102 protein-coding genes and 1 pseudogene (1 of these 103 running past the window's edge) are annotated in these 115,343 nt (G+C 43.8%); 66 read left to right on the forward strand and 37 right to left on the reverse strand.

Features of this window, described 5'->3' with window-relative positions:
- The 5 genes and pseudogenes from FQ608_RS20685 to FQ608_RS20705 all read left to right on the forward strand — a co-directional run.
- Positions 1-3,590, forward strand: a pseudogene (locus FQ608_RS20685) (hypothetical protein); the annotation flags it as partial.
- Positions 3,591-3,857: 267 nt separating this feature from the next.
- On the forward strand, positions 3,858-6,866 hold the full coding sequence (locus tag FQ608_RS20690; RefSeq protein WP_158860402.1) for a beta strand repeat-containing protein: 3,009 nt from the start codon (positions 3,858-3,860) through the stop codon (positions 6,864-6,866).
- A gap of 280 nt (positions 6,867-7,146) precedes the next feature.
- The gene (locus tag FQ608_RS20695; RefSeq protein WP_158860403.1) at positions 7,147-8,823 is read left to right on the forward strand and encodes a gliding motility-associated C-terminal domain-containing protein; all 1,677 of its coding nucleotides are present in this window, start codon (positions 7,147-7,149) and stop codon (positions 8,821-8,823) included.
- A gap of 28 nt (positions 8,824-8,851) precedes the next feature.
- Positions 8,852-9,787 (forward strand): PorP/SprF family type IX secretion system membrane protein, encoded by a 936-nt coding sequence (locus FQ608_RS20700; RefSeq protein ID WP_158860404.1) that lies wholly within the window; start codon positions 8,852-8,854, stop codon positions 9,785-9,787.
- A gap of 179 nt (positions 9,788-9,966) precedes the next feature.
- Positions 9,967-11,016: a fibrinogen-like YCDxxxxGGGW domain-containing protein gene (locus FQ608_RS20705; protein ID WP_158860405.1), complete on the forward strand. Its 1,050-nt coding sequence runs from the start codon at positions 9,967-9,969 to the stop codon at positions 11,014-11,016.
- Between the two features lie 169 nt (positions 11,017-11,185).
- On the opposite strand, the gene FQ608_RS20710 is transcribed toward FQ608_RS20705, so the two are convergent.
- Together FQ608_RS20710 and FQ608_RS20715 are read right to left on the reverse strand one after the other, a co-directional pair.
- Complete coding sequence (locus tag FQ608_RS20710) at positions 11,186-11,857, reverse strand: OmpA family protein (RefSeq protein WP_234364305.1); 672 nt, start codon at positions 11,855-11,857, stop codon at positions 11,186-11,188.
- Entirely contained in the window at positions 11,857-12,627 is a 771-nt protein-coding gene (locus FQ608_RS20715; protein ID WP_158860406.1) for a hypothetical protein, read from the reverse strand. The genes FQ608_RS20710 and FQ608_RS20715 overlap by 1 nt, the downstream gene beginning before the upstream one ends.
- A gap of 56 nt (positions 12,628-12,683) precedes the next feature.
- Between FQ608_RS20715 and FQ608_RS20720 the strand changes: the two genes are divergently transcribed.
- Positions 12,684-13,373, forward strand: a complete 690-nt coding sequence (locus tag FQ608_RS20720) for a 2OG-Fe(II) oxygenase (RefSeq protein ID WP_234364306.1) — start codon at positions 12,684-12,686, stop codon at positions 13,371-13,373.
- Between the two features lie 666 nt (positions 13,374-14,039).
- Here FQ608_RS20720 and FQ608_RS20725 read toward each other — a convergent pair.
- Together FQ608_RS20725 and FQ608_RS20730 are read right to left on the reverse strand one after the other, a co-directional pair.
- Positions 14,040-14,423: a DUF2141 domain-containing protein gene (locus FQ608_RS20725; RefSeq protein WP_234364307.1), complete on the reverse strand. Its 384-nt coding sequence runs from the start codon at positions 14,421-14,423 to the stop codon at positions 14,040-14,042.
- A 32-nt stretch (positions 14,424-14,455) separates the two neighbouring features.
- Positions 14,456-15,541 carry an AMP-binding protein gene (locus tag FQ608_RS20730; protein WP_158860408.1) on the reverse strand — a complete coding sequence of 362 codons (1,086 nt, stop codon included), beginning with the start codon at positions 15,539-15,541 and terminating at the stop codon, positions 14,456-14,458.
- A 109-nt stretch (positions 15,542-15,650) separates the two neighbouring features.
- On the opposite strand from FQ608_RS20730, the gene FQ608_RS20735 reads away from it, so the two are divergent.
- The 6 genes from FQ608_RS20735 (at position 15,651) to FQ608_RS20765 (ending at position 22,372) form a co-directional block, all read left to right on the forward strand.
- Positions 15,651-16,487 (forward strand): 1,4-dihydroxy-2-naphthoyl-CoA synthase, encoded by an 837-nt coding sequence (locus FQ608_RS20735; protein WP_158860409.1) that lies wholly within the window; start codon positions 15,651-15,653, stop codon positions 16,485-16,487.
- Positions 16,488-17,287: 800 nt separating this feature from the next.
- On the forward strand, positions 17,288-17,767 hold the full coding sequence (locus tag FQ608_RS20740; protein ID WP_158860410.1) for a DUF305 domain-containing protein: 480 nt from the start codon (positions 17,288-17,290) through the stop codon (positions 17,765-17,767).
- A 3-nt stretch (positions 17,768-17,770) separates the two neighbouring features.
- Positions 17,771-20,029 carry a multicopper oxidase domain-containing protein gene (locus FQ608_RS20745; RefSeq protein WP_158860411.1) on the forward strand — a complete coding sequence of 753 codons (2,259 nt, stop codon included), beginning with the start codon at positions 17,771-17,773 and terminating at the stop codon, positions 20,027-20,029.
- Between the two features lie 279 nt (positions 20,030-20,308).
- On the forward strand, positions 20,309-20,560 hold the full coding sequence (locus FQ608_RS20750) for a type II toxin-antitoxin system Phd/YefM family antitoxin (RefSeq protein WP_158860519.1): 252 nt from the start codon (positions 20,309-20,311) through the stop codon (positions 20,558-20,560).
- Positions 20,561-20,821: a Txe/YoeB family addiction module toxin gene (locus FQ608_RS20755; RefSeq protein WP_158860412.1), complete on the forward strand. Its 261-nt coding sequence runs from the start codon at positions 20,561-20,563 to the stop codon at positions 20,819-20,821.
- Between the two features lie 597 nt (positions 20,822-21,418).
- Positions 21,419-22,372: an aldo/keto reductase gene (locus tag FQ608_RS20765; RefSeq protein ID WP_158860414.1), complete on the forward strand. Its 954-nt coding sequence runs from the start codon at positions 21,419-21,421 to the stop codon at positions 22,370-22,372.
- A 395-nt stretch (positions 22,373-22,767) separates the two neighbouring features.
- Here FQ608_RS20765 and trhA read toward each other — a convergent pair whose 3' ends face one another.
- Positions 22,768-23,403, reverse strand: coding sequence for a PAQR family membrane homeostasis protein TrhA (trhA, locus tag FQ608_RS20770; RefSeq protein WP_158860415.1), 636 nt, complete (start codon positions 23,401-23,403; stop codon positions 22,768-22,770).
- A 255-nt stretch (positions 23,404-23,658) separates the two neighbouring features.
- Here trhA and FQ608_RS20775 point away from each other — a divergent pair, with 255 nt between their 5' ends.
- The 4 genes from FQ608_RS20775 to FQ608_RS20790 all read left to right on the forward strand — a co-directional run bounded on the left by FQ608_RS20775 (position 23,659) and on the right by FQ608_RS20790 (position 30,629).
- Positions 23,659-24,267 (forward strand): RNA polymerase sigma factor, encoded by a 609-nt coding sequence (locus FQ608_RS20775; RefSeq protein ID WP_158860416.1) that lies wholly within the window; start codon positions 23,659-23,661, stop codon positions 24,265-24,267.
- A gap of 92 nt (positions 24,268-24,359) precedes the next feature.
- Complete coding sequence (locus FQ608_RS20780) at positions 24,360-25,442, forward strand: FecR family protein (RefSeq protein WP_158860417.1); 1,083 nt, start codon at positions 24,360-24,362, stop codon at positions 25,440-25,442.
- A gap of 134 nt (positions 25,443-25,576) precedes the next feature.
- Positions 25,577-28,888: a SusC/RagA family TonB-linked outer membrane protein gene (locus FQ608_RS20785; protein WP_158860418.1), complete on the forward strand. Its 3,312-nt coding sequence runs from the start codon at positions 25,577-25,579 to the stop codon at positions 28,886-28,888.
- Between the two features lie 226 nt (positions 28,889-29,114).
- A complete protein-coding gene (locus FQ608_RS20790; RefSeq protein ID WP_158860419.1) occupies positions 29,115-30,629 on the forward strand; it encodes a RagB/SusD family nutrient uptake outer membrane protein in 1,515 nt (504 codons plus the stop codon).
- 110 nt (positions 30,630-30,739) lie between these two features.
- Here the strand turns inward: FQ608_RS20790 and tsf are convergent, their stop codons facing one another.
- From tsf to FQ608_RS20815, 5 genes are all read right to left on the reverse strand, one after another.
- Entirely contained in the window at positions 30,740-31,570 is an 831-nt protein-coding gene (tsf, locus tag FQ608_RS20795) for a translation elongation factor Ts (protein WP_158860420.1), read from the reverse strand.
- Positions 31,571-31,720: 150 nt separating this feature from the next.
- A complete protein-coding gene (gene rpsB / locus FQ608_RS20800) occupies positions 31,721-32,482 on the reverse strand; it encodes a 30S ribosomal protein S2 (RefSeq protein ID WP_158860421.1) in 762 nt (253 codons plus the stop codon).
- A gap of 52 nt (positions 32,483-32,534) precedes the next feature.
- Positions 32,535-32,921, reverse strand: coding sequence for a 30S ribosomal protein S9 (rpsI, locus tag FQ608_RS20805; RefSeq protein WP_158860422.1), 387 nt, complete (start codon positions 32,919-32,921; stop codon positions 32,535-32,537).
- Positions 32,922-32,933: 12 nt separating this feature from the next.
- Positions 32,934-33,377, reverse strand: coding sequence for a 50S ribosomal protein L13 (rplM, locus tag FQ608_RS20810; protein ID WP_158860423.1), 444 nt, complete (start codon positions 33,375-33,377; stop codon positions 32,934-32,936).
- A gap of 199 nt (positions 33,378-33,576) precedes the next feature.
- Positions 33,577-34,287, reverse strand: a complete 711-nt coding sequence (locus tag FQ608_RS20815; RefSeq protein WP_158860424.1) for an RluA family pseudouridine synthase — start codon at positions 34,285-34,287, stop codon at positions 33,577-33,579.
- A gap of 222 nt (positions 34,288-34,509) precedes the next feature.
- Between FQ608_RS20815 and FQ608_RS20820 the strand changes: the two genes are divergently transcribed.
- Both FQ608_RS20820 and FQ608_RS20825 read left to right on the forward strand, forming a co-directional pair.
- On the forward strand, positions 34,510-35,310 hold the full coding sequence (locus FQ608_RS20820; protein WP_158860425.1) for a HipA family kinase: 801 nt from the start codon (positions 34,510-34,512) through the stop codon (positions 35,308-35,310).
- A complete protein-coding gene (locus FQ608_RS20825) occupies positions 35,297-35,671 on the forward strand; it encodes a DUF3037 domain-containing protein (protein ID WP_158860426.1) in 375 nt (124 codons plus the stop codon). Before FQ608_RS20820 ends, FQ608_RS20825 begins: the two co-directional genes overlap by 14 nt.
- A gap of 71 nt (positions 35,672-35,742) precedes the next feature.
- Here FQ608_RS20825 and FQ608_RS20830 read toward each other — a convergent pair whose 3' ends face one another.
- Positions 35,743-36,393, reverse strand: a complete 651-nt coding sequence (locus tag FQ608_RS20830) for a GDSL-type esterase/lipase family protein (RefSeq protein WP_158860427.1) — start codon at positions 36,391-36,393, stop codon at positions 35,743-35,745.
- A 276-nt stretch (positions 36,394-36,669) separates the two neighbouring features.
- Here FQ608_RS20830 and FQ608_RS20835 point away from each other — a divergent pair, with 276 nt between their 5' ends.
- The 5 genes from FQ608_RS20835 (at position 36,670) to FQ608_RS20855 (ending at position 40,946) form a co-directional block, all read left to right on the forward strand.
- Positions 36,670-37,773, forward strand: coding sequence for a DUF4407 domain-containing protein (locus FQ608_RS20835; RefSeq protein WP_158860428.1), 1,104 nt, complete (start codon positions 36,670-36,672; stop codon positions 37,771-37,773).
- A 228-nt stretch (positions 37,774-38,001) separates the two neighbouring features.
- Positions 38,002-39,462 carry a sulfatase family protein gene (locus FQ608_RS20840; protein WP_158860429.1) on the forward strand — a complete coding sequence of 487 codons (1,461 nt, stop codon included), beginning with the start codon at positions 38,002-38,004 and terminating at the stop codon, positions 39,460-39,462.
- Between the two features lie 10 nt (positions 39,463-39,472).
- Positions 39,473-39,658 carry a hypothetical protein gene (locus FQ608_RS20845; protein WP_158860430.1) on the forward strand — a complete coding sequence of 62 codons (186 nt, stop codon included), beginning with the start codon at positions 39,473-39,475 and terminating at the stop codon, positions 39,656-39,658.
- Between the two features lie 57 nt (positions 39,659-39,715).
- Positions 39,716-39,901 carry a hypothetical protein gene (locus FQ608_RS20850; RefSeq protein ID WP_158860431.1) on the forward strand — a complete coding sequence of 62 codons (186 nt, stop codon included), beginning with the start codon at positions 39,716-39,718 and terminating at the stop codon, positions 39,899-39,901.
- A gap of 79 nt (positions 39,902-39,980) precedes the next feature.
- Positions 39,981-40,946, forward strand: coding sequence for a CPBP family intramembrane glutamic endopeptidase (locus FQ608_RS20855; protein WP_158860432.1), 966 nt, complete (start codon positions 39,981-39,983; stop codon positions 40,944-40,946).
- A 52-nt stretch (positions 40,947-40,998) separates the two neighbouring features.
- Here the strand turns inward: FQ608_RS20855 and FQ608_RS20860 are convergent, their stop codons facing one another.
- The 3 genes from FQ608_RS20860 to FQ608_RS20870 form a co-directional block, all read right to left on the reverse strand.
- Entirely contained in the window at positions 40,999-42,075 is a 1,077-nt protein-coding gene (locus tag FQ608_RS20860; protein ID WP_158860433.1) for a sensor histidine kinase, read from the reverse strand.
- A gap of 4 nt (positions 42,076-42,079) precedes the next feature.
- On the reverse strand, positions 42,080-42,769 hold the full coding sequence (locus FQ608_RS20865) for a response regulator transcription factor (protein ID WP_158860434.1): 690 nt from the start codon (positions 42,767-42,769) through the stop codon (positions 42,080-42,082).
- 161 nt (positions 42,770-42,930) lie between these two features.
- Positions 42,931-43,719 carry a DUF3108 domain-containing protein gene (locus FQ608_RS20870; RefSeq protein WP_158860435.1) on the reverse strand — a complete coding sequence of 263 codons (789 nt, stop codon included), beginning with the start codon at positions 43,717-43,719 and terminating at the stop codon, positions 42,931-42,933.
- A gap of 191 nt (positions 43,720-43,910) precedes the next feature.
- Here FQ608_RS20870 and recA point away from each other — a divergent pair, with 191 nt between their 5' ends.
- Positions 43,911-44,978: a recombinase RecA gene (gene recA / locus FQ608_RS20875; protein WP_158860436.1), complete on the forward strand. Its 1,068-nt coding sequence runs from the start codon at positions 43,911-43,913 to the stop codon at positions 44,976-44,978.
- A gap of 143 nt (positions 44,979-45,121) precedes the next feature.
- Here the strand turns inward: recA and FQ608_RS20880 are convergent, their stop codons facing one another.
- On the reverse strand, positions 45,122-46,372 hold the full coding sequence (locus tag FQ608_RS20880; RefSeq protein ID WP_158860437.1) for an ABC transporter permease: 1,251 nt from the start codon (positions 46,370-46,372) through the stop codon (positions 45,122-45,124).
- A 218-nt stretch (positions 46,373-46,590) separates the two neighbouring features.
- Between FQ608_RS20880 and queA the strand changes: the two genes are divergently transcribed.
- The 5 genes from queA to FQ608_RS20905 are packed head-to-tail and all read left to right on the forward strand — an operon-like array spanning position 46,591 to position 51,014.
- Positions 46,591-47,640 (forward strand): tRNA preQ1(34) S-adenosylmethionine ribosyltransferase-isomerase QueA, encoded by a 1,050-nt coding sequence (queA, locus tag FQ608_RS20885; protein ID WP_158860438.1) that lies wholly within the window; start codon positions 46,591-46,593, stop codon positions 47,638-47,640.
- A gap of 59 nt (positions 47,641-47,699) precedes the next feature.
- Complete coding sequence (locus FQ608_RS20890; RefSeq protein WP_158860439.1) at positions 47,700-48,386, forward strand: 2-C-methyl-D-erythritol 4-phosphate cytidylyltransferase; 687 nt, start codon at positions 47,700-47,702, stop codon at positions 48,384-48,386.
- Positions 48,346-49,233 carry a LiaF transmembrane domain-containing protein gene (locus FQ608_RS20895; protein WP_234364310.1) on the forward strand — a complete coding sequence of 296 codons (888 nt, stop codon included), beginning with the start codon at positions 48,346-48,348 and terminating at the stop codon, positions 49,231-49,233. The genes FQ608_RS20890 and FQ608_RS20895 overlap by 41 nt, the downstream gene beginning before the upstream one ends.
- 6 nt (positions 49,234-49,239) lie before the next feature.
- Positions 49,240-50,286 (forward strand): sensor histidine kinase, encoded by a 1,047-nt coding sequence (locus FQ608_RS20900; RefSeq protein ID WP_158860440.1) that lies wholly within the window; start codon positions 49,240-49,242, stop codon positions 50,284-50,286.
- The gene (locus FQ608_RS20905) at positions 50,283-51,014 is read left to right on the forward strand and encodes a LytR/AlgR family response regulator transcription factor (RefSeq protein WP_158860441.1); all 732 of its coding nucleotides are present in this window, start codon (positions 50,283-50,285) and stop codon (positions 51,012-51,014) included. Before FQ608_RS20900 ends, FQ608_RS20905 begins: the two co-directional genes overlap by 4 nt.
- A gap of 45 nt (positions 51,015-51,059) precedes the next feature.
- Here the strand turns inward: FQ608_RS20905 and FQ608_RS20910 are convergent, their stop codons facing one another.
- Complete coding sequence (locus FQ608_RS20910) at positions 51,060-51,281, reverse strand: DUF2795 domain-containing protein (RefSeq protein WP_010855875.1); 222 nt, start codon at positions 51,279-51,281, stop codon at positions 51,060-51,062.
- Between the two features lie 78 nt (positions 51,282-51,359).
- Entirely contained in the window at positions 51,360-52,607 is a 1,248-nt protein-coding gene (locus FQ608_RS20915; RefSeq protein ID WP_158860442.1) for a DUF349 domain-containing protein, read from the reverse strand.
- 137 nt (positions 52,608-52,744) lie between these two features.
- Between FQ608_RS20915 and ettA the strand changes: the two genes are divergently transcribed.
- The 8 genes from ettA to FQ608_RS20955 all read left to right on the forward strand — a co-directional run bounded on the left by ettA (position 52,745) and on the right by FQ608_RS20955 (position 61,295).
- Positions 52,745-54,424 (forward strand): energy-dependent translational throttle protein EttA, encoded by a 1,680-nt coding sequence (gene ettA / locus FQ608_RS20920; RefSeq protein ID WP_158860443.1) that lies wholly within the window; start codon positions 52,745-52,747, stop codon positions 54,422-54,424.
- Between the two features lie 183 nt (positions 54,425-54,607).
- Complete coding sequence (locus tag FQ608_RS20925; RefSeq protein ID WP_158860444.1) at positions 54,608-55,009, forward strand: hypothetical protein; 402 nt, start codon at positions 54,608-54,610, stop codon at positions 55,007-55,009.
- Between the two features lie 107 nt (positions 55,010-55,116).
- Positions 55,117-55,710, forward strand: coding sequence for a DUF4062 domain-containing protein (locus tag FQ608_RS20930; RefSeq protein ID WP_158860445.1), 594 nt, complete (start codon positions 55,117-55,119; stop codon positions 55,708-55,710).
- Entirely contained in the window at positions 55,707-57,197 is a 1,491-nt protein-coding gene (locus tag FQ608_RS20935) for an RNA-binding domain-containing protein (protein ID WP_158860446.1), read from the forward strand. Before FQ608_RS20930 ends, FQ608_RS20935 begins: the two co-directional genes overlap by 4 nt.
- A 285-nt stretch (positions 57,198-57,482) precedes the next feature.
- On the forward strand, positions 57,483-57,716 hold the full coding sequence (locus FQ608_RS20940) for a hypothetical protein (protein WP_158860447.1): 234 nt from the start codon (positions 57,483-57,485) through the stop codon (positions 57,714-57,716).
- 622 nt (positions 57,717-58,338) lie between these two features.
- Entirely contained in the window at positions 58,339-59,229 is an 891-nt protein-coding gene (locus FQ608_RS20945; protein WP_158860448.1) for an SDR family NAD(P)-dependent oxidoreductase, read from the forward strand.
- A gap of 211 nt (positions 59,230-59,440) precedes the next feature.
- The gene (locus FQ608_RS20950) at positions 59,441-59,647 is read left to right on the forward strand and encodes a DUF433 domain-containing protein (RefSeq protein ID WP_317168942.1); all 207 of its coding nucleotides are present in this window, start codon (positions 59,441-59,443) and stop codon (positions 59,645-59,647) included.
- 310 nt (positions 59,648-59,957) lie between these two features.
- Entirely contained in the window at positions 59,958-61,295 is a 1,338-nt protein-coding gene (locus FQ608_RS20955; RefSeq protein WP_158860522.1) for a pyridoxal phosphate-dependent aminotransferase, read from the forward strand.
- On the opposite strand, the gene FQ608_RS20960 is transcribed toward FQ608_RS20955, so the two are convergent.
- Positions 61,180-62,274, reverse strand: a complete 1,095-nt coding sequence (locus FQ608_RS20960) for a zinc dependent phospholipase C family protein (RefSeq protein WP_234364311.1) — start codon at positions 62,272-62,274, stop codon at positions 61,180-61,182. The genes FQ608_RS20955 and FQ608_RS20960 overlap by 116 nt on opposite strands.
- 309 nt (positions 62,275-62,583) lie before the next feature.
- Between FQ608_RS20960 and rpsT the strand changes: the two genes are divergently transcribed.
- From rpsT to FQ608_RS21000, 8 genes are all read left to right on the forward strand, one after another.
- Complete coding sequence (rpsT, locus tag FQ608_RS20965) at positions 62,584-62,838, forward strand: 30S ribosomal protein S20 (protein ID WP_158860449.1); 255 nt, start codon at positions 62,584-62,586, stop codon at positions 62,836-62,838.
- 186 nt (positions 62,839-63,024) lie between these two features.
- A complete protein-coding gene (gene radC / locus FQ608_RS20970; RefSeq protein WP_158860450.1) occupies positions 63,025-63,720 on the forward strand; it encodes a RadC family protein in 696 nt (231 codons plus the stop codon).
- A 9-nt stretch (positions 63,721-63,729) separates the two neighbouring features.
- Positions 63,730-64,347 carry a DUF1684 domain-containing protein gene (locus FQ608_RS20975; protein WP_158860451.1) on the forward strand — a complete coding sequence of 206 codons (618 nt, stop codon included), beginning with the start codon at positions 63,730-63,732 and terminating at the stop codon, positions 64,345-64,347.
- 54 nt (positions 64,348-64,401) lie between these two features.
- Positions 64,402-66,813, forward strand: a complete 2,412-nt coding sequence (pheT, locus tag FQ608_RS20980; RefSeq protein WP_158860452.1) for a phenylalanine--tRNA ligase subunit beta — start codon at positions 64,402-64,404, stop codon at positions 66,811-66,813.
- 1 nt (position 66,814) lies between these two features.
- Positions 66,815-67,099, forward strand: coding sequence for a hypothetical protein (locus tag FQ608_RS20985; protein ID WP_158860453.1), 285 nt, complete (start codon positions 66,815-66,817; stop codon positions 67,097-67,099).
- 1 nt (position 67,100) lies between these two features.
- Positions 67,101-67,385: a cell division protein ZapA gene (locus FQ608_RS20990; RefSeq protein ID WP_158860454.1), complete on the forward strand. Its 285-nt coding sequence runs from the start codon at positions 67,101-67,103 to the stop codon at positions 67,383-67,385.
- A 75-nt stretch (positions 67,386-67,460) separates the two neighbouring features.
- Positions 67,461-69,029 (forward strand): ribonuclease Y, encoded by a 1,569-nt coding sequence (rny, locus tag FQ608_RS20995; protein ID WP_158860455.1) that lies wholly within the window; start codon positions 67,461-67,463, stop codon positions 69,027-69,029.
- A 250-nt stretch (positions 69,030-69,279) separates the two neighbouring features.
- Positions 69,280-69,960 (forward strand): DUF2461 domain-containing protein, encoded by a 681-nt coding sequence (locus FQ608_RS21000; protein ID WP_158860456.1) that lies wholly within the window; start codon positions 69,280-69,282, stop codon positions 69,958-69,960.
- Here the strand turns inward: FQ608_RS21000 and FQ608_RS21005 are convergent.
- The 4 genes from FQ608_RS21005 to FQ608_RS21020 all read right to left on the reverse strand — a co-directional run bounded on the left by FQ608_RS21005 (position 69,955) and on the right by FQ608_RS21020 (position 72,513).
- Positions 69,955-70,824 (reverse strand): Cof-type HAD-IIB family hydrolase, encoded by an 870-nt coding sequence (locus FQ608_RS21005; protein ID WP_234364312.1) that lies wholly within the window; start codon positions 70,822-70,824, stop codon positions 69,955-69,957. The two genes, FQ608_RS21000 and FQ608_RS21005, sit on opposite strands and share 6 nt — an antisense overlap.
- 50 nt (positions 70,825-70,874) lie before the next feature.
- Positions 70,875-71,063, reverse strand: coding sequence for an Arc family DNA binding domain-containing protein (locus FQ608_RS21010; RefSeq protein WP_158860457.1), 189 nt, complete (start codon positions 71,061-71,063; stop codon positions 70,875-70,877).
- Positions 71,064-71,180: 117 nt separating this feature from the next.
- A complete protein-coding gene (locus FQ608_RS21015) occupies positions 71,181-71,660 on the reverse strand; it encodes a hypothetical protein (protein WP_158860458.1) in 480 nt (159 codons plus the stop codon).
- A 4-nt stretch (positions 71,661-71,664) separates the two neighbouring features.
- Positions 71,665-72,513 carry an SPFH domain-containing protein gene (locus FQ608_RS21020; protein WP_158860459.1) on the reverse strand — a complete coding sequence of 283 codons (849 nt, stop codon included), beginning with the start codon at positions 72,511-72,513 and terminating at the stop codon, positions 71,665-71,667.
- A gap of 511 nt (positions 72,514-73,024) precedes the next feature.
- Here FQ608_RS21020 and FQ608_RS21025 point away from each other — a divergent pair.
- The 3 genes from FQ608_RS21025 to FQ608_RS21035 all read left to right on the forward strand — a co-directional run bounded on the left by FQ608_RS21025 (position 73,025) and on the right by FQ608_RS21035 (position 77,924).
- Positions 73,025-73,480: a (2Fe-2S)-binding protein gene (locus FQ608_RS21025; RefSeq protein ID WP_158860460.1), complete on the forward strand. Its 456-nt coding sequence runs from the start codon at positions 73,025-73,027 to the stop codon at positions 73,478-73,480.
- Positions 73,404-75,719 carry a xanthine dehydrogenase family protein molybdopterin-binding subunit gene (locus tag FQ608_RS21030; RefSeq protein ID WP_234364313.1) on the forward strand — a complete coding sequence of 772 codons (2,316 nt, stop codon included), beginning with the start codon at positions 73,404-73,406 and terminating at the stop codon, positions 75,717-75,719. Before FQ608_RS21025 ends, FQ608_RS21030 begins: the two co-directional genes overlap by 77 nt.
- Before the next feature lie 93 nt (positions 75,720-75,812).
- Positions 75,813-77,924: a xanthine dehydrogenase family protein molybdopterin-binding subunit gene (locus tag FQ608_RS21035; protein ID WP_158860461.1), complete on the forward strand. Its 2,112-nt coding sequence runs from the start codon at positions 75,813-75,815 to the stop codon at positions 77,922-77,924.
- 69 nt (positions 77,925-77,993) lie between these two features.
- Here FQ608_RS21035 and FQ608_RS21040 read toward each other — a convergent pair whose 3' ends face one another.
- The 8 genes from FQ608_RS21040 to FQ608_RS21075 form a co-directional block, all read right to left on the reverse strand.
- Positions 77,994-80,132: a c-type cytochrome domain-containing protein gene (locus FQ608_RS21040; protein ID WP_158860462.1), complete on the reverse strand. Its 2,139-nt coding sequence runs from the start codon at positions 80,130-80,132 to the stop codon at positions 77,994-77,996.
- Positions 80,133-80,166: 34 nt separating this feature from the next.
- A complete protein-coding gene (locus tag FQ608_RS21045; RefSeq protein ID WP_158860463.1) occupies positions 80,167-81,624 on the reverse strand; it encodes a DUF1501 domain-containing protein in 1,458 nt (485 codons plus the stop codon).
- A 1-nt stretch (position 81,625) separates the two neighbouring features.
- Positions 81,626-83,947, reverse strand: a complete 2,322-nt coding sequence (locus FQ608_RS21050; protein ID WP_158860464.1) for a PSD1 and planctomycete cytochrome C domain-containing protein — start codon at positions 83,945-83,947, stop codon at positions 81,626-81,628.
- A gap of 266 nt (positions 83,948-84,213) precedes the next feature.
- Positions 84,214-85,566 carry an acetyl-CoA carboxylase biotin carboxylase subunit gene (gene accC, locus FQ608_RS21055; RefSeq protein ID WP_158860465.1) on the reverse strand — a complete coding sequence of 451 codons (1,353 nt, stop codon included), beginning with the start codon at positions 85,564-85,566 and terminating at the stop codon, positions 84,214-84,216.
- A gap of 33 nt (positions 85,567-85,599) precedes the next feature.
- The gene (gene accB / locus FQ608_RS21060; protein WP_158860466.1) at positions 85,600-86,076 is read right to left on the reverse strand and encodes an acetyl-CoA carboxylase biotin carboxyl carrier protein; all 477 of its coding nucleotides are present in this window, start codon (positions 86,074-86,076) and stop codon (positions 85,600-85,602) included.
- Between the two features lie 116 nt (positions 86,077-86,192).
- Positions 86,193-86,756, reverse strand: a complete 564-nt coding sequence (gene efp, locus FQ608_RS21065) for an elongation factor P (RefSeq protein WP_158860467.1) — start codon at positions 86,754-86,756, stop codon at positions 86,193-86,195.
- Positions 86,757-86,788: 32 nt separating this feature from the next.
- Entirely contained in the window at positions 86,789-87,787 is a 999-nt protein-coding gene (locus tag FQ608_RS21070; RefSeq protein WP_158860468.1) for a beta-ketoacyl-ACP synthase III, read from the reverse strand.
- A 540-nt stretch (positions 87,788-88,327) separates the two neighbouring features.
- Positions 88,328-89,500, reverse strand: coding sequence for a 2-isopropylmalate synthase (locus tag FQ608_RS21075; protein WP_158860469.1), 1,173 nt, complete (start codon positions 89,498-89,500; stop codon positions 88,328-88,330).
- A 142-nt stretch (positions 89,501-89,642) separates the two neighbouring features.
- Between FQ608_RS21075 and FQ608_RS21080 the strand changes: the two genes are divergently transcribed.
- Entirely contained in the window at positions 89,643-91,205 is a 1,563-nt protein-coding gene (locus FQ608_RS21080) for a hypothetical protein (RefSeq protein ID WP_158860470.1), read from the forward strand.
- An 85-nt stretch (positions 91,206-91,290) separates the two neighbouring features.
- Here the strand turns inward: FQ608_RS21080 and rpmF are convergent, their stop codons facing one another.
- The 3 genes from rpmF to pdxA all read right to left on the reverse strand — a co-directional run bounded on the left by rpmF (position 91,291) and on the right by pdxA (position 93,143).
- Complete coding sequence (rpmF, locus tag FQ608_RS21085; protein ID WP_158860471.1) at positions 91,291-91,482, reverse strand: 50S ribosomal protein L32; 192 nt, start codon at positions 91,480-91,482, stop codon at positions 91,291-91,293.
- A 17-nt stretch (positions 91,483-91,499) separates the two neighbouring features.
- Entirely contained in the window at positions 91,500-92,045 is a 546-nt protein-coding gene (locus tag FQ608_RS21090; RefSeq protein WP_158860472.1) for a YceD family protein, read from the reverse strand.
- 78 nt (positions 92,046-92,123) lie between these two features.
- Positions 92,124-93,143, reverse strand: a complete 1,020-nt coding sequence (pdxA, locus tag FQ608_RS21095; protein ID WP_158860473.1) for a 4-hydroxythreonine-4-phosphate dehydrogenase PdxA — start codon at positions 93,141-93,143, stop codon at positions 92,124-92,126.
- Positions 93,144-93,375: 232 nt separating this feature from the next.
- On the opposite strand from pdxA, the gene rsmA reads away from it, so the two are divergent.
- The 5 genes from rsmA to FQ608_RS21120 all read left to right on the forward strand — a co-directional run bounded on the left by rsmA (position 93,376) and on the right by FQ608_RS21120 (position 97,535).
- Positions 93,376-94,158, forward strand: a complete 783-nt coding sequence (gene rsmA / locus FQ608_RS21100; RefSeq protein WP_158860474.1) for a 16S rRNA (adenine(1518)-N(6)/adenine(1519)-N(6))-dimethyltransferase RsmA — start codon at positions 93,376-93,378, stop codon at positions 94,156-94,158.
- Positions 94,146-95,513 carry a magnesium transporter gene (mgtE, locus tag FQ608_RS21105; protein ID WP_158860475.1) on the forward strand — a complete coding sequence of 456 codons (1,368 nt, stop codon included), beginning with the start codon at positions 94,146-94,148 and terminating at the stop codon, positions 95,511-95,513. The genes rsmA and mgtE overlap by 13 nt, the downstream gene beginning before the upstream one ends.
- A 13-nt stretch (positions 95,514-95,526) precedes the next feature.
- Complete coding sequence (locus tag FQ608_RS21110; protein ID WP_158860476.1) at positions 95,527-96,459, forward strand: NAD(P)-dependent oxidoreductase; 933 nt, start codon at positions 95,527-95,529, stop codon at positions 96,457-96,459.
- Positions 96,460-96,599: 140 nt separating this feature from the next.
- The gene (gene greA, locus FQ608_RS21115; RefSeq protein ID WP_158860477.1) at positions 96,600-97,076 is read left to right on the forward strand and encodes a transcription elongation factor GreA; all 477 of its coding nucleotides are present in this window, start codon (positions 96,600-96,602) and stop codon (positions 97,074-97,076) included.
- Between the two features lie 57 nt (positions 97,077-97,133).
- Positions 97,134-97,535 carry an HIT family protein gene (locus tag FQ608_RS21120; protein ID WP_158860478.1) on the forward strand — a complete coding sequence of 134 codons (402 nt, stop codon included), beginning with the start codon at positions 97,134-97,136 and terminating at the stop codon, positions 97,533-97,535.
- Positions 97,536-97,743: 208 nt separating this feature from the next.
- Here FQ608_RS21120 and FQ608_RS21125 read toward each other — a convergent pair whose 3' ends face one another.
- Positions 97,744-99,204, reverse strand: a complete 1,461-nt coding sequence (locus FQ608_RS21125; RefSeq protein WP_158860479.1) for a trypsin-like peptidase domain-containing protein — start codon at positions 99,202-99,204, stop codon at positions 97,744-97,746.
- Positions 99,205-99,438: 234 nt separating this feature from the next.
- On the opposite strand from FQ608_RS21125, the gene FQ608_RS21130 reads away from it, so the two are divergent.
- From FQ608_RS21130 to hslU, 5 genes are all read left to right on the forward strand, one after another.
- Positions 99,439-100,602, forward strand: coding sequence for a 1-deoxy-D-xylulose-5-phosphate reductoisomerase (locus FQ608_RS21130; protein WP_158860480.1), 1,164 nt, complete (start codon positions 99,439-99,441; stop codon positions 100,600-100,602).
- A gap of 1 nt (position 100,603) precedes the next feature.
- Positions 100,604-101,923 (forward strand): RIP metalloprotease RseP, encoded by a 1,320-nt coding sequence (rseP, locus tag FQ608_RS21135; protein WP_158860481.1) that lies wholly within the window; start codon positions 100,604-100,606, stop codon positions 101,921-101,923.
- Between the two features lie 334 nt (positions 101,924-102,257).
- Positions 102,258-104,744 (forward strand): endopeptidase La, encoded by a 2,487-nt coding sequence (gene lon / locus FQ608_RS21140; RefSeq protein WP_158860482.1) that lies wholly within the window; start codon positions 102,258-102,260, stop codon positions 104,742-104,744.
- The gene (gene porQ, locus FQ608_RS21145) at positions 104,689-105,741 is read left to right on the forward strand and encodes a type IX secretion system protein PorQ (RefSeq protein ID WP_234364314.1); all 1,053 of its coding nucleotides are present in this window, start codon (positions 104,689-104,691) and stop codon (positions 105,739-105,741) included. Before lon ends, porQ begins: the two co-directional genes overlap by 56 nt.
- Positions 105,742-105,762: 21 nt before the next feature.
- Positions 105,763-107,148, forward strand: a complete 1,386-nt coding sequence (gene hslU / locus FQ608_RS21150; protein WP_158860484.1) for an ATP-dependent protease ATPase subunit HslU — start codon at positions 105,763-105,765, stop codon at positions 107,146-107,148.
- Positions 107,149-107,940: 792 nt separating this feature from the next.
- Here hslU and FQ608_RS21155 read toward each other — a convergent pair.
- The 3 genes from FQ608_RS21155 to FQ608_RS21165 all read right to left on the reverse strand — a co-directional run bounded on the left by FQ608_RS21155 (position 107,941) and on the right by FQ608_RS21165 (position 109,097).
- Positions 107,941-108,312 carry a hypothetical protein gene (locus FQ608_RS21155; protein WP_158860485.1) on the reverse strand — a complete coding sequence of 124 codons (372 nt, stop codon included), beginning with the start codon at positions 108,310-108,312 and terminating at the stop codon, positions 107,941-107,943.
- A 401-nt stretch (positions 108,313-108,713) separates the two neighbouring features.
- Complete coding sequence (locus FQ608_RS21160) at positions 108,714-108,917, reverse strand: hypothetical protein (RefSeq protein ID WP_158860486.1); 204 nt, start codon at positions 108,915-108,917, stop codon at positions 108,714-108,716.
- A 39-nt stretch (positions 108,918-108,956) separates the two neighbouring features.
- On the reverse strand, positions 108,957-109,097 hold the full coding sequence (locus FQ608_RS21165) for a hypothetical protein (RefSeq protein ID WP_158860487.1): 141 nt from the start codon (positions 109,095-109,097) through the stop codon (positions 108,957-108,959).
- Positions 109,098-109,721: 624 nt separating this feature from the next.
- Here FQ608_RS21165 and FQ608_RS21170 point away from each other — a divergent pair.
- From FQ608_RS21170 to FQ608_RS21200, 7 genes are all read left to right on the forward strand, one after another.
- Positions 109,722-110,234 (forward strand): winged helix-turn-helix domain-containing protein, encoded by a 513-nt coding sequence (locus FQ608_RS21170; protein WP_158860488.1) that lies wholly within the window; start codon positions 109,722-109,724, stop codon positions 110,232-110,234.
- Between the two features lie 238 nt (positions 110,235-110,472).
- Positions 110,473-110,634, forward strand: a complete 162-nt coding sequence (locus tag FQ608_RS21175) for a hypothetical protein (protein WP_158860489.1) — start codon at positions 110,473-110,475, stop codon at positions 110,632-110,634.
- A complete protein-coding gene (locus FQ608_RS21180) occupies positions 110,627-110,809 on the forward strand; it encodes a hypothetical protein (RefSeq protein ID WP_158860490.1) in 183 nt (60 codons plus the stop codon). Before FQ608_RS21175 ends, FQ608_RS21180 begins: the two co-directional genes overlap by 8 nt.
- A gap of 387 nt (positions 110,810-111,196) precedes the next feature.
- A complete protein-coding gene (locus FQ608_RS21185) occupies positions 111,197-112,072 on the forward strand; it encodes a hypothetical protein (protein WP_199856438.1) in 876 nt (291 codons plus the stop codon).
- A 126-nt stretch (positions 112,073-112,198) separates the two neighbouring features.
- Complete coding sequence (locus FQ608_RS21190; RefSeq protein ID WP_158860491.1) at positions 112,199-113,986, forward strand: ABC transporter ATP-binding protein; 1,788 nt, start codon at positions 112,199-112,201, stop codon at positions 113,984-113,986.
- A 27-nt stretch (positions 113,987-114,013) separates the two neighbouring features.
- Complete coding sequence (locus tag FQ608_RS21195) at positions 114,014-114,868, forward strand: FkbM family methyltransferase (RefSeq protein WP_158860492.1); 855 nt, start codon at positions 114,014-114,016, stop codon at positions 114,866-114,868.
- A gap of 185 nt (positions 114,869-115,053) precedes the next feature.
- Positions 115,054-115,343, forward strand: partial view of a polysaccharide deacetylase family protein gene (locus FQ608_RS21200; protein ID WP_158860493.1) — the beginning only. 418 nt of this gene lie beyond the right edge of the window; 290 of the gene's 708 nt are visible here — the first part of the coding sequence; its start codon is at positions 115,054-115,056; the stop codon falls past the right edge of the window.

Consider the following 115,343-nt stretch of genomic DNA (forward strand, 5'->3'; position numbering starts at 1 on the left):
CGGCCGCTGAAACTGCCATCGCCCTCAAGGAGGATTCCGCCAACAAGTCCACCGACATCACCCTTTCGGACGCCACCAACACCAAGTTCCCGACCGAACTTGCGGTGCGAACCTTTGTCAACGCATCAGCGGCGGAAGGCAGCGGAGCCCTTGCCGACGAGGTTGCCCGTGCCATTGCGGCCGAAGAAAAACTGGCGGCAGACCTTGAAGCCGAAACAGCCCGTGCAATTGATGCCGAATCTACACTATCCGAAGAACTTTCCGCTGAAACGGACAGAGCAATTGCTGCCGAAACTACGTTAACCACGGATCTTTTAGCCGAAACAATCCGTGCAACTTCCGCAGAGGACAAGCTAAACGCAGATCTTTCTGCCGAAACAGCCCGGGCAATTGCTTCCGAAACTACGTTAACCACAGATCTTTTAGCCGAGACAGCCCGTGCGACTTCCGCGGAAGGAGTTTTGCAGGACAATATCGGTACGGTGCAGGACAATGTGGACGCCAACAAAACGGCCGCTGAAACTGCGATCGCCCTAAAGGAGGATTCCGCCAACAAGTCCACCGACATCACCCTTTCGGACGCCACGAACACCAGGTTCCCGACAGAACTGGCAGTGAGAACCTTCGTCAACGCATCAGCGGCGGAAGGCAGCGGAGCCCTTGCCGACGAGGTTGCCCGTGCCACGGCTGCCGAAGAAAAGCTGGCCATGGACCTTGAAGCCGAAACGGACAGGGCAATTGATGCCGAAACTATCTTAACCACAGATCTCTTAGCCGAAACAATCCGTGCAACTTCCGCTGAGGATAAACTAAACGCCGATCTTCTTGCCGAAACCATCCGAGCAATGTATGCCGAAAGCATCCTATCTACAGACATTTTAGCTGAAACAGCCCGGGCGACCGCTGCGGAGGAAAGGTTAAACGTTGATCTCATTGCCGAAACCACCAGAGCAACTGGCGCGGAAGGAGTTTTGCAGGGCAATATCGAAACGGTTGAGGAGAATGTGGCCATTAACAAAACGGCCGCAGAAACCGCCATAGCACTAAAGGAGGATACGGCCAACAAATCAGCGGACATCACCCTTTCGGATGAGACCAATACCAAGTATCCGACCGAATTGGCCGTCAAAACCTTTGTGAACGCTTCCGCAGCCGAAGGTTCCGTAGCACTTGCCGACGAGGTCACCCGGGCAACCACGGCCGAAGACAAGCTGGCCACCGACCTGGAAGCCGAAACGACCCGTGCAAAGGCTGCCGAAACTACATTAACTACTGATTTGGCCACCGAAATTACCAGGGCAACGGCTGCAGAAGGGGTACTAGAAGAAGCCATTGAAACAGAAACCACCAGAGCTAAAGGAGCAGAAACTCAGTTGGCCTCCGACCTGGCCACAGAAAGTACCGAAAGACAAACGGCCGACACCAATTTAAGCCAGGCCATTACAGCTGAAACCGACCGGGCGGTATTGGCAGAAGCTGAAATAATTAACGATTTAACTACGGAAACTACCGAAAGAACATCCGAAGACGCCATTTTGGAAACAGCGATTGCTGCAGAAACATCTCGTGCTGAACGTGCAGAAGCAGACATAATTTCAGATTTGACCACCGAAACGGCTGCACGAATTTCGGGAGATGCCACCTTGGAAACAGCCCTGGCCACTGAAACGGCCCGTGCGCAGACTGCTGAAGCAGAAAAGGAAAACCTTTCCAACAAGAGCACAGACATTACAACGGACGGTACTTCAGACATCAAATATACCAGTGCCAAAGCGGTAAAAGATTACGTGGATGCCTCCGCATCAGGTAACAAGACAGCACTGGATGAAGAAATTGACAGGGCCAAGGATGTGGAATTGCTTCTTGCTACAGACCTATCCGCCGAAATCACGCGGGCAACTGCTGCTGAATCGGAAAACACCCTGGCAATAGGAGCAATCAATACGCTTGAATCTGCAAAATTATATCTTGGAAATGCGAGCAACGAAGCATCAGAAGTTACCCTTACAGGTGATGTAACCCTTGATAATTCAGGGGTAAGCACCATTGGGGATAATAAAGTGGTAACAGCTATGATTTTAAACGCTAACGTGACTGATGCCAAACTGGACAAGGAAAATATTCCATTGAGCGGATTTGGTGCAGCGACAGCAGAGGTAGCTTTAGGAGCAAACAAATTATCAGGAGTAGCTGATCCAACCCTGGCACAGGATGCCGCAACCAAAGCTTATGTGGACGGGATGGTTTCGGGTCTAACCACAGGATCAGAAGGTATCCAAACCGAACTTGATGATACACAGACCGGAGCCGGACTGGGAACAGACGGAAGTTTTACGGCCAATACAACATCCAATTTTCTCACCACCGCAACCTCGCTGAAAGATTCAGATGATAAACTGGATGTCCAGATAAAGACCAATGCCAACAATATTTCTGCGAATACCGGAGATATCAACAGTTTGAATACTTCGGTTGCCCAAAACACCACAGATATTCAGGCCAATGCTACCAACATCGCATTCAAGGAAAATAGTGCAAACAAATCCTCAGATGTCACACTATCAGACGCAACAGATACCAAGTTTCCAACTGAAAGGTCTGTAAAAACATATGTTGATGGGAAAACAATTGATTTAACCACTAATGTTTCGGGAATTCTTCCTCTTTCAAATGGAGGAACTGGATCTAGTACAAAGAATTTTATGGATTTAACGACAGCTCAGACAATAGGAGGTTCAAAAACCTTTTCATCCAATGGAATTTTTAATGGACAACGAATAGGTAAAGGGAACGCAAGTGGAGCAGAAAACCTAGCAGTAGGTGCTGGCGCATTGAATGGATCCAGTTCAGCTTCCAGAAATACTGCAGTTGGCGTTACTTCAATGGGGAATTATGTAGGGACAGGATTTGCAAATAATACCAGTGTGGGGTTTTCAAATATGGTTGGTCTGACCACTGGCTCTGGAAATACCTCTGTAGGTGCTGAATCAATGACAGGGTTAGGTGGAGGAAGTCAGAATACTTCGATAGGAAATCAATCATTAATCAGTAATAGAGGTAATAATAATGTTGGTGTTGGAAAAAGTGCAGGAAGTACCAATACAACTGGCTCTAACAACACAATAATTGGAACAAATTCCAATGTTGGGGCAGCTAACCTCAACAATGCTACGGCCTTAGGATATGAAGCTATAGTAGCAACAAGCAACACCATTCAATTAGGAAATACTAGTGTTACCAATGTAAAAACAAGCGGGACCGTAACTGCAGGAGCTGTAACTTACCCAAAGTTACACAATTCAACTGCTGGCCAAGTATTAACCACTGATGCATCGGGTGTTGCAAGCTGGCAAGATGCAGCCGTAGTAAGGGAAGTAGCTGATGAGTTTAGTGCAACAGCATCTCAAACAAGTTTCACTTTAACACAAGCTCCTTCTACAAATAGTAAGGTTAAAATGTACATCAATGGCATTCGCATTAGCAATAATGCATATTCTTGGACTGAAACTGCATTGGAATATGTACCCGCAAACAATGGCAGCTATACATTGACCAACATGGATAGAATACAGTTTGATTATTTTTATTAATTCACACTTTAAAAAAACTGCAGCTTAAAGGCTGTCTCAGCAAAAGAATAATTTAAAGCAAGTATATCATGGAATTTTAAAACCAAAAGTTCAAAATCTTAATCAAATCATTTAGTTTCCAATTATCAACAGATGAATAAACTTTTTAAACATACAATACTTCTCTTATTAATGGCATGGAGCACAAACCTGCTCGCTAGTGATTATATGGTTAGTGGCGCGGGTAGTGCCCAGGTAAATGGCACATATACCCCGGATGGCACGAATATGGACGGAAATCCAAGATGGAAACTTTCTGGAGAATCATATTATCTGCATAGCAATATGTTTGGTGATTGGGTAATTAACGATTACCGAGATGGTGCTTTTGGAGGTTTTTATGTGAATAGGACTTCATCTGATCCAACTATTCCTCCTCTTACAGGTTGGGAAATTGATTATATGGGAACTTCACCAGCTCCAACAGTAGGTTTACCCGGCTCCAGCATAAGTTATAGTGTGGCTATTTTTACAGAGTATGCTGCCAATGATGGAAGCATTGATAATAGTCAGCCGATTAGTATTATCCATAATAACTATGGTGGTAATACATTTACAGGTTCTAATGGAGATAATTTTGTTACGGATGGCAAGGTTATAGTTACAAATCTTTCTGCCGGACTTACTGCTGATATTACTCGCACCAGTGCTACTACGCTAAGTGTTATTCTAACAGGAAATGCTACCACGCATAACGACACGAACGACGTTTTAAATCTGACTTTTGCTTTTCAGGATGATGCTTTTAGCAGTGGTGATGCTTCTAGGGAAAACAATGCCACAAAAAATGATCTAGAGATTAATTATTTTCAAGAATATGGTATCGGCAGTAGCGGAGACTATGCTTCAATTTCGGCTGCGCTATCTGCATTTAATTTATTTAATTCTGATTGGAATATTTTAAACCTTGCAGCTGAAACTTTTACAGAAAATAATTTAAATATTAGTAACCTCACTGTTAGAGGTCAGGGTGCTGGTTCTACAATTGTTCAAGCAGCAGCCTCACAGGGTATAGCAAATAGAGGGGTGTTTATTACAACCAATACGGTTGTCTTGGAAGACTTAACGGTACGCCACGGAAAGACCTCACTTGGTGGGGGGATTAATAATAAAGGAGTCTTAACTGTAAATAATTGTAATATATCCAATAATGATGCAAATATAGGTGGGGGGGTTTTTAATCAACAACCAGTTAATTCAGAAAACTCTCTAACTATAAATAATTCTACCATTTATAATAATAGATCCATCTCAACATCATATGGTTCGGCTATTATTCTTTACGGTGGTGATGCCACTTGTACAATGACTAATTGCACTGTATTTGGAAATACATCTAGCACATCTGGTAATGAAGGTGCACTTGTAGGTTGGGCTCCTACTAATATCTTTACTATAATAAATTCGACAATATCAGGAAACGATGCCGGGCTGTTAAGTACGTATGGAGGCAAATTTATAGTTCAGAATACCATTATCGCGGGTAATGATTCTAAAGATTATAGAGTTTTAAGCAGCGGAACAGTAACCGATAATGGTTATAATATAGTTGAAAGCCAAACAGCTTTTAAGTTTAATAGTGCCACAGATATTCTGTATAGCCACGATTACTTAGGCAATATAGAAGGAGCCAGTGGGTTGGGCTGGAATAAAAATGATGCATCTATAGGTGGCAGTTTAAATCTATCATCAACATTGGCTGATAATAGTTCAATAAACGGCACCCAGACTTTAGCCCTAAGTTCAGGCAGTTTTGCTATAGATGCTGGAACGGCCAGCGGTGCCTCGGCGACTGATCAACGCGGATTATACACAAATGGGTCTACGGATATAGGCGCTTACGAATATGGCGGTTTGAATTCAGACCCCAGTGTTACAGCTCCTATCATCACAGGCCCAAACAGCGAAACGGGTTTAACTAGTACTGTGTCAATAAATGAAAACCTAACTGCAGTACATACCTTTTCTGCTAATAAAACTGTAACCTGGTCTTTAGGAAACACCAATGACGAAGCATTGTTAGGTATGGACAGTAGTGGTAATTTAGTTTTTATAAATGCACCAGATTATGAAACCCCCTCTAGTACTGTAAATTCTAATACCTATGTTGTAGAGGTCAATGCAACCGATGCGGCCAACAATAGTACCACGCAAACCCTTACCATAACAGTTTTAGATATTCCAAGTACTACATTTGGAACATTTGCGGCAATTAACAAACAATATTTTGTGGGGACATATACTATTGTGCCACCTACAACAAACAATACCAGTCCTTTTGTATATACAAGTGATAATACGGCTGTGGCTACCATAAGCGGTTCGGTTATTACTTTTACTGGTTTGGGAACCGCAAACATAATGGCAGAACAAGCTGCAGATGCCAATTATGAAGGAAACACCGTATCAACTTTATTAACCGTTTTAGGGAAAGATTTGGTTTCAAAATATGGTGGTATATCAAGTACCGATGTCATTTTTGTTGATTCAAATGGAAAAGTAGGAGGTGCTTTTGGGGTGGATAAATATGGTAATATTCAAGATATATATGAGGATTTAGTCACATTGGGCTTAATCATGCATTTAGATGCGGGAAACACAGCGAGTTATTCGGGAACCGGCACAACATGGACAGATTTGAGTGGGAATGGTAATCATGGGACCCTTATAAACGGTGTTACATATAATAGTGCTAACAGTGGTTCTTTAGTTTTTGATGGTATAAATGATTATTTTGTAACAAATAGCAATTTAAATCTCTCGGATACTGATAAATTAACCGTTCAAATCATTCTAAAAACAGCAACTACGGGCACAGAAATGATTATGGAACACAGTGTAAATTGGAATTCCAATAATGCTTTTGGCGTTCTTCAAAATAGCAATAAAATACAATTTACAGACCATAATCAAGGCTATAATGTGCGCAATTCAGTAGCAACGATAAATGATAATAAGTGGCACCTTTTGTCGGCAACGACAGATAGAAGTCTTAATGCGACCAACCAAACTGTAATTTACATTGATGGTGCTGCCCCAAATAGTGAAATTGTCCCTACCCTTGCCAGTGACAACAATGGAAATTTAGCAAGTCATAAGCTATATATTTCCTCTAGAGCAGGATTAAATTACTTTTTTAACGGAACTATTGCCCAAGTATTTATCTACAATAGAGTGCTTACTGCATTAGAAATCCAACAAAACTACAATGCCGTAAAATCAAAATATGGTTTATAATGCTTCTTCCTTTGATCAAAATTCAGGATTCTGGAATATCTCAAAAGATTCTCGGATGACTGATTTTCTAAGAAATGGAAAATTAACCAGATCAAATTTTGACAATACACTATTGGTGGACTTCAGGGGCCTATGAAACTCACGTCAAAAAGAAGTGGACATAGGTATAAAAACTGGAAGGATGGTCTGAAATACCTGTCTGCTAATCGGGCTTTTAAATTTTTAAAAATCGAATTGAACATAAGTCATTTTAATAACTGGCTACTTAATCCTACTGAAAATGGAAATCAGAAACCCGCGAAAGTGGATCTTTAATATGGATTACAAAATACTATCATTCTTGGGAATTTTTATTTTCTTAAGCGTTTCAACGGAGCTCTTTTCGCAAGGCTTAACATTGGTTGGAGATGCGAAGCTCAGTTTGAAGGGAGAAGGAGTGATTTTTTCAGCTCCTTCGATACTGCTCAAGGACAACAGTCAACTGAGCAATCCGGAAAACATCACGTTGACAAAATCCGATTTTATCAGGATTACCAGTAAGGACGCAAAAATAATCACAAGGCTCCTGTCCAAAGGAGAAATATCTAAAATTGCGGTTGGAATAGACGGTAAGACGAGTTTAACGATCAAGAACACCGGTTCCAACACTACTTTTATAGTCGGAATGGAAGTTCTTTCTGACTCCGATGCATTGCCATATGTATGGAAGGTCGAGGCCGCCCAAAAATCTGGATCTGAAAGCGTCAACTTGGGGTTTTCTTGGGAAAAAGTGGATGAGCCGCTCTCCTTTTTTCCAAAGGCACTGGCAAATCGGACTGGTTCTCAATGGCATTTTTTGAAAGAGCAAACCCTTTCCGGGGAAATGGCTAGCCTTGAGGATTTTGACCAATTCGAATCCTTCGCTTCCTATTTTACAGTGAAGTCAAGCATGGTCGATACCGACGGTGATGGCGTGCCGGACATCTTGGAAATTCAGCAGGGTTCTGACTACGATGATCTGTTGGACTATCTAGACACAGATGGTGACGGAGTTCCTGACTATGTGGAAATGATTCAAAATTCAAACGCTCTCGATCCCTGGAGTTATCTTGATTCAAATGGGGATGGAATTGCTGATTACATCAGGGACAGATCCGTAGTAGTTTTATTATTCGCATCAGAACTCCAAGTTCCTTGGGGTTATCAGGAAATCGATCAATTCTTGACAGATACCATTAGTGGGATGCTAGGATCAGGCATTATTGCAGATTTAGCTGTGAATTGGGATAAATCCAATCTAGATAGTTACAAAAGGGGGATCTATCAAATTAAAAGTGAGATCAATTTTCCAAGAGGCGTATTGAATATCTACGAGTTGGCCGCAAACATTGCCGTTGAAGTTCTACCGAAGCCTGCACCTATAGACGTGACGCTGGATAACGACACCTTTGATGGAGGATCTGTTGAGCCTATAATTCGTGTAGGAAAGCTTGAAGTCTTAGACCCTCTGGATGATATCCATGAAATCACCCTACTTAACGACGGTTATGACAATGGATTCTTTGAGATCAAGGACGATGTCCTTTATTGGAGCAGTGACCAAAGAGCAGAAGGGAAGACCACGTTCACGGTTATCGTCAGGGTGACAGACAGGGACGGCAATATGTTGGATAAACTCATTGAAATTAAGAGGAACAGAAAACCGCTTGATGAAATCTGGGTACCCAACACATTCACACCAAATGGCGACGGTCTCAACGATTTTTGGGAAGTGCCTGATTTAAGAGTTTATCAGGGAGCCAGAATTCAAATTTTTGACGGCGGAGGTATTCGGGTTTTCTACACCGAAAATCCGGATATAGGTTGGGATGGAATAAAAGACGGGAAGGATATGCCAATAGGAGCGTACTATTGGACAATAGAAATAAGAGAATTAGGAGAAATCAGAAGAGGAGTATTGAATCTGCTCAGGAAATAATAATTCAAATTGAAAATATTTAGAAGATATGAAAAAGCAATGGCTACTAATTTCAATTTTGTTTCTGATGGGATCAAGTGTATATGCCCAATCAAGAAAATATATCAGCCAATTTAGCCATTTGCAACAATATTATAACCCCGGTCTTGCAGCCTATGAGGGATCAATGATACGGGGTTTTATACGGAATCAATGGCTGGGATGGGAAGGGGCGCCCAAGACGTATTTTTTATCCGCAGAACTTGATTTTGGACAACTTGCCGGTGAAACTGATCCGGGCTTGCTGGGTAAGAATGCAGTAAGTTTAAGTATGCATCATGACACCAACGGTGCATTCATGGATTCAGAACTTATTTTGGGTTATGCCTCTCGGGTCAGACTATCACGAACCACAAATCTTCGGTTGGGAATAGGGATCAACTACAATACAGTAAGGCTTGATGGCAACAAGATGAATACACAGCAGGCATCAGACCCCGTTGTAGTTCGCTATCTGGGGAGTTTTGCCAATATGGAAATCTTGGATTTTAATCTGGGACTGGCTTTAACCCATAAAAACTACTATATTAGTTACGCTGTACATAACCTTAATGGAGGAAGACTGAATAATGGGGATTCCTTTATGGACGGTAAAGCTGTATCCGGAATATTCCAGGGAGGTTATCGCAACAAGCTTACGGATAATCTTGCCTTGGCAACCAATGTAATGTGGAGAAATCAGGAAGATCTTTTGGATAACGTGGAGTTTAATTTTAAGGTTTTGCTGATGGATAAGATGTGGATAGGAGCAGGACATCGGATATCTTATGCCAACAGTTTTCAATTGGGCTTTATCTTTGGCGAAATGCGAATGGGCTATATATATGAAATGCCTATGTTACGTTCCTACCTCTTACCAAATACTACACATGAATTCATGTTGACTTACAGTCTTTTCAGGGGAGGATCGGAAATGATTTGGTAGTATATAGATAATTAGGAAGGTTTTTTTAATGGACCTGGCTTTGTGCTTCCAGGGTTGACTAAAAAAAACTGTTCCTTTCTTGAATGTTGACGGAAGTGGGGGGTTACAGTTCTATTTCCATAACTTTAATTTGACTATCAATAATGATGGGAACCTATATCAAAAACTTTATTTCATTAATGTCTGCTTTTTGCATGATTTCCGGGGGGTGGGCTCAATCGAGTGAGATCCCTGTATTTGGGGAATTTAAACCGATTACGAAAAATTATTTTGACGAAAGTTTTGTAATCACACCGCCGTTGAGTAATAGTGGGGGTGAGTTCTCATTTACCAGCAGTAATCATGCAGTGGCCATCATATCCGGATTTAACGTTCAAATTCTTGCTCCAGGAGAAACAGTCATCACGGTAACCCAAGCAGCAGAAGGCAGTTATTTAAGCCATTCCATAACTACCACGCTGACAGTGGAGGATATTTGGGTGATTAGTTATTTTGGAGGAGTAATTAATACGGGCCCCCAATATATCAATGCCCATGGCAGGTCAGGCAGCTCGGTTGGATTAACCCCCTTTGGAGAAAAAATGCAGATTCGCTATAATGACGGATTGAGTATGGAAACCGCTTCGACAAGTGCTTTTCAGATCAAACAGGACTACCCAGAGTCTGTTGATGGGTTTTATTGGATTGCGAATCCAATAATAAATGAAGGTATGCCCTTCAAAATTTATGCGGACATGACAACGGATGGGGGAGGATGGACCCTGATCATGTGTAATGTAAACCATTCAGGCTGGACCTTCAACAATGCGATTTTACGAAACCAAGGTTCACCTGGATTGTCTTCCAATTATTCTATAATAGCATGGGCAGATGTCATTAAAAAAAGTGCCAGTGGTTTTCAGTTTATGATGGATGCAACCACCAGGAATAGGTGGGGTGGTATTTTTACTGCCAACGAGGAATATACATTTGTAAAAACTAATAATTCTCAGACCAATATTACTAGGAATATAGCCTTTGATACCTATCCTTACAATTTAGGTAATTCAGATTCGGTTCAGCCAAGAATGCCATGGCGATCTACACACAACAGTGCTTTTGTTACAACAGATAACGGGTCAGGAAATTGGTGGGGAACATTGATTACAAGCAATTCCGGTTGGGGGCCTTCTCCCTGGATTAGTTCACTAAACCCCCATCCAGGTAGAATTTGGTATTGGGTGAGATAGGGATAATAGGGCAATAGTAAATGCTTAAGGGAATATGAAAGTTTCTTTGCTTTGATGGTCCACAGGAAAATAAAAAACTAAGACTTAGAAATAATTTAATTGAAAGGACTAAAAAAGCCTGACAGTCAACAAGACCGCCAGGCTTTTCATAGATTGTACTTTAGAACTTTTAATTTTCTTCCAATTCACCGCTTTCGGCTTTTTCCAAAAGCTCTTCATTAGCCACGATTCCAATTTCAACACGCCTGTTTCGGGCTCTTCCCTCGTCGGTTTCGTTGGTATCTACAGGGTTGTTTAGTCCGTGACCTATTGTAGTTAGTCTGTCTCCGGATACACCTTTCATCTTGAGGTAATTCGTTACCGCATTTGCCCTTTTTTCTGAAAGATCTTGGTTGTAGCTTGCTGCACCGCGATTGTCGGTATGTCCTTCAATTATTAGGTTTGTTTCCGGATACTTGTTGAGAATTTCCGCCAACTCCATCACACTTTCCTGTGATGCAGGAGTTAGTGAATACGAATCAAATCCGAACAGAATACCGGATTCAAAAGTTAGTTTAATACCCTCTTCAACCCGTTCTACTTTGGCATTCTCGATTGCTTCCAGCTCTGCGGCCTGCTTATCCATATACTTGCCGATTGCTGCGCCTGCTGCGCCTCCTACTGCTGCGCCGATAATGGCACCACCTGCTGTATTCCCTGACTTATTGCCAATAAGTCCACCAATTGCTCCACCGGAACCTGCCCCTATGGCAGCTCCTTTACCCGTGTTGCTCCAATCGGCACAGCCCATCATCATCACACCGCTAGCGAAGATCATTAAAAATAAATTTAGTCGTTTCATTATATTATGTGGTTTAGTTTTTTGAATTCCTCCTGGATCTTTCCCTTGGCGTCAAAGGAATCGTCCAGGTTAAATACACCTGTTCTAAAATCATGCCAAAGACCATCACCACAGTCTATATAACTTCCGCGTTTTGTCGGCTCCGATGCTTTGGCTATCCCATAATCGTAATCCGGCAGATAGATGTTCGCCAAAAGATCCTTTGCACTCTCCCAGTCGAGTTCTAGGAGAGCACCGTTGATCCTGAGTTCAATTTTTCGCACCGCAAATTTAAACGTCAATTCGTACATCCATACCTTTTCGGACTCTACCTCTTTGTATCGGATCATCAGGGGAGCTTCCCGTTTACTCACCTCATAGATAGCTTGGATATATTCCTGAGTCAGGTAATACCAATCCTCCACATTCAGGGGGATGGAGCGAACTATTTTTCCATGCAGGTCCTTTGCCAGTATTTTAACCCCGCCCTCCGGTCCCAACATTTTCTGATGCGACCATTTTGAGCTGGAATAGAGAGAAAGGAATTCACGCTGCCAAATTTTCGGGACTTCACCAACGAATTTGAAGTCGTCATTTTCCGTAAAACCCTCATTTACAATTTCCTCCTCCGAAAGCTCTTCCCTGTCCGTATAAGAGATCTCAAACTGGGTGTTGACAAAGCTCTTTTCGAAACTAAGTTTTAGCTTAAAAATATGGCTGAAAGGAGGGGGCACTTCCCCTGTTTGATAGTCAATTTCCAGACGGATAATATCTTCGGATTTTAGATGCATGCTAGGATGATTTTTTAAGGAGGGATAAAATTAGGGGTTTCACAATAAAAAAGTTCATGAATACCCAAAATCCTGCACGTATATTTGTAGGAGTATGGAAAACAGTCCTCGAAAACCTTACTTACAACACCATGTCTGCCTCAGCAAATAGCCAAATCATATCCGATCTCTATGAGAAAGGCTGGTCGGTAGCCGACCATTATATTCAGGAATCCCTGCGGGTAGCTCTATTGGATGAGCAGCGGGATATTTTGAGGCACGGCCAGTTCCGGCATGCGGGAATTGGGTCGGGCGATTCCTTTGCCATCAAGCCCGAAATCCGCAGTGATAAGGTATTTTGGATGGATGAGGAGCTTTTGACTCCCTTGCAGCAACAGTATTGGGAGCTAGCGGATGTACTGATGCAAGATATCAACCAACGTTGTTTTCTGGGTTTGAGGTCCTTCGAAGCCCATTTTGCCATGTACCCTCCGGGATCCTTTTACCTCCGTCATTTGGATCAGTTTCAGGCGGTGGCTTATCGGGTGGTGACGGTAATTCTCTATTTGAACGATACGTGGGAAGATGCAAACGGCGGAGAATTGCGTATGTACCTACAAAATGAAAACGGGGAAGAAACACATGTGGATATTTTCCCCGAAGGGGGGAAATTGGTGGTATTTTTAAGCGGTGAAATTCCCCACGAGGTGCTGCCAACTAATAAGGAAAGGGTAAGCATTACAGGGTGGTTTAAAGACGTTGTGTAAAACTTAAAAGGGCAGCAACAATAGTAGTAGTTCCAATTTTTTAGCCTGTGACAAACTAGTGTCAAGTCAACCGTTCATCGGCCAAATATTCCCGCAGATATCGCGGATTTACGCAGAATTTATTAATGTAATCAGCGGGAAACCAACGCAACAATATTCTAAACGCTACGACTCTTTTGTCCGTTGAATTTTCTTATAATGGTATATGACAATTAACAGTAATTTAATTATCCAAATGATTATAAGCGAGTATACTAAGGATCCGGTTGACCAGAAAGTAAAGTATTGAACCTTTAAAATAAATGTTCTTGTTACAAATTCACATCTATTTTCGTTTTTAGCTTCCGCCTTGCAGATTGAAGAAATTCGGGTGGTGAGGTGGCAAAGGAACTTTGATGAAGGGTTTAGATAAAATGTTTGCTTATAACGAAATAATTTGAGACCCTGAGGAGTTCGCCTATGCGTGGGCAGCGAACGAATTTGAAGATGCACAGCGGCGTAGTTTTCCCCGTCCTGACGGGGCAGGTTGGTTACTTTTTTGACCACTGACTGTCGTCAGGGCAGGCCTGCAGCAAAAAAGTGACAAAGTAAAACAATGCATAAATTCTTGAGATCGCCCAAAAGTTAAGCAATAAATTAAATGGGGAACAATTTCTGAAATAAATTTTAAAGACTCAATCTAATTTCCAAATCCATCCCACATTTTTCGAAATTAAAAGCTGCCTTTTCAAACGCAGGAGGCCCAAAAAAGCCTTTTGCATTATTGGAAAACCCATAGGCATCCTTCGGAATGCCAAAGGCTCCAGTGCGCATTTTCCCATCCCCGTCATGATCGTGAAAGGCGGAGACGGCATATCTTCCTTCGGGTAGCTGTATTTCGGCTGAGGCTTTTTCTCGCTGAATGGGAAGTTTTAAAATTTTGAAGGCCATGGAAGGCGTATCGGGGAATCCCTCTGCTTGATGAAAAATCAATACCTGAACCACCCCTTCACTGCTTCCAATATTGGTGATGGTAATGGTAAGTTTCGAGTTTTCGGATGGATTTGTCATGAGGAATAGCGATATTAAAAATAAATGGATCATTAGACATATGGTTTCAAGGTAGCCCGTTTATCGATTTTTCCAGAGGGAGTTAGGAGAATTGTGTCCACATTTAGTAACCGTTTAGGCATCCAGTACGGATGTATGTTTTCATAGAGTGTATGTAAAAAGGGCTGTATAAACGGATCCTTGGAAGAGACCCTTTCGCATACCAACAATACGCTCTCACCCAATTTAGGGTCGCTTGCGGAAGTGATAAAGAACCGCTTTCCCGGGAAATATTTTCTCCAGTGTGGGTCAACGGCAGCTTCCAGTTCATCGGGGTATAGTTTGACTCCGCCGGAATTTATCACAAAGTCAGCCCTCCCTTTCCAGATAAACGTTTTATTGTCAATTAGATCTACCACATCCTGGGTTTTAATGCGTTTGTATCCCGACATGGGAGCTTCTATAATCAGTTTTTTTGCCGCATCAACTTTCAAATTAACCCTGGGCAGGACCTTGTAAATAAGCGGGCCCTCCGCTTTGAGATCCGCCATGGCGATATGGGAAACTGTTTCCGTCATGCCAAAGGTCTGGTAAATTTTCCCGGGTAGCTTACTGGCCTTCTCCCGAAGCTCCGGGGAAGTCGGCGCCCCTCCGATGATGATGGTGCCGATTTGATTTAATAGGGCTCTGGAAGCTTTATTTTCCAGACTAGCCTGTAACTGTAGCGGAACCAATGCGGTAAAATCCACCCAGACATTATTAAACGGCAATACTAGTGTAGCACTTGGTTTTAACAGGTAAATTAACGCTTCCCATTCCATGGCCCGCACCAGCATCATTTTGCCGGCGATCATATCCGTATTCAGACAGCAAATCATCCGGCATCCCTTGCGGAGTTTTAGAAAGGATTTCGTCGCCCGCGCACTCAGGATCATCTGCTCCCTACTTACCGTGATGTCCTTGGGTGGCCCGGTGGAGCCTGAGGTTTTTAGCGTAAATGACTTTTCTCCGTTAAGCCATTTCTGGCAAAATTCCATGGCTCCATAGAAAGCAGGATCTATCCTTGCCCACTTTCCGGCTTTGATATCGTCAAAGTAGTGCGTGGAATCGTCCGTCATTACTATATTTCTTTCAAGCATCGGAAACGCCTTGTTTTTTACGATTTGTGTAGGTTACAATCAATCCCTTGCCAAAAGTCAACAAAAAATCGAACAAGCCTGTTATCTTGCGTTAAAAAAAAACAAAGATATGGCCAATTGGAAAACAGTAAAGCCTTACGAAGATATTACCTACCAAAAATCTGACGGGGTGGCACGGATTGCCTTTAACCGTCCGGAAGTGAGAAATGCATTTAGGCCCAAGACTACCAGTGAATTGTACGATGCCTTTTTGGATGCCCGAGAGGATACATCTATAGGCGTGGTGCTGCTTTCCGCAGAAGGCCCGTCTCCCAAAGACGGCGTCTACTCCTTCTGTAGCGGAGGAGATCAGCGTGCCCGTGGCCGGCAGGGGTATGTTGGAGATGATGGCATGCACCGCCTTAATATTTTGGAAGTGCAGCGGTTGATCCGCTTTATGCCCAAGGTAGTGATTGCCGTGGTTCCCGGCTGGGCAGTAGGAGGGGGGCATAGTCTGCATGTGGTCTGTGACCTGACTCTTGCCAGCAAGGAACACGCCATCTTCAAGCAGACCGATGCCGATGTGACCAGTTTTGACGGCGGATACGGTTCTGCCTACCTGGCCAAGATGGTGGGCCAAAAGCGTGCCCGGGAAATTTTCTTCTTGGGAAGAAACTACAGTGCCCAGGAGGCCTATGATATGGGTATGGTCAACGCCGTAATTCCCCACGAGGAGCTGGAGTCAACCGCCTATGAGTGGGCACAGGAGATCCTGGCAAAATCGCCCACCTCAATCAAAATGCTAAAATTTGCCTTTAACCTCACCGATGACGGCATGGTAGGCCAGCAGGTATTTGCGGGCGAAGCCACCCGCCTTGCCTATATGACCGACGAGGCAGAGGAAGGAAGAAATGCCTTTTTGGAGAAAAGAAAGCCTAATTTTAAGCATATTAAGTGGATTCCGTAAGTGGGGGGGGGTACTGGTTTAATTTGGTTGGGTGAGCCTGCGTGCAAATGCAAACAATAGTAAGCCAAAACTGTCTAAATCAGGATTAGTAGAATTTAAGGATATCCAGGATGAAAATAGGATGCGATTATGAAAGAAGATGAAATCACATACAAAATCATTGGTTGTGCAATGAAGGTGCACAACACACTTGGTAATGTGTGAAAGTAGTTATTGATACGAATGTTCTTTTAATGACCATTCCGTAAATCTCGAAATACCGGCCGATTTTTAATGGATTGTTGAAAGGGGAATACGATTTGGCCGTTATTGAAATTTTTCTCCAAGAGTATATAGAAATAATAGGAATCAAAACAACTGGGCAAATCGCTCAAAATCTGGGTGATCCGTTAATGTCTCTGCAGAATGTGACGAATACTGAGATTTTTTTCACATGGGATTTGATTCAGGCGGATCCCGACGATAATAAATTTGTCGATTTGTGCTATTTCTGCACGGGTGACCTTTCTTGTTTCCAATGACAATCATTTCAAGAGTTTAAGTGCTCGAATACCGTACAAAATTCCTTAAAGGATAAAAAGCTTATTTTGCGTAAACCAGAAACATCTAATTGATGCAAGGTATTGGTGTTCCTGGGATTGTAGGTGGAAAAATAATATTAGATGCAATATTACATAAACCAAATGTTATTGGGCTTTGAGTGATAGGTACAGTTTTTGATCAGTGTTGGCACAGTCGTGGTTGCGTTGAGAGCAAGTTTGTTAAAATTGAATATATCAAATTCTTAAAAGTAAAAAACAATGGAAAATTCTAGACAGGATAATCACACGAGCAATTACACAAAATTTATTTTAATGCTCACCGCATCTTTTATTGCAATGTACATCACCATGTACTTAAACACGTATGCGATAGACCATGTGTACTTTAGCTTAACCCGTTTCTATATGACTTGCCTCGGAATTTCAGCAATGGCAGTCATCATGTGGGGTTTTATGCGGAAAATGTACAAAAACAAAAAAAAGAATATGGCTATTCTCATAGGCAGTTTACTTCTCTTTATTACTGCTTTGGGTTTGGTGAGAACACAAAAACCAATTGTAGGCGATATACTTTGGATGAAAGCCATGATTCCACACCACTCCATTGCTATTTTAACCAGCGAAAGAGCGAATATTAATGACCCCGAAGCCCAGAAACTTGCGGAAGATATAATCAAGGCTCAGGAAAGGGAAATTGAGCAGATGAAAAAAATGATTAAACGTTTGGAGGAACGATAAAACATGAAGTTAGATAGTTTTAAACTTCTTTTACTAACGGTATTTATTCTGTTGGTATCGACTTCAATTTTCGCCCAAAAAGTGGTTCGTTATGACCTTTATGTAAAGGACACCATCGTCAATTTTACAGGGAAAGAAAAAAGGGCGATTGCCGTAAACGGACAGATACCCATGCCCACGCTCACATTTACAGAAGGTGACACGGCAGAAATCCACGTTCACAATCAGCTCAATGAAGGTACATCCATGCATTGGCACGGTTTGTATTTGCCAAACAAAGAAGATGGCGTCCCCTATTTAACCCAAATGCCCATTGAACCGAACACCACGCATGTTTATCGTTTCCCCATTATTCAAAACGGTACCCATTGGTACCACAGCCACAGTGGCCTGCAGGAGCAGATAGGAATGTATGGCTCTATGATTTTGAAGAAAAGGGATGACGACCCGACTTTTAGAAAAGGCATCGACGATCTGCCAACTGTTCCTATTATTTTAAGTGAGTGGACAGACTACAACCCTGAAAACGTACACCGGATGCTCCATATTGGATCGGATTGGTTTGCCATCAAAAAAGGGACTACCCAAAGCTATGCGGAAGCTATAAAATCCGGACATTTTAAAACCAAAATTACCAACGAGTGGAAGCGGATGCTGGCCATGGATGTTAGCGACATTTACTACGATAAGTTTTTAATCAACGGAAAAAACGAATCAACAGCCGTGTTTAGTCCGAGTCAATCCATTGGTGCCGGGAGTAAGGTAAGACTAAAAATTTCCAACGGTGGTGCGTCCTCTTATTTTTGGCTCACTTATGCTGGGGGTAAAATAACCGTAGTAGCTAGTGATGGCAATGATGTTGATCCTGTTGAAGTAGACAGACTTATAATTGGGGTTTCTGAAACGTATGATGTTGTAGTCACCATTCCCGAGGAAGGCACTTCCTATGAATTTTTAGCTACGCCCGAGGACCGTTCCAAATCGGCTTCTATCAATTTAGGCAGTGGCAGTAAGCAACCCGCCCCCCTACTGCCAATGCTCAGGTATTTTGAGGGTATGAAGATGATGAACAATATGATGGACATGCAGGGGAATATGAAGGACATGGGTATGGATATGAGCTTGCAACAAATGGATATGAATAAGGTGATGTATCCTGAAATTTCGGGTGACGTGGAGGGAATGAATATGCAAGGAATGGATCAGGGACCAAACCATCATGACGGCCATAGTGTAAAGGATTCGGGAATCCTGACCCTCAATTATGCCATGCTCAAATCGCCTACACAAACCAGTTTGCCTCCTGATGCTCCGGTTAGGGAATTGCGTTTTGAACTCACAGGCAACATGAACCGGTTTGTGTGGAGTCTGGACAATAAAGTGTTGGCAGAAACCGATAAAATATTGATTAAAAACGGGGAGAATGTAAGAATTACCCTTTTCAACAATTCGATGATGCGCCACCCCATGCACCTGCACGGCCACGATTTTCGGGTGATAAACAGTCAGGGCGACTTCGCACCTCTAAAAAACGTCATTGACGTGATGCCGATGGAAACCAATGTCATTGAGTATAATGCAAATTTAGAAGGTGATTGGTTTTTTCATTGTCATATCCTCTACCACATGATGTCAGGGATGAACCGTGTGTTCAGCACCGAAAATCAAGCCCCGAACCCTTTGCTCCCAAATAAGGAATGGGCTTATAAAAAATTACAGCGAGAGAGTAACCAAATGCATTTTTCGGTCCAAAATGATTTTGCAACGAACGGAAACGACGGAATGTTTATGTTCCAAAATGCAAGGTGGAGTATGGGCACTGAATGGCGGTTGGGATACAACGATGCGAATGGTTATGAAACTGAAACACATGTCGGTAGATATATCGGACGGATGCAATGGCTGATGCCGTTTGTGGGATTTGACTGGCGTTATAGAGTATTGGATGCTAATGAAGTGGAAGAAAATATTTTTGGACAAAGGACCACCAAAGACAATAGAAGGCAATTCAGTTTAGGTGTTGCTTATACTTTGCCAATGCTTTTGGTTTTACAGACAGAAGTTTACCACGATGGAAATGTCAGAATCCAATTAAGAAGGGAGGATATACCTGTCACCAAAAGAATAAGAGCCGGCTTTATGGTCAATACGGACAAAGAATATATGGTCGGGCTGAATTACATTGCGGGTAAAAACTTTGGCTTTCGTACACATTATGACAGTGATATGGGATTTGGATTAGGAGTGAGATTAAATTATTAAAATTTAAACAAGTAAATTGACAATTTAGGTAAATATTGATTTAATCCTAAAAATCTTTATGATCTATTACTTGCAGGTGAGTACTGATAAAGTTCCAAATTTTGGAATAAAAAAGCCAGTGAGTAAGCCTCGATATGGGGAACTATAGAAGCGCAACGGGGAATAGGAAGGAAGCGGTGGAATTCGCCTGTCTGACTTGGCCATTATATAAAGTCTAACAAATAAAGAACATTCTTCTTAATTAAGTACGTATATTTGTACGTAAAAAAAATTGACACGATGATAGCGGCAAATTATTCTGAATTCCGAATGGATTTAAAAAAATACCTGGACAGTGTAGAAGAAAATAACGAAACGTTAATCATAAAGCGGAAATCGGGCAAAGGAACCGTAGTGATTTCACTTGATGAATACAATTCACTTATGGAAACATTGCATTTACTGAGTTCTAAAAAAAATGCGGACAGGCTTTACGAATCAATCCAGCAAATGAAATCGGGGAAAACCATTAGGCCAAAAATAGACGGATAAATGGTTTTAACTTTTACCGAAAATGCTTGGGACGATTATCTTTACTGGCAAAAAGTTGACAAGAGGATGGTCGGAAAAATCAATGAGCTTATTAAAGCCATTAAAAGAACACCATTTGAAGGAATCGGTAAACCAGAACCTCTTAAATATGATTTAGCCGGGTACTGGTCCCGAAGGATTGATCAGGAACATAGGCTTGTTTATCAAATCATTGAGGATGAGCTCCTCGTGTATGCTTGTAGATACCACTATGACCTCTAAAATGAGTAAGAAGCCTATGTGCTTTTTAGGCTAAGACAAAAATAATAGTGACAATTTTAGTAAATAATCAAAAGCCAACATCAAGCCTGCGCAAAAAGCACCTGGAATTACGCACATTACTCATCACTCACTTAACTGACGACGTTGAGAATCGGGAAATTATTTTTAATGGCATAGAACAATCCTATTACTATGAGGGATATGAAAAAGGAAGTGGGGATGATCAAACCTGACAGTTCGGAGCAACATTCAGAAACATGAGGATATCAAGCAGCCTTTCGGGGTCTCTGAATCGATGCTGAGGAATGCCTGAGTTCTGCGGGATTTTTCAATATTGTGGAGATAAAAACCTGCACTCGTTGCTTTGGCTAAATTAAGCCTGAATTCTGTTAAATCTCCCCTTGTTTTAACATAAATGTAAAAATAAGCTGTTTTTTCCCTATCTATTTTTACGTTTTTGTAAGTTTAAGAAATAAAATCTTTTGACCCATAGATTATTTTTAGAACCCCACTTATTTCGGCATTGAAAATAAATTCCCTAATCGAACAAAATCCAATTAAAACCATTTAACCTTTAACACTAAACCAACCAATCAAATGAAAAAAGCACTTTTAGGAAATACTGGACTAAGCACATCACCCATCGTCTTGGGCTGCAACGTCTTTGGCTGGACCATAGACGAAAAGCAGTCATTTACCATCTTGGATGAATTTGTGGACCTTGGGTTTGAAACCTTGGATACTGCCGATGTATATTCCCGCTGGGCTTCCGGTAATAAAGGAGGAGAATCGGAGCGGATTATCGGCGACTGGATGAAGTCCAAGGGAAATCGGAATTCTATAAACTTGATCACCAAAGTGGGTGCCGATATGGGGCAGGGGAAGAGAGACCTTAAAGAAGCATACATTATAAAGGCAGTAGAAGACTCCCTTCAAAGGCTGCAAACCGATTATATTGATTTATACCTCACCCACTGGGATGATGACCAAACTCCCGTGGAGGAAACCCTTGGGGCATATCAAAAATTGATCGAAGCCGGCAAGGTAAAGGCAATCGGTGCATGCAACCTATCTGTAGATCGGCTCTCTGCCTCCATTCAAGCCCATAAAGATCATGGTCTGCCCAAATATGAAGTGTTTCAACCCGAATATAACTTGTACGACAGGGAGGGTTTTGAAACGGGAACAGCCCAGCTTTGCAAGGATGAGGGAATGGGCGTCATTTGCTATTATGCCTTGGCTATGGGCTTTTTGACAGGCAAGTACCGGTCCAAGGAAGACCTGGGAAAAAGTGTTCGCGGTGGTGGGATTGAAAAGAAATACCTGAATGAACGTGGCATGCGTATTCTGGAAGGTTTGGATAAGATATCGGCAACGCATGGTGTTTCACAGGCTGCAGTGGCTTTGGCCTGGCTGATTCATAGTCCAATCATCACAGCCCCCATCGCCAGCGCAACCAAAAGTAACCACTTGCAAGCATTTGTGGAAGCAGCCTCCTTGAACCTAAATAAAGAAGAAATCAACTTGCTAGACCACGTATCTGCTTATTGAAAATTGAATTTTACTTTGTTGCAAGCGTTAGGCTTTTTATCGATTTTACCAACATTAGTTTTAACTTCCGCCTTGCAGATTGAAGAAATCCGGGCAGTGCGGGGGTAAAGACACTTTGACGAAGTTTTTGGCACTACATATTTTTTATTGACTATCTTTTCCCAAAAACTGAGGAGTTTGCCTATGCGCGGGTAGCGGACGGATTTGAAGATGCACAGCGGCGGGGTTTTCCCCGAAATGGCGGGGCAGGTTGGTTACTTTTTGATCCCGATTCGCTTCTCTATTCGGGACAGGCTCTGCAGCAAAAAAGTGACAAAGAATGTTATAGCAAATAAAGCCAAGGAATGAAATAACATTCTATCAATGCAGTTTTTCTGCCTTGCAGATTGAAAAACTCACTCAGTAATCATAAACATAATCGCTATAAAATGTAACACCGTCCCCGCCAACACAAACAAATGCCAAATGGCATGGGCAAAGCGCATGGTCTTGTTTGTATAGAAAATCACCCCTATTGTATAAGCTATTCCTCCCGCAGCAATTAGGCTGAGTTCGGAAATGTCCAGGTTACGGATAAGGGGCTGAACAAAGAAAACCGCCAACCAACCCATACTCAGGTAAAGGACCAATGATAGTCTCCGAAAGCGGTGAGTATAAAAGATTTTGAAAATGATACCTGCAAGTGCCAAAGTCCAGATCACCCCAAAATAAATCCAACCTTTCATTCCACCAATCGCTATAAGTAGAAAGGGTGTGTAGGTTCCAGCTATCAAAAAATAAATACTAACATGGTCGAAAGTGCGCAGTAATGGCTTTATACGGGGAGAATCTATGGCATGGTATAAAGTAGAGAAAGTGTAAAGCAATAATATGGACCCCCCAAAAAGGCTGCAGCTGACAATATGAATAACTGTACCGTTCAACACTGAAAATGTAATGAGCAGTGATATGGCCACAATACTGAACAACACACCGATAAGATGCGTAATGCTATTTGCAAATTCCTCTTCCAGTGCCTGTTTTCTCTCCATCTGAAGATAAAGGTAATTGATTATTAGGTTTTACTAATACCCTACAGTGCCATCAAGACCAAATTCCCTGGGGAGAAAATTTTCCCTGAATTTAAGCGTATCTCCATTATTGCTGATTCAAAATGGATAATAACCTGATTTACTTGCAGGAAGGTTATCGATAACCGGCAAAATTTTTTTCCTGTAATAATCTATTTTTTTGTTTTTAAATCCAACTCTATAGCCTAATTTTAGTCTCTCTTTCCCAAAATACCTATGCCAGCGGTCTCAACGATAAACATTTTCCGAGTTTCAACGCCGAATTCCCCGAATCCAACTTCGGATGATGGCAAGACGGACGAGGTGCTTTGGGGAGAGTTCAAATCAGGCAATGAATCGGCTTTTGTACAGATCTATTCAAGCTATTATGAGGAAATGTACAACTATGGTTTTCAGGTTTCTGGGGATTTGGGTCTAGTTCAAGACTGTATTCAGGACCTTTTTATGGAAATCCGAAAAAATAGAATGCGGTTAGGAGCCACCAATAACATACGTTTCTATCTTTTTAAGGCCCTTAGAAGAAAAATTATTCGTGAAAAAAGCAAGTGGTTCCGTAAATTTGAGGCTTTTTCCGGAGAAAACCCGCAGTGGATCGCCCCTTCCCATGAGCAGCATTTGATTGATCAGCAAGTGGGACAAGAAGCAATGGAAAGGCTACAGACGGCCATTCAGGAATTAACTCCCAAGAAGCGGGAAGTCCTTTATTATTTTTATTTTGAAAACCTGACCTATGAACAAATCAGGGAACTGATGGGGGTTTCGAACGTCAAATCAATTCGTAATCTACTGTACGAAACCATTTCCCTACTTCGCAAAAACTGGTAGCGGGAAATATTTTTCTATTTTTGAAAAAAATAATTCACTTTTTGCCATGTCATTGGACAAGCTGCTGCCTTATAATGGTGAATGGCAATTAAATGAAAAATAAGCAAGACCACCTCACCTTTCTTTTGGCAAATCCGGAATTTGTCCGCTGGGTAAAAACCCCGGACAAAGAGCTGGATATCTACTGGAGTAACTGGGTTCAGGGTCATCCGGAAGCGGCTGCGGATATTTTGAAAGCCAAAGCATTGGTAATGGCTTTTCGGGAGAAAAAAGCACTTCCTTTCCCCGAGCAGAAGGCAAGGCAGCTTCATGAAATAATCACTTCTGAAAGAAAACCTAAAGCAACGGCAAACTCAAATGGTGTGAGTCGAAAGCGGAAGACAGACCGTTCAATCAGCTTATGGGAACGGGCAGGCCAATGGAACAAAGTGGCAGCTATTCTTATGACGGTTTTAATATGTTCCGGAATCTATCATGTTTACACGAATGTTCCGGATAAAGCTGTTTTAACGGATACCCCTCCCGTTCCTTGGGTCACCAAAGAGACGTTACACGGTGAAAAATTGATGGTGAAATTGTCGGATGGATCCAGCATTTGGTTGAACTCAGGGACTGTACTCCGGTTTCCAGAAGCATTCGACAGCTTAGGTCGGGAATTGGAACTGACCGGAGAGGGCTATTTCGAAATTGCATCGGACCAAAATCGGCCCATGCAAATCCGTGCCGGAAAATTGGTCACACTAGTGCTGGGGACTAGTTTTACAATCAATACCACGGATGAAAATCGGCAGCGTATTTCACTCATTTCCGGGAAAGTTCAGGTGAAAAATAACAATTACGATCAAGAGATCTTCCTTGTACCCGGTGAACAGCTGGAATATGATCCTACCACACATATTTACAAAATCAATCCATTCAAGACAGAAAATGTCCTTGGTTGGAAGGATGGAATTCTGCAGCTTAGGAATGCTTCAATGGAAGATGCGGTTCGGGCATTGGAGAAGTGGTATGGGGTGGAGATCCAAGTGAGTGGAACCCCTTCTCGGCCTTGGAATCTTTCATCGGATTTTAAAAACCAAGACCTGGATCTGGTGCTGGAGCGTATCGCCTATATAGAAGCATTTGATTATACCATCGACAATAAAAAAGTAAACATTCAATTTAGCACCAAATAACCATGAAGCAAAAAACAGACACTTCCTAGCCGATCAGTTAGTTAAAAAAAGAAAGGCCCGGGGTATACAACATTGGGGAATGAACGTACCACCGGACCTGGCTTAATGTATGTACAATAAACCATTTTAAAATTATGAAATTAAAACTACAAAAGACAATTTATATGTTGTCAAGGTATTTCCTTACGGGGTTAATCCTGCAAACCTTGTTGTTTAACCTGGTTTTGGCAGTAAATGTTAACGCCCAACTACGATCCATCGATCAGGTTTGGGTTTCATTGGGCAGGGAAGAAATGACCCTGGGACAGTTTTTCCGCTTGGTGGAGAGCAAGTCCATATTCACCTTTTCCTATGACAGGAAAGATATTGACCAAAATTTTGCAGTGACTGTAGACGGGACTTCGACCACGGTGGAGGGATTACTGACGCAGGTTGCCCAACAAGCTTCCTTGGGATTTCGGCAAGTCAATGACCAAATAGATGTCAAAAAGGTAAACAGTGCCAATGTGGAAGTAGTCTCCAAGATGGATGTTACCGTTAGGGGTGTGGTCCGGGATGAAAATGGAGATCCGTTACCCGGCGCAACCGTTTCCGTGCAGGGTACTACGACGGGATCTGTTACAGATATCGACGGAACCTACTCCATTACTGTTCCGGAAGGATCAACCATCGTGTTTTCGTTTATTGGTTATGCTACCCAGCGTATTCAATTGGGTAATCAAACCGAATTAAATGTTACCATGAATTTGGATGAATCATCACTGGAAGAAGTGGTGGTCATCGGGTATGGTACTCAAAAAAGAAGCGACTTGACGGGCGCTGTATCGTCGGTAAAGTCGGAACAATTGACCGCTTACCCTGCCATTAGTGCAGTACAAGCTTTACAGGGCCGTGCTGCGGGCGTTCAAATTCAAGCAACCAACGGTGCTCCTGGTGCAGCACTTAAGGTAAGGATTCGTGGCGGCACCTCTATCAATGCCAGCAGTGACCCGATTTTCGTAGTAGACGGATTTATTGGAGCAGCGATGCCTCCTCCGGAGGATATTGCTTCCGTAGAAGTACTAAAAGACGCTTCAGCAACTGCGATTTATGGTTCCAGAGGAGCCAATGGTGTCATTATGATCACTACAAAGCGTGGAACAAAAGGAAAAGCCCGCATTGAGTTCAACTCCTCCTATTCTGCCCAAAACGAAATCAATCGCTTGGACCTGCTTGATGCAGACCAGTTTATTGACTACATCTCTGAGGCAAGACCAAACATCACATCCGCTGGTGGTAATACAGATTGGCAAGACCAAATCTTCCGAACCGGAGGAATCCAAAACTACCAGTTGTCGATTTCCGGTGGAAATGATGGGGTAAATTACTACGTATCCGGTGCGTATTTTGACCAAAAAGGAGTTATTATCAATTCTAATTTTAACCGATTTTCCATTACCTCCAACTTGGATGTCCAAGCCACTCAAAAACTGAAAATTGGGTTGAATCTCTTTGCGCAGCGTAGCGAAAGTGACGGTGTACGAACCCAAGAGGGGTCGGGAGGCTTGACTCCCGGCGTAGTTGCCTCAGCGTTTAAATTCGAGCCAGATCAGCCCATCTACCGCCCAGACGGCACCTTTACAGTAGCAAGGCTAAACGATCCGATTGACAACCCCTATGCTATCGCAACGTCTTTGATCGATCAAAATGTTACCGATAGATTTCAGGGAAACATGTTTGCGGAATATGATATCCTTGAAAATCTGAAATTCCGAACGACTTTCGGGGCGACTTCCCATGCAGGGCGTAACGGACAACATTCCCCAACTACCGTGACCGAAGGAAGAAATGTAGGTGGTGATGCACGTATAAACGCATCTAGAAGTACGCTATTCCTTAATGAAAATTACCTGACCTATAACAAAACATTTGGCGAAATCCACAATTTCTCCGCCATGGCGGGTTATTCCTTCCAATCCTCAGAGAATGAAAGCTGGGGTGCCCGGGGACAAAATTTCATTACCGATGCCTTTTCTTACTGGAACCTGGGCTCTTCCGCAGTCTGGCAAACCCCCAATTCAGCCTTTACTGACTGGCAGATTTCCTCCTATTATGGAAGGGTGAATTATTCCTTTGCCGATAGGTTGTTGTTTACCTTCAATGCGCGGTACGACGGTTCTTCTACCTTTAGTCGAAACAACAAATGGGCTTTCTTCCCCTCTGGTGCTGTAGCATGGAACATGAAAAATGAGAAGTTCTTGGATACCTCGGACTTAATTAGCTTTTGGAAGTGGAGAGGTAGCTACGGTATTACGGGTAACCAAGCCATTGCTCCGTACCAAACGCTTGCTAGATTTTCCTCAGTATTCACCGTGCTTAATGATTCTCCCGTCAATGCGGTAAGGCCTACTACGGTAGCCAACGATAACCTGACTTGGGAAACAACGGCACAACTCAACATAGGTACAGACGTGGGATTTTGGGATGACAGAATTACCTTGTCTGCGGAATATTATCGCATGGTAACTTCCGATCTATTATTTTCCGTTCCATTACCGAGATATTCAGGTTATACGGACCAACTGAGAAATATTGGTCAGGTAGAAAACAAAGGAGTAGAACTGACACTGGGATCTCGAAATCTGGTTGGTGCTTTCCAATGGAATATGGATGTGAATATTTCCAGAAACGTAAACAAAGTACTTTCCTTACCAGATGGAACAGATATTCAGTACGGATCCGGACCGGGACATATGGTCGGTTTGGGCAACACCCAGTTACTGAAGGAAGGCTATCCGGTGGGTAGCTTCTTCGGTTGGGTTTATGATGGTGTATATCAGCAAGGCGATGATTTTATACCAGGTGGAGGCTTTGAGCAGGTTCTAGGAGGGGAGAAATTCAGGGATCTGAATGGAGATGGCATGCTAAACGCCAATGACCGGGAAATAATAGGTAATCCTCATCCGGACTTTATCTGGGGATGGAATAATGATTTCCGTTGGAGAAATTTTGATTTGAACGTTTTCTTCCAAGGTTCCTACGGAAATGATATCCTAAGCTACACTTTGATGGAATTGGACCTACTCTCGGGTATCAACAACGCCACTACGGCGGCATTGAACCGTTGGACTCCTACCAATACCAATACGGATATTCCAAGAGCTATGACAGGCAGAACCAGAAGAGTCTCTACCCGTTGGATCTATGACGGCACTTTTACCCGGCTGAAAAACCTTTCCCTAGGCTATAACATGCCAGCGCCAGTATTGGAAAAACTGAAAGTAACCCGGCTTAGGCTGTACGTCAGTGCGCAGAACATCCTGACATTTACCAACTACAGAGGTTACGATCCTGAAGTCAATTACCAATCAGGAGGTTCAACCAACGGCAACAGAAACCTGGGCTTGGATTACGGTTCCTATCCGAATGCCAAGAATTATACCTTTGGAATCAATGTGGGCTTTTAATCACCGACTACGGAAAAATCATGAAATCGAGCATGAGAAAACCCTCATTCAGAGGATGATTATCCATCATGCGAGATTCCACCCCGACTGCTAGTGCGGGGCAAGTTATGACCGTTGAAAAAAAATTATAAACAGATGAAATCGAGCATGACGTAGCCGTCACACACTGGGATGACTATCAACCATGCGAGATTCCATGTGACCGCTGAAAAACAATTATAGACACATGAAAAAATATATCAATAAGTTTTTGTTACTGAGTTTTGTCGGCATGTTTTTGGGATGTGCGGACTTGGAAGAAAGACCGATAGGTCTGTTGGCACCGGAGAGCTTGTTCAACACCTCCCGGGATGTGGAAATTGCGATTTTTGGAGCATACGGCTGGATAGCCAGTGAGCGGCTTTGGGGTAGACAGTTTGTGACTGCCCTGATGCTTCGCAGCGACATGGTAGATATTGGAGACCGAGGTACTCCAGCTGAGAGGCAGCAGGTAAATGACTTCAATATGGATGATAACAACGGTATGGTCAACCAGTTTTGGCCCTACTGGTATCAGGTTATTTCTGCTGCAAATGCGGCCATTTCCGGTGCGGAAACATTGGCTTTGGAGGAGGAAGTGAATAACCGTCTGGTGGCAGAAGCCAGGTTTGTGCGGGCGTTCAGCTATTTCCATTTGGTGCGGATGTTTGGGGATTTGCCTTATATCGATTTCTTTATTAACAATCCTGAATTGGTGAAAGAAATCAGTAAAACGCCAGAGGCTACCATCTATCAGGGAATATTGGCCGATTTTGAATATGCCAAACAATGGCTACCTGATCAGCATTCCAATAATATCAGATCAAGGCCAACAAAAGGAACAGCGGCTTCTTTTCTTGCCTCAGTTCACCTAACGCTAAACGATTACCCTAAGGCATATGAGGAAGCGAAATGGGTGATAGAAAATAAGGGAAGGTTTGGATACGACTTAGAACCGGATTTTCAAAATTTGTTCCGCGCTGAACTATCCAACAATATGCGGGAGCATATTTTCGCAGTAGAGTTCTTGGGTCAACAAGCTGGTGGTGGCGGTGCCAATGACGACCTTATGGGTGCGATGACCGGTATTCGGGGTGCTGATCAACTTGGATGGAGCGTAGCCGTTCCGTCAATGCCGGTATTTAATACTTGGGATGATCGCGATTATCGAAAAAAGGTAAGTTTCGAGGATTCTGCGGCGATCGCGGGAGTCATGCAACCCTATACAGAGTTTGTAAATACCCAACGACCTCATATTGCTAAATACAGGAGATTTCCTGGCAACAGCAATGCGGAGGGAAGGTTCACAGATCATAATTATGCGGCAATGCGGTATGCAGATGTATTGCTGATGGCGGCAGAAGCTGCTGCTGAGGTAAATAACGGTCCAACAGCGGAATCCATCGGATGGGTAAATGAGGTCCGTGCCAGAGCCAGAAACGCTGCAGGACAGCAAAACAGCTTCCCCGAAGATGTTCAGGGTGGATTGGATAAGGAAGATTTTGTGAACTTGATTTTGGAGGAGCGTCGCTTGGAATTAGCCTTTGAATATCACCGATGGTATGATATCAAACGACGGCAAATGGGAGATCTAGTGTTCAAAGGACCAAACTCTCTTGAACCACACCCAAGTTTTGATGCTGGCAGGGATTATCTAATGCCTTTGCCTCGAATTGAATTGGATGTAAATCCAAATCTTGCCCCACAAAATCCGGGTTATTGATTTGATGTAAAATAGAAAAAGGAGATGTGATAGCATCTCCTTTTATTAATAAAAAAAGGCCTGATGAAATCAATCATCAGGCCTTTTTTATTGGATATTAACTAGGGGAATTACCCGATTGAAATTCTCTTAAATGCACTTACTGTCAATCCTTTGCTCACACTGTCCAAATACTGGGCAATAGTTTTGCTGTTGTCCTTGACGAAAGCCTGGCTAAGTAAGGTGTTTTCTTTGTAGAATTTGTTCAACTTACCCAATGCTATTTTTTCAAGCATTTCTTCCGGCTTACCTTCTTGGCGGGCCTGGTCTTTGCCTACTTCGATTTCTCTTTCTACAGTAGTGGCATCTACGCCGTCTTTGTCTACAGCTACAGGATTCATGGCAGCGATCTGCATAGCCACGTCCTTACCTGCATCTTCCACGTTCGTTCCGCCGCTATTCACTAGGGATACCAATACGCCCAATTTGCCGTTGGAATGGATATACGCTACCACTTGGTCACCGGTAAGTTTTTCAAAGTGGGAAATTTCGATTTTCTCACCTATTTTTCCGGTCATTTCGGTGATTTTTTCTCCTACCGTGATACCTTCAAAAGGCAGTGCCTGAATGGCTTCAACCGAATCGGCATTTTCTTTTACCGCTAGGGAAAGGATGCTGTTTGCCAATTTGCCAAACTCTTCATTTTTGGCCACGAAGTCAGTCTCGCAAGTCAATGAAATAAGGACACCTGTTTTGCCATCTGCGCTGATGTCGGTTACTACCACACCTTCTTTTGTCTCTCTGTCTGCTCTGGAAGCGGATACTTTTTGACCTTTTTTTCTAAGGATGTCAATAGCTTTTTCAAAATCTCCTTCAGCTTCGGTAAGGGCTTTCTTACAGTCCATCATACCGGCTCCGGTCATTTGTCTCAATTTGTTTACCTCTTGTGCAGTAATAGCCATTGTAATGTTTGTTTTATTTTATGATTTACGATCAAATTTAGATTCTTCCAGACGTACAAATTCCGGCAGATCTATTATGTTGTATTAAACAAAAAATTGAACACAGGAAAACCTTATGTTCAATTTTTTGAAATATATAATCATTGTGGATTACTCGTTGGAGTCCGCGTCAACAGCCTTTTTGGCTTCCTCTTCTTCAGTGAGTTTTGCGTCGTCCTTGTCTCTTTTACGTTCTGAGAGTCCTTCTTCGATGGCAGCGCCGAATGCTTTCACCAGCAAAGAAATGGACTTATATGCATCGTCATTGGCTGGGATAGGGAAATCCGCTTCATTAGGGTTGGAGTTCGTATCCACCAATGCGAAAACAGGGATACCAAGCGTTTTTGCTTCAGCAATAGCGATATGCTCTCTTTTGATATCTACTATAAACAAAGCTGAAGGAAGTCGCGTAAGGTCGGCAATACCGCCCAAAACTGATTCCAGTTTCTCACGCTGACGAGTGATCATCAGACGCTCCTTTTTTGCGAGGTTTTGGTAAGACTCATCCTTCATCAACTTATCGATGGAGGTCATCTTCTTGAGCGACTTCCGGATCGTTGCAAAGTTAGTCATCATGCCACCTAACCATCTTTCAGTCACATAAGGCATTTTCAGCCTTCTTGCTTCTTCCGCCACCAGGTCTTTGGCTTGTTTTTTAGTAGCTACGAACATTACTTTTTTTCCGGAGCGTACGATTTGCTTGATTGCGTTGGATGCTTCTTCAAGGCAAACGAGCGTTTTATTCAGATCGATGATATGGATTCCGTTCTTCTCCATGAAGATATACGGTGCCATTCTTGGATCCCACTTTCTTGTTAAGTGTCCGAAGTGAACACCAGCATCCAGTAAGTCTTTATATTCTAAATTGGCCATTTATTAAATATGTGTTTGTTTAACTGTATGTAAAAGAAACAGTATCCAGCTATTAACGCTTGGAGAACTGGAATTTTCTTCTTGCTTTCTTGCGGCCTGCTTTCTTACGTTCTACCATTCTGGAATCCCGAGTAAGAAACCCTTCTTTCTTCAATGGCGGTCTGTTTTCTTCGTTGATTTCACATAGGGCACGGGAGATCGCCATACGGATAGCTTCCGCCTGACCTTTGATTCCACCACCGTCTACGTTGATTTGTATATCATACGAACCATCCTGGTTGATCAGCGTCAAAGGCTGTCTAACCACAATTTGGTGCAGGTCAAATGGGAAATATACTGCCAACTCTTTTTTGTTGACGGTAATGTTGCCATTTCCCGGTTTCATGTAAATTCTTGCTACGGAGGTCTTCCTTCTTCCGATCGTGTTAGTTACTTCCATTGACGGCTAGCATTAAAGTGTGACTTCTTTTGGTTGCTGTGCACTGTGCGGATGCTCAGGGCCAGCGTAAACATAAAGATTGGTATAGAGCTTTCTGCCCAACCTGTTTTTTGGTAACATGCCTCTTACAGCCTTTTCCACCAAAGTGATCTCAGATTTCTGCATCAAAATCTTTGGTGTGGCAATCCGCTGCCCTCCGGGATATCCCGTGTGGCGAACGTATACCTTATCGTCCCATTTTTTGCCAGTTAACCTGACTTTTCCCGCGTTTACGACAATTACATTGTCTCCGCAGTCTACATGAGGGGTAAAGTTCGGCTTATGTTTCCCTCTTAAAATTTTCGCCACTCCACTGGCAAATCTACCCAATACTTGGGACTGGGCATCCACAATAACCCAATCCTTCTGTACAGTAGCTTTGTTTGCTGAAATGGTCTTATAGCTTAAAGTATCCACTGTGTAAATGTTTAATTAATAGCTTGTTAAATACAGTTCACCCTCAAAAAGGGACACAAAGATAGATGTAATTAAATTTATTTGCAAAACATTCCTGACATTACTGCCTTATTTTCACAAGAATAGCAAAAATTGTTTTGCCTGTTCCTCTGAAAAATTGACCTCATTCCTGATTTTGCCCTCAATTCACACCTAACTATTAGCGGTTTTTTTCCAGTTGCTTGACCAGCACCGCGAAATCTTTTGGATAAGGTGCTTCCACAACTTGCATTCCGCCATCCATAAGCGTAAATCGGATCGAGTGCGCATGCAGGGATACACGCTGCATCAGCGGTTCTTCCTCTGTGCCTTTTTTTAAGTTGAACTTCCGCTTTATCTTAGATAGATAAAGGGGTTTTCCTCCATAAAGTTCATCCCCGCAAATAGGAGCGCCCAAGTAAGAAAGATGGACCCGAATCTGATGCATTCTCCCAGTAATCGGATTACACGCAATCAGGCTGTGATGGAAGTAGGTACGCAAAGTGTCAAAATAAGTAAGCGCCGGCTTTCCCTCCGGACTTACCTTGGAAATCCCCTTGTTATTGGCAAGAAGATTTCTGTCTACCATCGTTTGTCGAAACTCATGTATGCCGTCTACCACTGCGTGGTATACTTTGTGCACACTGCGGTCCTCAAACTGCATGGCCATGTGCCGGTACGCGTCGGGGTGCTTGGCGATTACCAGACAACCCGATGTTTCCTTATCCAGTCGATGACAGACCTGTGCGTCTGGAGTGTACTGCTTGGCCAAATGGAGAATGTTCTGTGCCTCATGCCTGTCGTCCAGCGTGGACAGGTAAGGGGGTTTGTTCACGACAATAAAATCATCGTTTTCAAACAGAATCAGATCTTTAAATACAATTTTCTTCATAAGGCTTCTCTCCAAACCGGGCCGCAAAAGTAACACATATTGTAATGGGAATAAAATTATTAGGGTGAATAATGTGTAGCATAGAATTTTAGATGTGCCTAAATTTAGAGTTTTTCATAAGTGCCGAGTCTACATAATGTTTTTTCGTAGAGTAGTTTTAGATCCCATTTTAAATTTTACCGATCAAATTCTATTTATCTTTGGGCTGGTGTTTTCGAAATGATGGAAAAAGACGATCAACTTACCCTTAGGAGAGTTCGCGTAATGCGGTATGTGATGCCTTTGCGTGAGGGTGGATCCCTGCCTGCCTTGGCTGATGCTGATGACGGGTTTAGCTATGTGCTTAAGTTTAGAGGAGCCGGCCAGCGGGAAAAGGCACTGATTGCAGAGCTGTTGGGCGGCGAAATTGCCAGGCTGCTCGGATTCAAAGTTCCTGAATTGGTTCTTGCGGATCTGGATGAGGCTTTCGGACGATCTGAAGGAGATGAAGAAATCCAGGATTTACTTAAAGGGAGCCAGGGGTTAAACCTTGGGCTCCACTTTTTGTCAAAGGCAATTACTTTTGACCCCGGTGCCACTAAGGTGGATGCATTGCTGGCTTCCCAAATTGTCTGGTTGGATGCTTTTATTACAAATGTGGACAGGACCTATCGAAATACCAATATGTTGCTGTGGAACAGGGAGCTTTGGCTGATTGACCATGGCGCTGCCTTTTTATTTCACCATTCCTGGACCAATTGGGAAAAACATGCAGCAGGTTCCTTTCCGACAATCAAAGATCATGTTTTACTACCGCAGGCTTCACAGATCGACGAGGTGGACATAATCTTCAAATCACTGTTGACGGATAATAAATTGTCGGAGATAGTTGATTTGATCCCGGATGAATGGGTGTTGGCATCCAGGGATGTCGAATCCGCATCGGAAGGGAAAGAGATTTATCGGGAATTTCTGAAACTAAGGAGAGATAGTTCGGATGTATTTATCAACCAAATAAAAGAGGCAAGGCATGCACTTATATGAATACGCCATACTTCGGGTTGTTCCATCCGTTGAGCGGGAGGAATTTATCAATGTGGGAGCAATCCTAAACTGCAAGCAACAGGGCATGCTACATTGTAAGATCTTTTTGGATGAGAAAAAGTTGACCGCATTGGATCAGAAAGCTGACGTGGGCATCATCCAATCCTACCTAGAATCCTTTCGGAAAATTTGTGAAGGGCATCCCAATGGCAGTCCAATTGCCCTTCAGGATGCCACTTCAAGATTTAGGTGGCTTACGGCCGTTAGGAGTTCGATTATTCAAACTTCCAGGCCCCACAGTGGATTCTCTGATGATCTTTCCGAAACCTTGGACAAGCTTTTTCAAAAGTATGTTTTGTAAATACCAAAATTAGCTATCCCCCAGCTGTCAAATTAAGATGCGTACTGGGTAAAACTAAGTCTGTTCATAGCTTAATAGCCCAAAAACTTACCGATTTCCTTTACCCAGATCTCGTATCCTTTCCGCTTCATGTGCAGATCGTCTTCCAGGAAGATATCTGGCAGGGGTTTTTTGTCCGGACCCAGCATGCCTGTCCATACATCGGCATATTGCACACTGGCGGTAACCGCACTGTATTTTACCATTTCCGTGTTGAGATCCTTATACTTGTCTGCCAATTCCCAACGGGAAATGCTGGGTTTTGCGCCGATTAGGATGACCTCAGTTTCTGGCAGTTTTAATTTTATTTCCGATACGATCAGGTTTAATGTTTCCATGATTACCTCCGTGTCTTTTCCTGCGGAAATATCATTGTCCCCTTCATAGATAAATACTTGTTTTGGACGGTACGCCAAAATCAATTCGTCCACATAATGCAACAGGTCTACTGCTTGCGAACCGCCGAATCCGGCATTAACCACTTTGTGATTGGGGAAATCAGTAGCCAAATCTGCCCACATACGTATGCTGGAGCTTCCGGTGAATACTACCGATCCCTGATAGTCTTCAGCGGGATATATTTCTCTTATTTCTTGAACCTGGCCTTCAAACCGGGTCGGATCCTGTGCCCAAACTTGGCCAAGAATTAAAAACAGGAACAGCATGCAGTTTGCTTTCTTCATAATAGATTTTTGAGTTTTCAAGTCCGAAATTACGTGCTTTTACGGTTACTCGCACTACCGGAAAAAAAATATTGGTTGCCTGTTCCGTTTTCGGACAGGTTCGGTTCCTTTATGTCTGAAAACGGTCACTTGGAAACTCGGCTTGATATAAAATGTAACTAACAATGGACTGTTGATTCAAGTTATACAAGCTTTTTATCTGTTTCTGTCACATTTTTGACCCAGTACGAAAACTAGTATGGGCTTTGCTTTAATTAAAATAATTGCGTTCACTTTATGACCTATATCCAACGAATGCTGTGGTTTTGTGCCGGAGCATACCAGCCATTATTGAAGAAATGCCCAACTGAATCCAACAAATATATTGGAATAGGTGGGACGGTATTGTTTACGGCCATATTCGCAGGATTGGCTGCTGGATATGCCATGCATACGGTATTTGATTCTCCCTATGTAGCAGTAATTCTGGCGGTAATCTGGGCTTTGATGATTTTTAACCTGGATAGGTACATCGTGGGTACCATGCGGAAGCGGAAAAGCAGTTTTGAGGAATGGAGAATCGCCCTACCCCGTTTTTTCCTCGCCGCTGTATTGGCATTAGTAATAGCCAAGCCGCTTGAGCTGCGTATTTTTGAAAAGGAAATCAACCGGCAACTGGACAAAGACAGGCTGGCAGTCATTCAGGAAACCAAAGAACAAATTGACCTTGGATTTCCAGAAAAGACGGAAATTTTGAACGGGATTCAGTCCCTCCAAGAGGACACTGACAATAAACGGGAATTTAGAGACGAAAAGCAGAAGGAGTATGATGCCGAACGCTTTGGACTAAAGACTCCTGGTACATCCGGTGTTGTCGGCTTGGGTACCAATGCCCGAAAAAAGGAAGAACAATTGAATTTGGCTGAACAGGATTACAGGGAGTCGGAAGCCCGAAATCTTGAAAGGGCAGTGGCATATGAGGAGGATTTGAAAGTCATTGAAGCGGCCAAGGAAGCCGAATGGCAACGGCAGGAAATTTCTATGGACAACTATGACGGCTTAGCCGCCCGTTTGCAGGCGCTCGGGACACTCACTGCCGAAAACATTTCCATGTACTGGGCAAATATCTTTATAATTTTACTGTTCCTGATCGTCGAGACTGCCCCGTTGCTGGTAAAATTAATGGCTTCAGCCGGGCCCTATGATATGCTTTTGGATAAACATGAAGCCGGTATCATATTGTATGCGGATGAGCAGTGGCACAAGACCGCCTCGGATAGTCAGGTTCGGCTACATGTATTCGATGAACTAACACCCGATAAAACAAAGGTAACACTGGAGGAGCAGCGGGAAAAGCTATACAGAAACACCGCCCACAATCCTCAAATGGCGCCGGAGTAATAACTCCCTTATATCAACAAACCTTCCAAGTTTTGTTGATAATCAACTAGTTATTTAAATTATTCAGGTGAAACCTGGAAGGTTTTTTCGCCATAAAGAACAACGGATAAAGTATTTCGGATTTTAGAAAAATCAAAAACTGTAATAGTCGATTGGTCATACATTTCTATTTGTGACAATTTTTACGGAACTTGAAGGGAAATTTACCCAATAAACCTTTTGAGTTGAATGCTTAAGACCAGTTATTTTATCTTTCTTGCCGGGATCGTTCTCGGTTGCCAATCTCCCCAAGTTGATAGTTCCGAAGAACTTCCTCCGCCAAATGTCATTTTTATCCTTGCCGATCAGTGGCGGGGGGAAGCCGTTGGCTATGCGGGGAACAATGACATTATTACTCCTAATCTGGACCGATTGGCGGCTGAAAGTGTGGTTTTTCAAAATGCCGTCGCCGTGATCCCCGTTTGTGCACCCTGGCGGGCGAGTTTTCTTACCGGCCAATACCCCTTAACCAACGGGCTCTTTTACAATGATAAACCCCTGCCGACCAATGCCGTTACCATGGGTAAAATCTATAAGGAGGCCGGCTATCAGACGGGATATATTGGTAAGTGGCACCTAAACGGCCACATGCGTGGTGAAGATCCCTTTAGCGGTAGAAATAAACCCGTGCCCAAAGAAAGGCGGCAGGGCTTTGATTATTGGAAAGTAAGAGAGGTAACTCACGATTATAACAACAGTTATTATTTTGATGAGAATGATGAAAAGCAGTTTTGGGAGGGATATGACGTGTTCCCGCAAACGGACAGTGCGATAAGTTATGTAAAGCAAAATAAGGATAATCCTTTCCTACTTTATTTATCCTATGGGCCTCCGCATGATCCATATTTTTCCGCCCCAAAAGAATACCAAGACATGTATGACCCAGCAGCAATATTTCTCAGACCGAACGTGCCGGAAATATACCAAGATAGTGCCCGCCGGGTCATAGCCGCTTACTATGCCCATTGTACAGCGATGGATAAAGCCATAGGTGACCTGATGGATGCTGTGGAAGCGGAGGGTTTGACGGATAATACGATTTTCGTATTTACCTCTGACCACGGGGATATGTTGATGTCAAAAGGCGTTCTGAAAAAACAACGCCCCTGGGACGAATCCATAATGGTTCCTTTGCTCATACGCTATCCCAATAGGCTGGGAAAGGAACGAAGGGAGGTTTTAGACCCTATCAATACACCGGATTTATTGCCTACTTTTCTGGGATTGTCCGGATTGGATATTCCAACGAGTGTACAGGGGAAGGACTTTTCCACAGCTTTATTGGCAGGTGAGGAACTTGAAAATGAAGCAGCACTGATTACCCTTCCTGTGCCTTTTCACGAGTGGCAATTTATGAATGGGGGCCGGGAATACAGAGGCGTACGCACCCGGAAATACACCTATGTGCGGGATCTGCTGGGGCCTTGGCTGCTCTATGAGAACGAGCAGGATCCCTACCAGATGACCAACTTGGTGGACTTGCCGCAGTTCGTCCAACTTAGGGATTATTTGGATGGCGTGTTGGCGAAAAAGCTAGCAGAGACCAGTGATGAATTTCTTCCCGCTGACGCGTATATGCGCCGGTTTAATTACCTTTATGACAGAAACGACAGCATTAGGCCAGCCAATTACTTGGAGCTGAACCGATAGCAAGCATATTATGGGGAACAAAGAATTACGCATTTTAATTTCAATAATCGGACTGTTGGCTGCGGGGGTGTATATACTTAATTTCTTTGAAGTCATTCAGCATCCATATATTCCAGCTATAGCTGGAGGCACCGTGATTGGGTCTTATTTGGCTGGGGTGTATTTTCAAAAAAGGGATAAGAAGGATTCCGAGTAATTAAATGGTGAAATACGGCTCGGAATGCCATAATTTTACTTTTAAAAATAAGAAGTTATGACGCTTAAAAAATTGAAGGCTAAACAGATAGCATCATTGGTTTATTTACTTGTATGTTTGCTTGTTCTGGGATATCTCCTGATTTTCACCGAGCAGTCCAATATCTGGGTTGCTGTGGGTTTGTTTACACTTCAATCGGCGGTGCTCGTTTATTTGAACGTGATCCTAAAAAATAAAGGATAAACCTACATTTGCGCAAGGTAATTTAACGACTATCCGTCAGCAGCCATTTAAAAGCTAAACTATAAACGGCTTATGCAAATTGAAAAAGCTCCAAAAGGAAAAATCAAGGCATTTGATGATAAACAGATTAACTTATTTTCACAATCCTATAAGACGCAAGGTTTTTAAAATAGTTGGGATAGCGTTGCTCATAGTAGGTTTTGTAATAATAGGAGCTTTTTTAAGTCAATTGGTTTTTTTGGCACTCGGTATAAATCCGGTAGGTTCTGAAAACTCATTGTTAGAACTGGAAGATGAATCAGAAGTAAGGATGATCTTATTGCTTTTACAGGGGTTAAACACACTATTTGTCTATATTTTCCTTCCATTAATCTATATATATTTCTTCCAGAATGATCTAAAACGAGTATTCCTGATACGGACAGAAAAGTTAGGAATGTTTATTCTTTTGTCATTTTTTATTTTTGTGACCGCTCTGCCGATCACATCTTATTTGATTGAATTCAACCAGCAAATGCAGATACCAGCATGGTTTTCTGAACTGCAGCAAGACCTTTTAGAAAAAGAGGCCCTTGCTCAAAAAATAACGGAATTGATAGTTATTTACGATCATTGGTATGAAATAATACCTATACTATTCGTTGTGGCAATTTTGGCAGGTATTGGGGAGGAACTACTTTTTCGTGGTCTTGTTCAAAACGAGATATGTGGCATTTTAAAAAACCATCACCTGGGCATTTGGATTTCTGCGATGTTATTTAGTTTTATCCATTTTCAGTTTCTGGGATTTCTTCCAAGAATGGCGTTGGGAGTTCTTCTCGGCTATCTATACTTCTGGTCAGAAAATCTAGTCGTTCCGATTTTTATCCATATTATTAACAATGCCTTTACTTTTACCCTGCTGAACTTTTATCATCGAAACCCAGATGTAGAAGTTTCAATTGCTTCACCAACAGTGATATTATTAGCAATAATAATTTGTGGAATGTTAATTACGGTATTCTATCGGCATTCTTTAAAAATGAAAAAAATCCAGTTTTTTTAATAATAGATATGGATAGTTCTTATCACCGAACTTAGTAGAGATTATGATTTTTTTAAAAAAATGAAAACATCGTAACCAGTTTCTCCTGAGTTTCCTTATGCAATGGCAGCTCAAAGCTAAAAACCGATCCCTTACCCAACGTTGAGGAAACGGATATTTTGCTCTTGTGCCCTTCCAGTATATGCTTGACAATGGCAAGTCCCAATCCTGTACCGCCCTGTTCCCTGGACCTGCTTTTTTCCACCCGATAAAAACGCTCAAAAATCCGTTTGAGATCCTCTGGAGGAATGCCTTTTCCGTCGTCCTTTACTTTGAAGGTAATGTTGTTTTTGGTTGCTTTGAGATTGATGGTAACTTCTCCGTCTTCTTTATTGTATTTGATGGCATTGGAAATCAAATTCTGAATGACTCGGAATATCTTTTCTTTATCGGCAAAAGTAATGAAGCGACCTTCCGAGCCGGGTTTGAATTTTACCGTCACATTTCGTCTGTTGGCCTTGTCTTCAAGCTGATCTACTACTTCCTGAACGACCTCAGCCATATCAAAGGGAGTGAAATTGAACTTGACAACGCCACTTTCCATCTGGTTTAGCGTGATGAGGTCCAGTACCAACTTCTCCAGATTGTTCATGCTCTTCGCAGCCCGGTTCAAAAACTTGTCCCTTACATTCAAATCTTCCACGGCCCCATCGAGCAAGGTGTGGATATATCCTTGGGCAGCGAAGATGGGAGTTTTTAACTCATGGGAAATATCCGCAATAAATTCCCTGCGGAAGGCATCGTTCTGCTGGAGTACCTCGATTTCGCGGTTTTTCGCCGCGGCATAGGAATTGATTGATCCTTGAATTTTCCGAAGGGGTGAGATGGAATTTTTCGACCCTTTGGGCGTGATATACCCGGGATTTTTCTTTTGAATTTTATCCAAAACCCGGTAGATGTTGCCGACCTCTTTAAAAATTAAAAATTCCAGGGTGATATATATCAGTAAGTAGGCAGCAGAGAGGCAGACCGCTCCCGCTACAATCAAAACCGTGGGTGTACTGTCTTCCATGAGGGATAAGAAGGCAATAACTAACAACGTAATAGCCATCGCCAGCAACATGGATATCCCCCTGGAAGTGTTGAACATTATATTAACCTAGATCAAATTTATAACCGACACCTTTTACTGTGGTGATGTAGTCGTCTCCTATTTTTTCCCGGACCTTGCGGATATGTACATCCACGGTACGTGCCAAAACAAACACATCCGTTCCCCAGATGTTCTGCAAGAGATCGTCCCTGCTGAAAACGATGTTTGGACTTTTGGATAAAAAGTAAAGCAGTTCGAACTCTTTTTTCGGTAAGATAATGATTTTTCCGGACTTGGATACGGTATAACTGGACCGATCTATGACCAAATCACGGACGGTGATTTTGGATACCTCCTGGTCTTTTTTCGTTTCTCTACGAAAAAGTGCCGCTATCCGGCTTAGCAGTGCCCGGGGTTTTATAGGCTTGTTGATATAATCATCTGCTCCGACATCAAAAGCGGCTACTTCCGAATATTCCTCGGATCTTGCTGTCAGGAATATTACAAATGTGCTTTTTAACTCAGGGATCTCCCTGATTTGTCTGCAAGTTTCAACGCCATCCTGAAGGGGCATCATGATGTCCAGAAGTATTACATCAGGAACAAAGGATTTCGCTATGCTCACTGCTTTTATACCATCCATGGCGGTTTCTACTTCATACCCTTCCTTTTGCAGGTTATAGGTCAGTATGTCGATGATATCCTGCTCGTCATCCACGACCAAGACTTTAATTTTCCGTTGATCACTCATACCTTAAAGCCAACTATTTTTCACAGCCTGTTTATTTTACCGCAAAGGTAACAAATCCTTAAAAAGAAGTTATTCCCCGAAAGGACAAGAGGTTAATATCAGCCATTTCCAGACGATAGTATTACCAAATTGTTATCCATTTCAAGAATTTTAGCCGTTTGTTACGGATTTCTTAGCCCTACAGCTTCTGTTATTTCCATATCCAAGGCACCTACCACTAAATCAGCCTTTATCCTTACAGGAATCCTGTTGTCGTCGTCAGTGATCCAAACCTTAATAGGCCGTTCGCCGCTAAATAACTTGTTGGAAGGCATGATCGGCGAAAATACCCGGGTTTCATAGGTGCCGATTCTAGTTTTTATCCGTTGGGTGCCTTCGTATATTAATTTTAGGTTATATATTTTTTTATCGAAAAAACCCCGAATGGTAACTGCTTGACCTTCGCGAAGCGTTCCAAAATTCATCGTACGCAGCATGTAGTAGCCGCTCACGATATCCTGAATGTTAGAGGGCACTCGGAAGCTTTGGGTTTCCACAATCTTTTGATTGTCCCGGTCATATAGCTTCAGTAGGGCTTCGTTTTTGTCATGGTTAAAATCAACAACCTCGTGTTTTCGGTAATTTCCCTCTTCGATGTGACGATAGGAGCGGTAGGGGATGATATTTGCTGTATCCAGATACGTTCCCCAGTTGTCTTTGACATAGAAAAGCCTGAAAATACTCAAGGTCCTACCGTACACATCGATTTTAAAGGAGGGTTTGTTTTGGATATAGTGAATGTTGTCATGGATTACCATTTTAGCCTCGGCGGCATTGAAAAACAGATACTTAACCCGGAAGGTAAGTTCTTCACCCTGGGTAAAAGCCTGGTTTTTCCTCCTTGGTTCGGAGTCCGGGAAATTGAAAGAAAAAAGCAGAAACAGCAAGGCTATTTTTACATTGAGCGACATGGGCATCTTGTTGATTAAAATCTACTGACTCAAAAGCTGTACCAGTATGAAAACCAAAGCTATCAAAATACGATTAGAATAGGAAGTACGGATTTATCAAACTATGGTTATCCTTTTGTTGCGATTCCCCTGACGAATGATTAATTTCACATAAATTTTAGTCGTTACTTTTATACTATCCTAATATACCTATGAATGCGAATTCCGAAAAATTAAAAGCCCTTCAATTAACCATAGATAAGCTGGAGAAATCCTACGGCAAGGGGACTGTAATGAGACTTAGCGACAATGTTGTCCTAGATATTCCCGCTATTTCCACGGGCTCCTTGGGGCTTGATATGGCTTTGGGTATTGGAGGAATACCCCGAGGCCGGGTTATAGAAATATACGGCCCGGAGTCCTCGGGTAAGACTACCCTTTCCATGCACTGCATTGCCGAAGCCCAAAAAGCCGGTGGTATGGCGGCATTCATTGACGCGGAACATGCCTTTGATAAGGCCTATGCCGAAAAATTGGGAATAGATATAGAAAACCTGCTAATATCCCAGCCTGACAATGGCGAGCAGGCCTTGGAAATCGCCGAACACCTGATCCGTTCAGGAGCAATAGATATCATTGTGATTGACTCGGTAGCAGCCTTGGTGCCAAAGGGAGAACTCGAAGGAGAGATGGGCGACAGCAAAATGGGTCTTCAGGCCCGTCTGATGTCCCAGGCGCTTCGAAAACTTACAGGAGCGATTAATAAAACCGGCTGCGCATGTGTGTTCATCAACCAGCTCCGGGACAAAATAGGGGTCATGTTTGGGAATCCGGAGACCACTACGGGCGGTAATGCCTTGAAATTCTATGCGTCAGTTAGATTGGATATCCGAAGGATAGGTCAAATCAAGGAGGGGGCAGATAATATTATGGGTAATCGAACCAAAGTGAAGGTGGTTAAAAACAAGGTTTCCCCTCCGTTCAAAGTGGTGGAATTTGACATCATATATGGAGAAGGTATTTCGAAAGTCGGCGAAATCATCGATTTGGGTGTGGAGTTTGAGATCATTAAAAAGGCTGGTTCCTGGTTTTCTTATGAAGGAAATAAATTGGGGCAGGGTAGAGATGCAGTCAAGACGCTGCTCCTTGACAATCCTGAACTCATGGAGGAACTTGAATTGAAGATTAAGGAAAAAGCAGGGCTGAAATTGAAGGCATCCAAGGAAAAGCCAACCAAGGAGAAACCAGTAAAGGAGAAGCCGGAGAAAGAAGAGAAATAGGTATCCTGAAATCCGATGTAAATAATAAAAGAGGGTGTCGATTATTTCGACACCCTCTTTTATTTAATCTACATGCAGGCATTCTCCAGAATCTTTCTAAGTGATTTGCTTTAGTTTTTAAAACTGCCTTTCCAAGCTTTAAATCAGGCAGAACGAATGGCTTCTACGGGATCGAGTTTGGCTGCCATGGAGGCTGGAATAATGCCAGCAAGTATGCCAATCACCGAGGAAAGGCCAATTCCAAGCATAATATTTTTGAAACTTAAGATGATTTCCAAGCTTCCCAACGAGACAAAGGTCGCCATATATACTAAAAAAAGTCCGGCAAGACCACCTATTAAACTTAAGAATGTTGCTTCAAATAGAAATTGATATAGAATAAAGAAGTTTTTGGCACCTAGAGACTTCTGAATTCCAATAATATTTGTTCGTTCCTTTACCGATACAAACATAATATTGGCAATCCCAAACCCCCCTATCAAGATGGAAAATCCACCAATCACCCAGCCTGCCAAACTGATTACAGTGAAAATTGCACCAACGGCATTTTGGACAAACTCGGATTTATTTAAAGCGAAATTATCTTCCTCAGTGGGCTTTAACCCCCGCTTTGCGCGAAGCAGACCGGCCATTTCATTTTCCAAAGCGATCAGATCCTGATCATCGTCAAGACCCTTAGCCGCAATAACTGGTTCTATACCATATCTCCCAACGGAGAATATTTTTGAGAAGGCACCATAGGGAATTAAAAGTGCCTCATCCTTGGATGGGGTATCGAAAAGTCCTTCTCCTTCTTCTTCAAAGACTCCCACAATGGTAAACTTCAGTCCTTTGATTTTCAGCTCTTTTCCCAGTACACTCTGCTGACCTGGAAAGAGGGCATTGGCAATTTTCACGCCTATGATAGTGACATTCCTGGAAGCGGAAATTTCCAGTTCAGTAAAAAACCTTCCTTCCTGAATCGGAACTTCATAGACCTCTTTGTGGTTAAACACTACACCTTGAAGAGAAGCGCGCTCGTAAGAGTTGCTTGCCTGCTTCACGGTGGTATTGGCCTCCGCAAAAATTGTGACAGCTTCTGCGTTTTTCAGCCGTTCATTCAAAAAAGTGTACTCTGCCAGAGTACCTGGTGGACGGCGGAAATATTTCCACCATGGATAATTTTGAGGTCCGGAGGCAAAAGGAAAACGGTCCACACGAACCACATTTGTTCCTAGAAATGTGAGACTGTTTTTAATGTTGTTCTCAAGGGAATCCACCAGCGTAAAAACGGCGATGATGGCAAAAATACCAACTGTTACTCCCAATAGGGATAGGATGGTTCGCGTGAGGTTTGATTTCAGTGCCTGAAGGGCAAATCTGAAACTCTCCCAGATAAGTCGAAGTAATAACACAGCTTAATGGGTTAATTTAAAACTATTTGGCAAGTTAGATACATTTCGGCAATATTCTTGCTATCTTTGCATTTTTTATGACCTATTCTAAGTAAGCATTCATCAGATTAAATACCTAATATCATACACATGAAATCGAGCATGACTCAAGCGTCACACACCGGGATGATTAAATCATGCGAGATTCCATATGGCCATTGAAAGAAAATTATAAACATATGAAATTATCAGATTTCAAATTTGAAGTTCCCAAAAAACTAATTTCCCTTTATCCTACGGAAAACAGAGATGAATCGCGTCTTATGGTGGTCCACCGATCTACCGGACTTATCGAACACAAGGTATTTAAAGATATCATTGACTACTTTGAAGAGGGGGATGTGTTTGTCACCAACAATACCAAAGTATTCCCTGCGAGGTTATACGGAAATAAGGAAAAAACGGGTGCGAAAATAGAAGTTTTTCTGTTGAGGGAGCTGAATCGGGACCTCAGATTATGGGATGTATTGGTAGATCCGGCAAGGAAGATCCGGGTTGGAAACAAATTGTATTTTGGAGACAGTGATTTAGTTGCTGAGGTGATTGACAACACCACATCAAGGGGAAGGACAATCCGATTCCTTTTTGACGGTACTGATGAGGAGTTCTTCAAGACTATTGACATCTTGGGAGAGACACCCATATTAAAGGACTTTATCGAACGTGAAGTGGAGACTTCAGACCGGGAACGGTATCAGACCATATATGCCAAACACGTTGGAGCTGTAGCGGCACCTACTGCGGGGCTACACTTTACCCAGCATTTACTGAAAAGACTTGAAATTAAAGGAGTGGCTGTAACGCCAATTACCTTGCACATTGGGTTGGGTACTTTTCGTCAGGTAGATGTGGAGGACTTGACCAAGCATAAAATGGACTCTGAGAACTACGACATTTCCCAGGAAACAGTAGATTTGGTCAATAAAGCACTCGACAACAAAAAGCGTGTGGTTTCTGTAGGTACAACTTCGCTTAAGACCATTGAGTCTTCTGTTACTGCCAATGGACGTCTGAAAGAGAGCACCGGCTGGACTGACAAATTTATCATTCCTCCCTACGAGTTTAAAATTGCCAATGCGTTGGTGACGAATTTTCACCTTCCGGAGTCCACACTGTTGATGACTACCGCTGCATTTGGCGGTTATGATCTGATCATGAAAGCCTACCAAGAAGGCATCAAAGAAAAATACCGGTTTTTCTCCTACGGAGATGCCATGTTGATATTATAATAAGAGGCGCTTCAGGCGCCTTTTTTTGCTTTTAGCTTCAACGTGAATTCTTTTAAAACATGAAAAAAGCAGCCGTAATCGTAGCGGGGGGCAGTGGAACCCGAATGGGGGCATCCATGCCGAAACAGTATCTCCCAATAGGAGGGAGACCGATTTTGATGCATACGCTAGACGCTTTCTACAAATATGATCAATCGCTGGTTCTCATCCTTGTCCTTCCTGCTTCCGATCATGACTTATGGAAATCCCTTTGTCAGTCCCATTCTTATCAGGTACCCCACAGCTTAGTGTCCGGTGGGAGTTCCCGCTTCCAGTCCGTTAAAAACGGACTTCTCGGCTTATCCGTAGATATTGATTTGGTGGCTATACATGATGGCGTTAGACCCTTTGTCGCCCAGGCGGTTATCCGTGAGGGTTTTGATACTGCCGCATCGGCTGGCAGTGCCATTGCGGTCATACCATTAAAAGATTCCCTTCGCAAACTTGGAGCCAAGGGGAATTCCATTTTCCAAGACCGGCAACAGTTTCGGTTGGTACAGACCCCCCAAACTTTTCAGACAAAAAAAATCCTTCAGGCCTTTGAAACGGATGAGCTTCTCCAATTTACCGATGACGCTACTGTCTATGAGCATATGGGGTGGGAGGTAACCCTTATACCTGGCAATTTGGAAAACATCAAGATCACCACCCCTGAAGACTTGGCCTATGCGGCTTATTTGCTTCAAATATCCCAGCAAGGGAGGTGACATTCACCGATTAATTCCGCTTGTTTACCGATTTTTTGGTTTGCCTTACCTTTTTACGCTTGTCATCCTGATGGGCAAAGGCTATTTTTATCAAATAAACCAATCCAGACAGACAATGAACAACAACAACAAAACTTTCGGCATCCTGGTACTCATAATCGGGATTTTGCTTTTGCTCAAGCAAGTAGGTGTTTATTTTCCCCATTGGATATTTTCGTGGCCCATGATTCTGATTGCCATAGGAATAATCATCGGAGTGAAAAGTGGCTTTCGAAACTCCGGATCGCTTATTTTGCTGATTATCGGATCTTTTTTTCTACTGAGAAACAACGATCTCCTACCAGACCACTATGGAAGTTATCTTCTGCCCGTTGGCTTGATTATGTTGGGGATAATTATACTGTTCCGCAGACCCAGCCAAAAAGGCTTAAATTGGGAAGGAAATTTTGACCGCTTTGAGAGAAAGCTCCGAACCGGAAAAGCGGGAAAGAAGCCAGAGGAGGATGCTTCGGATTACTTAAATGTGGAGGCCATCTTTTGCGGAATCAAAAGGAGATTGATAACCAAACAGTTTAAGGGGGGTGAAGTGACTACGATTTTTGGAGGTACGGATGTTGACCTGAGTCATGCCGATCTGGAAGGTACGGCGGTGCTGGATGTTTCTGTAGTATTTGGAGGGATGAAATTAATTGTTCCATCCCACTGGGACGTAAATTTTGAGGTGAGTAATATTGCAGCAGGAGTGGAGGATAAGCGTTTTATGCAGCGGGGACCGGTAGATGCGGATAAAAAGCTCATTATTACTGGGTCTGTTATATTTGGAGGAATAGAAATATCATCCTATTGATTTGACATGAAGACAATGTCAAACGATTTGAAAAGCAAGCAGTTTAACAAATGGTTTTGGATTGGATCCCTGGGGATACTTACCTCAGGGATGAGTTTCCTGATCAGTTATTATGGGCAGGAATGGCTGCTGGCCATACAGGACGGATTCGTCTATGCCACACTGTTGCTTATCAGTACTCAAGTATTGCTGACCGTATACCCCTATTTCCGCCCCTCATTCACGGGATATAAAGCAGCACTGGTATTCCCTGCCATACTCACAGTGTCTGTGGTATTTGTCGGCCGAATTTTACTTATATGGTTATTTAAAGAGGATTCGGCCTATCGTCAATTTTTGGATCAATCCCTTCCGCTACGGATGGCCTTTGTGCTCCTCTTCTTGTATGGGATCTCCGTGCTTATTCTTTTCAGGAATGAAGTGGAGCTTGCATGGCAGAGAAAAGAACACGACTCAATGACTGATAAAATGACGAAGGAGGCAGAGCTGTTTTATTTGAGACAGCAGTTGCAGCCCCATTTTTTGTTTAACAGCCTCAACTCAATCAATGCCTTGGTTGGGAAAAGACCCGAAGAGGCAAGGGACATGATTCAATCGCTTGCCGATTTCTTCCGTCTTACCATTCAGAAAGACACCGGTATCAGCGAAAGTTTTTCGAAAGAATGGGAACGGATTGTATTATATCTGAAAATGGAAAAAGTGAGGTTTGGAGATCGCTTGGAAGTGAATATGGATATGGAGGAAGGCGCTGATGCCCTTTTGCTGCCTCCCTTGCTGTTACAGCCCCTGGTGGAGAACGCCATAAAATTTGGCCTGTACGGCGTGCTGGAAAAGGTAGTAATCCGGGTAAATGCTTCCCGAAACAGCAACTACCTTCAGGTAGCGATAAGTAATCCCTATGACCCTTCTAACGGGTTTCCCAAGGGAACCGGGTTTGGATTGGAAAGTGTCCGGCGAAGGCTTTATTTGCTTTTTGGACGCAATGATCTGGTAAAACATCAGGCACATGGTGACTGGTTCGAAGTTACACTCAAAATACCCCAATTATCATGATACGCGTGGCAATCATCGATGACGAACCGCTGGCACACGAGATCCTGCAGGAATACTTGATGGAGGACAAGGATATCGAGGTGGTAGGGAATTACTACAACGGGTTTGAGGGAATCAAGGGAATCCAAGAAACCAATCCGGATTTGATTTTTCTCGACATTCAGATGCCAAAGATCAATGGGTTTGAAATGCTGGAACTGATCGACAACGCACCTAGCGTTATCTTCGTGACAGCCTTTGATACCTTTGCTGTCAAAGCCTTTGAGGTGCATGCGATGGATTACCTTATGAAGCCATATTCAAAGGAAAGACTAAGTCAAGCCTTGCTAAAGTACAGGTCTTTCCGCAATGAACCACCGGAACTTAGCAACGTAGCCTATGCAAGTGCTGAGTCGGATATATTGGAAAGGGTAGTCGTCAAGACAGGAAATAGGATTGAGGTGATACCCGTACATGAAATCTTGTACTTGGCAGCAGAGGATGATTATGTGGCCATTCAAACTCCCAAAGGTAAATTTCTAAAACTGCGTACCCTCAAGACATTTGAGCAAATGTTGGATCCCAAATACTTTGTCAGGGTACATAGGTCTTACATCATCAACTTGAAGGAAGTGACAAGAATCGAAAATTATGAAAAGGGGGGGCAATGTGTTTGGTTAAAATCGGGAGCTCAGATCCCAGTTAGTAAGCAAGGGAGTCATAGGCTAAAAGTGGCTTTTGACAGCTAGAATGGAAAAAACAACTACCCCTGCTTTGAATTCAGGGGTAGCTGGTTAATATTCGTCTTCGTTGAAGAAGAAGTCGTCTTTGGTGGGGTAATCCGGCCAAATCTCTTCAATATTCTCATACGGCTCACCGTCATCCTCCAGTTCTTGGAGATTTTCTACGACCTCAAGCGGTGCACCCGAACGGATAGCAAAGTCAATCAATTCATCCTTGGTGGCTGGCCACGGTGCGTCTTCCAAATAGGAAGCAAGTTCTAATGTCCAATACATATGTTTATGCAATTATATTATATCCCCTGATTCGGGAGGCAAAAATATAAATTTTATTTGATTTAAAGCGATAACGAATTAATTGTTTGTAAGTTCCTTTAAAAGGTAATTTTTTACTTCTAATTTTCGGTTGAACCCATAAATTTTCCGCTGAATCATCACATCGAATTCTGCCTCATTGCTTCGGAAGTTTTCCACGTTGTCTTTTATGGTGTCCAGTTCCTTTTGATCCCTTGCTATCAGATCTTTCAAGATGCCGGCCTTAATTGTATTTTGTTCACTTTTTTCCTTTTGATCAAAGTCCTCATATTTGGAATGGGCAAGTTTGTCCAAAAAAGATTTTTCAAAAACCAAGTCCGTTGAGAATACGAAGGTCTTTATACTTTGTTGTGCATTACGCGGTTTTTTTGGAGGAAGTTTTTTCCATTCCGCCTGCAGTTTTTTTGCTTCGTACATCACGCCCGCACTGCTGGGCCCGGCAGACAATATCTGCATTTCCTGTGCCAGCTTTTCAATCTTTTTGATCATCAATCCTGGACTGAGGGTCGGGACGCTTTGCATGACACGCTTGTATTTTGAAAAAATCCGATTGTTCAGTTTGGAAAACTCATCCCAAATCGGCTGTCTTTTGTCGGCCGGAACCCGTCCGGATTCCTTCCACTTCTTTTGGATTTTCTTGCTTATTTCAAACGCAAGCCGCACATCGGCCATATCATGTGCTTCTCGGGCTTGTTCCAGCAGGTTCTCGTATATCTTTAAATTTTGCTCTGCCTGCAAAGCCAGCCCGTCAAAATAGTTTTTCCGGTTGCCATAAAAAACATCTAAGGCATCTTGGAAAGCTGTCTCCATGGCTTCTTCCAGTTCCTTACTTACCGGACCAGTCTTAAGCCACTTTACTTTTAGGTTTTTGAATTCTTCCGAATCCTTTTTCCAGTCGGTACTGTGCATGAGGGCTTCTGCCTCAGCGATCAGCCCCCGCTTGAGTTCCAGGTTTCGTTCCCTATTTACCTGAATGATCTCTTCCAGGTAGGATTCTTCTTTTTCCAGTTCTGCGATCAGACTCGGGAAATCACCCAAGGCATCATACGTGAGCAGTGACTCCTTGAGATGGATAAGCTTCATGAGAAAGGAACCCTTGTTTTGATTCTCCTCAATGTCTTTTTTCAGTTTTTCGACTTTTTGCCTGACCATCTCAAATCTGTCCTCAAAATACTTGATGGTAGACTCCTCACTTTCCTTTACCTCCCCGATAACCCTATCCTCCTGTCCCAAAAATCCTTTGAGGTAAACGTTGCTGTCTTTAATATATCCAAAAGGGTGTTCCATGGGGTGTTGCGGCTAGGTTTTAAAATAGTGGCTTTTCAAAATGCAAATTAATTAAATAAGGGCCATTTATCCTAAGAAAGGCGATTTTTTACCATATTTGTTACCTATTGTGACACCAAAATTAAAAACACAGTTCTATGAGTAATGAAAAGATTATATTTTCAATGGCCGGGGTTTCCAAGATTTACCCTCCGCAAAAGAAAGTATTAAAAGATATTTACCTGTCATTTTTTTATGGTGCAAAGATCGGAGTACTTGGGCTTAACGGTTCGGGAAAAAGCTCCCTGCTCCGTATCATTGCAGGTGTGGATACTGAATTTTTGGGAGAAGTGGTATGGTCTCCCGGCTATTCCGTGGGCATGCTCGAGCAGGAACCCCAATTGGACCCGGATAAAACCGTCAAGGAAGTGGTGGAGGAAGCGGTGGCCTCAACAGTGAACCTGTTGAAGGAGTTTGAGGAAATCAATGAGAAATTTATGGACCCGGCACTGATGGATGATCCGGATGCCATGGATAAATTGATCGAGAAGCAGGGAGAGGTACAGGAAAAACTGGATGCCTGCAATGCATGGGAACTGGATGTTATGCTGGACAAGGCCATGGATGCCCTGCGGCTTCCGCCAAGTGATGCCCCAGTCAAAAACCTGTCCGGAGGTGAAAAGCGAAGGGTTGCGTTATGCAGGCTCCTTCTTCAGGAACCTGATGTGCTTCTACTCGATGAACCCACCAACCACTTGGATGCGGAGTCGGTTCATTGGCTGGAGCAACACCTTAAAAACTATAAAGGCACGGTCATAGCCGTGACACACGACAGATATTTTCTTGACAACGTGGCAGGTTGGATTCTAGAATTGGACAGGGGTGAGGGCATACCTTGGAAAGGGAACTATTCCAGCTGGCTGGATCAAAAGCAGCAGCGCCTAAAGCAGGAGGAAAAGACCGAGTCCAAGCGTCAAAAGACGTTGGAGCGGGAACTGGAATGGATCCGTATGTCTCCAAAAGCCAAGCAGTCGAAGGGCAAAGCCCGGCTTAACGCTTACGATAAACTGGTAGGTGAAGAAGGAAAAGAGCGCGAAGCCAAACTGGAACTCTATATTCCACCTGGACCACGACTTGGATCAAAGGTGATCGAGGCAAACGGCGTTTCAAAAGCCTATGGCGATAAGTTGCTTTTTGATAATCTTTCTTTTTCATTACCTCAAGGCGGCATTGTAGGAGTCATCGGGCCAAACGGTGCAGGTAAATCCACATTGTTCAAGCTCATTACAGGGCAAGAAAAGGCCGATGCAGGGCATTTTGAAGTAGGGGAAACGGTAAAGCTCGCCTATGTAGATCAAGAGCATGATGATTTGGACCCAAACAAAACCGTTTATCAGATTATATCGGAGGGCAGTGAATTTGTGAAGCTGGGGAACAAGGAAATGAATGCCCGTGCGTATGTGGGGAAATTCAATTTTGCGGGAGCAGATCAGGAGAAGAAAGTAGGCGTGCTTTCCGGTGGTGAGCGGAATAGGGTTCACTTGGCGATGACGCTGAAAAAAGGCGGAAACCTGCTGCTGATGGATGAACCTACCAACGATTTGGATGTGAATACCCTTCGATCCTTGGAGGAGGCGTTGGAGAATTTCGGGGGATGTGCTGTGATCATTTCCCACGATAGGTGGTTTTTGGATAGGATATGTACGCATATTCTGGCATTTGAAGGGGATTCTCAGGTATACTGGTTTGAAGGCAATTTCTCCGATTACGAGGAAAACAAGAAAAAACGTCTGGGTGATCTTACGCCAAAGAGGATTAAGTATAGAAATTTGAAGTAAGTTTAAAAAAGCCGGAAAGGGGTGGGGTTTCCCAGGTCTTTTCGGCTTTTTTTTATTTTCCTATAGCGATTTGAAATTGAATAGGATTTTTTGGCGGTTTTCTGTTTATGAAAATACGTTCTAAGGAGAGCAAAATTAAGAGTTATGGCTCAACCTAGAAGTTAGCACCAATACTATAATAAAATGAGCTTAATCGATCATATTGAAAAATGGATTATAAAAATGTTCAAATTCAATGAAAGGGAGACTGGAGGAACTGATGCATTTTATTTTCCAGAAGGAATCGTAATTGAAAAAATAACCACTGAAGACGAGCACGTTTATGGATACTTTAGTTCTAAGAAAAAGACCTATTATTTCACAAATACTTCATTAGTAATTGATAACGGTCAGACAGAACGTATTAGAATACACGATATAACTGCAACCAATGGAGCATTTCGTTCCGACCATAAGGCTATTTTCGTCGAAGCAGCAGGTAAAAAAATTAATATTACTATTTCAGATTTTCCCTATCGAATTCAGCAACTCTTTTTGTTTGGAAGAATGCTGGGAAGCCAATGGATAGGTTGTGACTGTTATTGAAGCGGAAGAGTATGACCTTAGTCATCCTGTACATTTTGTCATTGAAGCGTTGCATAGTGTGGTGGAGGTGGGGATAATTAAGGAGCCGTTGAAATAAATTAGAGCTTATGACAGCAGATGGGAAAATAGAAGTTATGGTAGCATCTTCGGTTATTGGTTACGAAGATCAAGTGGAACGTGTATGCGGACTGTTTGAACAAATGGGCTATCATCCCATCAGCTCACATTACAAAACAATGCCTGTTGACCCTTCAAAACGAAACTTGGAAAACTGTTTGACAGCAGTTGAAAATTGTGATGTATTTTTCGGCATATTAAGACCCTTTTATGGTACAGGCGTAATTGGAGAAACTTCAATCACTCACGAAGAAATGAAAAAAGCCATTAAAATGAAAAAGCCCAGATGGTTTGTTGCCCATCGTGATATTCGTGTGGCTAGAGTGCTTTTGAAGCAATATAGGTATTTACCTGATGGGAGTTTGAATCCTGATTTTGCATACAAATCAAATAAGTTGATGGATGACATTCGGGTAATTGATATGTACAATGATACTATTTTGAATGACATACCAGCAGAGGAACGTGTTGGGCATTGGACGGATGAGTATTTCAATATCAAGGACATTGAAAAGGTTATTGAAACCCAGTTTGGCAAAATGGAAAGAATTTTTGACATCATCGAAAAAATGAAAACAGTATGAAAATAGGTGATGTGAACTATATACAAGATTTATTGCAGAAGAAGGAATCCACAACTTTGGAGTTTAAAGCTCGCTTTGACAAAGTAGGCAGTGCTAAAGTGATTTGTTCTTTTCTCAATCGAGATGGCGGACAATTGGTAATTGGGGTTGAAGAATCACAAAAAGTTATGGGCGTTCAAAATGCTAAGAATTTGGCATTGGAATTTAAAAATCACTTGATCACAGAGATTGTTCCTGAACCTGCAATTTCGGTCGATATTCAAAAAGTAGAAAAGAAAGAATTGCTCGTTATTTCTGTTTGGAAAGGTCCAAATCAGCCCTATATATACAATGGAGGGGTTTATTACCGAGTAGGAGCTTCAACTGTGCAGGCAAGCTCGAAGCAACTAGCTGAATTAATTCACAAAGAAACTGACCGCAATCAGCGGTGGGAAACCAAGTCTGCTATTGAAGTGGAGGTTGAAGAAATAGACTTGAGTGAAGTTTTGGATTGTATAGAAGATTCCAACAATACTGGACGTGAACAAAGTTTACCCGACAATCCACTTCAATTTTTAAATAAATACGGTTTATACAAAAATGGCGACTTCACGAATGCGGCAGTTGTTCTTTTTGGAAAAAATCCTGTAAAGTATTTTCCACAAGTGCGGGTGCGTTTATCTGTTTTCAAAACTGACAAAACTGGTGAACGGCTTCTTTATGATAAATATTTTGACCATAATTTATTCAAATCAATTCGACAGTTAACGGATTTCTTTGATTTGGCTTATGGTGTTTCCAGCTCCTTTCAGTCCACAAAATGGACTCGAACAGATAAAGTTTCTTTTCCAAGGTTAGCAATTCGAGAAGCCATTCTGAACGCCTTCGTTCATCGGGATTACTCTTCCTTTTCAAGTACCATAGCAATTAATATTTACCCTGATAAGCTACAAATAAATAGCTATGGAAAATTACCAAAGGGAGTTAGTGTCAAATCATTATCCGAAGACCATTTGTCTATCCCCGTTAACCCCGACATTGCCCACATTTTCTTTTTGAGAGGCTGGATAGAAAAAATCGGGATTGGAACTGTAAAAATGATCGCTCACTGCAAAGAACTTGGTTTCAAAACACCTATATGGAAGGTAAAAGGCAATACAGTATCTGTTACATTTCCTGATGTAGTAGTTCCATTTAACTACACTGAGGGAATAACTGAGGGAATAACTGAGGGAATAACTCGATTGGTAGATGAGGGAGTATCTGAGGGAGTAATTGAGGGAATAACTGAGGGAGTAAAGGAGTCTATGGTTCAGATAGTTTCACTGATTCTAACTGAAAAAAGCATTAGAGCATCTGAAATCGCTGAAAAACTTAATAAGCCTTACAAGACGTTAGAGCGTCACATTTCTGTGCTTAAACAACTTGGTGCAATTGAATTTATAGGGTCTAATAGAACTGGCGGTTATAAAGTAACTGAAAAATTTAGGAATCTAAGCGTTAAATAGTTTTGAGATGAAAATAAAAAGGTTGGGGAAGAAGCCCGATGCCCTACCCTACGTTTTGCGGCATGCGGGGTGAAGTGGTTATATTCAAGCTCAGTTTTCCAAAATTTTAGGTAGGTGGTGACTGCGGTATGTTTTGCTGTTGAAAATCCATAATTCCGAAACCGAAACGCCAAGATCACGTTGGGAAAGGAAGATATAGACGGAATATGGTAAGGGAGGAGGGTGTATTAGATTGTTGTACAACAATTGAACAAGGAAATCGATTAAGATTCGTAATTTAGGGATATGGAAATGAACTTACAGGCGACAAAACTTGAATTGATTCAATGGCTTTCAACTATTGATAACCCAAATATCATTGAAAAAATTCTGGCCATTCGAAACAATGAAAAGGAAGATTGGTGGGAGAATTTATCAACTCTCGAAAAAGATTCGGTCAATAAGGGCATTGAGGATGCTGATGCGGGTAATCTAAAAGATCACGGTCAAGCCAGAAAGATATATGGTAAATGGCTTTAAGATTCGGTGGACAGATCATACCTTATTCGAATTATCGGAAACTGTAAAGTACTTAGAAGAAAATTGGACAGAAAAAGAATTGATTCAATTCGCAAATGCTGTCGATAATACGGTTGAGATTATATCCCGACATCCTGAAATTTATCCGGTTTCTAACAAGAAAAGGAAAATCAGGAAAGCTGTAGTAGATAAAAATAACATTATATACTATAGGGTAGTAAAGGACTCAATTCAAATTCTCTCGGTATTTGGAACGAAGCAAGATCCTTCGAAAAGGAAATAGATAACCGTTGCGCATAAGCGCATCTCCTGTGACATCCGGTAGTAGCAAGTATTTGTCGCCGAATCCACACGCTTGGCCTCTATGACCGACGAGGATGCAGAAGGTAAAATTGTATTTTTGGAAAAGATGAAGCCATATGTTAAGAATATAAGTGGAAACCGTGGGTAGGTTGCGGTATGTTTTGCTGTTGAAAATCCATGTTTTCGAAACCGAAATGCCAAGATCCCAGTCGGTAAAGAAGATATAGACGCGATAGGGTGAGGGGAGTTGCGTATATAGGATTGATTGTTAGGGGCAAGTTTGGGGGGGTGGACGGAAAAAATAAAGGAGATTAGATTTATGATTGATTACAGATTAAAAGACAAAGTAGTACTTATAACAGGAACTAACAATCCAAAAGGGATTGGTGCGACAATGGCACTATCATATGCAGAGCAAGGTGCAAAGGTTGCAATGGTTTATAAAAAAATGGATTTTGAATATAAAGAAGAATTAGCTACAGGCGATTGTGTTGATTCTTATTTTAAAGCATTATCTATGGATTGCTCAGAAGTAGAAAGGGCAATTTCAAATATTACTAAAGATTATGTTATCATTGAATCAGACATTTCCATTGCAAATAATATTGTTGACATTTACGATAAAACCGAATCTACACTTGGCAAGGTAAATATCCTTATTAATAACGCAGCTGGATATCCTGTTCAAGATAGCATATTCAACATACAAAATCAGGATATTAAATGCACTTATGAGACAACTGTGCAAGGTACAATTATGATGATACAAGAGTTTATTAAACGTGGATATGATGGATTAATTGATTCTGGTTTTAAAGATATACAAGAAACATCAATTAGCTATGGAACTCATAAGCCATTAAGCACTAATCGTCATTATGGAAGGATTATCAATTTTAGTACAGATACAGCACAGATTATGTCAGGGCAGATTGCCTATGGTTCAAGTAAAGCAGCTATTGAGGCTCTAACACGTTCAATTGCAATGGAAGTTGGATATCTTGGTGTAACAGTTAACACAATAGCACCTGGGCCAACTCAAACAGGCTGGATGAATGATGAGTTGATAGAGAGTGTGTTACCTCAGATTCCAATAGCAAGAATAGGCACCCCACAAGACATTGCTGATACTGTCTTGTTTCTAACGTCTGATAAGGCTTCTTGGGTTACAGGACAGGTAATCAAAGTGTCTGGGGGGCACGGGTTATAATTGAAGTTCTAAACAAGGATAAATTGAATAAGATAAGAACCAGTCCCTTACAGACGATGTGCAAAAAAACGGGTTCAGGTCTTATATGAAGTTTTGTGCTGGGTGTCGTTTTCAGTATTGACAGACAGTTTAGTGCTTAAAAAAGCAGATCAATTTAAAATTTCGTGCCTTTAAAAGATGGAAAATCCACTTATTTATTAAACGAATCACCATTAACCCTGAAATTTGTCACGGGAAACCTACCATTAGGAATAAGCGGTACACTGTAGATTTGATTCTCGACCTTTTGTCCGCCGGATCAACTCATGCTGAAATATTGGAAGATTACCCTAATCTGGAAGAAGAAGATATTTTAGCATGCTTAGCCTATGCGACCAAAGTAACAAAGTATTCGAGCTACACTAGAATTTCAGAATGAAGCTGATTGTGGATGCGCAACTTCCAACAAAGTCTTTAGAAACCTCTCTATGTCGGAGACTTTATTGCTCCGAAATCCCACACAAACGTTTATACTTGGCCGTTGGGAAATAATAGAATAATAGAATATCGATATATTTTATTACCGCACGTTTCCAAAAGCATCCATACTGGGGACCTAGTCAAAATCGAAACATTTTCGAAAACACTTCCCCCCACCACGAAATCATTCTTCTTTTTCCTAAAATATCCACTGATATTATCGCCTTTTTTGTTTCTTTGTGTCCTGAATTACTGCTTGAAGAAACATGATAAGACAGTTGCTGCTACGGCCCGGTGCTGAGGAATTGAACTATGAGATTAGGGGCATTGTGAAAAAAGCCCGCCAAATCGAACAGTTGGGTTTTGATATTACCTGGGAAAACATCGGAGACCCTATCCAAAAAAACAACACCATCCCTGCCTGGATGAAGGAAATCGTGGCTGACCTAGTCAGTCAGGACCATTCCTACGGCTATGCGGATTCCAAGGGCATGATGGAAACCAGGAAGTTTCTGGCAGCCATCAACAATGCCAAAGATGGAGTGAAAATCACGGCTGAAGACATACTCTTTTTTAACGGCTTGGGTGACGGTATTGCGAAGCTGTATCAATTCTTAATCCCAACGGCACGAATCATCGGCCCTTCTCCGGCTTATTCCACACATAGCTCTGCGGAGGCGGCGCATGCTAACACCAGCCCGATTACTTATAAGCTGGATCCGGATAACAGCTGGTATCCGGACATGGAAGACCTATATAATAAAGTAAAATACAATCCCACCATTGTAGGAATTCTTATCATCAATCCGGACAATCCCACCGGAATGGTTTATCCCCGGGAAGTATTGCAGCGTTTTGTGGAAATCGCAAGGGAATTTAAATTGCTGCTAATTGCGGATGAGATTTATCAAAATATCACCTATAACGGATTTGAAGCAATCAGCCTGGCCGAAGTGTTGGGGGATGATTTGCCGGGTATTTCGCTGAAAGGAATATCCAAGGAATTTCCATGGCCGGGTTCCCGTTGTGGTTGGATGGAATTTTATAATAAGCATTCCTCCATAGAATTCGCGAAACTCTGTCAAACCTTGGAAAATGCCAAAATGATAGAGGTTTGCTCCACCATGCTACCCCAATTGGCTATTCCCAAAATCATGAGCCATCCCTTATATGCTGCCTACCGAAAAGAAGCAAATTCTAGAATCGGTAGAAGAAGTCAGTTGATGGAAGATGTGCTCGCCGGCGTAAAAGGCATCAAGTTTAACAAAACGAAAGGAGCTTTTTACAATACGATCATTTTCGACGAAAGCTTGTTGGATGACAAGCAGTATCTGCCAGTTGCGGATCGTCGGGTACAAACTCTTTTGGACGGCTGGCTTTTGGAGAAAGAAATGCCCCATGACAAACGCTTTGTTTACAACCTGCTGGCGGCAGACCAGATTTGCGTTGTTCCGGTATCGTCGTTTTGTTCTGATTTGAGGGGATTTCGGGTTACGCTACTGGAGGAAGATGAGGCTGTATTTGAAGACACCTTTGTAAGATTGGCCAAGAGTATTGAATTCTACTTGAAGTCGTCACAACGGGTAGCTCTTTCCCTTTCTGAGTAGGAATTGGTCCCTTTCCTTGATCTCCTTCATTACGGATATTTTTGAGCTCTTCCAGGGGCTCATGTTCTTCCTCTTCCAAGGGAGCTTGATCCCCCAGGTTATTCAGGTCGGGCTGTCCGGCAAGGATCCATGCGGTGTACCACATATCGGCTACCATTTTGATGGTTGAGCGCATCTGACGCTCAACCTGTCCTTGCAGGGCTTGATGGTAGGCGATGGTAAATCCCTTGGAATAAACCCGGGTATTGATGCCACCCCTCTCTTCAAAGCTGAATTTTTTGTTTTGCGGAAAATTTGCGTCTAGTTGCTTTTCAAAAAGCAACACCGAATCCACTGCTTCGTGGGAGCGGATGACGGCATCCCAAATTGCCAACTGGGGCTGCTCCAGATAGTCTGCTTTGCCAATTAAAAAATCATAATCCTCCGCCAGCAGCTCAGGGATACGGCTTTCCCAAAACCCATGAATGCCATATTGTCCGGTTAATTGCCCATTATAATTCATGGTGGTGTGCAGTGGTACATGGATATCTCCGATATAATGCCCCAAGTCTGCCGAAATCCTTAAAATAGCCTTTTTGTCTTTTGCCTGCATTGCCCGGATAAGTTGGAGGAAGGTCTGATACGTGCTCCAAGGGGCGATTCCGTGTTCCCTTAGATGTTCTTCCCCATATTGTTCCACGGCGGCAGACCAGTAGCGGGGCAACAGATAAATCGCACTGTCCCCATAAGCGTCAGCATCCAAAAAGTGTTTTTCAGCTTCCCCTTTTACCGCATACCTTCTCCGGTCTGGGTTTACCGCATTTTCGGTGATGTAGGTAATGTTTGCCTTAAAGAAACCGATCATCTCAGGAGGCAAACTGAATACCGCCTGCCGGTTGATCTTTTTATGGGCATAAAAACCCCAGGCATACCCGGGCTCCGAAGAAGCAATCAGAGCCAGGCAGAGGGTACACCAAAGTAATAGTTGAAACTTCCCCATACCTTCAAGAAAAATAAACAGTAGGATAAGTTAGCAAAAATTCGAATAATGAGCAAATGAAAACTCCTCTTTATCAAAGAGATGTCTCCAAATTAAGCCTGATGACCTCGAATGGAGTACTTGTGGTCTAGTGTGCACATACGACTGCCTTAAAAAAATTTTCCTATATTTGCCTTCTCAGAAGCACCAAAGGGGTGACTCTTGCAAATTTTTCCGCTTTAATTTCAATTATTTTTGCGGTTAAAAATAATTCCATTAAATTTGCATTCCAATTCGTCAAATAGGTTTTAGCAATCAAGTAGTATATATATGGCAAATCACAAATCGGCTCTTAAAAGAATTCGTTCAAACGAAGCAAAGAGATTAAGAAACAGGTACCAAGCCAAAACAACCAGAACTTTTATCAAGCGTTTGAAAAATGCTGAAGACAAAGCTCAGGCTCAGGAACTGTTGAAAGAAGTAACTTCTATGTTGGACAAATTGGCCAAGAAGAACATCATCCATAAAAACAACGCGGCCAACAAGAAGTCAAAATTGACTAAAATGGTTAACGCCTTGGCATAATCTCAGCCGTAAAAGATAAATACTTAAGCCCTTCCTTACGGTTGGGCTTTTTTTGTTGGGCAATTTTTAATATTTTTATCGGGTTCCGGCGACAAAGTCCATACTTCGAGATGGGGAAGATTTTAAACACATTCCATTCGCCGCACATTTAGAAAAGGTAATTTTTGTAACCCGAATTTTTGTCAGATGGGAGAAAATTCATCGATACCGATTTCCCTACTTGCAGAGGAAGACCGACCCAGGGAAAAATTGTTGCTGAAAGGAAAGGCATCCCTAACGGATGCGGAGCTGATTGCTATTCTCATAGGTTCAGGTACCACTTCTCTCAGTGCTGTGGACTTGGCTAGAAACATTCTAAGAAGTGTGGATAATGACTTGGCCCAGTTGGCAAGGATGACCGTAAAGGACCTGCAGCGCTTTAAAGGAATTGGAGAGGCCAAAGCCATTTCCATAGTCAGTGCCCTGGAATTGGGCAGAAGGAGAAAGGAATTGGAACCGCAGAAAAAGGTGAAAATCCAGAGTTCAGGGGATGTCTACCAACTTATGAAGCCGGAATTGATGGACGAAACGGTAGAATTTTTTTACATTATTTTGCTAAGCAATTCCAATCATGTCATACGAAAACACCTGATCAGTCAAGGAGGATCCAACGCAACCATTGTCGATCCAAAGGTAATTTTTAAGCAGGCCATGGACTATTTTGCCTCCTCCATCATTTTGGTTCACAACCACCCTTCCGGGAACCTAAAACCTTCGAGACAGGATGAAGAACTGACTAGAAAATTACAAGCTGCTGGGAAAAGTTTGGAGCTTCCGGTGATAGATCATGTTATTTTCGGAGATAGTGGCTATTTTAGCTTCGCCGATGAAGGCAGAATGTAACTTAGGCCTATGAACCAAAAAAATATTGTAATCCTGCTAATTGTTGTCGTGGTATTGGGGTCTCTAATTTATACGCTTTCGGGAGGAGAGAGTACAGAGCAATATACTGAACGGATAGAAGCTGAGCGTGAGCGGCAGTTTAAATACCTAAAATTCAATTTTGAGTCTCCATTGACCGAACCCCAAAAGAAAGAACTGGACAAGCTTAGCTTTTATCCCGTTGATGAATCCTATAAGGTAAAGGCACGCATGGAGCCCATTGAGGTAAAGAGAATGGTGCAAATTCCGCTTACAGACGGATCGGTGGAGAAATATGTGCGACATTCTTTTGCTGTTTTTGAACTTAACGGTCAGGAAGTTAAGCTTTTGCTTCTTCAAGCAGCGGATGAAGTGGACAAGAGGAATTTCTTTTTAGCTTTTGCGGATCAGACAAGCACCGAGGAGACGTATGGAGGAGGCCGATACCTTAATCTACGACAGGATGGTCAGCGCTCTATAACCATTGATTTTAATCTTGCTTTCAATCCCTATTGTGCGTATAACCCTGATTATGCCTGCCCTATTCCCCCCAAAGAAAACATCTTGGAAATCCCGATACCTGTAGGTGAGAAAAATTACTCCAAATAAAACGTTAGCGCGGTACATTTCTCTTAAATTTGCGGTTTACCTACGATTGAATACATGAAGATTTCTATACAGCGACTCAAAGATTATATCCCATTTGACCAGACATCCGAGGAAATTGCCTCCATGCTGACCGCTTCCGGATTGGAAGTGGAAGGCATTGAAGGTTTTGAATCCGTCAAAGGGAGCCTGGAAGGAGTGGTCATCGGAGAAGTCCTGACCTGTGAGTCCCACCCCAACGCAGACAAACTCCGACTAACCACCGTCGACATAGGTACGGGCGTAGTGCCTATCGTATGTGGTGCTCCCAATGTGGCGGCAGGCCAAAAAGTAGCGGTAGCCACTGTCAACACAACCCTATATACAGCTTCCGGGGAAAGCCTTCAAATCAAAAAGTCTAAGATCCGGGGCGAGGTTTCCGAGGGCATGATTTGTGCCGAGGACGAATTGGGAGTAGGAGATAGCCATGAAGGTATTATGGTCTTGGATACCGATTTGTCCAATGGCACACCCGCAAACCAGTTGGTTCCCATTTTCAAAACGGATGTCCTTGAAATAGGCCTTACTCCAAACCGGGCCGACGCGGCTTCACATCTGGGCGTAGCGAGAGATCTAAGAGCTTTGTTGAAAAAGGATTTTAGCCTGCCCTCTGTAGAGGAATTTAATGTGGATTCTGCTGAGAACATAATCGACGTGCAAGTGGAGAGCGCGGTTGATTGTCCCCGATATGCGGGTTTAACGATAAGCGGCATCCAAGTAGGTCAATCTCCTGAGTGGCTGCAAAACTATCTCAAAGCCCTAGATTTGGAGCCAATCAACTGCATCGTGGATGTAACCAATTATATCCTTCACGACCTGGGGCAGCCGCTTCATGCCTTTGATGCCGACAAGATTTCAGGAGGTAAACTAATTGTCAAAAAACTCCCCAAGGAAACCAAATTCGTCACGCTGGACGGAAAGGAGCGGAAACTTTCCGGCGAGGAACTGATGATCTGTGATGAGCAGGGAGGTCTATGTATTGGAGGAGTTCTGGGAGGATTGGAATCCGGGATCAGTGATTCCACCACGTCCATTTTTCTTGAAAGTGCCTGCTTTTCTCCCGATGTAATACGGAAAGGAGCCCAGTTTCATGGAATCAAAACAGATGCATCCTTTCGTTTTGAGCGGGGGACAGATCCCAACATGCCTGTGTATGCGCTAAAACGCGCAGCGATGTTGATCAAGGAAATTGCCGGAGGGCAACTCTCTTCCCCGATTACCGACCTCTATCCCGTACCGGTTGAAGACTTCAAAGTTCCGGTCAAGTACAAACATATCGATCGGTTGATCGGGAAGCATATACCGGCTGATGAAATAAAGGAGATATTGGAGTCGCTTGAAATTCGAGTAGAAGACGAGGATTCGGTAGGATTTACAGCCGTTGTCAAACCATACCGCGTTGATGTGACCCGGGAGGCGGATATTATCGAAGAAATACTAAGAATCTATGGATTCGAATCCATTCCTTTACAGGAGAACTACCAATCAGATTTTCTCGCCTCACATCCTGAAAAGGATGCCAATAAGCTGCAGTATCGGGTTACCGAACTCTTGGCGGCCCAAGGATTTCACGAGATATTGACCAATTCCCTGACCAAAGCTGCCTATACGGAAAAATCAGGCTATTTGGATACTTCTCAAGATGTGGTAATAATTAACAAACTCAGTGAAGACCTCGGTGTGTTAAGACAGACCTTGCTTTTCTCCGGATTGGAAGTGCTTTCCCATAATATCAACCGGCGGCAAAAGGACCTCAAATGCTTTGAGTTTGGTTCCGTATATCAAAAATCGGAATCTGAATACCGGGAAGAGAAGCATTTATCCATATATATGACAGGAAATGTCACTTCGGAAAGCTGGTTGGCACCCGCTACGAAAGTCCAGTTCCCAAATTTGCATGCGGTAGTGGAAACGCTGTTTCTAAAACTTAACTTGGGTCAACCCGCTGTGAAAATGGTGGAGCAGGCCCCTTTTGAATATGGGCTTGAGCTATTTATCCGTGATTCCTTTGTTGGTACACTCGGATTGCTGCAATCCCCAATCACCCGGCTGGCAGAAGTAAAGCAGGACGTGTTTTTCGCTTCGCTTAATTGGGGATTAATGCTGGAACTGGCATCAGGGATTCAGCGGTTCACCGAAATCTCGAAATTTCCTGAAGTCCGGAGGGATTTGTCTTTGGTAATTGACAGGGAAGTTTCTTTTGACTCCCTTCAAGAGCTATCACATCAGATAGGGGGGCCGTTGTTAAAAAGGATCGGCGTATTTGACGTTTACAAGGGAGATAAAATAGATGCTTCCAAGAAAGCCTATGCCTTGAGTTTTTTCCTTCAGGACAATACCAAGACACTTACGGATAAAGTTATTGATAAAACAATGAACCGACTCATGCTGGCTTTTGAAAAGGAAGTAGGGGCTTTGATCAGAAAATAAGATGGTTTACGAGGAACTTCAGCGGTTGGAAAAAATAACCGAGCATATTATCCGAAAGGTGAAAATGCTCGAACGGGAGAATGAGGGGCTAAAAAACGAGCTGAAAGCCTGTCAATTCGAACTAAAAGAGAAAGACGAAGCACTGGAGCATTTTAAAAATCAAATTAAAATTAGTAAAATTGTAAAGAACATACCGGTAGAGAACAAAGATTCTGCTGAACTGAGAGAAAGAATTGACAATTATATAAATGAGATTGATAAAATAATTACCCACTTGTCCGAATAATATGGAAACTCTTTCGATACGACTTAAAATAGGAGATAGGGAATATCCTATGAAAGTGAAGGTCCAAGATGAAGCCAAGATCAGACGGGCGGGTAAATTGATCAATGAAAAACTAAAAAGGTATCGAGAAGAGTTTGGCTTGGACGATAAACAGGATTTACTGGCCATGGTGGCCTTCGACAGTATGATGGAAGCGTTGGAACTTAATGAAACCAGCGCCGAAGGCAGCGAGAAAGTGAAGACGACAATCCAGGAGATTAATGCCCAATTGACATCTATTTTATAGACTTTATATAATATTCAGCAATAACCTTTCAGCGACAGAATTTTTTTCTCCGGTGATATAACTAAATTAATATCTATGGAGATTTCAATAATATACCTAATAGCAGCCGGCGCGGTCGGTATCCTGCTAGGAGCCCTTCTTGCGGGCTTGCTAATTAAAAATAATAGCAAAACTATCGAAGCTGAGGCCAGGGAAAAGGCCAAGAGTATCCTTAGGGAAGCGGAAATTACGGCAGAAGGGGCGAAAAAAGACAGAATTCTTGAAGCCAAAGAGAAATACCTCCGGTTAAAGGCAGAATTCGAAGAAGACGTAAATAAAAAGAAAAACCTGTTACTCACCAATGAGAACAAACTGAAGCAGCGTGAGCAAGTCCTTTCAAAGGAAATGGAGCAGATCAAGCGCAAAGAAGCCGAATTGGACAGTAAAAAGGAAAACCTCAGTGCCCAGTTGCATTCTGTTCAGGTGAAAAAGGAGGAGTTGGATAGGGTGACGAATCAGCGTATAACGGATCTGGAAAAAGTGGCCTTACTCACCAAGGAAGAGGCACGTGAGCAGCTTATAGAGATGTTGAAAGACGAAGCAACTACAAGGGCTTCATCCCACATCAAGGATATCCTGGATCAGGCAAAACTTACCGCTACCAAGCAGGCTAAGAAAATTGTGTTGGATACCATTCAGCGTACCGCTACCGAACATGCCATCGAAAACTGCGTTTCCGTGTTCAATATTGAAAGTGACGACGTAAAAGGGAAAATTATCGGCCGGGAAGGAAGAAATATCAGGGCGCTGGAAGCAGCTACAGGTGTGGAAATCGTGGTAGATGATACCCCTGAAGCAATCATCATTTCTGGATTTGACCCTGTCCGAAGAGAGGTCGCCAGACTGTCCCTTCACAGACTGGTACAGGACGGAAGGATCCATCCGGCGCGTATAGAAGAAGTAGTCGCAAAAACCGAAAAGAACATCGACGAGGAAATCATTGAAATTGGTGAAAGAACTTGTATTGAACTGGGCATTCACGGATTGCATCCGGAACTGATCAAGATGGTCGGAAGGCTACGGTTTAGATCTTCCTACGGACAAAACTTGCTGCAGCACTCTAGGGAAGTAGCCAAGCTTTGCGCAACCATGGCTGCGGAAATGGGAATCAATGCCAAAATGGCGAAAAGAGCCGGTCTTTTGCATGATATCGGAAAGGTATATCCGGAAGAAGCGGAACTTCCTCACGCCATCCTAGGTATGGAATTGGCCAAAAAATACAAGGAGCATCCGGAAGTGATCAACGCCATCGGTGCCCACCACGATGAAATCGAAATGACCTCCATGCTTTCGCCAATCGTCCAGGCCTGTGATGCCATTTCAGGGTCCAGACCAGGTGCAAGAAGGGAAATTATGGACAGCTATATCAAGCGTCTGAAAGATCTTGAAACGCTTGCTTTAAGCTTTGACGGAGTGAATAAGTGCTTTGCCATGCAGGCTGGCCGTGAGTTACGTGTCCTAGTCGACGCTGATAACGTGGATGATGCTACGGCCGGTAAACTTTCCTTTGATATCTCCCAGCGTATAGAGAAGGAAATGCAATATCCCGGACAAATTAAAATCACTGTCATCCGTGAGATGCGGGCTGTTAATTACGCCAAATAATTCACTCACAAAAAAAACATTGAAGGGTATGGAGAAATCCATGCCCTTTTTTTGTTTCTTCAATTACACGAGTCTTTGTTGGAAAAGGTATAATGGTTATTGGTAAAAACGCAGGCACGGCAACGCAAATTAGAATGTTTTTCTCTTCATATATCACCACTATTCTCTAACCTTAATTAACTTCATACAGTTACCATAGACCCATAGACCTATAAACCATAAACTTATCAACCTATCAACCAAACAAAAAATGGAAAATCAATTGCTGAAATTTTTAAATGAGTTGGCTGAAAATAATTCCAAAGAATGGATGGATGCCAACCGGGATTGGTATTTGGAAGTAAAAGCCTATTTTTTAGAAGAGGTTGCCGAGATGTTAAAGGGACTTATTCCGATTGAGCCGGGACTTGAGGTTCTTCGTCCTAAAGATTGCGTCTTTCGCCAAAATAGGGATGTGCGTTTCAGCCCGGATAAAAGGCCTTATAAAACAAACTTTGCGGGCTATTTTTCTATAGGTGGGAAAAAATCCCCCGGGCCGGGTTACTACCTGCATGTGCAACCGGGAGAAAGTTTTCTCGCCGGTGGAATTTGGATGCCGCCTGCAGATGTAATCAAGAAAATCCGTATGGAAATTGATTATAGTGGGGAGGAGTTGGAGCAATTGTTCCAAGAGCCAACCTTTAAAAAGACTTTTGGTGAAATGGAAGGAGAGCAGCTAAAAACAAGTCCCAGGGATTATGAACCGGACCATCCCTACATACACTATTTACGCTACAAAAGCTTTATCGTCTCCCGACCGATTGCTGATAAAGCAATCCAAGACAGTTCCTACAAGCAGGATGCATTAACTTCCTTTGCCATTATGAAACCCTTTCATGACTTTCTCGCCAGAGCCTTGGAGGATGTGGAAGATGGAGGCCGATTATTATAATAAATACTTTTCGATGGCGATAGCAACGCCGTCTTCAGTGTTTTTAGCGGTGATCTCATTAGCAACAGCCTTTACCTCATCCCTAGCGTTTTCCACGGCTACACCCATCCCCACGCCGGCGAGGAGATCTATATCGTTGTAATTATCGCCGAAGGCCATCACTTCTGCCATGGAAATGTCAAAATAGGTGCTTAACACTAGCTCCAATCCTGATGCCTTGGAAATTGCCTTTGGGGCAATTTCTATATAGGTGTCTTTGGAGCGGTAAAGATGCAGGTTGTTTCCCAGTTCTTTCTGAAGAGAGGTAAAAAGTTGGTCAATTTCCTCTGCATCACCCATGCACATCACCTTATGCGCTCCGGCAGCCTCATTTTCCCATTTTTCGATTACTTGGGCATGTGAGCTGATGACTGACTGCACCTTGGTTGCCAGCTCTTCTTTTCGTGTCCATTTATCCATATGAGGTGCATACCATTCATCGGCATGGTAGAGGCTGATGTGAATGGAAGTTCCGAGGGCCATTTCCAGAATTTTTGTACAATCTTTTAAGGATATGTATACAGAGTCTACAGGCTGATGAATTGTTTCACTTGTGTCCATACCCAAAACATACCCTCCGTTGTAACAAATCAACGGATTGGATGTCCGGTTGATCTCTTGGAGTAAATGAGTCATCGCCGACGGCATGCGCGAGGAGGCAAGAATGATGGGGAAATCCGAAGGGAGGCGGCTGAATGCAGTTTTTGTTCTAGCTGATATTTGTCGGGTGCTGTCCAGAAGTGTACCGTCGATATCAGTGCAAATGGCTCGGATTTTCATGGCTTCAAAGTCTTTTAATTTCAAATACGCAGCAAAGGTACCCATATCCCGGTTAAAAACTTCACCGATCCGGGGAATGGTATCTCAATTAACCTTCAATCACCTGAGCCTTCAGGAGTGGGACTATTCTTTTTATCAGGCAATCTTCCTGCTTTTTTTAAGGCATCATGAATCAACCACTCCAGCTGTCCGTTGGTGCTCCTGAATTCATCCGCGGCCCACTTCTCCACGGCTTTCATCAGTTTTTCATCTATACGTAGTGCAAATGGCTTCTTTTGTGGCATTTCATCTGTTTATTTTTTCTTTTTTACTGGTCAGATGCCTGCTTGTCGGCAGACAGGGAATCTCGCATGTAGGATAGTCATCCCTTTTTGTGACGGTTACACCATACTCGTTTTCATCTAATTTTCACTTTCCCATTCAGCCACCATCGACCTTATCTCTTCGGGTTTCAGTGTGCTGAGTTCAAACTGCTTATTTTTCAGCGTTACCAATACGGAATACTTGTTGTTAAAGGCATAGACCCAATGATCAATTCTATAACGGATTCCCATTCCTCCCAACCGCCATTGGGGGCCTATTTTCTTTACTTCCATGGAGACAATTTCCTCCCTGGGAAATTTTCTCCAACTGCTGATAATAGGTAGGCATCTGTACTGCAATCCGTATCGGTCTATCCTTGTTTCCAGTTCAAGATTCCAAAATAGCCATATCACGATTCCAATTAAACCTATAGAAATTAAAACCCCAATATATCCATCTTCGCCAATCTCTCCTGAAATCCCCCAAACTGTCAGGAGAATTGCCATTGGTACCTGGATAAATACCAGCAGGTACATGACCCATGAGCTTCTGAAATTTTGTGTCTCCTTGACGACCATTTGGTTACTGGTGAAGTGTACCTACATTCACAATAGGACTTGCGGATTTGTCAGAGCACAAGACCACCATCAGGTTGCTTACCATGGCTGCTTTTTTCTCATCCTCGAAATCAATAATCCCCTTGATCTTTAAATCTTCCAAAGCCATTTCCACCATACCCACGGCACCGTCCACGATTTTTCGCCTGGCCGCCACTATGGCTGTTGCCTGTTGTCTTTGAAGCATCGCCGAGGCGATTTCTGAGGAATAAGCCAAGTGGGAAATTCTAGCTTCTATCACTTTGATTCCGGCATGTTGCAGCCTGTCTGCGATTTCTGCTTCCAAAGAGTGGTTGACTTCTTCCAACCCGGAGCGTAGGGTTATTTCGGCATTTTCTGCCTCAAAATCATCATAGGGATAATTTCCAGCCATTTTTCGTACAGCCGCATCTGTTTGCAGGTGAATGAAGTTTTCATAATCTTCCACATCAAATGTGGCTTTGAAGGTATCTTCTACCTGCCAAACAACGATCGTACCAACCATAACTGGGTTTCCGATTTTGTCGTTAACCTTCAGTGGCTTGTTTTCAAAATTCCGTACCCGCATGGAGATTTTCTGTTTGGTTATAAAGGGAATTACCCAAAAAAAGCCGTTTGCTTTTACCGTTCCTTGGTAGGCACCGAATAAAATTAACACCATCGCTTTATTTGGCTGTAAAGTAAAGAATCCCGGACCGATAAAAGCGGATAGAATTCCGCAGACAATTCCGAGAGCGGGTATTCGAAGAACAAATGAAACAATGGTTCCTGCAAGAAATAAAATGGCAACCATTACCATGGTATAGCCTGATTGGGGTTTGACGATTTTTTCCATAGTTAATATATATTAAAGTGATATCAAAATGATATACGAATGAATTGCTTTTTTGTTGAAAAAACAAGCATTATTTTAAATATTTTTTTATGCAAGAATCTGGAAGATAAATCGATAGGTGGAATAGGAATAAATTATTACAGTAACTAAAGTCAGTAAATTCGTTTCTTGTCTATAGAAATAAAAATATTTTATCACGTAAAAAGATTAAAAAATTTAACAGTAAGCTATTTAATATGGTTAAGTAATGAATAAATAAAAATTGGGAAAAGAGTGTTTTTGCTTTTAAAGTTGATAATCACTATCTTAACTTTTCGTCCAAAATAATAAACATATGAAATCGAGCCTGCCTACCGGACAGGCAGGCATGACGTGATCGTCACTCATTGGGATGATTATAGTAGTTAGATTCCCTGCCTGACGGTAGGCAGGTTCCGAATAAATTCGTGACAGGCTATCCCGACTTTCAGTACGGGCAAGTTATGACCTTTGAAAAATAAATTATAAACCTATGAAAATAAATGTAAATGGAAAGGAGCTGACCATAGATGTCACGGCAAATCCCAGCCTTCTGGAGGCCTTGCGGGAGCAACTTGATCTGACAGGGACCAAATATGGCTGTGGGGAAGGGGCCTGTGGCGCATGTAAGGTCCTGGTCAATGGAACTCCTTTACCTGCCTGTATTACCCCCGCAGTTACGGTGCAGGGGAAAAAAGTGATCACCATCGAAGGGTTGGAAACTAACGGAGAACTGCATCCTGTACAACAGGCGTTTTTAGAGGTGGATGCATTCCAATGTGCCTATTGCGCACCTGGAATGATTATCAATGCGGTGGCTCTGTTGGAGAAAAACTCCAATCCAACCAAACAGGAGATTGTGGATGCCATGAATGGCAATATCTGTAGATGCTGTACTTATCCGCAAATCGTGGAAGCCATTTATCAAGCCGGAAAACAACTCGCATGAAATCGAGCACAACGAGAACCTTACACGCAGGGATGATTATGGTTGCGAGATTCTCCCGAATAATTCGGGACAGGCTATGAGGCCAAAGAAAAACAAATATAAACGAATGAAAAAGTCAATGAATTCCCAAATGGACCTCTACCCGGAGCAGTATGAGCTTCATCAGCAGGATTTAATCCGTGGACCCATTTCCCGAAGGAAATTCTTCAAACGAATGGGACTGGGGATCGCCTCCTTTGTCGTGGTGTCGGATGTGGTGTCCGCCGAAATCCTGAACCAGTTGGATCCCTCGCTCGCTGAAGACGCGATAGCATCTTGGATACATATTGACGAATCAGGAAAAATCACTGTATTTACAGGTAAGGTGGAAGTGGGACAAAATATCCGGACTTCTCTGGCCCAAGTCGTGGCGGAAGAGCTTTTTGTAGAGGTAGAAGATATTCACCTTATCATGGGAGATACAGACCTTACTCCGTACGATAGGGGGACCTACGGTAGCCTGACTACGCCTCAGATGGCACCTATATTGCGAAAGGCGGCAGCATCCGTGCGTGAATTGCTTAAAGAGACCGCAGCCAAAGAATGGTCCGTTGGCAAAAGCGGACTTCAGATGGAAAAGGGTATAGTTATTCATCCAAGTAACGGCAAACGCCTAAGCTATTCCCAGCTTTCCCAAGGCAAGAAACTTTTTCAGCAGGTGGATAGCGAAGTAGCCGTGGTGCCTGTGTCTTCATGGAAAGTGGCAGGTACATCGGTTCCCAAGATAGAAGGGAAGTCATTTATTACAGGGAGGCACAAATACGTTTCGGATATGGCCTTGCCTGGAATGGTTTATGGCAAAATTCTACGTGCCCCCGCTAACGGGGCCAAGCTGAAAAACTTGGATACCTCACGGGCGGAATCCATGGAAGGTGTAACTGTGGTCAGAAACGGAGACTTTGTAGGGGTGACCGCTCCTGATTCTCCCACCGCCAATATGGCTTTGGCTATGTTAGAAGCCACTTGGGATCGGACGCCCCAGCCCTCCCGAAAAGACCTATTCGGCCATTTAAAAAAAACAGCCAGAAATCAACCCGAATCAAAATCAGAGCTAACTGACGCCTTAAGCCAGGCCTCATTCAAGCTAAATCAAACATTTACAATTGACTATATCGCTCATGTGCCCTTAGAGCCAAGAGCCGGTGTGGCCGAATGGAAAGGGGATAAACTTACCGTATGGACAGGAACCCAACGTCCCTTTGGAGTCCAGGAGGAATTACAAAGAGCATTTGACATTCCTAAAGAAAACGTCCGGGTAATCATGCCAGATACCGGCTCCGGTTATGGTGGTAAACACACTGGAGAAGCAGGCATTGAAGCCGCCAAACTAGCTAAGGCTACTGGCAAGCCGGTAAAAGTAACCTGGACAAGGGAAGAAGAGTTTAAATGGGCCTACTTGAGACCGGCAGGGGTGATCGATGTCAGAAGTGGAATGGATTCCTCGGGAAAAGTCACGGCTTGGGAATTTCATAACTATAACTCTGGCAATGCCGGCATACAGGCACCCTATACCATTGCAGCCAAACACGATCAGTTCTTGGCTGCGGATACCCCTCTCAGGCAGGGGTCTTACAGGGCTTTGGCATCCACTGCAAATATATTTGCCATAGAATCCCAGTTTAACGATCTGGCGGCGGAAATTGGATCTGATCCCCTGGGATTTCGGTTAAAACACCTGCAGGATGAGCGCTTAACTAATGCCTTGACAGCTTGTGCCGATAAATTTGGCTGGGATAAGTCCCGGAAAAAGGACCATGGATTTGGCATTGCCTGTGGCGCTGTCAAGGGTGGTTTTGTTGCTACCTGTGCGGAGGTGAGTGTGCATCCGGAAACCGGAGAAGTGAAAGTGATACGTTTGGTCACTTCCTTTGAATGCGGTGCGATCATAAATCCCCGACACTTGGAAAGCCAAGTAGTTGGGTGCGTGCTTCAAGGCCTTGGTGGAGCACTTTTCGAGGCGATAGATTTTAAAGAAGGAGAAGTATTAAATGCGTCAATTTCTGGATACCGGGTACCACGATTTGCGGATATTCCGGCCATTGAGGTGGTTCTGCTTGACAGAAAGGATTTACCTCCGGCAGGTGCAGGTGAGGCGCCTATAGTCGCTGTCGCTCCGGCTATCCGAAATGCGATATTCGAAGTAACGGGTAAAAAGCTCAACCACCTTCCCATGATCCCAAGCGGTAGCATCACTGTATAATTAGACTTACAAACAGATACTATCCGTAAAATGATGACGGTATGGAGGAGTAGCTCTAAAATAAGGTGTTTGAAGTAAAATAATGGAAGTATCATGACGAAAACAAAAGCAAACCCAACCCTGAAAGCTAAAAGTGGGATTTCGAAGTCTGCGGTGACTAATTTGAGTCGAAGGACATTTTTCAAACGAATGGGTGTAGGTGTAGCTTCTTGCGTGATGCTATCCGATATAGTGATGGGGGAGATGCTAGCTGCGGATGCGGCGGATAGCTTGGCCGCTTGGATTCACGTCAGTGATACAGGAAGGATAACCGTTTTTTCGGGAAAGGCGGAAGTTGGTCAGAATATTCGTACATCCCTCACACAAGTGTTGGCTGAGGAGCTGTTTGTTTCGGTAGATGACATTGACTTAATTTTGAGCGACACCATGCGTACCCCATACGACCGTGGCACAACCGGAAGTCGAACTACACCACAAATGGTTCCTCTGCTGAGGCGAGCAGCAGCGACTGTTCGGGAGATCTTATTGGAGACTGCAGCGGAATCTTGGAACTTGGAAAAACAGTCCTTGGACTTGGAAAGGGGAACCATCGCCCACCCTTCAAACGGCAAGAAATTGAGTTATGCGGACTTGGTGTCCGGAAAGAAGTTGCTCCGGGATGTAGATTCTTCCGCCCCATTGGTTCCTGTGGAACAGTGGAGAATTGCCGGAACATCAGTTCCAAAGATAAACGGAAGGGATTTCATTACGGGTCGGCATAAATATGCTTCTGACATGACGCTTCCCGGAATGGTATATGGAAAGATATTAAGGAGCCCCGCCGTAGGTGCTGAATTGATTGAAATTGATACCTCTGAGGCGGAACGTATGCCTGGCGTTCAGGTAGTGAAAGACGGATCATTTATAGGGGTAACGGCGAGGGACTCATCCACTGCCCAAGTCGCTCTCGCACTGATCCAGGCAAAGTGGAGACATTCCGAGCAGCCATCCCGCAGTAATTTATTCGAGCATCTGGTAAGCAAATCCAAAAATTCCCCTTCCCCTAAAAACGGTGTTGAAAAAGCATTTACCCAGTCTTCCATTCAACTGGAGCAGGAGTTCTTAATTGATTATATTGCCCATGTTCCGCTGGAACCCCGGGTAGGAATGGCGGAATGGAAAGGGGATAAACTTACTGTGTGGACAGGTACCCAAAAACCCTTTGGTGTACAGGAAGACTTGAGTAACGAATTTGGTATTTCCAAAGGCAATGTTCGGGTGATCATGCCGGATACGGGATCAGGATATGGGGGGAAGCATACCGCTGAAGCAGGCGTTGAAGCAGCCAGACTGGCCAAAGCAGTCGGAAAGCCAGTAAAGGTAAGCTGGACGCGTGAGGAAGAATTCAAATGGGCTTATCTGCGTCCCTCGGGAGTAATACGGGTAAAATGTGCAGGAACTGATTCTGGAGGCTTGTCTTCTTGGGAAATTTACAATTTTAATTCCGGGGGATCTGGAATTGAGTCTCCGTATGAGGTCGATACAAAACACCACCAATATATTTCCTCAGATCCTCCCTTGCGTCAAGGTTCTTATAGAGCTTTAGCATCTACGGCCAATACCTTTGCCATGGAAAGCCAAATGAGCGACATGGCGGATTTGTTAAGTATGGATAGCTTGGATTTCAGATTGAAATATCTCAAAAATGAACGCCTAAGCAATGTGTTGGTAGCCGCAACAGAGAAATTTGGATGGAAGCGCAGCAAAGCCCCCGGGTCCGGATATGGGTTGGGATGTGGGACCGTAAAAGGAGGATTTGTGGCATCCTGTGCCGAAGTAGAGGTAGATGTCGCTACCGGAGAGGTTTCCATCACACGCATAGTTACTGCATTCGAATGTGGTGCGATCATTAATCCCAGGCATCTGGAAAGCCAAATCACCGGTTGTGTGTTACAGGGGTTGGGTGGAGCCTTATTTGAAGCAATTGAATTTGAGCAGGGAGTTGTTACAAATGCATCTTTATCCAGCTATAGAGTACCACGGTTTAAAGATGTCCCTGTAATAGAAACGGTATTGGTCAACCGACCTGATCTCCCTTCTGCCGGGTCCGGCGAAACGCCGATCATAGGGGTGGCACCTGCCATTCGAAACGCTATTGCCGATGCTTGCGGTGTGAAAATCAATCGACTCCCAATGTTACCGGATGGCCGTCTTCCAAGAGTTTGATTTTTTAAAATATGATATAAAAGTTTAAGTCGATCTTTCAATAAATCTCTATTGGGAGATTTGTTGTTTTTAATTCATTACGAGTTCATCCACCATAATCCAAGCCTTTTGGCCTTTTGCTCCGTGCCATGCGGGTAGGGAGGCTATTGGTTGGGCGATGAAGCGCATTTGCTCGATTCCCTGGCCTGAGAATGGAATTTCTATCTGGGTGAGGGCATTTTTGTCCTCCTGGGTAGGCTGCCGGGGTTTGTGTTTTTTTGACAGCGTCCATTCCCCCCCGCCTTTTTTGGTCCAGATCTCCACTTCGGCGGGAGGAAAAAACCGCGAACCGTTGTTGTACCAGATCGAAAGTGACATGGAATTGATGTCAGTGGGCGCCTCAAATTCCATTTCCACCTCCAGGGGGCTGTTGAGAAAACCCAGCCAGTTGAGGTTCCACGAGTCCGGTATTGCCTTGGCCTTGTCGAACAGGCTGGCAACTCCGTCTCCCTTGTACCTGTCGGCCGGTGGGTATGTAAGTTCATAGGATTTTGGGCTGATGTCCGACTGGATAAATTCCGCGGAGGATAAATTACTGCCAGTCCATCCCGGAGAGAAGGCCCGTGCTTTCAGGGTAAGGTTTTCGGAGATTTCCAGCGGCCCCTCATAAAGTGAATAGTTGCTGCTGTCCGGTTCAGTGCCATCCAAGGTGTAGAAGATGGACGTACCCTGTATGGGATGTTTGATTTCAACCTGAAGTTTCTCCTTGAAAAAAGCGTTGTCGAATTTGATTACGGGCGGATTCAGTTGATAGACGGTGCCGTCATCCTTATAGCCTGTCTCCACCCTGGTATTTGGCAGGGCTGCTTTTATTTGGTCAACCACTTGGGGTTCCAGCCCCGTGTTCCATAGAAACAGTTGCCGGAGATTTTTGAGTTTTTCCAACTCCACTGCGGCAGTGGGTTCCAGCGGATTCCCCGAAAGGGAGAGCAGACGGAGGTTTTCCAATCCGGAGAGCTGACCAATTCCTTCACCCTTTATGGAGGCAAAGTTGAGGTATAGGCGTTCCAGGTTGGGGAAGTTGCTCAGTTCGGCCATGGTCGCATCGTCGATCGGCATGTTGTTCAGGTTCAGAGACACCGTCTGTTGCCGCACGGGGGCAAGTTCCGCCAGGGATTTTGGATCAAAGGCGGCCCTCCCGAAGTAGCTCACGGACAGGGCGGGGGAATTCATTCCCAATGCCTGCACCTTTCGGTAGAAATTGGTGAGTTCCCTGACTTTCCCGGCATCCGCCTTGGGAAAGTCATAGGTTTTTTCCACGTTGGAGAATTTGGCCACCGCAAGCCTGAAAAATGAGGTGGTGTCGGGCATCGCAAGCAGTTTTCTTTCAAACTCGGCACCACTGTCTATCCAGGATTCCAAAATTGCCTTTTCCTCGTCCGTCAATTGAGGTTTGCCCTTGGGGGGCATATGGTCTTCATCTTCCAGTGGGAGGTGGATACGCTGGAAAATCAGGCTGTTATCCCTATCCCCCGGTACCACGGCCGGTCCGGATTCCCCTCCTGTCGTGATAAACTCCGGCCTGTCCATGCGGAGTTCCCCCTTCTGTTTGGAAGCTTTGTGGCAGCTGACACACTTTTTCTCCAGGATGGGCATGACTACATGGGCAAATACCTCGGCATCTTCCAAATCCACAATTTGCTCCCCACTCCCGGCAAGGGGCGCGGTGACGAAGTCTTCCCCGTGGGTGATGGAGGCTCCAAGGTGGCCGGATACAAGTAGAGTGGCAGTGATAAAGGCCAGGCCCGCATTGCGGAGTGCGGGGGGGGATTTTTCCAGGTACACATATAGCAGGGAAGAGCCCCAGAACACGGCCAGTCCCGTCCATTTGTGCCAGTGTAGGGCATCAGCCTCGTATCCCGGTTCCCGGGAAAGCAGCATTCCGGCGATAACCGTGAAGGATGCCGCGAGGCATCCTGTCAAAAGAAGGCCGTTTCCGTAATGGCGGGAATCACTTTTGTCCCTCATCAGGGATGGAAACGCCAGTACGACTACTGCTATCAACAGTACGGCAATGGGAAAGTGGAGAACCAGCGGGTGCAGTCTCCCGAACACGTGTAGCCAATCGGGTATGACTAACCGGTTTTCAGCAAGTACTAGAACTAAAACAAACACGTGGGTGCCGAACAATACCTGTTCGGCGGCACTCTTTAATTTTTGGGTTGACATATGGGTATTTAAGGTTACTGGCAGCTTTGTCCGGTTAGGCAATCAGCCCGCTGACGGCCTTGCCGGAGACATCAGTCAGCCGGAATCTTCTTCCCTGGTGGCGGAAAGTCAGCCTTTCGTGGTCCAGCCCCAGCAGTTGGAGCATGGTGGCCTGGAAGTCGTGAACGTGCACGGGGTCTTTGGTGATATTATATCCGAACTCATCCGTCTCGCCATAAACGATTCCCGGCTTCACGCCGCCCCCTGCCATCCAGATGGAAAAGGCCCTTGGGTGGTGGTCCCTTCCGTAGTTGTCCGCAGAAAACCGTCCCTGGCAGTAGTTGGTCCTTCCAAACTCGCCACCCCAAATAACCAGGGTCTCGTCAAGCAGGCCACGCTGCTTGAGGTCCGTGATCAGTGCGGCGGATGCCTGGTCGGTGTCAAGGGCCTGACCGGCCATCTCGTTGGGGAGGTTTCCGTGCTGGTCCCATCCCTGGTGGTAGATCTGTACGAAACGCACCCCGTTTTCGGAGAGCTTTCGGGCCAGCAGGCAGTTGGCCGCATAGGTGCCGGGTACCAGGCACTCAGGTCCGTATAGCTTGACGATACTGTCCGGCTCCTTGGTGATGTCGGTCACCTCGGGAACAGCCGTCTGCATCCGGTAAGCCATTTCGTATTGTTGGATCTTGGTGGTGATTTCGGGGTCGCCGAAGGATTCGTAGTTAATCTGGTTGAGGCTGGCCAACTTGTCAAGCATCCGCCTGCGGTCCGTCCTGTCCATTCCTTCGGGGTCGGAAAGGTAAAGCACGGGCTCTTCGCCGCTGCTAAACTGCACCCCCTGGTGCACGGAGTCGAGAAAGCCGTTGGTCCAAAGTTTGGAGTAAACGCCCTGTCCGTTGCCCTTTCCCCTGGAAAGAAGCACGCAGAAGCCGGGCAGGTTGTTGTTTTCGCTTCCCAGCCCATAACTCAGCCAGGCACCCATGCTTGGACGGTTGCCCACCTGTGCGCCGGTCTGGAAAAAAGTCAATGCGGGGTCGTGGTTGATCGCCTCGGTATGCATGGACCTGACGATGCAGATGTCATCGACTATTTTTGCCGTATGGGGGAAAAGATCGCTGATCCAAGCTCCTTCCTGCCCGTATTGTTTGAACCCGTGGTGGGATCCCACCATGGGAAAGGAGGACTGCCCGGCTGTCATGCCCGTGAGGCGCTGCCCCTGCCGTATTGAGTCGGGAAGCTCCTCACCCATTCGTTTGCTGAGTTCCGGCTTGTAGTCGAAGGATTCCAACTGGCTGGGTGCTCCATTTTGGAATAAATAGATCACCCGCTTTGCCTTTGGCGCAAAATGGGGGATGTTTGCCATCAGTTTGTCCGTATCCAATGAAGGTTTTCCGCTAAACAGGTCCGGTACCAGCAGTGACCCCAAGGCCAGGCTGCCCAGCCCAAGGCTTGCCTTGGAGAGAAACTTTCTCCTGTTTTCGTTGAGTCCGCCTTCCAATCTTTCCTTTTCCATATCAAGTTCTTGTTATTGCTTCTTCCAAATTATACAGGGCTACCACGACCTGCATCAGGGCAGCCGCCCCGGGGGTTTTTAAGGTGTCGCCCACAGGTAATTTCCCGACGGACACTGATTTGAGCAGTTCCTCCGGACGGGTTTCAAACCTGCCCATTTCCTCGGCGTAATAGCCCGCGAGCAGGGATATTTCTTCGTCTTTCGGTTCCCTGCAGACGATTCGCACGAAGGCCTCCGAGATGGCTGCTTCCGCATCCGCACCATGTTTGTCAGCCAGCGAGGAGGCCAGCGTGCGGGCTGCTTCCAACACCAGGGGATCATTCAACATGGCTAAAGCCTGTAACGGGGTGTTTGTACGGCTTCGTGTAACTTCACACAGGTCTCTGTTACTTCCGTCAAAGATAATGGGTTTCGGTGGGGGTGATGTAAGTTTGATAAACGTGTATAGTCCCCTGCGGTAGAGGGCATCTCCTCGGTCCTGCCGGTATACGGCCAGTTCGCCCCTCCCGGAGGTGGAGGCCTCCCACAACCCTTCGGGCTGGTAGGGCTTCACACTGGGTCCGCCGACTTCCCGGACCAACAATCCACTGCTGGCCAGTACGTGGTCCCGGATGTGTTCCGCATTCAGCCTAAGCCGGGGAGCCCTGGAAAGATAAATATTTTCCGGGTCGCGTTCCAAGTTGCTCCGGTTAACTTCGGCTGACTGCTGGTAGGAAGCCGAAGACACGATTTTTTTGACAAGGTACTTGACGTCCCAGCCGCTTTCCCGGAAGTCCACGGCAAGCCAGTCCAACAGTTCAGGATGTGATGGCAAGTCGCCCTGCATGCCGTAGTCGCCGGCGGATTTCACGATGCCGCTGCCAAACAGTTCCTGCCAGATCAAGTTTACGAAAACACGGGCGGTAAGGGGGTTTTCCTCATCGAAGGTCCACTCGGCGAGGCCTAGCCTGTTTTTGGAATATTTGGAGTCGTTGAACGCGAATATTTTCTCCGGGGTGGAAGGGGTCACGGCTGTGGTGGGGGCATCATATATTCCCCTGTCCAAGATGTAGGTGGTGCGGACGGTATCGGAGAAATCCTCCATCACCGAAACCATGATCCGGCTGCTGTCCTTGTGGTTGATAAAGTCCAGTACCCCGGTTAAATCCTCATTTTCCACCCACATGATGGGTGTCTTGGCAGGCTTGGACACGCTCACATCGCCCTCATAACCCTTTTCCGGTGTGTTGTTGAAGAAGGAGAAGAGCTGGAAATAGTTCTCCTGTGAGATGGGGTCATATTTGTGGTCGTGACACTGGGCACACTCGACGGTGAGTCCCAGTATTGCCTTGGTGAACGTATTGGTCTTGTCCAAAATGTATTCTATGCGGTATTCTTCCTCGATGACACCACCCTCCTCGGTATACTTGTGGTTGCGGTTAAAAGCCGTCGCGAGGATTTGTTCTTTATTGGCATCCGGGAGAAGATCTCCGGCAAGCTGCCAGGTGATAAATGTGTCGTAGGGCAGATTTTGGTTAAATGCATGTATAACCCAGTCGCGGTAGGGCCATTGGGTTCTGATGTTGTCATCCTGGTAACCGTAGGAGTCGGAGTACCGGGAGATATCCATCCATAGCACTGCCATACGCTCCCCAAAGGCGGTGTCAGACAGCAGTCTGTCAATTATTTTGTCTGTGGCTTCCGGGCTGTCATCTTCAACATACTCACGGACCATCTCCGGTGAGGGGGGAAGTCCTGTCAGGTCAAAACTTAGCCGCTTGAGTAGGTGTGCTTTTGAGGCCGGGTCGTTGGGTTCCATCCCGCGCCGCTCCAAGGCGGCAAGCACGAATGCGTCTATTTCATTTTTGGCCCATTCACCGGAACCTGCTTTGGGAAGTTGCGCCTTTACGGGGGGTACGAAAGCCCAATGGGGTTCATATTTAGCTCCTTGTGCGACCCATTTCCGGATGGTTTCCTTTTCTTCCCCGCTGAGCTTCAGGTTGGATTCAGGGGGAGGCATCATCTCGTTTTCGTCCGTTGCAAAGAGGCGGTTTACGACTTCTGAGGAACGGACGTCACCGGGAACAATGGCGTGGGCGGAAGGGTTTTCCTTCAGGGCGGCGTATGCACCCTCTTCCGTGTCCAGCCTCAGGCCAGCCTCGCGCTTGTTGGCGTCCGGGCCATGGCAGGCAAAACAGTTGTCGGATAGTATCGGACGGATGTGGAAGTTATAGCTGAGTTGGTCACTGTCGACAAGGGAGGAGGAATTGTCTCCTTTTTGGCTACAGGCTGCTGCCAAGTAGAAGACAAAAATAAGAATTAGGTGAACAAAGCGTTTGAGCATTTTTTTGGGTTGTTAATTCTATTTCTTAATTTCAAATTTGATTAATTTTCCAACAAAAACCAAAGTAATTTTTTTTATAGGTCGGAATGGCATTTGCTGGAGACTATTGGCATTCGGAGCGGGAGCAGATAAGTCCCGGGAGAGGTGATGTTCTGTCAACGTATTGAACGCCTTCAGTTATTAGCAACAAAAAAAACAGGAGATTAGTTTGGTACCCATTTCATGGAGGGCATAAAAAAAAGCTGCCAATAAGCAGCTTTTATGAGTTAAACCTTTTTGATGTTGGAGAAATCAAACGTTTCCAAAAACTTGGTTGTAAAGTTTCCAGCCTTAAATTCCTTGTCTTCCAACAACGCGAGATGAAAAGGAATGGTTGTTTTGATTCCATCTATGACGAATTCTTCCAAAGCCCGCTTCATCCGCACGATCACCTCTTCTCTGGATTGTCCGCTGACGATCAATTTAGCAATCATCGAGTCATAATTTGGAGGGATCACATATCCCGCATATACGTGGCTGTCAATCCGTACCCCTCTTCCACCGGGAAGATGAAGGTTTATAATTTTTCCCGGGCTGGGCCTGAATCCGTTGGAAGGATCTTCCGCATTGATCCGGCATTCCATGGCAAATAGCTTCGGGTAATAATTCTTCCCACTGATGGGTTCTCCCACGGCTACTTTGATTTGTTCTTTAATCAAATCGAAATCTGTTACCTCTTCAGTAATGGGATGCTCCACCTGAATACGGGTATTCATTTCCATAAAATAGAAATTCCGGTGCTTATCAACCAAAAATTCTACTGTACCCGCACCCTCATAAGCGATGGCTTCTGCTCCTTTGATGGCCGCAAGGCCCATTTGATCGCGCAATTCGTCCGTAATAAAGGGCGAGGGAGTTTCTTCTACGAGTTTCTGGTGGCGGCGTTGAATTGAGCAGTCCCTTTCGGATAGGTGGCATGCGCGCCCACGACTGTCTCCAATGATCTGTATTTCAATATGGCGTGGTTCTTCCACAAACTTCTCCAGATAGAGGCCGTCATTTCCAAAAGCGGCTGCGGATTCCTGTCTCGCATCATCCCAAGCTTTTTTAAATTCGGCAGGTTCCTTCACGATCCGCATTCCCCGGCCTCCGCCTCCTGCTGTTGCCTTGAGGATAATCGGATAGCCGATCTTATCGGCAATTTTCAATCCCTGCTCAACATCCTTAAGTAACCCCTCCGATCCAGGGATCGTGGGCACACCTGCTTTAGCCATGGTCGCTTTTGCGGTGGCTTTGTCTCCCATTTGATTGATCATTTCGGGGCTGGCACCGATGAATTTTATTCCATACTCTTCACAGATTCTGGAGAATTCGGCATTCTCCGAAAGAAATCCATAACCGGGATGGATGGCATCAGCATTTGTGATTTCAGCTGCCGCAATGATTCGGGGGATGTTCAGATAAGAATCCTTGCTGGGTGCAGCACCTATACAAACCGCCTCGTCAGCGAACCTAACGTGAAGACTGTCCTTGTCAGCAGTGGAATATACAGCCACCGTTTTGATGCCCATTTCCTTGCAAGTCCGAATGATGCGTAGAGCTATTTCCCCTCTGTTAGCTATTAATATTTTTTTAAACACTTTTTTCTGAGTCAGTTTTTTGCGTAATCAATTTTACTCTGCCACCTCGATTAAAAACAGGGGTTGGTCGAATTCAACTGGAGAGGAATTTTCCACCAATACTTTTACGATCTTTCCTGAAATCTCAGCATCAATTTCGTTGAAAAGCTTCATGGCCTCGATAATTCCAACAGTTTGGCCGGCCTGAATGGTGTCACCTACGCTGACAAATGGTCCTGTTTCCGGGTTGGATGATCGGTAAAAGGTGCCTATCATGGGAGATTTAATTTCTTTGTGGCGGATATTGACTTCATCTGCCGAAGTACTGCTTGGTGAAGGGGTATTTTGTGGACTGGGAGCACTATTGTGGGAGGTTACCATCTGGGCCGGTGTTTCCACCATGCGAACAGCAGCTGGTGCATCAGCACTTTTTTTTATGGAGAGCTTAAACTCATCCGTCTCTATTTTTACTTCGGCTAGGCCTGAATGGGAAATAAAGTCAATCAACTCTTGTATCTCTTTGGCTTTCATAATTCATTTATTTGGTAGGTGCTATAGGATAAGCTGTAACACGATGGGGCAGAATTATAGGTCTTTAAACTTTTCAAGCCCTCTAATGTAATAAAATTTAATGAAGGTTTTTGTATTTATTTCACTCTTTCTGAATAAGAACCGTCCCGCGTATCTACTTTAATCAGGATGTCCTGGTTTACGAAAAGAGGAACCATTACCACCGCTCCGGTTTCCAAAGTAGCCGGCTTCAGCGTATTCGTTGCGGTATCTCCCTTGATTCCGGGCTCTGTATAGGTGATCATCAGTTCCACGAATGCAGGTAACTCTACACCCAATGGTTTTTCCGTTTCAGCATGGATAAGGATGTCTACCATTTGGCCTTCCTTCAATAATTTTGGACGCTCAATAAGTGACTCTTCGATGGGTATTTGCTCAAAAGTTTCCGAATCCATGAAGTGATAGCCCATGTCATCTGCATAGATGAATTGATGGGGCCGTTTTTCGACACGGGCAGTGGTGACTTTTTCTCCGGAATTAAAAGTTTTGTCCAATACCTTACCGGATGTTAGGCTTTTTAATTTGGTCCTTACAAAAGCCGGACCTTTGCCCGGTTTTACATGTTGAAATTCGACAATGGTCATGATGTCGTGGTTGAATTCCAAACATAACCCATTCTTAAAGTCTGCGGTACTTGCCATTGGTTGATTTGTTTAAGTAATTGGTTAAGAGCTTATTTGGTGTCATATCCCCACTTGAGGTAGATGGAGCCCCAGGTAAAACCACCGCCAAAGGCAGCAAGGATTAAGTTGTCTCCTTTTTTCAGACGGGATTCATAGTCCCATAAACAAAGGGGTATGGTGCCTGCGGTGGTATTTCCATATTTTTCGATATTTAACATGACTTTTTCCGGACCGATACCCATTCGGCTAGCCGTGGCGTCTATGATTCGTTTGTTTGCCTGATGCGGTACAAGCCAGTCGACATCATCTCCGGTCAGGTTATTCTTGGCCATGATTTCGGCACTCACTTCCGCCATGTTGGTGACGGCGAATTTATATACCGTAGATCCTTCTTGGAAAATGTAGTGTTCTTTTCTGGCAATAGTCTCCAAACTAGCTGGACGAAGACTGCCACCTGCTTTCATGTGCAGGTAATCGGCTCCCCCTCCATCTGAATGCAATATGGAATCCACGATTCCCAAATCTTCCGTCGTAGGCTCCAATAACACAGCTCCCCCACCGTCTCCGAATATGATACAGGTAGACCTATCTTCATAATTGACAATAGCGGACATTTTATCAGCACCAATTACGATTACTTTTTTGTGAAAGCCCGTTTCAATAAACTGGCTGCCCACGGTCAGTCCATATAAAAAGCCTGAGCATGCGGCAGAGATATCAAAACCATAGCTCTTATTGGCACCAACATTGGCCGCTACCAAGTTGGCGGTAGAGGGGAAAAACATGTCCGGGGTGACGGTAGCACAAATAATCAGGTCAATTTCATCAGGTGAAGTGTTGGTTTTTTCAAGCAAACCTTTTACTGCCTCAGTGGCTATGACGGAAGTACCTTGATGGTCTCCCTTTAAAATTCGTCTTTCTTTGATGCCTGTACGGCTGGTAATCCATTCATCATTGGTATCTACTAAGGTTTCAAGTTCCTTATTGGTCAGTACATAGTCAGGTACCCAACCGTGTACTCCAGTGATGACAGCTCTGGTTTTTCTCATGGAATGTTTTCTTTTGGATGTAGCTTTGACCGCTTGCCTATATTCCAGTAGCCGCCTCTTTGGGTAGGCAAGGAATCGGTTCAAAACCAGCATCTTTGTTTTCCTTTAATTAAAAGGAATGCCAAAATTATTTAAAATGTAGGTGTCCACCAAAGATTTTTCAAAGTTGATGAAATAAAAATCGGTTTCGAAGGCTTTAATTCTGCGAAATCAAATATATTTCTACCACCTTTGATGCCGTACACCGATAGGAAAAAAATCAATTAATCTCTTCGTTGATTCAACGTGATTAATGGAATAAGGGTCATTGTGAGGAAGCGCAATTAATTACCTGTCAACAGTTTAATTTCAAACATTAATTGCTTCTGATTGTGCTATGTAGAGAAGAAACTAAGGGGTGCCTCTTTCGTCCAAGATGTAGGAAAGGACAAATCGATCGTACGATTTGCCTTTTCCAAATATTTTGAGACAGGACGTTTTTTTATGGACCAAGTCGCTACAGTATGCGTAATGTTGATGGTATAAATAATGAAGTTGGCATTATGCTTCTACTTTACTAGTAACCTTGGAATCGGACATGATACTATGCAGGTCTTCATCGATAATTTCTTTCTTTAGATCGGCATGCTCCAAAAATAGCTCATAGACCATGTCAAGCTCCACTTTGTTAATGGGATATCCTATTTTGTGAAGGCGAAAGGCCAGGGCAGCCCGCCCGCTTCGTGCCGTAAGGACAATCATGGATTCATCCACACCTACATCCACCGGGTCAATGATTTCATAGGTCTCCCGGTGTTTGATGACACCGTCTTGGTGGATCCCCGAAGAATGCGCAAAGGCATTAGAACCTACAATGGCTTTATTTGGCTGCACCAGCATACCCATCCGTTCGGCCACAAGGCGGCTAATGGGGTTTAACAGTTTTGAGTTAATTCGGTTGGTGACATTCAATCGGGGGTGCTGCTTCATGATCATGGCCACTTCCTCCAAGGAGGTGTTTCCGGCTCTTTCCCCAATGCCGTTGATAGTGCATTCTACCTGCCGGGCACCGTTCATGACAGCAGATATGGCATTTGCGGTAGCTACGCCTAGATCATTGTGACAATGTGCCGAAATGATCACGTTTTCAATCCCGCGGACATTGTCCACCAGGTATTTGATTTTCGCACCATACTCATCGGGGAGGCAGTATCCGGTGGTGTCAGGGATATTGAGAACCGTGGCCCCAGCCTTAATAGCGGCCTCGCAGACCCTGGCCAAATATTCGTTTTCGGTTCTTCCTGCATCTTCCGCATAGAACTCGACATCCTCCACATATTTTTTGGCATGTGCCACCGCTTCCCCCGCCCATTCCAGGATTCTTTCCCTAGTACTTTGGAACTTATATTTTATGTGAGAGTCAGAGGTCCCAAGACCTGTATGGATCCTAGGTCGTCTGGCATACCTCAGTGCGTCTGCCGCTACTTCAATGTCTTTCTTCACTCCCCTGGACAGGGCACAAACAATAGGTTCAAATACGTTTTTAGAAATCTCTACCACCGAATTGAAATCTCCCGGGCTTGAGATTGGGAATCCGGCTTCAATCACATCAACCCCAAGCATTTCGAGGTGTTCTGCAATTTCAATTTTTTGTGGTGTGTTAAGCTTACAACCGGGGACTTGTTCCCCATCTCTTAGGGTGGTGTCAAAAATTAATACGTGACCTGTATCCATAATTTACCGTTTGTTTTTAGAACTTCTAATGTAAAACCTTATGGGTTCTTGCTAAATTGATATATCTTTATTGTTCCGACATCCAAAGTATTAAATAAATACCTAATATACTGAAAATCAAATAAATAATCATTTTAAAATTATGATACCCACTTCTAAAAAAGATTTTTTATTTGAATTGATAAAAAACTTGTCACCCGCCGAGAAGCGTAGTTTTAAGCTTTTTGCCAATCGGTTGGAGGCCAATCAAGAGGCGAAATTTATCCAATTATTTGATGTGATGGAGAAGTTGGAAGTCTACGATGAGGAAGCATTGCTGGACAAAGCACCCGTGACTCGGAAGCAACTCGCCAACATGAAATCCCATCTATATAAGCAAGTGCTTGTGAGTTTGAGATTAATTTACGCCGACCGAAACGTGGAACTGCAACTAAATGAACAGATTGATTTTGCCCGGATTCTATACAACAAGGGGTTGTATATGCAGAGCTTGAAATTGTTGGAAAAGGCAAAACATACGGCAAACCAATATTTTCTGGACACCATTGTCCTGCGTGTTGTAGAGTTGGAAAAAGTCATTGAATCTCAACACATCACCCGAAGCATGCGCAATCGAGCGGAGACACTCAGCAGTCAGGCCGATGAGTTGGTCGTTCATGTGACCAAGAAAAACACATTCAGCAATTTATCCCTACAGCTCTATGGCCTGTACCTGAAAACCGGCTATGTTAAGGACGAGGAGGGAAAAAAACGTGTCGAGGCGTTTTATTACAGTAACATGCCCGAATTTGACATGCAACAATTGGGGTTTTATGAAAAGCTCTATCTTTTCCAGGCCCAAGTTTGGTTTTATCACATCACACAGGATTTTCCACTCTGCTTCCGGGCCTCTCAGCGCTGGGTGGATTTGTTCGATGAGTACCCGTATATGCGTAAGGTAGCAACGGGCAATTACCTGAAATCCTACCATTATCTTTTAGATACGCTGTTTTACCTGGGGCATTACGAGAAATTCACCGAAGTGCTCCAGTTGTTTAAGGACAATTTGGCAGCCGCAGATTTTCAGATGGACGATAATTGCCGCTTACTTGCCTTTTTATATGTGTATTCCAACACGTTGAATATTCACTTTATGCGGGGGGAGTTCTCCAAAGGAGTCAACGAAATAATGCCACAGCTCACCAAAGAAATGCGAAAGCTGGAGAACAAACTGGATGTCCACCATCAGGCAGTCCTACACTATAAGATTGCCTGCCTTTATTTCGGTGCGGGCGAAAACCTGCATGCCATTGGGTATTTGGATAAAGTGATCAAGCGAACGGGAGTAGGACTTAGTGAAGACCTGCAGTGTTTTGCCCACATCCTAAAATTGATCTCCAGCTATGAAGCGGGATTGGATGAGAATCTCGACATACAAATCAGAAATGTATATAAGGTATTGGTCAAAATGGATGATTTACACCAGGTTCAAAGGGAGATGATTTCCTTTATCCGTCAGCTGGGTCAGATTTTTGATTATCAGTTGAAAATGGCATTTATCGATCTGCGGGAAAAACTAAAACCCTTTGAATCCCACCCCTATGAAAAACGAGCCTTTTTATATTTGGATATCGTCTCTTGGCTTGAAAGCAAGATTGAAAACCGCTCCGTGCAGGAGATCATACAGGAGAAATTCCGTGAAAAAATGAAAGCCATCGAAAAGTAAACAATGTAAAATATGGCTGGGGTATATACACAAAAACCAACCTGGGTACAGGTTGGTATTGTATATATGCAAGAATGTAGCCTTTTTAGGCCATTACTTCTTTTTCCATGATGACCTGTCCTTTGTAGTACAGTTTACCATCAAGCCAAAATGCCCTGTGTCTTAAGTGGATTTCTCCGGTGGTAGGACATTGAGAAAGACCTGGAGCTGTTAACTTGTAATGTGTTCTCCTTTTATCTCTTCTGGTTTTCGAAATTTTCCGTTTAGGATGTGCCATTTCTTATTTTATTAAAATTATTTTTTATTCTTAAGTTTCTTCAATTCTTCCCACAAGGGGTTGTTTTTCGGTTCGCTGTCGACTTCCCCCTCAGGGTTCTCGCTGCTGTAGACAAGCTTACCGTCCTCGTCGTATTCTTCCTCCTCATCTTCCCCATATTTGGGATGAATGCGCTTGAAAGGGACTGCAAGCAGGATAAACTCGTAAATGAGCTGGGCCACATTAATGGTGGCCGTGTCATTGGTGATGATGAAAATCTCATCACTTAGCTCCTTTTCCTCCGGTCCATACTTGTAAAGTACACGTTCTTTTACGTGTAGTGGATGGTCGTATTTCTCCAAACTTCTGTCACAGGTCAACTCGACTGTCCCTGATATGTCAAACCAAGCCTCAATGACCGAAGCCTGTTTCAATAAGGTGACTTTCACTTGGAGTGAGCCATTCGGAGCAATCTCGTTGCCTTCAAAATAACTCAAAAACTCCCCGCCTATCTCAAAAGGAAATACATGCTCCCCTTCTTTTAGACGTATGATATCAATATCAAATGACCGTAAGAATTTCACTGTTCCCTCCTTTTGCTAAATTAAGACCGCAAATTTAGGCAATTTTATTTTATATATGAAAGGTAGTCTCTAATTATTTCACTCCTCTTCCCAATTCCCCTTTCGGCAGATAATTTCATAGGCCTGAAACAGTGCCGCTCTCATGGATCCTTCGTTGGCCATGTTTTTCCCAGCAATGTCGTAGGCGGTGCCGTGGTCCGGGCTTGTCCGGATGATAGGAAGTCCTGCCGTAAAGTTCACGCCGGTTTCAAAGGAAATGGTCTTAAAGGGAATCAAGCCCTGATCGTGGTACATCGCCAAGATACCGTCAAATTTGCGGTGATGCAACATGCCGAAGAAACCATCGGCAGGATACGGGCCAAATACAAGTGCTCCTTTATCTTTATAATCCCGGATTAACGGTTGAATAATCTCAATTTCTTCTTTTCCCAAGAGCCCGTCCTCTCCCGCATGCGCATTTAGCCCCAATACCGCAATCCTTGGTTTGGAGATGCCAAAATCATCTTTTAACGACTGGATCATGATGTTCAGCTTTTCGCGTATGAGCTGAGGTGTAATGAGATCCGCAACTGCCCGGATAGGAACGTGGGCAGTTACCAAACCCACACGCATGTCCTCAGAAACCATAAACATCATGCTTTTTTTAGATTCAAAGGCCTCGGTCAGGTATTCGGTATGGCCAATGAAGTTGTTTTCTGGTGTATGAATGTTGTTTTTATTAAGCGGGGCTGTGACCAGGGCATTCAGGTGGTTATCTTTAAGATCAGCTACCGCCTGGCTGAGGGCGGCCAAAGCCATCTTTCCCGCTTCGGCGGTTTCCACGCCGGGTATTATCTCCGGGCTCTCAGGAAGGACGTTGATGACATTTATTTTTTTATGGTGTACCTCGGAAATGTTTCTGATCTGCATGAAGTTGAATTCTTCCAGTCCCAGGTTTTTTTTGTAAAATGTAAGCACTTTGCCATGTCCATAGATCACCGGCGTGATGATCTTGTGTAGTCGGCTGTCCTGCAGGGCCTTTATCGTGACTTCGGCTCCTACGCCATTGATGTCTCCGATGCTGATTCCTATGACGGGCTTACTTTTTTTGATATTCATATGTCTACTTGGTTCGAAATGCGAATTTGTCTGTACAATTAAGTCTGGCAATTTAGTAAATTCCCCGCATTATCATCCAACTTCCTGCCGACAATGGGTAATTTAACAATTTGGGTATTTAAAAAAGGAAAACCTTTTTTCTTTCTTCCAACATTCCGATAAGTCTAGGGAAATAGTAGAAAGGTTACATAATATTGTTTTACTTTTGCCCTCTGAAAACCCAGGAGCAATTATGGACAAGGTACGGGCAAAAAAGTATTTGGGTCAGCATTTTCTAAAGGATTTGCAAATTGCCGAGCAAACAGCCATGGCTGTAACAGGACATAGAAATGTCCAAACCGTACTGGAAATTGGGCCAGGTATGGGGGTACTCACGGATTTTCTGCTAACCCAACCTTGGGACCTTCACCTCATAGAAATAGACAAAGAGTCCATCGCATACCTGGCGAAAAAATATCCGGACCTCCAGGAAAAGACCATCCATGCCGACTTTCTGAAAGTGAATCTCCGGGATTTGACCATACAGCCCTGCGCGATTGTGGGTAACTTTCCCTATAATATTTCTTCACAGATATTTTTCAAGGTACTCGAGAACAAAGGGCAGGTTATGGAGGTGGTGGGTATGCTGCAGAAGGAAGTTGCTGATCGTCTAGCCTCCAAAAAGGGCAACAGGACCTATGGCATATTAAGTGTGCTGCTTCAGGCGTTTTATGATGTAGAATTACTCTTTGATGTCCCTCCCCATGTGTTTGATCCTCCCCCTAAAGTCAACTCTGCGGTAATCCGGGTCCGCCGAAACGACGTAGAGCAGCTATCCTGTGATGAAAAGTTGTTCTTCAGGGTGGTAAAGCAGGCATTTAGTACCCGGAGAAAGACGCTCCGAAATGCACTCAAACCCATGGGTCTGTCCGAGCAACTAAAGGAAGACCCCATGCTCGATCTGAGGGCAGAACAGCTCGGAGTTGAAGAATTCGTTTCCCTAACTCAAAAAATACAGGCGTCGTGGAATCCATAAGACTATTTGAACTTTCGAAGGAATACCTGGAAAGCTTGCGCGAAAGTATTGCTGTAGAAGATGTGGCATTTATACGGGTATCCATGGAGAATGCCAACAAAGCAGACATAGCTGCTTTGTTGGACGAACTGACCATGGAGGAGGCTTTATTTGTCCTACGGAATCTGGATCCTTCCTTTTCTGCGGATGTACTGATAGAGCTGGATGAAGATCCGCAGTATAAGGTGATAAAGGCAATGGAACCCGCCGAGTTGGCGACCCTTATTGATGAGATGGAGTCGGATGATGCGGTGGATGTCCTGAATCAATTGGTTGTCACCGACAGGGAAGAGGTCATCCGTCAGTTGGAGAAAAAGGAAAAATCCCTGCATATCCTGGAACTGCTCCGCTATGACGAAGACAGCGCGGGTGGCTTGATGGCCAAGGAAATTATCAAGGCCAATCAAAACTGGTCTGTGGTTCAAACGATTGATGAGATCCGCAGGCAAGCGGAGAATGTGGATAAAATCTTCTCCATCTATGTCGTAGATAATCAGGAGAAACTGATGGGCAGGGTAGCTCTGAAAAAAATAATTCTGGCTGCGGCGGACACAAGGATTTCCGACCTCTATGAGGACAACATTATTTCTGTGCCCACCCATATGGACGGGGAAGAAGTTGCCGAAATCATGCGGAGATATGACCTGGAGGCTGTGCCTGTAGTGAACGTGAAGAATAAGCTGGTAGGAAGGATTACCGTCGATGACATCCTGGATTTGATCCGGGAACAGGCGGAAGAGGACATTCAGGCCATGACCGGTATCTCCGACGATGTGGAGGAGTCCGATTCGGTATATCGCCTGTCAAGAGCCCGTTTGCCTTGGCTGCTGATCGGGATGGTCGGAGGTCTTCTTGGTGCCGGTTTTATCGGTTTTTTCGAAGAGGGGCTCAATGCCGTGACCGCTTTGGCTTTTTTTATACCTCTGATTACTGCCACGGGTGGCAATGTTGGAATCCAGTCCTCCACCCTGGTCGTACAGTCTTTGGCAAACAAATCAGTATTTGAGGACTCCTTGTTCAAGCGGCTGGTGAAGGTGTTGGTAGTTGCGCTGTTGAACGGGCTGGTGTTGGCTTCGTTTGTGTTACTTACGGTAGTCTTTGCGTATGGACAGCCGATTGAATTTGGGTTGGTGGTTTCTATTGCCTTGTTTAGCGTTGTTTTACTGGCATCATTCATGGGGACACTCACTCCCATCCTTTTGGACAAGGTAGGCATCAATCCGGCCATGGCCTCTGGTCCGTTTATTACTACCGCAAACGATTTGTTGGGCTTGGCGGTATATTTTTCGGTAGCCATGCTGCTGCTTAAAATGTAAACCAAATTAAACTATGCATGTCTTAATTATAGATTTGATGCATTCGAGCATCATTCCTCTCCTGGAGCAGGAAGGGTATTCAGTGGATTACAGACCGGAGATCTCCCGGGAGGAAATCCTCGACACCATTGGATCCTACACAGGACTGGTCATCCGGTCCAAGACGCCGATTGACCGCCCAATTCTTGAGCGGGCGAGTCAATTGAAATTTGTGGCCAGAGCTGGGGCCGGATTAGATAATATTGATTTGGACTACTTGGAATCTAATCAAATAGCCCTCTATCACGCGCCCGAAGGAAATCGAGATGCGGTCGGTGAGCATGCCGTGGGGATGATACTGGCTTTGTTTAATAAATTTTTGCAGTCAGATACGCAGATACGGAAGGGAATTTGGGACAGAGAGGCTAACCGGGGGGTAGAACTTGCCGGCAAAACAGTCGGCATCTTCGGGTATGGAAATATGGGCAGGGCATTTGCCAAGAGGCTTCGTGGATTTGATGTGCGGGTCTTAGCCTATGACAAATATGTGGGTGGTTTTGGAGATGAATATGTACGGGAGTCTACTTTTGAGGAGATCCAGCGAGAAGCCGATATATTAAGTATCCATGTACCCCTGACGGAAGAGACTCGCTATTATTTCACCCTGGAGGTTCTGGAGCAGTTTTCCAAGCCCTTTTACCTGATCAACACAGGCAGGGGAGAGGTGATTTCTTTCGACACGCTCAATGAGTCACTTTCCCGCAACATCCTGCAAGGTGCCTGCTTGGATGTGTTGGAAAATGAACGGATACATGCCTTGAGCGCCAGCCAGCAGACATCCTTCAGGAGCTTGGCTCAGAGACCCAACGTGTTGTTTTCTCCCCACGTAGCTGGCTGGACATTTGAGTCTTACGAAAAAATAAATCAAGTGCTGGTAGCGAAGATTTCCGGGAAGTGGAGCGGTTGAGAAGACCACATTTTGGGTAGTTAAATTGTAAAATAGGAATTCTTACGTTATCTTTGTAGTTACAAATCGTAGAATAGGTAAAAGAAACGGTCTCAGTATTGAGACCGTTATTTTGTTTATTAGGAGTCAATCAAACGAATATGGGAAACATACAGTATTACACCGAAGAAGGTCTGAAAAAACTCAAAGACGAGCTTCAAGAATTGAAAACAAAGGGTAGAACAGACATTGCAAAGCAAATTGCGGAGGCAAGGGACAAAGGTGACTTGAGCGAAAATGCTGAATATGATGCCGCCAAAGATGCACAAGGCCACCTGGAGCTAAAAATCGCCAAACTTGAAAATGTTGTCGGCAATGCCAGGGTATTGGACAACTCCAAACTGGACACTTCGAAAGTAGGCATTTTGAGCACAGTGAAAATCAAAAACGTTAAAAACGGTATGACCGTGACATATACCCTCGTGTCGGAAGAAGAAGCCGATCTGAAGGCCAATAAAATTTCCTTGGCCTCACCTTTTGGAAAGGGGCTATTGGGTAAGAAAAAAGGCGAGATTGCGCAAATCCAGGCACCTGCTGGAATGGTGGAATTCGAAATATTGGATATATCCCATGACTAAATTATTTTTCCCGGTTAGGTTCTAATCGGGATTTTTTGTGACCAAAACAACCCAATCATGTCAACCATCTTTACCAAAATCATCAACCGTGAAATACCTGCCTACATTGTGGCGGAAGATGAGCACAGCATTGCTTTTTTGGATATTATGCCGTTGGTAAAGGGCCATTTATTGGTTGTCCCCAAAAAGGAAGTGGATTATATTTTTGATTTGGAGGATGAGGACTATTCCAACCTACTCCTATTTTCCAAAAAAGTTGCGAAAGCGATGGAATCCGTCATCTCCTGTACCCGAATAGGCGTGGCTGTGATCGGATTGGAAGTCCCCCATGTACATATTCACCTAATCCCTTTGCGCAGTATGGGTGATATTGATTTTAGCCGCCCCAAGCTGAAGCTTTCCGAAGAGGTAATGAAGGAGATTGCCGCAAAAATTTCGGGTGCATATAACACACTTTAGGAATTACGAATTAAAAATTACGAATTACGAATTTAACTCATAACCCATCACTCATCACTCATACCCCATAATTCATCACTTTTCACTTTCCACTATTCACTTTCAACCATAACCCATCATTCAAATTACGAATTAAAAATTACGAATTCAACTCATAACCCATCACCCATCACCCATCACTCATAACTCATAACTCATCACCCATCCCCTATTTTATACTATAAGACTGCATAAAGGGTTGGCCGTTTGGCGTGATTCCTTCTATACGAAGTCTGCCGCTGAATTCCTCCAAATATTTCCCCAGCTTCTTTGGATCATTGGCTGGTTGGCCGTTCACTTGTGTGATTATAAATCCATTTCCAAGCCCTAGGTCACTAAGGTAACCGCGGGTCATTCCAGTGATTTTAACACCGTATTCGATATTCATCCTGTCTTTTTCTATGGAGTTTACAGTCTCCAACTTCGCACCTAGCAGGGGAGAGGTGTAAAACTCCCTTTTGATCACACCAGTCCCGCCAAATAAATTCTGAAGCGTAAGTTGCGCAGTTTCGGTTTTGTTTCCCCTTAGGAATGTGACACTAACTTGGTTTCCAGGGTAGTGGTAGGATAGCGCTTCTTCAAAGCTGCCTTTGCCTGTAATGGGGGTACCCTCAATCGATTTGATCACATCATTTCGTTTCAATCCAGCTTTTTCTCCCGCACCTTCCCGGATCACATGCGATACGATGACGCCATCCAACGATTTAATATTCATTTCCTCTGCCAATTCTGGAGTGATTTCGACCACATCCACGCCTGGTATTGCTTTCTGCACTTCCCCAAATTCAATCAGGTCATTGGCTATTTTACTGGCTATATCCACTGGAACAGCAAACCCATACCCAGTATAGGAACCGGTTCTTGACAGAATGGCGGTATTTATACCGACAAGATTTCCTTCCGTATTCACCAAAGCACCACCGGAGTTGCCGGGATTAATGGGGGCGTCTGTCTGTATAAAGGATTCCAGAGGAAATTCTCCTCCCATGATATTTATTTGCCGCTCTTTGGCTGACACGATACCTGCAGTCACAGTAGAGGTAAGGTTAAATGGGTTCCCAACCGCAATAACCCATTCACCAATTTGAAGGTCCCTGCTACTTCCCATGGTAATCGCAGGCATGTTTTGGGCTTCAATTTTTAAGACAGCAATGTCTGTGTTGGCATCGGCTCCTATCAAGCTGGCTTTGTAGGTCCTTTTCTGGTGTACTACCTCAATCGTCTCCGCACGGTCAATCACGTGGTTGTTGGTGATGATGTATCCATCCCCGCTGATGATCACCCCTGATCCGGTACTCACACGCTGTTGGGGGACGCCCTGACCGAAGAAATAATCAAAAATGCTATACCTGCGGGTATCTGTTCCTGAAAAATTTTTTATAAAAACCACCGAGTTGGTACTTTTTTTGGATGCTTCGATAAAAGAAACGGGTTGGTTGAAAACACTTGGTTTTTCTGCGGCTTCATCTACTTCCACATCATAAAAATTGGACGTCTGACGATTCCATCTCTCTACTTCCGCTATCGGATCAATGCCGGTATCCGTTTCAACAATAATGGAGTGAAAAAACCACGCCCCAAGTATGCCGCTAAAAAAGGCTAGGATTGTTGTTTGCAAGGTTTTACGCATGTTGTCTCAATTTTCGTTCACTTTCTGGTTAACGATAATATTTACGAATTAACTGAATATTACGGCTAATTTTAAAAACGAAATGTATGCCAAAAGCATTAAGTCTGAAAAAGAGTCAAAAAAAACAGTGAATACTGATTGAACCTTGTAAATTTGTCAGTCAATAAGCGAAAGCCATTCCTAATTTTCTTTCTGCCTTATTAAAATCACCAGGTAGAAATCTTAGAATTGAACATGTCAGAAAAAAGAAGCGTAGCAATTTTGGGCTCTACGGGAAGCATAGGTACTCAGACCTTAGATGTTATCCAACGTCACCCGGATCGGTTCCAAGTAGAAGTCCTCACTGCCCAGAACAACGCGGATTTATTAATTTCCCAAGCGTTACAATATAACCCAAATGCCGTCGTCATTGGCAATGAATCATTGTATGAGCAGGTGAAATCAGCTTTGGCGCCACACGATATCAAAGTATATGCCGGCCAGGCAGCCATTGCACAGGTAGTGGAAATGGACACTATTGACGTGGTTCTGACGGCCTTGGTAGGATATGCGGGGTTGATTCCCACGATGCGGGCTATAGAAGCCGGAAAGCCAATTGCCTTGGCCAATAAGGAAACCCTTGTGGTGGCAGGAGAGTTGGTTACGGCGTTGGCCAGATCCAAGGGAGTGAACATTTATCCGGTGGATTCTGAGCATTCCGCCATTTTTCAGTGCTTGGTAGGAGAATTTCACAATCCCATTGAGAAAATTATCCTTACGGCCTCCGGGGGCCCATTTAGGGGAAAGGACACCGAGTTTCTCCGCCATGTTACCAAAGAACAGGCCCTAAAACACCCCAATTGGGATATGGGTGCCAAGATTACCATAGATTCCGCTTCGTTGATGAATAAAGGGCTTGAGGTAATAGAAGCAAAGTGGCTTTTTAACCTGACTCCGGCACAAATTGAAGTCGTGGTACACCCCCAATCCATAATACATTCTTTGGTTCAGTTTGAAGATGGTTCCATCAAAGCACAACTTGGACTACCGGATATGCGTATTCCCATTCAGTTTGCTTTGTCATATCCCGACCGGCTGTTTTCGGATCTTCCGAGATTTGATTTTGGGAGGTATCCTTCACTTACATTTGAGGAGCCCGATATGGATACCTTTAGAAACCTGAAACTGGCCTTTTCCGCGTTGGAAAAGGGGGGTAATGTGCCTTGCGTACTAAACGCTGCCAACGAGATTGTGGTGGCTGCATTCCTAAAGGATAAGGTGGGTTTCTTGGAAATGTCATCAGTAATTGAACAGAGTATGGATAAAATTGGTTTTATTGCGTCCCCTTCTTTGGAGGATCTTATTCAAACAGACCAGGAGACAAGATTAATTACAGAAGAAATAATCAGGAATAAATAATATGGATACGTTGATAATGGTTGCTCAGTTGTTACTGGGCCTGTCGATTTTAGTAGGGCTTCATGAATTGGGCCACTTGCTGACGGCAAAAATGTTTGGGATGAGGGTGGAAAAGTTTTCCATTGGGTTCCCTCCAAAAATCGCAGGATTTAAATATGGCGAAACGGAATATTCAATCGGCGCCATTCCCTTGGGTGGGTTTGTGAAAATTTCCGGTATGGTCGATGAGTCCGTGGATATGGATCAATTGTCTTCAGAGCCACAGCCGTGGGAGTTTCGATCAAAGCCCGCCTGGCAGCGGTTGATTGTGATGCTGGGAGGGATTATCGTTAATGTCGTTACGGGAATACTGATATTTGTATTTCTTGTGTACGACCGCGGTGAAACCTACTTCTCCAGAGACCAGGTATTGGAACACGGTATTGTAGCTTATGAAATAGGCGAACAGATTGGCTTTCAGGATGGAGATAAGGTGTTGGATATCAATGGTGAAATCTATCAATCCATCAATGATTTGAGTAGCGGGGACGCACTGTTGAGTAATAATGGATACTACACCGTTGACAGGAATGGGGAGCGCGTGACCGTTCCTATACCCCGGGGTTTTATCAATTCGTTTTCTGACAAGGAGAGCATGTCCAGATTTGTCAATATCCGCTTTCCTTTTGAGGTAGGGGAGGTGACTCCGGACCAAGGGGCTGAATCTGCCGGTATAAAGTCCGGAGACAAAATCCTGGCCGTAGACGGGAAAGAGATTTATTATTTCGACGAACTTCAAAAAGCACTTGCTGAGAAAGAAAACCAGCGCGTGGAGATCCTTATTGAAAGGGAAGGGAACACTTTTGCTGTGGAATCAGCGGTAAGCGATGCTGCTACCATCGGAATTGCAGTTAGCAGCCTGCTGGAACCCGTTCGGAAAAAGTATTCTTTTGCGCAATCAGTGCCCTTGGGAGTGAAAAGGGCGTTTGAAGTCGTCATTGTCAATGCACGGGCGATGGGTAAGATGTTTACCGGGGAGGTTTCTGCCAAAAATGTTAGTGGACCCATCGGTATGGCCAAAATATATGGTTCCACTTGGGATTGGGTGAAATTTTGGTCCATAACTGGGCTTATATCCATGATATTGGCATTTATGAATTTTCTACCCATACCGGCATTGGACGGAGGACATGTCATGTTTATATTATATGAAATGATTTCCGGCCGCGCACCCTCAGACAGGTTTTTGGAAAACGCACAAAAAGTGGGGATGGTAATCTTGTTGATGATTATGGTGTTTGCCATCGGCAATGATATCGTGAAGCTTTTCGTGGGGAGTTGATGGCAGTCGGATAATACACGATGGATGGAAAAAAGGAAGCGGTTTGTAACCGCTTCCTTTTTTTGATATATTTGAGAAATATTTCGTTTTTCCCTTTTATACTTTTAATTTACTCCCTGAAAATACTGACAATTTGGGTAATCGTAAATACTGGCATAGGGCTTGTTTAATCTGTTGGATATTGGAAAGATAATCTTTTAGCTTTAATTTAATGAAATCGAGCATGACAAAAGCGTCACACGAAGGGAAGAATATCATGGCGAGATTCCATGTGGCAACTGAAAAATAATAATAAACACATGAAATTTGGCATCAGCAATGTCATACTGACTATATGAGTAATTTCGGCAATCAATTATATCAATCGTTAATGATGGGTGATTATTCAGGTGAAGGGGATCTCATTCACCTGATTACGGATGAGGAGGATGAATCTGCGACCAAGGAAGAATTTTTTTCTGATGAAATACCCATACTTTCTGTAAGAAATACCGTTTTATTTCCAGGTGTTGTTATTCCGATTACGGTAGGAAGACAGCGTTCTATCCGCCTGGTGAAGAAGGCTCAGAAAGGAGATAAACTTATAGGGGTATGTGCGCAGAGGAATCCAAACATGGAGGACCCTTCATGGCCGGATATCTATTCGGTGGGCACATTGGCAAAAATTATTAAAATGATTGTGTTGCCGGACGGTAATACCACAATCATTATTCAGGGAAAAAAACGATTTAAGATTCGGGAAGAGATTTCCGATGATCCCTATTTTTTGGCTAAGGTAGATTACCTCGATGAATCATTCCCGGCAGATAACAAAGAGATTGAAGCACTGGAGCAATCCCTGAAAGAAGCGGCGTTTAAAATTCTTCAACTCAATCCGGAAATACCCCGGGAGGCCCAAGTGGCTTTGGATAATATCGACAGTACCTCTTTCTTGACGCACTTTTTGTCTTCAAACATCAACGCGCCTGTGGAATCCAAGCAGCGGCTATTGGAGATTAATGAGGGGATCGAAAGGGCGACATTGCTGCTTGAATTTATGATGAAGGACATTCAGATGCTGGAGCTGAAGAGTGAGATTCAGAAGAAAGTCCATACAGATATCGATCAGCAGCAACGTGACTATTTCCTACGGCAGCAGATGAAAGTGTTGCAGACGGAACTGGGGGAAGAAGGGTCAGAAAAGGAAATCGACGACCTGCTCGCAAAAGGGAAAAAGAAAAAATGGCCTGTAGAAGTGGCCAAGCATTTTCAGAAGGAAGTCCACAAAATCCTGCGCATGAACCCATCCGCAGCGGAGTATCCCATTGCGTTAAACTATGCGGAAGTAATGGTAGAGCTTCCCTGGAATGAATACACAAACGACAACTTCGACCTGCATAGAGCGAAGCGGATATTGGATAAGGACCATTTTGGTCTGGATAAGGTGAAGGAGCGGATCATTGAATACATGGCTGTTCTCAAACTGAAAAATGACATCAAAGGCCCCATACTGTGCCTTTATGGCCCACCCGGTGTAGGGAAGACCTCATTGGGTAAATCCATCGCACGGGCATTGGGTAGGAAATACATACGCATGTCCCTGGGAGGGCTTCATGATGAAGCCGAGATTAGGGGACACCGTAAGACCTACGTAGGTGCCATGCCAGGAAAGATAATCCAAAACATGAAAAAGGCCAAGTCGTCCAACCCGGTCTTCGTGCTGGATGAAATTGACAAAATCAGTTCTGACTTCCGTGGGGATCCTTCATCCGCATTTCTGGAGGTTTTGGATCCCGAACAAAATTATGCGTTTACGGACAATTTCTTGGAAGTGGAATATGACCTTTCCAAGGTGCTTTTCGTGGCAACAGCCAATTCCTTGGATACTATTCAGCCCGCACTGAGGGACAGGATGGAGATCATCGAGGTGACTGGATATACACTGGAGGAAAAGGTGGAAATAGCAATCAGGCACTTAATCCCCAAACAACGAGCTGACCATGGCCTCAAAGCCAAAGATATACAGTTTAGCAGGGAAGCCATTGTCAAAGTCATTGACGATTATACCCGGGAATCAGGGGTAAGAAGTTTAGAGCGTTTGTTAGGTAAGGTGATCCGGAATATTGCAAAGTCCATTGCCATGGAGGAACCGTATAAGAAAAAAGTAACCCCCCAAATGGTCCGCAAAATTCTGGGCGGGGAGGTATTTGATAAAGAACTTTACCAAGACAACAGCCTAGCCGGCGTGGTGACAGGCTTGGCCTGGACTTCCGTAGGCGGGGAGATATTGTTTATTGAAGCCAGTCTAAGCAAAGGAAAAGGAAAATTGACCCTTTCCGGCCAACTTGGAGATGTCATGAAAGAATCAGCCATGACGGCGATTTCCTACTTGAAATCCAAATCGGAAAAAATAGGGCTTGATCACCGGGTATTTGATCAGTATGACCTGCACATACATGTGCCTGCGGGAGCGGTTCCGAAAGATGGACCTTCTGCGGGAATTACCATGTTGACAGCTATAGCATCGGTCTATACTCAGCGAAAGGTGAAATCCAAATTGGCCATGACTGGTGAGATTACCCTCCGTGGGAAAGTAATGCCTGTTGGGGGTATCAAGGAGAAAATCCTGGCCGCAAGAAGAGCCGGGATTAAGGACATCATCCTGTGCAAAAAGAATCAAAAGGATATAGATGAGATTGAGGATATTTATCTGAAAGGCGTAACCTTTCACTTCGTTGAGCATGTACAGGAAGTTTTGGATATCGCATTGTTGGATGAATTGGTAGATGAGTCGGTACAGTTTACCTTTGAGTCTTCGTACCAAAAGTCCATTGAAAGTTAATGGAAGCCATATAGTTTGTTGCTTGGGGATGCTGTTGGCCATGGTATCCAGACCGGGGTTAGCCCAATCTTCAGGCCGAGCATTCGGTTTTCTGAATCAGCCAAGCTTTACAGGCTTGGCTGGTTTGGGTGGCGTTAATCTGACATCTACGGGGGATCCGATGATGTTTCTTTCGAACCCAGCTTTATCCGATTCCCTGCATCAAAAAAAAATTTCACTTCATTACCTGAATTTTCCGGGAGACATTCAAGTGGCCACCCTGGGGTACTTGCTGCCGGGACCGATAGAAAGTACTATCAGTCTTGGTCTCCAATACTTCAATTACGGGGAATTTGAAGGTTTTGACGATACGGGGTTCCCACTTGGTACCTTTAGCGCCAATGAGTTTGCGCTGACAGCAGGATTGGGTAAATCCTTTGGCGTGTTTAGGTATGGGGTAAATGCCAAATTGTTGGGCTCAGTGCTGGAAAGCTATCAGGCTTATGCGCTGGCCATGGATTTTGGCGTCACTTATCGTCATCCGCAGCAGGACTTGGTGTTGGCTGTAGTAGCCAAGCAGGTGGGCGTTGTCCTGAAAAATTACTTCGAGGATGTTCCACTCTCCCTTCCTGCTGACATACGTGTAGGTGCGAGTTACAAGGCAACCGAAATGCCGATAAGGTTTCACCTTTCTGTTCGGAATTTGATTGGAGATGCGGACGCCTTTCTAGCCATTCCACAGGAAGAGCAAGCAATTGGGGAAAGGATTTTCCGTAGAGTGGTGTTGGGAGCGGAGCTTTTAGTCCATGAATCGGTTCAACTGAGAGCGGGATATAACCACCTCATTCGGAAGGAATTTGCCGCCATTGGGGGGCAGGGGATGGGAGGCTTTTCGGGAGGTCTGCTGTTTTCGTCCAAGAAATTCGCTTTCTCATATTCCCGCATGTTTTACCATGTGCCGGGGGGAACCCATCTAATGGGAATAAGTACAAACTTAAATGAGTTGAGGAAGTTTTAACCTCAGCATAAAACAGATACGATGAATCACTTGACACCAAAGCAAATAGTAGCCGAACTGGACAAATACATCATAGGCCAGCACGATGCCAAAAGAAACGTAGCCATCGCTTTGCGAAACAGAATTCGAAGGCTAATGGTCAAATCGGACCTGCAGAAGGATATTGTGCCCAACAACATCCTGATGATAGGGTCTACAGGCGTAGGGAAAACGGAGATTGCCCGGCGACTTGCCAAAATCGCCAATGCGCCTTTTACCAAGGTGGAGGCTTCTAAATTTACGGAAGTAGGCTATGTGGGCAGGGACGTTGAATCCATGGTTAGAGACTTGGTAGAGCAGTCGGTGAACATGGTCAAAGAGTCCAAAAACGAAGAAGTAAAGGAAAAAGCAGCCGTCATCGTGGAAGACGTCCTGTTGGATATCTTAATACCTCCTGTCAAAGGGGCAGGTTTTAGCACCACCGGAACATCCACCAATTTCAACCCCGAAAATGCCTCAGAGCAGGAGCTTAATGAGCGGACTAGGGAGAAATTCCGGGAGAAGCTGAAAAATGGGGAGCTGGAAGACAGGAGAATAGAAATAAACGTTAAGCAGTCCGCCCCCTCGGGTATAGGGATGATAGGTAATGGTATGATGGATGATGCCAGTATGGCAGGTATTCAGGACATGCTTAGCAATATGATGCCCAAGCGTACCAAAAAGCGTAAAGTGACCATCAAAGAAGCGCGCAAAATATTGATGGAAGACGAGGCTTCAAAGCTGATTGATTTTGATGAGGTAAAGGAAGAGGCCATCCGGCTTGCGGAGAATAACGGAATTATCTTCATTGATGAGATCGATAAGATTGCTTCCAAATCTGGGAAAGGCGGTTCAGGACCGGATGTCAGTAGGGAAGGTGTACAGCGGGATTTGTTGCCCATCGTTGAGGGAAGTGCTGTCAATACGAAGTACGGGATGGTGCATACCGACCACGTGTTGTTTATTGCGGCAGGAGCCTTTCACGTTTCCAAGCCATCTGATTTGATACCGGAGCTTCAGGGTAGGTTTCCGATCCGTGTGGAGCTGCAAAGCCTAACGCGGGATGATTTTTACCGCATCCTCAAGGAACCCAAAAACGCATTGACCAAGCAATACAGTGCACTCTTTGAAGCGGAGGAGGTATTTCTGGATTTTGCGGACGATGCGATGGAGGAGATTGCCTCCCTGGCATTTACCATCAATGAAGAGGTGGAAAATATCGGTGCGAGGCGTTTGCATACGGTCATGAGTCACCTGCTCAATGAGTTCCTTTTTGAAGTTCCAGATACCATCGGGCCGAACAGCAAAATTATGATCACCAAGGAGATGGTCACGGAGAGGTTAAGTTCATTGGTTAAGAACAGGGATCTGTCGCAGTATATTCTATAGAATTACGAATTAAAAATTACGAATTACGGATTGGGAATTACGAATGGAGAATGGGAAATTCATAACTATAACCAAATAACCAAATAACCCATCAACCGATTTCAACCCGGGGATTGAGAAATAACGTTTATCTTGCGTTTTGGCCGCTATAACCATTAATTACCTTCCACCCCTTACCGCCAAAACCCCTACCCGGTTGGTACAGCGTCCCGTGTCGGAACCGTCTATTACCATCCCACGGACAAATTCTAACAACTCCTGTATTGATACGGATTTGTCTAAACGACGGGAATGCAGAGATTAACAGATTCGGGTTTTGGCGGGAAAGTTTGGCTTCTTCAACCATCCCCGCTGCCAAAACACAATCGAAATATTCGATCCATACCAGGGGCTCCGCTGTCGCTACACCCCTGGCTAATGATTGCGCCCCGTTAGGGCTGGGATCTTCTGACCCGAGAAAATTGAGGGTAATAATGAACTAAAGCTGTTTTTGTGTTGAACTAACTCATCTGATCCAACCTCCAAAAAAATCTGCGTAAATCTCCGAAATCCGCGGGCAATTTCCACATAATGAGGACTGAGATTAATCTATCCGGGTTTTGGTGGGAGGGGAATGGCACCCCAACCATCTCCGCTGCCAAAACGCGACCTACCTGATCCTCCTGGTCCATGGGTTTCACCCACGGCTATTGAGGAGTTGGACCCCTGCCGGGGTCCGGTGCTATGATAAAATTAAAAGAGATTGGGTTAGCCTTCATTTGTGGGGTCAAAAAGAATTAATTCGGATTGAATTTATTCCAAAATCCCGCTATCCGTCAATATTGCTTTTACTGCTTTGATATCCAATTGCGTTGCTTGTGAAATGGTTTCCACTGAGACCCCGGCCTTATAAAAATTGATAAAGCTATTCCTTTTCTCCATTTCCCTGCCCTGCGCTTCACCCTTCGCTTCGCTCGAATCCAGGGCATTTTTCAGATCCCGGTAGTGTTTCAGACTTTCCTCGTAAGCCTTTCGTACTTTTTTGTCCAAATTGACCAATTCCGCTATATCCATAACCTTTGCAAATATTTTTTCTTGTATTCCCTCTTTACTCACCTGCTCCCCAAAGAGCTTCTTGAATCCGAAGTCGGTGAACGGGTTGATATTGCGTGCGATTCCGTCCATGGGAGAATCTGAATGGGTTAGTGTTGTTGATAATGACCTTATTTATATTAAGTTATAGATTTTTTGGAGATTTTAACCAAGGAAAACATTAAAAATTTTCAAATCATAGCGTTCCGGGATATAGATCAGTCTCCTCCAAATTAGTCTACACCAAAAAAAAATCCCCATAGGGGAGGGCGATATATGACGTCAGATAAGGTGAATTGCTCCAAGCGAGGGGACGGCAGAGATTGATATATTCGGGTTTTGGCGGGAAAGGCAGGCTTCTTCAACCATTCCCGCTGCCAAAACGAAACCGAACGAATCATCCATGTCCTGGGGCTCCGCTACGCTGCACCCCAGGCTACTAAGATTACACCCCTAACGGGGCTAAAAAAAGCGACCAGCTATAATCAAAATTCTCAAATTTGTTGTAAATCAGCGAGCTGCAGATACAGATGCCCAGTCTCCACCAAAACAAAATCCAAAAAAATCCCGTAGGGATGGGCGAAATAGGGTTTCAACCCGGGGGTTAAGGAATTACGTATAGCCGGTGTTTTGGCCGCAAAAACCGTCAATTCTGCAGACGCCTTACCGCCAAAACCCCTGCGCGGTTGGTACAGCATCTTGTTTCGGAACCGAAGATTATCATCCCTCCGACAAATTCATAAGAATCTGGTATCGATAACGAGTTTGTCAAGCGAGGGGATGGCAGAGATTAATATATTTGGGTTTTGGTGGGAGGGGAATGGCACCTCAACCATCTCCGCTGCCAAAACGCGACCTACCTGATCCTCCTGGTCCATGGGTTTCACCCACGGCTATTGAGGAGTTGGACCCCTGCCGGGGTCCCGTGCTAGGATATAATCAAAAATGAAAATGGATTAGCATTCATTCAAGCCAAACTAAAAGCTCAGAATCCAGATGTAACCTCTGCAGTATTATGAGTTAAAAGTAGCAGTAAACGGTCAATATTTTTTAGGCATGGTCAATGGTCAACTCATAACTCATAACCCATAACCCATTTGAATTTCTACTATATTTCTACCTTTTTAATATCCAAAAATATCGAGTATCCACTAATATCAATTCTCAAATATTTCGGCCATAGGCCATATTTCAACCATATTTCAATATCAATGAATATCCAATATCTATCAATATCAGTGAATATCCAGTATCCATCAATATCAGCAAATATCCAAAATCCATCATTTTTAAATAAAAATTTGGATATATATCCCAAACGAGTAAATTTGTTACTCATACAATGGGGGTGAGGGGGCGAAGCTGTAGACGGGCAACCCCATAGATAATTTTCCCATACATGCATCTGTTCTTTATATTCCAAAAAAGGTAAATCGACCTAAATCAGCCGCTTCCGCTTACTTATTTCTCAGCTCCTCAGTTTTACGAATTCCCCACCTGCTTTGCTAGATTCCCTGATCACCTCCAAAACCCGCGTGAAATTATTAATAAAATTTTTCGCAAACGAAGGCAATCAGGGATACCTGCGCGGACTTGCCGAGGAATTCAACGAGTCTACCAATTCGGTACGGGTAGAGCTTAACCGGCTTTCCAAGGCGGGCTTGCTGGTGTCGCAGCCGGACGGAAAAACCAAAAGCTACCAGGCCAACAATAAGCATCCCCTGTTCGGGGAAATCCGCAGCATCGTGGCCAAATACCTGGGGTTTGACCGGCTGGTTGAGGTGGTGATTCAAAACCTGGGAAACGTGAAAAAGGCCATCATCCTCGGAGATTACGCACAGGGAATAGATTCCGGCACTATCGAACTGCTACTGATAGGCAAGGACATCAACTTTGACTATTTAAAGTTTCTGATCCAAAAAGCCGAGGAAAAAATCGAACGTAAGGTCCTCGTAGAAGTCCTCGACTCCGAACCCATCCCCAATCCAAAAGGGTTGGTGGTGTTTGATATTTAGATGAGTTATGGGTTATGGGTGATGAGTTATGAGTTATGGGTGAAGAGGTTGAAAGAGAAAAGTGAAAAGTGAAAAGTGAACCTCAGACTGGGCTTAAATCTTAAATCACAAATCTTCAATCCCAAATCCAAAATCTGAGATCACAAATATGCTGGCAAAAAAACCTAAACTGATAGCGATTAGTAACTGTGTTAGGTGAAATAATAATGTACTTTAATTGTTTAATTTAGTAATCAAAATGAATCTAGAAGAGAAAAAGAAAGAAATTGAAAAGACCGAAGTTCGGTTAAAAAAAGAAATGCCCCGAATTTTAAGGGAGATAGCGGTATATGAAAAGTCCCTAAAAGACGGGACTTTAATTACAAACCCGAAACCTGCCCCGCAATTCAACCTTGACTAAATCCAAACTTTGGATAATTGCCGGTTGCAATGGGGCGGGGAAATCCTCTTACTCCAAAGCGTTGGTCGAAGATGGAGTGATGCCTTTTGATTACGATGAGTATTTTTTGAAATTTCACCAAAATATTCTTCCATCAGATCTTCAGGATCAAATGGCACATAACTTGGCTTTTTAAGAATTGGAAAATCAGATTGAAAAAGCCATTTCTGGAAATATGGATTTTTGTTACGAAACCAATTTTAATTCCACTCCATTATATTGGCCTAAAAAATTCAAAGATAATGGATACGAAATTCACTTAATATACCTTGTCCTGGAATATATAACGCTTTGTAAAAGAACAAAATAACGATATTCAAGTAATACTAAATCTAAAATCTTCAATCCCAAATCTTCAATCCCAAATCTGAAATCTAAAATCATAAATCTTCAATCCCAAATCATAAATCTGAAATCAACAAAGGAAATCGTAGCCCTACCCTACTCCCCTTCCCGAAAAGCAAACTGGAACACGGTACTGGACAGCAGCCTGAACGGCACTTTTCTGCATCGAAGGGAATTTATGGAATACCATGGGGATCGGTTCACGGATGCCTCGCTTATTCTATATAAAAAGGGACAGCCAATGGCCATCTTTCCCGCCGAACAGGAGGGAAACACCGTCTATTCCCACCGGGGCCTTACCTATGCAGGGTGGATCCTGGTCAAGGGGTTAAAGGAGCAAGAAATCGGGGAAATTATCTCTGAAACTTTAGCCTATTATTCGGATGAAAACCTCACCCAAGTAGAAGTGCGGATGGTTCCGGATTTCTTCGCCAGAGGATCCCAAGACTACCTGCACGCAGGTTTATTAAATCTAGGAGCAAGAAAAATTGCTAGTGTAACCCACCACTGTACACCGCTGCCATATAAAGTTTCCGACAGGGGCAAGCGCTGGGGAAAAAGACAGGCGGAAAGGAATGGGCTGGAAATGACCCGTTCTGTTGATCTAAGGACATTTTGGGGAAAAATCCTTGTTCCAAATCTAATGGACCGACACCGGGTATCACCCACGCATAGCTTAGTAGAAATCGAGAAATTGCAGCAACGGTGTCCAAGTCACATTCACTTTTTTGCCGTCATGAAGAACAGGGAAATGCTCGGTGGAGCTGTGGTGTTTGAGACTGATACTACGGCTCATTTACAATATATCGCTGCTAGCTCGCTGGGCAAATCTCTCAGATGTCTGGATATGCTTGTTAGCTGGCTAATTGAAGCAGCTTTTCCGGATAAAGCCTACTTTAATATGGGGGTTTCCCATATTCCAGCTACTGGGGATATCAACCAAGGACTTGTCCAATGGAAAGAAAGCTTTGGGGGAAAACCGGTGGAAGCAGCGACCTATCGATTACTCACCAATACACATGCGACCGAATTTTTATTCGAAAACACTTACTAGAGTCCTCACATCTACTTGACGTATTTCCAATGTATTCCCTAAATGAGCAATCCCGTGCGCTGTCCTCCCCTTATGGGCAAGCGCAGGTAAATGCCATTTAACGTTTAACACTCATTAGCTAGATTCGTGCTTAAGAAATTCGTCAAAAAATATTTCTATTATTTCTCTTACTTTTACCGGTTTCTGGGACATCGCTTGCTGATCTCCTTCGGACTAAGTATGGGGGTGGCACTGATGGACGGGCTGGGGCTGACGATGTTTCTTCCCCTGCTGCAAATGCTTGACGGCGGAGAAGGAACGGGAGAAGGATTGGGAAAGCTTAGCTTTCTGGTAGATGGTTTGGAAGCTGCGGGTATTCCCCTTACCATCCTGTCTGTTTTACTGATGATGGTGGTGTTTTTTGGAATCAAGGGGGTCTTTAAATTTGTCGAAACCTACTATAAGGTAGTGGTTCGCCAGTATTTTATCCAAAAACTCCGCTATCAAAATATAGACTTAATTGTGGGCTATAGCTACAAGTCCTTTGTACTTTCCGATTCCGGTAAGATTCAAAACACACTCAGTGGAGAAATGGAGCGGGTAGTAGGTGCATTGTCTTTTTACTCCAACGTAGTGCAGGCCGGAGCCATGGTTTTTGTGTATACCATTTTAGCGCTGACGGTTAATATTCAATTTACGCTGTTGGTTATGGTAGGTGGCTTGTTGTCCAACCTGCTATTTTCGCAACTGTATAAAAAAACTAAAGGCTACTCCAAAAAAATAACAAGCTTAAACCACGGTTTCCAGGGGTTACTTATCCAGAAAGTAGCTTTTTTCAAATACCTCAAAGCCACCGGATCACTCGAAACGTTCGGCAAAAAGCTAAAACACAAAATCAGTGATATTGAAAGAAGTGTAAAAAAAATCGGACTAATGGGGGCGGCTATTCATGGCTTCCGTGAACCACTGATCGTTATTATCGTTGTTGGTGTGATTTTGATAGAAACCCAACTTCTTGGTGGTAGCCTTTCTGCCATTATCCTTAGCCTGTTGTTTTTCTACCGAGCCCTTACCTACCTAACTTCCCTGCAAACATCCTGGAACGGTCTGTTGACTTACCATGGCTCCTTGGAAAATCTAAAGGAGTTTATAGCCGAATTAAGATCCGGTAAAGACAGGCAGGGTAAGATAAAGCTGGATCGTTTTGAAAAGGAAATGGTATTCAGCAATGTGGGTTTTTCCTACAATGAAACAGTAATATTGAATGATATCAGCTTTAATCTTCCCAAAAATCAAACCCTCGCTTTGGTGGGTGAAAGCGGTTCGGGTAAAACCAGTCTGATGAACTTGATGGCAGGCTTGGCACTTCCAGACAAAGGCGAAATACTGGTAGATGGGGTGGCCATGAGGGAACTGGACCGTAACTCTTTACAAAGGCAAATCGGGTATATTACCCAGGAACCTGTAATATTCAGTGATACGGTATATAACAATGTTACCTTCTGGGATGCGGATACGCCGGAAAATCGGCAGCGCTGCCAAGCTGCCCTGGAGAAGGCTGCGGTATGGGCCTTTGTCGAAGGGCTTCCCGATCAGACAAATTCCCTCTTGGGGACAAATGGCATTATGGTCAGCGGTGGTCAAAAGCAGCGTATATCCATCGCCCGTGAACTGTATAAGGAGGTGGACTTTCTGCTGATGGATGAGGCTACTTCTGCCCTGGATTCCGAAACAGAACGGGTGATCCAGGAAAACATCGAAGCCCTAAAGGGCCAATACACCATCGTTATCATAGCGCATAGATTATCCACAGTCAAAAACGCAGACCATATTCTATTGCTTCAAGCCGGGCGTATTCAGCAGGCCGGTACCTTTCAAGACCTGTTTGAGCATTCGGGGTCTTTTAAAAAAATGGTGGAATTGCAGGAGTTTTGAAATATTCCAATCTCAAAATATACTGATTTGAACTCCCTAGTAAATTTCCTTACCTACACCCTCGCCTATGCAAGAAAAAGCGTAGGAAATCCACATTTTGGTTGGGTGGAACGCTTGGGGTTGTTTTGGTTATTGATGCAGTTGCTTGTAAAATCAAAATACCATGCAGACAAACCGGTTATCCAACGTGGTTTTGGATTTACCATGTTTGCGCCTGATCCCCAGTTATTGCTACAACTGGTGCTGGAGATTTTTGTGGATGGGATCTATTATTTCGAAAGTGAAAAAACTGCTCCCAAGATCATAGACGGCGGAGCAAATATTGGGATTAGTGTTTTGTATTTTAAATACCTGTATCCACAAGCCCATATAGTAGCTATAGAGCCAAACCCTGCCGCTTTGGTATATTTGGAACGGAATATTAAGGAAAATAAGCTTTCCCAAATCACCCTTATTCCAGCGGCCCTATCTGCCGAATCGGGAGAAGGTAACCTGCATTATTCACCATGCATTTCCCTACTAAATGCCTCACTGATGCATGATTCGGAAGTTGACAGAGCAAAAGTATCTACCCATAAGCTCTCCGATTATCTAAGAGGAAACCAGATTGATTTGGTGAAATTGGATATAGAAGGGGCGGAGGAGCAGGTTATTGGCGAAATTGCCGATCAGGGAGAGATCCATAACGCCAAGCAGTATATTGTCGAATATCACCCCTCCGCGGATAGTCCGTCTGGACGTATTTTACTGGAGAGCATATTTAAAGGGATAGGGTATACGCTGGATGAAAAATCACCAGACAAAGGAACTGAATCAGCTCCAACTATTTTGAATTTCCTTTACAAGGCCCCCAGATTTCTGCCGGTTTATCATACGGGTTAGTTCTTCCTTAGCTTACCCTAATGTTTCCCTTTCTGACGACCTGTTATCGAATATTGAAATAGTAAAGTTTTGTATAGCAGAATATTGCACTAAAAATCATCTTGGTTAGTAGCATCGAATCGTCTAATAATATAAAATCGAATTCCTTTAGTCACTCGGCAGGAAGATGGGCTTGGTCTTTCTTAATGATTGTTACAATTACTGGTTGTGAAAATGGGGAAGTTAATACTCCAACGATCTGCTTATCATTTGACGACAATTATGTCAATGAATGGGTTGAGCTTTTGCCCTTGTTAGATGAGTATGATGCTAAAGTTACGTTCTTTGTATGTCGGTTGGGAGAGTATTCGGACAGAGAAAAAGACAGTCTCCGCAAATTAATTGATCATGGGCATGAGATTGGCGCACATGGAGAAATGCATGTTTCCGTAAACCAGTATATTAAATCTCATGGAATATTTAGCTACCTCCGAAA

Origin of the sequence: Lunatibacter salilacus (assembly GCF_009797935.1) — a bacterium.
GTDB lineage: Bacteria > Bacteroidota > Bacteroidia > Cytophagales > Cyclobacteriaceae > Lunatibacter > Lunatibacter salilacus.

Coding starts and splice junctions, on each gene's coding strand:
- FQ608_RS20695 (WP_158860403.1), top strand. CDS start 7,147: ATGGAAATCAGAAACCCGCGAAAGTGGATCTTTAATATGGATTACAAA.
- FQ608_RS20870 (WP_158860435.1), bottom strand. CDS start 43,719: ATGTCGCTCAATGTAAAAATAGCCTTGCTGTTTCTGCTTTTTTCTTTC.
- FQ608_RS21160 (WP_158860486.1), bottom strand. CDS start 108,917: ATGCTGTACCAACCGCGCAGGGGTTTTGGCGGTAAGGCGTCTGCAGAA.
- FQ608_RS20930 (WP_158860445.1), top strand. CDS start 55,117: ATGACAGCAGATGGGAAAATAGAAGTTATGGTAGCATCTTCGGTTATT.
- pdxA (WP_158860473.1), bottom strand. CDS start 93,143: ATGAATATCAAAAAAAGTAAGCCCGTCATAGGAATCAGCATCGGAGAC.
- tsf (WP_158860420.1), bottom strand. CDS start 31,570: ATGGCTATTACTGCACAAGAGGTAAACAAATTGAGACAAATGACCGGA.
- FQ608_RS20905 (WP_158860441.1), top strand. CDS start 50,283: ATGATACGCGTGGCAATCATCGATGACGAACCGCTGGCACACGAGATC.
- greA (WP_158860477.1), top strand. CDS start 96,600: ATGGGAAACATACAGTATTACACCGAAGAAGGTCTGAAAAAACTCAAA.
- rpsT (WP_158860449.1), top strand. CDS start 62,584: ATGGCAAATCACAAATCGGCTCTTAAAAGAATTCGTTCAAACGAAGCA.
- FQ608_RS20725 (WP_234364307.1), bottom strand. CDS start 14,423: ATGACAAATCCATCCGAAAACTCGAAACTTACCATTACCATCACCAAT.
- porQ (WP_234364314.1), top strand. CDS start 104,689: ATGAGTCGGTACAGTTTACCTTTGAGTCTTCGTACCAAAAGTCCATTG.
- rpmF (WP_158860471.1), bottom strand. CDS start 91,482: ATGGCACATCCTAAACGGAAAATTTCGAAAACCAGAAGAGATAAAAGG.
- FQ608_RS20925 (WP_158860444.1), top strand. CDS start 54,608: ATGAGCTTAATCGATCATATTGAAAAATGGATTATAAAAATGTTCAAA.
- FQ608_RS21005 (WP_234364312.1), bottom strand. CDS start 70,824: ATGGGTACCTTTGCTGCGTATTTGAAATTAAAAGACTTTGAAGCCATG.
- FQ608_RS21125 (WP_158860479.1), bottom strand. CDS start 99,204: ATGCGTAAAACCTTGCAAACAACAATCCTAGCCTTTTTTAGCGGCATA.
- FQ608_RS20780 (WP_158860417.1), top strand. CDS start 24,360: ATGAAAAATAAGCAAGACCACCTCACCTTTCTTTTGGCAAATCCGGAA.
- FQ608_RS20750 (WP_158860519.1), top strand. CDS start 20,309: ATGATAGCGGCAAATTATTCTGAATTCCGAATGGATTTAAAAAAATAC.
- FQ608_RS21045 (WP_158860463.1), bottom strand. CDS start 81,624: ATGGAAAAGGAAAGATTGGAAGGCGGACTCAACGAAAACAGGAGAAAG.
- FQ608_RS20840 (WP_158860429.1), top strand. CDS start 38,002: ATGCTTAAGACCAGTTATTTTATCTTTCTTGCCGGGATCGTTCTCGGT.
- FQ608_RS21185 (WP_199856438.1), top strand. CDS start 111,197: ATGGAATACCATGGGGATCGGTTCACGGATGCCTCGCTTATTCTATAT.
- FQ608_RS20900 (WP_158860440.1), top strand. CDS start 49,240: ATGAAGACAATGTCAAACGATTTGAAAAGCAAGCAGTTTAACAAATGG.
- radC (WP_158860450.1), top strand. CDS start 63,025: ATGGGAGAAAATTCATCGATACCGATTTCCCTACTTGCAGAGGAAGAC.
- FQ608_RS21120 (WP_158860478.1), top strand. CDS start 97,134: ATGTCAACCATCTTTACCAAAATCATCAACCGTGAAATACCTGCCTAC.
- FQ608_RS20790 (WP_158860419.1), top strand. CDS start 29,115: ATGAAAAAATATATCAATAAGTTTTTGTTACTGAGTTTTGTCGGCATG.
- FQ608_RS20785 (WP_158860418.1), top strand. CDS start 25,577: ATGAAATTAAAACTACAAAAGACAATTTATATGTTGTCAAGGTATTTC.
- pheT (WP_158860452.1), top strand. CDS start 64,402: ATGAAGATTTCTATACAGCGACTCAAAGATTATATCCCATTTGACCAG.
- FQ608_RS20910 (WP_010855875.1), bottom strand. CDS start 51,281: ATGTATTGGACATTAGAACTTGCTTCCTATTTGGAAGACGCACCGTGG.
- FQ608_RS21035 (WP_158860461.1), top strand. CDS start 75,813: ATGACGAAAACAAAAGCAAACCCAACCCTGAAAGCTAAAAGTGGGATT.
- FQ608_RS21050 (WP_158860464.1), bottom strand. CDS start 83,947: ATGCTCAAACGCTTTGTTCACCTAATTCTTATTTTTGTCTTCTACTTG.
- FQ608_RS20830 (WP_158860427.1), bottom strand. CDS start 36,393: ATGAAGAAAGCAAACTGCATGCTGTTCCTGTTTTTAATTCTTGGCCAA.
- hslU (WP_158860484.1), top strand. CDS start 105,763: ATGAATCACTTGACACCAAAGCAAATAGTAGCCGAACTGGACAAATAC.
- FQ608_RS20835 (WP_158860428.1), top strand. CDS start 36,670: ATGACCTATATCCAACGAATGCTGTGGTTTTGTGCCGGAGCATACCAG.
- FQ608_RS20850 (WP_158860431.1), top strand. CDS start 39,716: ATGACGCTTAAAAAATTGAAGGCTAAACAGATAGCATCATTGGTTTAT.
- FQ608_RS20775 (WP_158860416.1), top strand. CDS start 23,659: ATGCCAGCGGTCTCAACGATAAACATTTTCCGAGTTTCAACGCCGAAT.
- FQ608_RS20735 (WP_158860409.1), top strand. CDS start 15,651: ATGGCCAATTGGAAAACAGTAAAGCCTTACGAAGATATTACCTACCAA.
- FQ608_RS20765 (WP_158860414.1), top strand. CDS start 21,419: ATGAAAAAAGCACTTTTAGGAAATACTGGACTAAGCACATCACCCATC.
- FQ608_RS21080 (WP_158860470.1), top strand. CDS start 89,643: ATGATACCCACTTCTAAAAAAGATTTTTTATTTGAATTGATAAAAAAC.
- rsmA (WP_158860474.1), top strand. CDS start 93,376: ATGGACAAGGTACGGGCAAAAAAGTATTTGGGTCAGCATTTTCTAAAG.
- FQ608_RS20745 (WP_158860411.1), top strand. CDS start 17,771: ATGAAGTTAGATAGTTTTAAACTTCTTTTACTAACGGTATTTATTCTG.
- FQ608_RS21015 (WP_158860458.1), bottom strand. CDS start 71,660: ATGGTCGTCAAGGAGACACAAAATTTCAGAAGCTCATGGGTCATGTAC.
- FQ608_RS21175 (WP_158860489.1), top strand. CDS start 110,473: ATGAATCTAGAAGAGAAAAAGAAAGAAATTGAAAAGACCGAAGTTCGG.
- FQ608_RS20715 (WP_158860406.1), bottom strand. CDS start 12,627: ATGCATCTAAAATCCGAAGATATTATCCGTCTGGAAATTGACTATCAA.
- FQ608_RS20705 (WP_158860405.1), top strand. CDS start 9,967: ATGTCTGCTTTTTGCATGATTTCCGGGGGGTGGGCTCAATCGAGTGAG.
- FQ608_RS21110 (WP_158860476.1), top strand. CDS start 95,527: ATGCATGTCTTAATTATAGATTTGATGCATTCGAGCATCATTCCTCTC.
- ettA (WP_158860443.1), top strand. CDS start 52,745: ATGAGTAATGAAAAGATTATATTTTCAATGGCCGGGGTTTCCAAGATT.
- FQ608_RS20860 (WP_158860433.1), bottom strand. CDS start 42,075: ATGTTCAACACTTCCAGGGGGATATCCATGTTGCTGGCGATGGCTATT.
- FQ608_RS20820 (WP_158860425.1), top strand. CDS start 34,510: ATGGAAAAAGACGATCAACTTACCCTTAGGAGAGTTCGCGTAATGCGG.
- FQ608_RS21000 (WP_158860456.1), top strand. CDS start 69,280: ATGGAAAATCAATTGCTGAAATTTTTAAATGAGTTGGCTGAAAATAAT.
- FQ608_RS21030 (WP_234364313.1), top strand. CDS start 73,404: ATGGCAATATCTGTAGATGCTGTACTTATCCGCAAATCGTGGAAGCCA.
- FQ608_RS20815 (WP_158860424.1), bottom strand. CDS start 34,287: ATGAAGAAAATTGTATTTAAAGATCTGATTCTGTTTGAAAACGATGAT.
- FQ608_RS20710 (WP_234364305.1), bottom strand. CDS start 11,857: ATGAAACGACTAAATTTATTTTTAATGATCTTCGCTAGCGGTGTGATG.
- FQ608_RS20990 (WP_158860454.1), top strand. CDS start 67,101: ATGGAAACTCTTTCGATACGACTTAAAATAGGAGATAGGGAATATCCT.
- accB (WP_158860466.1), bottom strand. CDS start 86,076: ATGAAAGCCAAAGAGATACAAGAGTTGATTGACTTTATTTCCCATTCA.
- rny (WP_158860455.1), top strand. CDS start 67,461: ATGGAGATTTCAATAATATACCTAATAGCAGCCGGCGCGGTCGGTATC.
- FQ608_RS21070 (WP_158860468.1), bottom strand. CDS start 87,787: ATGAGAAAAACCAGAGCTGTCATCACTGGAGTACACGGTTGGGTACCT.
- FQ608_RS20975 (WP_158860451.1), top strand. CDS start 63,730: ATGAACCAAAAAAATATTGTAATCCTGCTAATTGTTGTCGTGGTATTG.
- FQ608_RS20935 (WP_158860446.1), top strand. CDS start 55,707: ATGAAAATAGGTGATGTGAACTATATACAAGATTTATTGCAGAAGAAG.
- FQ608_RS20960 (WP_234364311.1), bottom strand. CDS start 62,274: ATGGGGAAGTTTCAACTATTACTTTGGTGTACCCTCTGCCTGGCTCTG.
- FQ608_RS21020 (WP_158860459.1), bottom strand. CDS start 72,513: ATGGAAAAAATCGTCAAACCCCAATCAGGCTATACCATGGTAATGGTT.
- FQ608_RS20825 (WP_158860426.1), top strand. CDS start 35,297: ATGCACTTATATGAATACGCCATACTTCGGGTTGTTCCATCCGTTGAG.
- FQ608_RS20915 (WP_158860442.1), bottom strand. CDS start 52,607: ATGGAACACCCTTTTGGATATATTAAAGACAGCAACGTTTACCTCAAA.
- FQ608_RS21165 (WP_158860487.1), bottom strand. CDS start 109,097: ATGGACCAGGAGGATCAGGTAGGTCGCGTTTTGGCAGCGGAGATGGTT.
- FQ608_RS21155 (WP_158860485.1), bottom strand. CDS start 108,312: ATGGACGGAATCGCACGCAATATCAACCCGTTCACCGACTTCGGATTC.
- recA (WP_158860436.1), top strand. CDS start 43,911: ATGAATGCGAATTCCGAAAAATTAAAAGCCCTTCAATTAACCATAGAT.
- FQ608_RS21010 (WP_158860457.1), bottom strand. CDS start 71,063: ATGCCACAAAAGAAGCCATTTGCACTACGTATAGATGAAAAACTGATG.
- rseP (WP_158860481.1), top strand. CDS start 100,604: ATGGATACGTTGATAATGGTTGCTCAGTTGTTACTGGGCCTGTCGATT.
- FQ608_RS20890 (WP_158860439.1), top strand. CDS start 47,700: ATGAAAAAAGCAGCCGTAATCGTAGCGGGGGGCAGTGGAACCCGAATG.
- FQ608_RS21130 (WP_158860480.1), top strand. CDS start 99,439: ATGTCAGAAAAAAGAAGCGTAGCAATTTTGGGCTCTACGGGAAGCATA.
- FQ608_RS20690 (WP_158860402.1), top strand. CDS start 3,858: ATGGACGGAAATCCAAGATGGAAACTTTCTGGAGAATCATATTATCTG.
- FQ608_RS20845 (WP_158860430.1), top strand. CDS start 39,473: ATGGGGAACAAAGAATTACGCATTTTAATTTCAATAATCGGACTGTTG.
- FQ608_RS21075 (WP_158860469.1), bottom strand. CDS start 89,500: ATGGATACAGGTCACGTATTAATTTTTGACACCACCCTAAGAGATGGG.
- efp (WP_158860467.1), bottom strand. CDS start 86,756: ATGGCAAGTACCGCAGACTTTAAGAATGGGTTATGTTTGGAATTCAAC.
- FQ608_RS20755 (WP_158860412.1), top strand. CDS start 20,561: ATGGTTTTAACTTTTACCGAAAATGCTTGGGACGATTATCTTTACTGG.
- FQ608_RS20865 (WP_158860434.1), bottom strand. CDS start 42,769: ATGAGTGATCAACGGAAAATTAAAGTCTTGGTCGTGGATGACGAGCAG.
- FQ608_RS20940 (WP_158860447.1), top strand. CDS start 57,483: ATGGAAATGAACTTACAGGCGACAAAACTTGAATTGATTCAATGGCTT.
- FQ608_RS20740 (WP_158860410.1), top strand. CDS start 17,288: ATGGAAAATTCTAGACAGGATAATCACACGAGCAATTACACAAAATTT.
- FQ608_RS20730 (WP_158860408.1), bottom strand. CDS start 15,541: ATGCTTGAAAGAAATATAGTAATGACGGACGATTCCACGCACTACTTT.
- rpsB (WP_158860421.1), bottom strand. CDS start 32,482: ATGGCCAATTTAGAATATAAAGACTTACTGGATGCTGGTGTTCACTTC.
- FQ608_RS21040 (WP_158860462.1), bottom strand. CDS start 80,132: ATGTCAACCCAAAAATTAAAGAGTGCCGCCGAACAGGTATTGTTCGGC.
- trhA (WP_158860415.1), bottom strand. CDS start 23,403: ATGGAGAGAAAACAGGCACTGGAAGAGGAATTTGCAAATAGCATTACG.
- FQ608_RS20700 (WP_158860404.1), top strand. CDS start 8,852: ATGAAAAAGCAATGGCTACTAATTTCAATTTTGTTTCTGATGGGATCA.
- FQ608_RS20945 (WP_158860448.1), top strand. CDS start 58,339: ATGATTGATTACAGATTAAAAGACAAAGTAGTACTTATAACAGGAACT.
- lon (WP_158860482.1), top strand. CDS start 102,258: ATGAGTAATTTCGGCAATCAATTATATCAATCGTTAATGATGGGTGAT.
- rpsI (WP_158860422.1), bottom strand. CDS start 32,921: ATGGAAGTAACTAACACGATCGGAAGAAGGAAGACCTCCGTAGCAAGA.
- FQ608_RS20985 (WP_158860453.1), top strand. CDS start 66,815: ATGGTTTACGAGGAACTTCAGCGGTTGGAAAAAATAACCGAGCATATT.
- FQ608_RS21025 (WP_158860460.1), top strand. CDS start 73,025: ATGAAAATAAATGTAAATGGAAAGGAGCTGACCATAGATGTCACGGCA.
- FQ608_RS20720 (WP_234364306.1), top strand. CDS start 12,684: ATGAATACCCAAAATCCTGCACGTATATTTGTAGGAGTATGGAAAACA.
- FQ608_RS20895 (WP_234364310.1), top strand. CDS start 48,346: ATGCGGCTTATTTGCTTCAAATATCCCAGCAAGGGAGGTGACATTCAC.
- queA (WP_158860438.1), top strand. CDS start 46,591: ATGAAATTATCAGATTTCAAATTTGAAGTTCCCAAAAAACTAATTTCC.